General features: G+C 70.9%; 105 protein-coding genes, 1 tRNA gene and 1 pseudogene. 33 read left to right on the top strand and 74 right to left on the bottom strand.

Going from position 1 to position 113,055, the window contains the following annotated elements; all coding sequences use genetic code 11:
* Window positions 1–413: 413 nt before the first annotated feature.
* Window positions 414–1,037, bottom strand: coding sequence for a guanylate kinase (gene gmk / locus K8556_RS31890; protein ID WP_223743877.1), 624 nt, complete (start codon window positions 1,035–1,037; stop codon window positions 414–416).
* Complete coding sequence (locus K8556_RS31885) at window positions 1,034–1,912, bottom strand: YicC/YloC family endoribonuclease (RefSeq protein ID WP_223743876.1); 879 nt, start codon at window positions 1,910–1,912, stop codon at window positions 1,034–1,036. The genes gmk and K8556_RS31885 overlap by 4 nt, the downstream gene beginning before the upstream one ends.
* Before the next feature lie 82 nt (window positions 1,913–1,994).
* Here K8556_RS31885 and K8556_RS31880 point away from each other — a divergent pair, with 82 nt between their 5' ends.
* A complete protein-coding gene (locus K8556_RS31880; RefSeq protein WP_223743875.1) occupies window positions 1,995–3,104 on the top strand; it encodes a glycosyltransferase family 9 protein in 1,110 nt (369 codons plus the stop codon).
* Here the strand turns inward: K8556_RS31880 and K8556_RS31875 are convergent.
* The 10 genes from K8556_RS31875 to K8556_RS31830 form a co-directional block, all read right to left on the bottom strand.
* Entirely contained in the window at window positions 3,094–3,270 is a 177-nt protein-coding gene (locus K8556_RS31875; RefSeq protein WP_223743874.1) for a Trm112 family protein, read from the bottom strand. The genes K8556_RS31880 and K8556_RS31875 overlap by 11 nt on opposite strands.
* 3 nt (window positions 3,271–3,273) lie before the next feature.
* On the bottom strand, window positions 3,274–3,762 hold the full coding sequence (locus K8556_RS31870; protein WP_223743873.1) for an adenylyltransferase/cytidyltransferase family protein: 489 nt from the start codon (window positions 3,760–3,762) through the stop codon (window positions 3,274–3,276).
* Entirely contained in the window at window positions 3,759–4,772 is a 1,014-nt protein-coding gene (locus K8556_RS31865) for a bifunctional heptose 7-phosphate kinase/heptose 1-phosphate adenyltransferase (protein WP_223743872.1), read from the bottom strand. The genes K8556_RS31870 and K8556_RS31865 overlap by 4 nt, the downstream gene beginning before the upstream one ends.
* 31 nt (window positions 4,773–4,803) lie before the next feature.
* Window positions 4,804–5,886: a tetraacyldisaccharide 4'-kinase gene (lpxK, locus tag K8556_RS31860; RefSeq protein ID WP_223743871.1), complete on the bottom strand. Its 1,083-nt coding sequence runs from the start codon at window positions 5,884–5,886 to the stop codon at window positions 4,804–4,806.
* On the bottom strand, window positions 5,883–6,914 hold the full coding sequence (locus tag K8556_RS31855; protein WP_223743870.1) for a glycosyltransferase: 1,032 nt from the start codon (window positions 6,912–6,914) through the stop codon (window positions 5,883–5,885). Before K8556_RS31855 ends, lpxK begins: the two co-directional genes overlap by 4 nt.
* Window positions 6,914–7,915 (bottom strand): glycosyltransferase family 4 protein, encoded by a 1,002-nt coding sequence (locus K8556_RS31850; RefSeq protein WP_223743869.1) that lies wholly within the window; start codon window positions 7,913–7,915, stop codon window positions 6,914–6,916. The genes K8556_RS31855 and K8556_RS31850 overlap by 1 nt, the downstream gene beginning before the upstream one ends.
* Window positions 7,912–9,180 carry a 3-deoxy-D-manno-octulosonic acid transferase gene (locus tag K8556_RS31845; protein ID WP_223743868.1) on the bottom strand — a complete coding sequence of 423 codons (1,269 nt, stop codon included), beginning with the start codon at window positions 9,178–9,180 and terminating at the stop codon, window positions 7,912–7,914. Before K8556_RS31845 ends, K8556_RS31850 begins: the two co-directional genes overlap by 4 nt.
* A gap of 20 nt (window positions 9,181–9,200) precedes the next feature.
* Window positions 9,201–10,376: a PHP domain-containing protein gene (locus K8556_RS31840; RefSeq protein WP_223743867.1), complete on the bottom strand. Its 1,176-nt coding sequence runs from the start codon at window positions 10,374–10,376 to the stop codon at window positions 9,201–9,203.
* A gap of 97 nt (window positions 10,377–10,473) precedes the next feature.
* Window positions 10,474–12,258 carry an ABC transporter ATP-binding protein gene (locus tag K8556_RS31835; RefSeq protein ID WP_223743866.1) on the bottom strand — a complete coding sequence of 595 codons (1,785 nt, stop codon included), beginning with the start codon at window positions 12,256–12,258 and terminating at the stop codon, window positions 10,474–10,476.
* Between the two features lie 2 nt (window positions 12,259–12,260).
* Window positions 12,261–14,147, bottom strand: a complete 1,887-nt coding sequence (locus K8556_RS31830; protein ID WP_223743865.1) for a DUF4388 domain-containing protein — start codon at window positions 14,145–14,147, stop codon at window positions 12,261–12,263.
* A gap of 63 nt (window positions 14,148–14,210) precedes the next feature.
* On the opposite strand from K8556_RS31830, the gene lpxB reads away from it, so the two are divergent.
* The 3 genes from lpxB to K8556_RS31815 all read left to right on the top strand — a co-directional run bounded on the left by lpxB (window position 14,211) and on the right by K8556_RS31815 (window position 16,790).
* Window positions 14,211–15,371 (top strand): lipid-A-disaccharide synthase, encoded by a 1,161-nt coding sequence (gene lpxB, locus K8556_RS31825; RefSeq protein WP_223743864.1) that lies wholly within the window; start codon window positions 14,211–14,213, stop codon window positions 15,369–15,371.
* 72 nt (window positions 15,372–15,443) lie between these two features.
* Window positions 15,444–16,148 (top strand): polyprenol monophosphomannose synthase, encoded by a 705-nt coding sequence (locus K8556_RS31820; protein WP_223743863.1) that lies wholly within the window; start codon window positions 15,444–15,446, stop codon window positions 16,146–16,148.
* 6 nt (window positions 16,149–16,154) lie between these two features.
* On the top strand, window positions 16,155–16,790 hold the full coding sequence (locus K8556_RS31815; RefSeq protein ID WP_370639995.1) for a MarC family protein: 636 nt from the start codon (window positions 16,155–16,157) through the stop codon (window positions 16,788–16,790).
* On the opposite strand, the gene K8556_RS31810 is transcribed toward K8556_RS31815, so the two are convergent.
* The 20 genes from K8556_RS31810 to K8556_RS31715 form a co-directional block, all read right to left on the bottom strand.
* Window positions 16,783–17,253: a hypothetical protein gene (locus K8556_RS31810; protein WP_223743862.1), complete on the bottom strand. Its 471-nt coding sequence runs from the start codon at window positions 17,251–17,253 to the stop codon at window positions 16,783–16,785. The two genes, K8556_RS31815 and K8556_RS31810, sit on opposite strands and share 8 nt — an antisense overlap.
* Before the next feature lie 8 nt (window positions 17,254–17,261).
* Window positions 17,262–18,287 carry an OmpA family protein gene (locus tag K8556_RS31805; RefSeq protein ID WP_223743861.1) on the bottom strand — a complete coding sequence of 342 codons (1,026 nt, stop codon included), beginning with the start codon at window positions 18,285–18,287 and terminating at the stop codon, window positions 17,262–17,264.
* Between the two features lie 74 nt (window positions 18,288–18,361).
* Window positions 18,362–19,165 carry a UDP-2,3-diacylglucosamine diphosphatase LpxI domain-containing protein gene (locus K8556_RS31800; protein WP_223743860.1) on the bottom strand — a complete coding sequence of 268 codons (804 nt, stop codon included), beginning with the start codon at window positions 19,163–19,165 and terminating at the stop codon, window positions 18,362–18,364.
* A gap of 30 nt (window positions 19,166–19,195) precedes the next feature.
* Window positions 19,196–19,972, bottom strand: a complete 777-nt coding sequence (gene lpxA, locus K8556_RS31795) for an acyl-ACP--UDP-N-acetylglucosamine O-acyltransferase (RefSeq protein WP_223743859.1) — start codon at window positions 19,970–19,972, stop codon at window positions 19,196–19,198.
* A 34-nt stretch (window positions 19,973–20,006) separates the two neighbouring features.
* A complete protein-coding gene (fabZ, locus tag K8556_RS31790; RefSeq protein ID WP_206797923.1) occupies window positions 20,007–20,477 on the bottom strand; it encodes a 3-hydroxyacyl-ACP dehydratase FabZ in 471 nt (156 codons plus the stop codon).
* On the bottom strand, window positions 20,474–21,538 hold the full coding sequence (gene lpxD, locus K8556_RS31785) for a UDP-3-O-(3-hydroxymyristoyl)glucosamine N-acyltransferase (RefSeq protein ID WP_223743858.1): 1,065 nt from the start codon (window positions 21,536–21,538) through the stop codon (window positions 20,474–20,476). Before lpxD ends, fabZ begins: the two co-directional genes overlap by 4 nt.
* 15 nt (window positions 21,539–21,553) lie before the next feature.
* Window positions 21,554–22,120 (bottom strand): OmpH family outer membrane protein, encoded by a 567-nt coding sequence (locus tag K8556_RS31780; protein ID WP_120619223.1) that lies wholly within the window; start codon window positions 22,118–22,120, stop codon window positions 21,554–21,556.
* Window positions 22,121–22,239: 119 nt separating this feature from the next.
* Window positions 22,240–24,711, bottom strand: coding sequence for an outer membrane protein assembly factor BamA (gene bamA / locus K8556_RS31775; protein WP_223743857.1), 2,472 nt, complete (start codon window positions 24,709–24,711; stop codon window positions 22,240–22,242).
* Window positions 24,712–24,787: 76 nt separating this feature from the next.
* Window positions 24,788–25,462 (bottom strand): ABC transporter ATP-binding protein, encoded by a 675-nt coding sequence (locus K8556_RS31770; protein ID WP_223743856.1) that lies wholly within the window; start codon window positions 25,460–25,462, stop codon window positions 24,788–24,790.
* A gap of 2 nt (window positions 25,463–25,464) precedes the next feature.
* Window positions 25,465–27,825 carry an ABC transporter permease gene (locus tag K8556_RS31765; RefSeq protein ID WP_223743855.1) on the bottom strand — a complete coding sequence of 787 codons (2,361 nt, stop codon included), beginning with the start codon at window positions 27,823–27,825 and terminating at the stop codon, window positions 25,465–25,467.
* A 12-nt stretch (window positions 27,826–27,837) separates the two neighbouring features.
* On the bottom strand, window positions 27,838–29,397 hold the full coding sequence (gene lysS, locus K8556_RS31760; protein WP_223743854.1) for a lysine--tRNA ligase: 1,560 nt from the start codon (window positions 29,395–29,397) through the stop codon (window positions 27,838–27,840).
* Between the two features lie 89 nt (window positions 29,398–29,486).
* Window positions 29,487–29,867, bottom strand: coding sequence for an anti-sigma factor (locus K8556_RS31755; RefSeq protein WP_223743853.1), 381 nt, complete (start codon window positions 29,865–29,867; stop codon window positions 29,487–29,489).
* On the bottom strand, window positions 29,864–30,496 hold the full coding sequence (locus K8556_RS31750; RefSeq protein WP_223743881.1) for a sigma-70 family RNA polymerase sigma factor: 633 nt from the start codon (window positions 30,494–30,496) through the stop codon (window positions 29,864–29,866). The genes K8556_RS31755 and K8556_RS31750 overlap by 4 nt, the downstream gene beginning before the upstream one ends.
* A gap of 166 nt (window positions 30,497–30,662) precedes the next feature.
* Window positions 30,663–31,785, bottom strand: a protein-coding gene (gene prfB / locus K8556_RS31745; protein ID WP_223743852.1) for a peptide chain release factor 2 whose coding sequence is annotated in 2 segments (ribosomal slippage) — window positions 30,663–31,715 and window positions 31,717–31,785 — 1,122 coding nt in all. Because the reading frame shifts where the segments join, the coding sequence is not laid out codon by codon here.
* Window positions 31,786–31,835: 50 nt separating this feature from the next.
* Window positions 31,836–33,158, bottom strand: coding sequence for a DUF4105 domain-containing protein (locus tag K8556_RS31740; protein ID WP_223743851.1), 1,323 nt, complete (start codon window positions 33,156–33,158; stop codon window positions 31,836–31,838).
* Window positions 33,159–33,209: 51 nt separating this feature from the next.
* Complete coding sequence (gene ybeY, locus K8556_RS31735) at window positions 33,210–34,091, bottom strand: rRNA maturation RNase YbeY (RefSeq protein ID WP_223743850.1); 882 nt, start codon at window positions 34,089–34,091, stop codon at window positions 33,210–33,212.
* On the bottom strand, window positions 34,088–36,601 hold the full coding sequence (locus tag K8556_RS31730; RefSeq protein WP_223743849.1) for an HD family phosphohydrolase: 2,514 nt from the start codon (window positions 36,599–36,601) through the stop codon (window positions 34,088–34,090). The genes ybeY and K8556_RS31730 overlap by 4 nt, the downstream gene beginning before the upstream one ends.
* Window positions 36,602–36,815: 214 nt before the next feature.
* Window positions 36,816–37,886, bottom strand: coding sequence for a PhoH family protein (locus K8556_RS31725; protein WP_223743848.1), 1,071 nt, complete (start codon window positions 37,884–37,886; stop codon window positions 36,816–36,818).
* 96 nt (window positions 37,887–37,982) lie between these two features.
* Entirely contained in the window at window positions 37,983–39,101 is a 1,119-nt protein-coding gene (locus tag K8556_RS31720) for a DUF4388 domain-containing protein (protein ID WP_223743847.1), read from the bottom strand.
* Between the two features lie 3 nt (window positions 39,102–39,104).
* On the bottom strand, window positions 39,105–41,258 hold the full coding sequence (locus K8556_RS31715) for a tetratricopeptide repeat protein (protein WP_223743846.1): 2,154 nt from the start codon (window positions 41,256–41,258) through the stop codon (window positions 39,105–39,107).
* Between the two features lie 106 nt (window positions 41,259–41,364).
* Between K8556_RS31715 and mazG the strand changes: the two genes are divergently transcribed.
* Complete coding sequence (gene mazG / locus K8556_RS31710; RefSeq protein WP_223743845.1) at window positions 41,365–42,552, top strand: nucleoside triphosphate pyrophosphohydrolase; 1,188 nt, start codon at window positions 41,365–41,367, stop codon at window positions 42,550–42,552.
* Between the two features lie 172 nt (window positions 42,553–42,724).
* A complete protein-coding gene (rpsT, locus tag K8556_RS31705) occupies window positions 42,725–42,991 on the top strand; it encodes a 30S ribosomal protein S20 (protein ID WP_120550834.1) in 267 nt (88 codons plus the stop codon).
* A gap of 46 nt (window positions 42,992–43,037) precedes the next feature.
* On the opposite strand, the gene lptE is transcribed toward rpsT, so the two are convergent.
* From lptE to leuS, 3 genes are all read right to left on the bottom strand, one after another.
* Entirely contained in the window at window positions 43,038–43,559 is a 522-nt protein-coding gene (lptE, locus tag K8556_RS31700) for an LPS assembly lipoprotein LptE (RefSeq protein WP_223743844.1), read from the bottom strand.
* Window positions 43,560–43,622: 63 nt separating this feature from the next.
* Window positions 43,623–44,213: a hypothetical protein gene (locus tag K8556_RS31695; protein WP_223743843.1), complete on the bottom strand. Its 591-nt coding sequence runs from the start codon at window positions 44,211–44,213 to the stop codon at window positions 43,623–43,625.
* An 18-nt stretch (window positions 44,214–44,231) separates the two neighbouring features.
* The gene (gene leuS / locus K8556_RS31690) at window positions 44,232–46,733 is read right to left on the bottom strand and encodes a leucine--tRNA ligase (RefSeq protein WP_223743842.1); all 2,502 of its coding nucleotides are present in this window, start codon (window positions 46,731–46,733) and stop codon (window positions 44,232–44,234) included.
* 217 nt (window positions 46,734–46,950) lie between these two features.
* On the opposite strand from leuS, the gene asnS reads away from it, so the two are divergent.
* Complete coding sequence (gene asnS / locus K8556_RS31685; protein ID WP_223743841.1) at window positions 46,951–48,351, top strand: asparagine--tRNA ligase; 1,401 nt, start codon at window positions 46,951–46,953, stop codon at window positions 48,349–48,351.
* Window positions 48,352–48,358: 7 nt separating this feature from the next.
* Here the strand turns inward: asnS and K8556_RS31680 are convergent, their stop codons facing one another.
* The 28 genes and pseudogenes from K8556_RS31680 to K8556_RS31550 form a co-directional block, all read right to left on the bottom strand.
* Window positions 48,359–49,255, bottom strand: a complete 897-nt coding sequence (locus tag K8556_RS31680; RefSeq protein ID WP_370639996.1) for an NAD(P)-dependent oxidoreductase — start codon at window positions 49,253–49,255, stop codon at window positions 48,359–48,361.
* A 19-nt stretch (window positions 49,256–49,274) separates the two neighbouring features.
* Window positions 49,275–50,996, bottom strand: coding sequence for a putative ABC exporter domain-containing protein (locus K8556_RS31675; protein WP_223743839.1), 1,722 nt, complete (start codon window positions 50,994–50,996; stop codon window positions 49,275–49,277).
* Window positions 50,993–51,766, bottom strand: a complete 774-nt coding sequence (locus K8556_RS31670; protein ID WP_223743838.1) for an ABC transporter ATP-binding protein — start codon at window positions 51,764–51,766, stop codon at window positions 50,993–50,995. The genes K8556_RS31675 and K8556_RS31670 overlap by 4 nt, the downstream gene beginning before the upstream one ends.
* Window positions 51,767–51,793: 27 nt before the next feature.
* A complete protein-coding gene (locus tag K8556_RS31665; protein WP_206797946.1) occupies window positions 51,794–52,177 on the bottom strand; it encodes a response regulator in 384 nt (127 codons plus the stop codon).
* Between the two features lie 69 nt (window positions 52,178–52,246).
* Window positions 52,247–53,290 carry a chemotaxis-specific protein-glutamate methyltransferase CheB gene (cheB, locus tag K8556_RS31660; protein WP_223743837.1) on the bottom strand — a complete coding sequence of 348 codons (1,044 nt, stop codon included), beginning with the start codon at window positions 53,288–53,290 and terminating at the stop codon, window positions 52,247–52,249.
* Window positions 53,290–54,162 carry a protein-glutamate O-methyltransferase CheR gene (locus K8556_RS31655; RefSeq protein WP_223743836.1) on the bottom strand — a complete coding sequence of 291 codons (873 nt, stop codon included), beginning with the start codon at window positions 54,160–54,162 and terminating at the stop codon, window positions 53,290–53,292. Before K8556_RS31655 ends, cheB begins: the two co-directional genes overlap by 1 nt.
* A gap of 13 nt (window positions 54,163–54,175) precedes the next feature.
* A complete protein-coding gene (locus tag K8556_RS31650) occupies window positions 54,176–56,167 on the bottom strand; it encodes a HEAT repeat domain-containing protein (protein WP_223743835.1) in 1,992 nt (663 codons plus the stop codon).
* A 292-nt stretch (window positions 56,168–56,459) separates the two neighbouring features.
* The gene (locus K8556_RS31645) at window positions 56,460–56,987 is read right to left on the bottom strand and encodes a chemotaxis protein CheW (RefSeq protein ID WP_223743834.1); all 528 of its coding nucleotides are present in this window, start codon (window positions 56,985–56,987) and stop codon (window positions 56,460–56,462) included.
* Window positions 56,984–57,175 carry a chemotaxis protein CheW gene (locus tag K8556_RS39285; protein WP_370639994.1) on the bottom strand — a complete coding sequence of 64 codons (192 nt, stop codon included), beginning with the start codon at window positions 57,173–57,175 and terminating at the stop codon, window positions 56,984–56,986. The genes K8556_RS31645 and K8556_RS39285 overlap by 4 nt, the downstream gene beginning before the upstream one ends.
* A 107-nt stretch (window positions 57,176–57,282) precedes the next feature.
* Window positions 57,283–57,630: pseudogene (locus K8556_RS39280) on the bottom strand (chemotaxis protein CheW); the annotation flags it as partial.
* The gene (locus K8556_RS31635; protein ID WP_223743833.1) at window positions 57,578–59,815 is read right to left on the bottom strand and encodes a chemotaxis protein CheA; all 2,238 of its coding nucleotides are present in this window, start codon (window positions 59,813–59,815) and stop codon (window positions 57,578–57,580) included. The gene K8556_RS31635 and the pseudogene K8556_RS39280, both read right to left, overlap by 53 nt.
* Window positions 59,812–60,186, bottom strand: a complete 375-nt coding sequence (locus K8556_RS31630; RefSeq protein WP_120618951.1) for a response regulator — start codon at window positions 60,184–60,186, stop codon at window positions 59,812–59,814. The genes K8556_RS31635 and K8556_RS31630 overlap by 4 nt, the downstream gene beginning before the upstream one ends.
* Before the next feature lie 54 nt (window positions 60,187–60,240).
* A complete protein-coding gene (locus K8556_RS31625) occupies window positions 60,241–60,732 on the bottom strand; it encodes a M17 family peptidase N-terminal domain-containing protein (RefSeq protein WP_223743832.1) in 492 nt (163 codons plus the stop codon).
* Window positions 60,729–61,154 (bottom strand): transcription antitermination factor NusB, encoded by a 426-nt coding sequence (gene nusB, locus K8556_RS31620; protein WP_223743831.1) that lies wholly within the window; start codon window positions 61,152–61,154, stop codon window positions 60,729–60,731. The genes K8556_RS31625 and nusB overlap by 4 nt, the downstream gene beginning before the upstream one ends.
* Before the next feature lie 5 nt (window positions 61,155–61,159).
* On the bottom strand, window positions 61,160–61,660 hold the full coding sequence (gene ribE, locus K8556_RS31615; RefSeq protein WP_223743830.1) for a 6,7-dimethyl-8-ribityllumazine synthase: 501 nt from the start codon (window positions 61,658–61,660) through the stop codon (window positions 61,160–61,162).
* A gap of 27 nt (window positions 61,661–61,687) precedes the next feature.
* Window positions 61,688–62,353: a riboflavin synthase gene (locus K8556_RS31610; RefSeq protein ID WP_223743829.1), complete on the bottom strand. Its 666-nt coding sequence runs from the start codon at window positions 62,351–62,353 to the stop codon at window positions 61,688–61,690.
* A gap of 40 nt (window positions 62,354–62,393) precedes the next feature.
* Window positions 62,394–63,557, bottom strand: a complete 1,164-nt coding sequence (gene ribD, locus K8556_RS31605) for a bifunctional diaminohydroxyphosphoribosylaminopyrimidine deaminase/5-amino-6-(5-phosphoribosylamino)uracil reductase RibD (RefSeq protein WP_223743828.1) — start codon at window positions 63,555–63,557, stop codon at window positions 62,394–62,396.
* Window positions 63,558–63,567: 10 nt separating this feature from the next.
* On the bottom strand, window positions 63,568–64,071 hold the full coding sequence (nrdR, locus tag K8556_RS31600; protein ID WP_014395456.1) for a transcriptional regulator NrdR: 504 nt from the start codon (window positions 64,069–64,071) through the stop codon (window positions 63,568–63,570).
* 9 nt (window positions 64,072–64,080) lie between these two features.
* Window positions 64,081–65,337 carry a serine hydroxymethyltransferase gene (gene glyA, locus K8556_RS31595; protein WP_223743827.1) on the bottom strand — a complete coding sequence of 419 codons (1,257 nt, stop codon included), beginning with the start codon at window positions 65,335–65,337 and terminating at the stop codon, window positions 64,081–64,083.
* Window positions 65,338–65,397: 60 nt separating this feature from the next.
* Entirely contained in the window at window positions 65,398–65,844 is a 447-nt protein-coding gene (gene rpiB, locus K8556_RS31590; protein WP_223743826.1) for a ribose 5-phosphate isomerase B, read from the bottom strand.
* A gap of 103 nt (window positions 65,845–65,947) precedes the next feature.
* Window positions 65,948–67,204 (bottom strand): beta-ketoacyl-ACP synthase II, encoded by a 1,257-nt coding sequence (fabF, locus tag K8556_RS31585; RefSeq protein ID WP_223743825.1) that lies wholly within the window; start codon window positions 67,202–67,204, stop codon window positions 65,948–65,950.
* A gap of 85 nt (window positions 67,205–67,289) precedes the next feature.
* Window positions 67,290–67,538, bottom strand: a complete 249-nt coding sequence (gene acpP, locus K8556_RS31580) for an acyl carrier protein (protein ID WP_014395452.1) — start codon at window positions 67,536–67,538, stop codon at window positions 67,290–67,292.
* A 106-nt stretch (window positions 67,539–67,644) separates the two neighbouring features.
* The gene (fabG, locus tag K8556_RS31575) at window positions 67,645–68,394 is read right to left on the bottom strand and encodes a 3-oxoacyl-[acyl-carrier-protein] reductase (protein ID WP_223743824.1); all 750 of its coding nucleotides are present in this window, start codon (window positions 68,392–68,394) and stop codon (window positions 67,645–67,647) included.
* Complete coding sequence (gene fabD / locus K8556_RS31570) at window positions 68,391–69,329, bottom strand: ACP S-malonyltransferase (RefSeq protein ID WP_223743823.1); 939 nt, start codon at window positions 69,327–69,329, stop codon at window positions 68,391–68,393. The genes fabG and fabD overlap by 4 nt, the downstream gene beginning before the upstream one ends.
* 28 nt (window positions 69,330–69,357) lie before the next feature.
* Complete coding sequence (locus K8556_RS31565) at window positions 69,358–70,359, bottom strand: beta-ketoacyl-ACP synthase III (RefSeq protein WP_223743822.1); 1,002 nt, start codon at window positions 70,357–70,359, stop codon at window positions 69,358–69,360.
* Between the two features lie 44 nt (window positions 70,360–70,403).
* Window positions 70,404–71,465, bottom strand: coding sequence for a phosphate acyltransferase PlsX (gene plsX / locus K8556_RS31560; RefSeq protein WP_223743821.1), 1,062 nt, complete (start codon window positions 71,463–71,465; stop codon window positions 70,404–70,406).
* A gap of 20 nt (window positions 71,466–71,485) precedes the next feature.
* Window positions 71,486–71,674 (bottom strand): 50S ribosomal protein L32, encoded by a 189-nt coding sequence (gene rpmF, locus K8556_RS31555; RefSeq protein ID WP_014395447.1) that lies wholly within the window; start codon window positions 71,672–71,674, stop codon window positions 71,486–71,488.
* 58 nt (window positions 71,675–71,732) lie between these two features.
* Window positions 71,733–72,332: a DUF177 domain-containing protein gene (locus tag K8556_RS31550; RefSeq protein WP_223743820.1), complete on the bottom strand. Its 600-nt coding sequence runs from the start codon at window positions 72,330–72,332 to the stop codon at window positions 71,733–71,735.
* 128 nt (window positions 72,333–72,460) lie between these two features.
* On the opposite strand from K8556_RS31550, the gene K8556_RS31545 reads away from it, so the two are divergent.
* The 10 genes from K8556_RS31545 to K8556_RS31500 all read left to right on the top strand — a co-directional run bounded on the left by K8556_RS31545 (window position 72,461) and on the right by K8556_RS31500 (window position 82,299).
* Window positions 72,461–73,390: a hypothetical protein gene (locus K8556_RS31545; RefSeq protein ID WP_223743819.1), complete on the top strand. Its 930-nt coding sequence runs from the start codon at window positions 72,461–72,463 to the stop codon at window positions 73,388–73,390.
* Window positions 73,387–73,875, top strand: coding sequence for a hypothetical protein (locus K8556_RS31540; protein WP_223743818.1), 489 nt, complete (start codon window positions 73,387–73,389; stop codon window positions 73,873–73,875). The genes K8556_RS31545 and K8556_RS31540 overlap by 4 nt, the downstream gene beginning before the upstream one ends.
* A gap of 132 nt (window positions 73,876–74,007) precedes the next feature.
* Window positions 74,008–74,688, top strand: coding sequence for a winged helix-turn-helix domain-containing protein (locus tag K8556_RS31535; protein WP_223743817.1), 681 nt, complete (start codon window positions 74,008–74,010; stop codon window positions 74,686–74,688).
* A 7-nt stretch (window positions 74,689–74,695) separates the two neighbouring features.
* Window positions 74,696–76,057 carry a cell wall metabolism sensor histidine kinase WalK gene (locus tag K8556_RS31530; RefSeq protein ID WP_223743816.1) on the top strand — a complete coding sequence of 454 codons (1,362 nt, stop codon included), beginning with the start codon at window positions 74,696–74,698 and terminating at the stop codon, window positions 76,055–76,057.
* A 13-nt stretch (window positions 76,058–76,070) separates the two neighbouring features.
* Window positions 76,071–77,021, top strand: a complete 951-nt coding sequence (locus K8556_RS31525; RefSeq protein WP_223743815.1) for a metallophosphoesterase — start codon at window positions 76,071–76,073, stop codon at window positions 77,019–77,021.
* A 186-nt stretch (window positions 77,022–77,207) separates the two neighbouring features.
* Complete coding sequence (locus K8556_RS31520) at window positions 77,208–78,767, top strand: S1C family serine protease (protein ID WP_223743814.1); 1,560 nt, start codon at window positions 77,208–77,210, stop codon at window positions 78,765–78,767.
* A 101-nt stretch (window positions 78,768–78,868) separates the two neighbouring features.
* A complete protein-coding gene (locus K8556_RS31515; protein WP_223743813.1) occupies window positions 78,869–80,635 on the top strand; it encodes a chloride channel protein in 1,767 nt (588 codons plus the stop codon).
* On the top strand, window positions 80,636–80,893 hold the full coding sequence (locus K8556_RS31510) for a hypothetical protein (RefSeq protein ID WP_223743812.1): 258 nt from the start codon (window positions 80,636–80,638) through the stop codon (window positions 80,891–80,893).
* A 96-nt stretch (window positions 80,894–80,989) separates the two neighbouring features.
* A complete protein-coding gene (locus K8556_RS31505) occupies window positions 80,990–81,853 on the top strand; it encodes a sulfite exporter TauE/SafE family protein (RefSeq protein WP_223743811.1) in 864 nt (287 codons plus the stop codon).
* Window positions 81,850–82,299 carry a DUF1634 domain-containing protein gene (locus K8556_RS31500; RefSeq protein ID WP_223743810.1) on the top strand — a complete coding sequence of 150 codons (450 nt, stop codon included), beginning with the start codon at window positions 81,850–81,852 and terminating at the stop codon, window positions 82,297–82,299. The genes K8556_RS31505 and K8556_RS31500 overlap by 4 nt, the downstream gene beginning before the upstream one ends.
* A 24-nt stretch (window positions 82,300–82,323) precedes the next feature.
* Here the strand turns inward: K8556_RS31500 and K8556_RS31495 are convergent, their stop codons facing one another.
* The 9 genes from K8556_RS31495 to K8556_RS31455 all read right to left on the bottom strand — a co-directional run bounded on the left by K8556_RS31495 (window position 82,324) and on the right by K8556_RS31455 (window position 91,666).
* Window positions 82,324–83,583 carry an MFS transporter gene (locus tag K8556_RS31495; protein ID WP_223743809.1) on the bottom strand — a complete coding sequence of 420 codons (1,260 nt, stop codon included), beginning with the start codon at window positions 83,581–83,583 and terminating at the stop codon, window positions 82,324–82,326.
* A gap of 32 nt (window positions 83,584–83,615) precedes the next feature.
* Entirely contained in the window at window positions 83,616–83,831 is a 216-nt protein-coding gene (locus tag K8556_RS31490; protein ID WP_223743808.1) for a hypothetical protein, read from the bottom strand.
* Window positions 83,832–83,849: 18 nt separating this feature from the next.
* Window positions 83,850–84,800, bottom strand: coding sequence for a diiron oxygenase (locus tag K8556_RS31485; protein ID WP_223743807.1), 951 nt, complete (start codon window positions 84,798–84,800; stop codon window positions 83,850–83,852).
* A gap of 25 nt (window positions 84,801–84,825) precedes the next feature.
* Complete coding sequence (ectB, locus tag K8556_RS31480; RefSeq protein ID WP_223743806.1) at window positions 84,826–86,115, bottom strand: diaminobutyrate--2-oxoglutarate transaminase; 1,290 nt, start codon at window positions 86,113–86,115, stop codon at window positions 84,826–84,828.
* 44 nt (window positions 86,116–86,159) lie between these two features.
* Entirely contained in the window at window positions 86,160–87,170 is a 1,011-nt protein-coding gene (locus tag K8556_RS31475) for a 3-methyl-2-oxobutanoate hydroxymethyltransferase (RefSeq protein ID WP_223743805.1), read from the bottom strand.
* A gap of 13 nt (window positions 87,171–87,183) precedes the next feature.
* On the bottom strand, window positions 87,184–88,350 hold the full coding sequence (locus K8556_RS31470; protein WP_223743804.1) for a pyridoxal phosphate-dependent aminotransferase: 1,167 nt from the start codon (window positions 88,348–88,350) through the stop codon (window positions 87,184–87,186).
* Between the two features lie 47 nt (window positions 88,351–88,397).
* On the bottom strand, window positions 88,398–89,561 hold the full coding sequence (locus K8556_RS31465) for a fatty acid desaturase (protein WP_223743803.1): 1,164 nt from the start codon (window positions 89,559–89,561) through the stop codon (window positions 88,398–88,400).
* Between the two features lie 186 nt (window positions 89,562–89,747).
* Window positions 89,748–90,422, bottom strand: coding sequence for a maleylacetoacetate isomerase (maiA, locus tag K8556_RS31460; protein WP_223743802.1), 675 nt, complete (start codon window positions 90,420–90,422; stop codon window positions 89,748–89,750).
* Entirely contained in the window at window positions 90,419–91,666 is a 1,248-nt protein-coding gene (locus tag K8556_RS31455) for an acetyl-CoA carboxylase biotin carboxylase subunit family protein (protein ID WP_223743801.1), read from the bottom strand. The genes maiA and K8556_RS31455 overlap by 4 nt, the downstream gene beginning before the upstream one ends.
* 252 nt (window positions 91,667–91,918) lie before the next feature.
* Between K8556_RS31455 and K8556_RS31450 the strand changes: the two genes are divergently transcribed.
* From K8556_RS31450 to K8556_RS31390, 13 genes are all read left to right on the top strand, one after another.
* On the top strand, window positions 91,919–92,398 hold the full coding sequence (locus K8556_RS31450) for a histidine phosphatase family protein (RefSeq protein ID WP_223743800.1): 480 nt from the start codon (window positions 91,919–91,921) through the stop codon (window positions 92,396–92,398).
* A gap of 142 nt (window positions 92,399–92,540) precedes the next feature.
* A complete protein-coding gene (locus tag K8556_RS31445) occupies window positions 92,541–93,011 on the top strand; it encodes a hypothetical protein (protein WP_223743799.1) in 471 nt (156 codons plus the stop codon).
* Window positions 93,012–93,351: 340 nt separating this feature from the next.
* The gene (locus tag K8556_RS31440) at window positions 93,352–94,041 is read left to right on the top strand and encodes a response regulator (RefSeq protein ID WP_223743880.1); all 690 of its coding nucleotides are present in this window, start codon (window positions 93,352–93,354) and stop codon (window positions 94,039–94,041) included.
* Between the two features lie 109 nt (window positions 94,042–94,150).
* Window positions 94,151–94,975, top strand: coding sequence for a phosphate ABC transporter substrate-binding protein (locus tag K8556_RS31435; RefSeq protein ID WP_223743798.1), 825 nt, complete (start codon window positions 94,151–94,153; stop codon window positions 94,973–94,975).
* A 58-nt stretch (window positions 94,976–95,033) separates the two neighbouring features.
* Window positions 95,034–96,029, top strand: coding sequence for a phosphate ABC transporter permease subunit PstC (pstC, locus tag K8556_RS31430; RefSeq protein ID WP_223743797.1), 996 nt, complete (start codon window positions 95,034–95,036; stop codon window positions 96,027–96,029).
* Window positions 96,026–96,937 (top strand): phosphate ABC transporter permease PstA, encoded by a 912-nt coding sequence (pstA, locus tag K8556_RS31425; protein ID WP_223743796.1) that lies wholly within the window; start codon window positions 96,026–96,028, stop codon window positions 96,935–96,937. Before pstC ends, pstA begins: the two co-directional genes overlap by 4 nt.
* A gap of 46 nt (window positions 96,938–96,983) precedes the next feature.
* Window positions 96,984–97,727 (top strand): phosphate ABC transporter ATP-binding protein PstB, encoded by a 744-nt coding sequence (pstB, locus tag K8556_RS31420; protein WP_223743879.1) that lies wholly within the window; start codon window positions 96,984–96,986, stop codon window positions 97,725–97,727.
* Between the two features lie 26 nt (window positions 97,728–97,753).
* Window positions 97,754–98,437 carry a phosphate signaling complex protein PhoU gene (gene phoU / locus K8556_RS31415; protein WP_223743795.1) on the top strand — a complete coding sequence of 228 codons (684 nt, stop codon included), beginning with the start codon at window positions 97,754–97,756 and terminating at the stop codon, window positions 98,435–98,437.
* 87 nt (window positions 98,438–98,524) lie between these two features.
* A complete protein-coding gene (locus K8556_RS31410; protein WP_223743794.1) occupies window positions 98,525–99,712 on the top strand; it encodes a ceramide glucosyltransferase in 1,188 nt (395 codons plus the stop codon).
* A 61-nt stretch (window positions 99,713–99,773) separates the two neighbouring features.
* Window positions 99,774–100,625, top strand: coding sequence for a metallophosphoesterase (locus K8556_RS31405; RefSeq protein WP_223743793.1), 852 nt, complete (start codon window positions 99,774–99,776; stop codon window positions 100,623–100,625).
* A gap of 50 nt (window positions 100,626–100,675) precedes the next feature.
* Window positions 100,676–101,104 (top strand): response regulator, encoded by a 429-nt coding sequence (locus K8556_RS31400; protein WP_370639993.1) that lies wholly within the window; start codon window positions 100,676–100,678, stop codon window positions 101,102–101,104.
* 84 nt (window positions 101,105–101,188) lie between these two features.
* Window positions 101,189–102,472 carry a hemolysin family protein gene (locus K8556_RS31395; RefSeq protein ID WP_223743878.1) on the top strand — a complete coding sequence of 428 codons (1,284 nt, stop codon included), beginning with the start codon at window positions 101,189–101,191 and terminating at the stop codon, window positions 102,470–102,472.
* Between the two features lie 121 nt (window positions 102,473–102,593).
* Entirely contained in the window at window positions 102,594–103,691 is a 1,098-nt protein-coding gene (locus K8556_RS31390; RefSeq protein WP_223743791.1) for a glycosyltransferase family 4 protein, read from the top strand.
* 107 nt (window positions 103,692–103,798) lie between these two features.
* Here the strand turns inward: K8556_RS31390 and K8556_RS31385 are convergent.
* Window positions 103,799–103,872 (bottom strand) — tRNA-Arg (locus tag K8556_RS31385).
* Window positions 103,873–104,064: 192 nt separating this feature from the next.
* On the opposite strand from K8556_RS31385, the gene K8556_RS31380 reads away from it, so the two are divergent.
* Window positions 104,065–104,601 (top strand): hypothetical protein, encoded by a 537-nt coding sequence (locus K8556_RS31380; RefSeq protein ID WP_223743790.1) that lies wholly within the window; start codon window positions 104,065–104,067, stop codon window positions 104,599–104,601.
* Window positions 104,602–104,614: 13 nt separating this feature from the next.
* Here the strand turns inward: K8556_RS31380 and K8556_RS31375 are convergent, their stop codons facing one another.
* A complete protein-coding gene (locus tag K8556_RS31375; RefSeq protein WP_223743789.1) occupies window positions 104,615–105,778 on the bottom strand; it encodes a hypothetical protein in 1,164 nt (387 codons plus the stop codon).
* Window positions 105,779–105,987: 209 nt separating this feature from the next.
* Between K8556_RS31375 and K8556_RS31370 the strand changes: the two genes are divergently transcribed.
* Together K8556_RS31370 and K8556_RS31365 are read left to right on the top strand one after the other, a co-directional pair.
* A complete protein-coding gene (locus tag K8556_RS31370; RefSeq protein ID WP_223743788.1) occupies window positions 105,988–106,818 on the top strand; it encodes a mechanosensitive ion channel family protein in 831 nt (276 codons plus the stop codon).
* A gap of 363 nt (window positions 106,819–107,181) precedes the next feature.
* The coding region (locus K8556_RS31365; protein ID WP_223743787.1) for a non-ribosomal peptide synthetase at window positions 107,182–113,055 on the top strand (5,874 nt) is incomplete at its 3' end.

The following is a 113,055-nucleotide window of genomic DNA, read 5'->3' as shown; positions in this document are numbered from 1 at the left end:
TCGGTGCTGCTCTCTCCACGAAGTTCCTTCCGCACCAGTGCGCGGGCTTCGTAGCGAGGGGCGCGGCTTGTACCACCGCCGCGTTTTGTGTCAACCGCTCGACTGCTGCTTCTGCTTCCCGACCTGCTCCGCCTCCCATGAGGCGGCAACCCGCTCCAACACCGTCAACGCCCGCGATCGGCTGGCCTGCTGCGGCGAACATCTAAGAATCGGTTCGGAGAATGTCAACTTCCCGTCACCGCCACCGCATCACGCTGGTGCCACCGGAGTGACGCCTGCGTGTCGCCGCGAGGTGGGCGGCTTATCCATCAGGCGATCGGGCGGCGCAAGAAATTTGATGCAGGCCGCTGGCGCGTTGCGACGTGGTGGAGGGGGAACCCGTGGGGGGGCTCCTCCCATTCCCCCGGCGGATTTCAGCTCCCGAACTTGAGCTTGGAGAGGTCCACCCTCCCCCGCCGGCACTTCTCCGCGACCACCACCGAGCGCAGCTCCTGATAGGCGCGCTCGAAGTCGTCGTTCACCACGATGTAGTCGTAGGAGGCGATCCCCCGCTCGATCTCCGAGCGGGCGGCCAGCATCCGGCGGCGGATGGTCTCGTCCGAGTCCGTCTGACGGTCCCGCAGCCGCCGCTCCAGCTCCTCCATGGAGGGGGGCAGCACGAAGATGAGGACCGCGTCGGGGTGCTTGCGCTTGATGGCCTGCCCGCCCTGGACGTCGATGTCGAAGATGGCGGTGCCACGGCGCGTGCGGGCTTCGTCCACCACGGACTGGGGGCTGCCATAGAAGTGGCCGTGGACCTCGGCCCACTCCACGAACTCGCCCTTCTCGATCTTCTCCTGGAAGGCGGCGACTCCCACGAAGTGGTAGTCCACCCCCTCCTGCTCCTTGCCCCGGGGGCGCCGGGTGGTGACGCTGGTGGAGAAGATGCCGTCCGGCATCTCCTTCAGCAGCCGGTGCGCGAGGGTGGTCTTTCCCGCTCCGGACGGCGCGGAGAGGACGAGGAGCAGGCCAGGCTGGAGTCCAGTGGGTTCGTTCATTCGACGTTCTGCACCTGTTCGCGGATGCGCTCGACCTCGGCCTTCATCGAGACCACGCGCGCGGAGATCTCCGCGTGCTGGCTCTTGGAGCCTGTCGTGTTCACCTCGCGGTGCATCTCCTGCACGAGGAAGTCCATGCGCCGGCCCACCGGCTCGGGGCTCGCCATCAGGAGCCGGAACTGCTCGAGGTGGGTCGCGAGCCGGGTCACCTCTTCCGCGATGTCCGTGCGCTCGGCGAACAGGGCCACCTCCTGCGCCAGGCGCTGCGGATCCACCGCCACGCCGCGCGCGAGCTCCGCGACACGCTCGGTGAGCCGCTGCTGGTAGTCACTGACCGCGCGAGGCGCGAGCCGGGCGACCTCCTGGCTCCAGCCCTCGATGAGCTTCATCCGGGCGTCCAGGTCCGCGTGGATGGACTCGCCTTCGGTGTTCCGCATCGTCTCCAGGGCCGCGAGCGCCTGCTGGAGCGCGGTCTGCGTGGCCTGGGTGGCGGACTCCACGTCCACGCCCTTCTCCTCCAGGCGGATGACGCCCGGCTGGTTGGACACCTGCGACCAGGCGATCTCCGTCGACTGGCCCAGGGCCTCGGCGACCTCGCGGAAGGCGCGCGCGTATTCGCGGGCCAGGGCGACATCCACCGTGGGGACGTTGCCCGAGACGGTGGCGGCCTGCCGGCGCACCAGGATCTCCACCGAGCCCCGCGCGAGGCGGTCCTTCACCTGCTTCACGAGGGCAGGCTCGAGCGCGGACAGCTCGCGCGGCAGCCGGACCTTCACTTCGCAGAACTTGTGGTTGAGCGAGCGTGCTTCCACGGAGACCTCTTCGTCCCCCACGCGGGCGCGGCCCGAACCAAATCCGGTCATGCTCTTGAGCATCGGGCCGGGTGCTAGGGGCTTTCGGTCCCAAGGTCAAGCCAGCGTCTTGTGTCCGTTCCAATTCTGGTAGGGTCCGCCGCCGATGGCGTGGCACAAGCGGCTTGAAACGTGGGCGAAGCTGGCACTGACGCTCCTGGCGTCCCTCCTGTTCTGGCGCCCCGGACGCCGCCGTTCTCCCGGGACGCCCCTCCCCCACCCGCGAAAGGTCCTGCTCGTCCGGCCCGACAACCGCGTGGGCGAGGCCCTTCTCACCACACCGCTGATGCGGACCCTCAAGGCGCATCTCCACCCGCCTCCGGAAGTGCATGTGCTGGTGCACGCCAAGGTGGCTCGCGTCCTTCAGGGGCACCCTGACGCGGACGCGGTCCTGGCGTTCGACCGGCGCATGCTCTGGCTGGGGCCGCTGGCGCCTGGCATCCGTGCCCTCCGACGCGCGGGCTATGACGCCGTGGTCGACTGCGCCAACTGGAGTGCTCCTTCGGTGACGAGCGCGCTCGTCTCTCGGATGGTGGGCTCCAGGGCGGTCGTCATTGGCCCCGGTATCTGGCCGGTGTCGCTGCTGCAGTCGGTGTCCGTGCCTGCCCGCTCCGATACGCGGCACGAGGCCATTCAGCGCACCCACCTGCTGACGCCTCTGACGAAGGGCGCTGTCGCCCAGGGGCTTTCGTTCCGGGAGCCGGTGCTGGGCGAGGCGTTCCGCGGCTATCTGGCGACGTTCTCCGCGACGGGTTCGCGGCGCGCCGTCATCAACCCCGGAGGGCGGTTGGGCGAGCGCCGCATCCCGGCCGAGGCGTTCGCCGCGGCGGCCCGGGAGCTGATTTCGCTCGGCTATTCGCCGGTCGTGACCTGGGGGCCGGGAGAGGAGGCCCTGGCTCGGAGCGTGCTCTCCGGCGCTCCGGGGGCGGAGCTGGCTCCGGCGACCAGCATCGATGAGCTGGGTGCGCTCATGCGGACCGCGGGCCTCACCATCTGCAACAACACCGGGCCCATGCACCTGTCGGTCGCCGTGGGCGCTCCCACGCTGGCGTTCTTCCTGCGCATCGACATGGAGCGCTGGGGCCATGCGGTGGCGCCCCACCGGATGGTGGACCTGACGCCCATCGTGGATGGGGCTTACGGCGTGGGGTTGGAGCAGCGCGTGGCCGCGGAGGTCCGGTCGTTCGTCGCGGAGCGGGCCTCGCTCACGGGGTGAGCGGTCGCTCCTGCTCGGGCACCATCTGGGGGACGCCGTCCTCCACGGGCCAGGCCCGCAGGCACCTGCCGCAGCGGACCTCGGGCGGAGGGCCCGGGTGCTCCTCGAGCGGGCCCTTGCAGTGGGGACACCCCAGGATGGACCGCAGCGCCGGGTCCAGGAGCATGGGCTACTTCGCGCCTTCGCGGCCGAGCCGGCGGGCCAGCTCCGTGGTGCTGTGGTCCTTCGGGTCTCCCGCCACGGCCGTCCTGCCTCCGTAGGCCCGGACCTCGTCACCTTCCGGGATGGAGTCCGGCGTGTAGTCCGTCCCCTTCACGTGCACGTCGGGCTTGAGGGCGCGGATGACGGTCCGCACATTCGGCTCATCGAAGACGACGACGCGGTCCGTGCAGGCCAGCGCCGCGACCAGCTCCGCGCGCTCCGCTTCCGGGATGTGCGGACGGCCCGGCCCCTTGTAGGCGCGGGTGGAGGCGTCCGAGTTCACCGCCACCACCAGCACGTCCGCCAGGGCCTTCGCCCCTTCCAGGTAGCGGACGTGTCCGACGTGCAGCAGGTCGAAGACGCCGTTGGCCAGGGCCACCGTGCGGCCCTGCTCGCGCCAGCGTTCCCGCTCCTCCGCGATGGCGGCCAGGGGACGAAGCTTGTCCAGGGTGTTCATCTTGAGCTCCGCAGCGCTTCGAGGAGTTCTTCGCGGGAGACCGTCGCCGTGCCGGGCTTCTGCACCACCAGCGAGCCCGCGACGTTCGCGAGCCTCGCGGCTTCACCGAAGGAGGCCCCGGCCGCGAGGGACAACGCGAAGCTCGCGATGACCGTGTCGCCCGCTCCCGTCACGTCCACCGCCGACTTCGCTCCGTGCACGGGGATGAGGTCCACGCCGCCCTTCGCGTCGAAGACGGCCATGCCGTGGCGGCCTCGCGTCACCAGCAGCGCCTGACAGCCCAGCTTGCGGACCGCTTCGTGACCGGCCTCCAGGAGGTCCTCCTTCGTGCGCACCGGGCGGCCCGTGAGCGCTTCCAGCTCCGGCTCGTTGGGCTTGCACACCGTGAGGCCCGCGAAGGCCGCGAGCGCGTAGCGGCTGTCCACGCAAACCGGGAGGCCGTCCGCGGCGAGCTTTCGCAACACGGCGCGGACCTCGTCGCTGACGACGCCCGCGCCGTAGTCCGAGACCACCACCGCGTCCGCGTCCTTCGCCGCGGCCTCCACCTGCCTGGCGATGGCCTTGCGCATCCGGGGCGGGAGGGGGCCTCGCTGTCCCCGGTCGACGCGGAGCATCTGCTGCCTCGTGGTGCTGATGCCTCCCGCGAGGATTCGCGTCTTCGTCTCCGTCTGGATGCTCCGGCTGCTGACCGCGTGCAGCCGGATGTCCGCGGCTTCGAAGAGCTTGCGCAGCTCGCTGCCCATCGAGTCCACGCCCAGGGCGCCCACCGCCGTCACCTGCCCCGACAGCGCGCGGATGTTGGCCGCGACGTTGGCTCCGCCTCCGAGCTTCACCTCCGAGGACTCGTACCGGACGATGAGCACCGGGGCCTCGCGGCTCACCCGGTCCGTCTGGCCGTAGAGGTAGTGGTCGGCGACCAGGTCTCCCACCAGCAACACCCGGCGGCGCGCGAAGGCGAGGGGCAGGCGCGAGGACGATGCTGCCGGACGTGAAGACGGGGCCGCGGGCATGGGCGCGCTTTGTCCCACAGCGGTCCGGCCCTCACAAGTCGCGCGTCTCTCCCCGCAGACCGAGCGCCCGCTTCAGATGTGCTTCGCCCTCCAGGACCTCCACGCCCAGGCGCACCACCCAGGCCTCGAAGCCGGCGGGCAGGCGCACCGCGTCCTTCTCCGTCGTCACCACGAGCGCCCCGTGCTGGCGGGCCCGGGCTTCGACCTGGCGAAGCTCGTCCGCCGTGAAGTGATGGTGATCCGGGAAGAGGGCCGCGTCCCGGACCTCCGCTCCGAGCGTGGTCACGGTCTTCAGGAAGCCTCCGGGCCGGGCCAGCCCCGCCAATGCGAGGACCGGCTTTCCTTCGAGCGCTTTCGTCGCGTGCTCGGCGCCCGAAGGGTCCCACCACCCCGTGGGCCCATAGCGCGTGCGAACCCTGGGAGCCGTCGAGCCTTCGATCCAGGGGTTGGGCGCAGTGCCTCCCGAGGCGGCTCGCAGCCAGAGGAGCGTGGCGCGGCGCAGGGCCGATGGGGGTTCTCGCAGCGGACCTCTTGGGAGCAGTTGGCCGTTGCCCAGGCCCACGGCTTCGTCCACGACCACCAGGTCTTCGTCACGGTGCAGGCGGCGGTGCTGGAAGCCGTCGTCCAGGAGGACCGTGTCCAGGCCGAAGTCGTCCCTGGCCCGGAACGCCGCCGCGACGCGGTCCGCTCCCACGAAGAGCCGGGCTCCCGGGCACCGGCGTGCGAGCAGCAAGGGTTCGTCTCCGGCTTCCGTCACCGCGGGCAGGGGATCCGTTCCCGTGAAGGTGAGTGGCTCCTGGGATTCGCGTCCGTAGCCTCGGGTCAGGATGCCGACCTTGCGCCCTTCGCGGATCAGCAACTCCGCGAGGTGGAGGACCGCCGGGGTCTTGCCCGTGCCTCCGACGTTCAGGTTGCCGATGGAGATGACCCGCAGACCTTCGACTCGTTCGGCCCGCTTCAGTCCCGAGTCGTAGAGGGCGCCACGCAGGCGGACCGCTGCGCTGTACGTCCAGGACACCAGCGTGAGCGGTGACAGGAGGGCACGACGGGACCAGGGCTCCGGTGCCGGCGGATAGAAGATCCGCTCCAGGGCCGTGGGGCCACCGGTCGTCATCGCCGTGGCTCCGCGGCCTTCTGGTAGAGCGCCAGGATGTCCCGGGCGATGTGCTCGTTCGTCGGGCGCCGGGTCCCCGCCGTCGAGCCGGAGAGCGCGGCGGTGACGACGGCTTCCACCGTGGGCACATCCACCCTCGCGTCGGATAGCTCCGGGAGTGCGCCCTCGCTCACCGCGACCACCCGGACTCCGCAGGCCCTGGCCTGGGCCGCGGCTCTCGCGCTCCAGTCGTTGCCCAGGCCGAGGATCCAGACTTCATCCAGGGCCTGCAGCCACTTCGCGAAGTCCGCTCCCTGCTTGTAGCCCGCGAACGTCACCTGTTCGGTGAGGCCTCGAGCCGCCACTTGTGTCCGCGTCGCTTCGAGCAGGGCCCCATCGCCTACGAGCACGAGGCGGGATCCGGGGCGTTGCTGGCGGAACGCGGCGAAGGCTTCGACTCCCAGTTCGTGACGCCGGCTCTTCTGGAACGTGGAGATCATCCCGACCAGGTGCGTGTCCTCGAGCCCCAGGGTCTGGCGCAGGGCCTTGCGGTCCCGGGGCGGCTCGAACAGCGGGTCCACCAGGGCGGGCAGGACCTGGACGGGGCGATGACGGCCTTCGAGCTTCTCCACCAGGTGGCTCGCCGGCACCGTGTACGCGGCGGCTTCGGGCAGCGAGGAACGCAGCGACCGGGGCGCGTGGATGGAGCGGATCCGCACCGCGCCTTTTGGCGTTCCCCAGCGCGCCACGAGATGATCATGCGTGAAGTGGGCATGGACCACATCCACCGCCCTGCGGCGGAGGGCTCGCAGGTCACTCCAGAGTTCCCAGGGTGGGGACTTCACGGACAACGTCAGGCCTCCCTCGTCCAGGAGGCCCAGTTGCTGGAAGCGGGGAACGGCGGGCTCCTCGGCGGCGATGTCCCGGCGCTTGCGGTCCACCGCCACCGTGACCTCGTGCCCCAGGGCTCGCTGCGCCTGGGCCAGCAGCGCGATGTTCTCCGCGGGGCCGCTCCAGAAGGGGCTCGCGAACAGGTGCAGGATGCGCATCAGCGCTTCACCAGCGAATGGTAGAGGTCCCGGAGCGCCCGGGCTTCGTGCTCGACGCCGCAGCGGCTGCGCGCTTCCTCCGCCGCGTTGCGGCCGACCTGACGGGCCCGCTCCGGTTCGCGGGTCAGCTCGTCCAACAGGTCGCGCAGTCCCTTCACGTCTCCGGGCTCGAAGAAGAAGCCCGTGCGGCCGTGCTCGATGAGGGTGTCCAGGTACGGCAGCTTCGAGGCCACCACGCAGCACCCGGAGGCCATCGCCTCCACGTGCACCAGCGAGTAGCCCTCCGCGTAGGAGGGGTGCACCAGGATGCTCAGGCCCTGGTACCAGGGCTCGATGGTGGACTGCTCTCCCGCGAGGCGCACCCGGTCCTCGATGCCCTGGCGCAGCCCGTTCACCCAGGCCAGGTCCGGCCCCTTCGCGAGCCCCACCAGCACCGCCTGCCAGTCCAGCCGCCTCGGCAACAGGGGCCTCAGCGCTTCGATGAAGTCGCCCTGCCCCTTCTCCTGGCGGATGCGGCCGATGACTCCGATGCCGTAGCGGCCACCCTGCTGGAGCCGGGCCCAGGCCGCGTCCCGGTCCTCCGGTGGGTGGAAGCGCTCAAGGTCGATGCCGTGCGAAATCACCGTGGAGGGGAGCGCGATGACGTCCGAGATCTGCTTCGTGAGCGACACCAGCGCGTCCGCGCCCCTGGCGAGCCAGCGGGTGAAGCGCGTGGGGGCCACCGACGTGTGCCTCGTGAAGACGAGTCGCACCCTTCCGCCCAAGGCCTTCAGGAGCATCCCCGCCAGCAGCTCGTTGTTCCGGTGCGCGTGCCAGACGATGGGCTCCTGGTGCGAGCGGCGGATCAGCTCTCCCCAGGTGATGCGCGGTAGGGCCTCCGTCAGGCCGGAGCCGATGACCCGCGTCTCGTCGCCCTGGGCCAGCGCGGGCACCACGGACTCCACGTGCCGGGTCACTCCCGTGTAGCGCTTGTGGAAGTGGGGATGGACGATGAGGGTCATCGAGGAGCCCTCCTCAGCGTGGCCATGGCCTCCGCGTTGCGCTCACTGGCTCCGGAGATGCGGCGCACCGTGGCTTCGGCCTGGGCGCCCAGTTGCCGCCGGCGTTCGGGATGGGCAAGGAGGTCCTCCAGCGCGGCGTGCAGGGCTTCTCCATCCGCCACTTGAATGCCTCCGTTGCCTTGCAGCACCGCGACGCTGTCGCGGAAGTTGTCCATGTGCGGCCCGAACAGCACGGGCCGGCCCTGCCCCGCCGGCTCCAGGATGTTCTGCCCGCCTCGCTTCGTGAACGAGCCTCCCACGAACACCACCGTCGCCAGGCGGTAGGCGCGCGACAGCTCGCCCATGGAGTCCATCACCACCACCGGGGCTCGCTCCGGGTTGCCCTGCGAGCGCAGGCCCACGGTCAGGTTGCGCTCCCTGGCGAGGGTCTGGATGCGCTCCGCCCGGTTCAGGTAGCGCGGCGCGATGACCAGGCTCAGCGTGGGCCAGCGCTCCCGTAGACGCTGATACACCTGCAACAGGATTTCCTCTTCGCCCTCGTGCGTGCTCCCCGCGAGCCACACCGGATCCGCCGGGGTCAGGCCCAGGGCGGCTCGCAGGGCTTCGTCCTCGGGGGCGGGCCCCGCGGCGAGGGCGTCGAACTTGGTGTTGCCCGTGGTGAGGACCCGCTCGGCCGGTGCGCCGAGGGACTTCGCTCTTTCGGCTTCCTCGTCCTGCCGCATCAGCAGCAGGTCCATGTCCTTCAGCGGGTTCCCGATGAGCCCGAAGAGCGTCCGGTACTTCCCCACGTTCGCCGGTGAGAAGCGCCCGTTGGTCATCACCACGCGGGCCCCGGACTGCTTCGCGGCGCGGATGAGGTTGGGCCAGACCTCCGTGTACTCGAGGACGAGGAGGTCCGGCTGGAGGGCTCGCACGGCCCTTCGTGTCGCGCCCCAGAGGTCATAGGGCGCGTACACGACTCCGTCGATCTGCTTCGCCAGGCGGTCCCTGGCCATCGCGTGGCCGCTGTCCGTCATCGTCGAGAGCACGATGCGGCAGCCGGGGAAGCGCTGGCGCAGCGGGCCGAACATGGGCGCCAGGGCGAGCAGGTCTCCCGCGCTGGCTCCGTGCAACCACAGCAGCGGGCCTTCTCCCTTCGGCAGGTCGCCCGGCCCGTAGAAGCCCAGCCGCTGCTTCAGCCCATGGCGCGTCTTGCGGTACACGCAGAGCACCGGGAACAGCAGCGCGAAGAGGACGTAGGTGGCGACGACGTAGAGCAGGCGCATGGGCGACGTCCCGCGCTCTATCAGATGCCCGGCGGTCTCGGCACCACTCGCACCGGGCTGGGGACCAGCCAGGGCCGCCACTCGTGGCCGAAGAAACGTCCGGGCGCGTGGGCCCAGACCTCCACCTGGACTGCGCCGGGGCCGGTCAGCTCGATGTGCTGCCCGTCGGGTTGCAGGCGACCGTCACCCCACACCCGGACCTCCAGCGTGCCCGGGGGGTGTTCCGGCAGACGCACCGTCAGCACCGTGCCCACGGGGGCCTCCCTCGTGTTCGCGTCGAAGCCTTCCAGGGCGAAGCCGCCCGGCGCTCCGAGCGCACGGAAGACGCAGAGGGCCTGACCGCTCGCCAGGGCCTTCGTGACCTGGGTCGCGGCTTCGCGCGCGTTCTGGGACAGGGGGCCTGACAGCACGCCCGGAGGGAGTTCCATGTCGAGCGCGTTGAAGATGTCCTCGTACGCGGGCACGCCGTGCGCGTCATGGCCGCACAGGGCGATGCGCTTGCGCTCTCGCGCCAGCTCCAGGAAGCGCTCGGTTGGACGTGGCTCCGGGACCGAGAGCAGCATCACGCCGTGCACCGGGTTCACCAGGGAGGCGCCCACCGCGGGCAGGAGCCGGCTCACCGGGCTTCGCAGCGCCTGCCGGAAGAAGGTGTCCGCGGAGTACAGCTCGAAGCCCGGGACCTGGTGCGCCGTCGCTTCGTCCTTCCAGGGGTTCTTCATCTGGACCGGATGCGCGAGGACCGCGGTGCCTCCGGCGGCCTCCACCGCCGCTACGGCCGGAGCTGGTGGTCCCCAGGGCTTCACGCCTTCGATGGGCCGCTGCATGCCGAACGCGGTCAGATGGCCCGCGTCGGTTGAAATCTCCACCCCGGGGATGAGCAGGACGCCATCCACCCAGGTCGCGGAGGGTGGCTTGAAGTCGTTGTGGTCGGTGAGCACCACGAAGTCGAGGCCCGCCGCCTTCGCCGCCCTGGCGACCTCCGCGGGCGTCCCGTGTCCGTCCGAGCGCGTGGTGTGCACGTGGTACGCGCCGCGGATCCACGGCTTCGCGTCCGGCGCGGGCTCGACCACGGGGTAGTCCGCGAAGCCTGCAGCGAAGGCGAAGAAGCCCGCGACGCCCAGGAGCAGGAACAGCACGCCGAACACGGCGCGGATCGCCAGTGCGAGCGGCCGCCTTGCCGTACTGGCCTTGCTCATACCGCCCTCCACTCCGAGGGCCTCACGTTCAGCGCCACGTGGCGGCGTAGTGGCCGGTCTGGCGCCATGGCACGGGAGATGGGCTGCTTCGCCTTGCTCACGCCGCTCCCCGCTCGACGGGGCCTGACGTCTGCAGGCGCCACATGGCGGCGTAGCGGCCTTCCTTCTGGAGCAGCTCCGCGTGGCTTCCACTCTCCACGATGCGGCCCGCCTCCACCACGTGGATGACGTCCGCGTTCGTCACCGTGGACAGCCGGTGCGCGATGACCAGCGCAGTGCGGCCGGGGAGCACCTTCGCCAGCGCGGCCTGGACCTCGCGCTCGTTCTCCGGATCCAGGCTGCTGGTCGCTTCGTCCAGCACCAGCACCGGGGCCCTGGACAGCACCGCCCTCGCGATGCACAGGCGCTGACGTTGACCTCCGCTCAGGATGACGCCTCGCTCGCCGATGCGCGTGTCGTAGCCCTGCGGCAGGCCCTGGATGAAGCTGTCCGCGTTCGCCACCTTCGCCGCGGCCTCCACTTCCTCCTTCGTCGCTTCCGGCCTCGCGTGCCGCAGGTTCTCCAGCACGGTGCCGTGGAAGAGCAGCGGCTCCTGCGTCACCAGCGCGAACTGACTCCGGACGCTCGCCGCCGTGTACGTGTCCGCGTCCACTCCATCCAGGAGGATGCGGCCCTGCTGGGGACGCTCGAAGCGCAGCAGCAGCGACGTCACCGTGCTCTTGCCCCCTCCACTGCCGCCCACCAGCGCCGCCACCTGCCCCACCTTCAGGTCCAGGGTCAGCCCGTCCAGCGCGCGGCGCTCTCCGTAGAAGAAGCGCACGTCCTCCATGCGCAGCGACTCGTGCAGCGCGGGCGCAGGCACCGCGCTGGCGGCGTCCTCCACGGGGTGCTTCAGGTCGAGCAGCGCGAAGAGACGCTCTCCCGCCGCTCCCGCCTGCACCGCGAACTGCGTCACCCGGCCCAGGTCCTTCACCGGCTGGTACACGAGGATGACCGCCGTCAGCAGCGACAGGAGCGCCTCCGGCTCCATCGCCCGCGTCGCCGCCGCGTACCCCAGCGCTCCCGCGAGCGCCGCCGCCGCGAGCACCTCCATCAACCCCGGCACGCCGCCTCGTGCCCAGGCCGCGCCCACCACCGCTTCCTCGTGCGCCTTCGCGTAGGACTCGAAGCGCGCCAGCTCCGCCTGCTGGCCGTTGAAGGCCTGGATGGTGCGCAGCCCTCCCAACCCTTCGTGCAACTGGCCCGCGAGTTGGCCCAGGTGGGCCTGCCCTTCTCGCGTTCCCTTCAGCACCTTGCGCGTCAGCTTCGAGGCGGGCAGCGCCGCCAGCGGAATCACCGCCAGCATCAGCCCTCCGAGCATCGGGCTCATCGCCAGCGCCACGCCCGCGAGCACCAGCACCTGGATCGTGTCCCGCAGGTACGAGCCCACCGTGTACATGGCGGCCAGCTCCACCGCCATCACGTCCGAGGAGAAGCGGCTGAGCAGATCTCCCGTCCGCTCCTTCGACAACTGCGACGGCGACAGCGCCGTGAGCCGCAGGAACAGGTCCCGCCGCAGGTCCTTCACCACGCGCTGCGCGAACAGGCCCATGAAGTAGAACTGGCCCAGGTACCCCACGCCCTTCACCGCGCCCACGCACAGCACGACCACCGGGAAGCCCCAGAGCGCGGCCTCACGCGGCAGGTCCGCCAGCCACGGCACGCGGTGCGCGCTCGCGAAGCCCTCCTCTCCTCCGGACAACAGGAAGCGCAGCGCCGGGCCCAGCAGGTACGCGTACGCGCCCGTGGCGAGCCCCAACACCGCCATGCACACGAAGGCCAGGACGAGGATCCCCGCGTGCGGCTTCGCGTACCGGAGCAGCCGCCAGAGCGCGCGATGCATGACTACTTCACCACCTTCTGCAACGCCGCCCTCGCGAGCACCGAATACGGGTTCAGCTCCAGCACCTTCATCAGCTTCTTGCGCGCGAGCGGCGCGTCGTCCAGGTCGATTTCGATGATGGCCGCGATGATCTGCGCCCGCTCCAGGTACGGGTCCAACGTCAGCGCCTGCTTGAGCACCTTGCGCGCCGCGAGCGCCCGCTGCATCAGCGGCCCGGGCGAGCCCCGGTACTTCGCCCAGGCGAGGTACGAGTAGTACTCGGGCTCGCTGCCGTTGAGCGACACCGCCTCCTCGAAGCCCTGGATGGCCGCCTTGTAGTCGCCCCGCTTCATCGCGGACTCGCCCCGGCGCAGCGCCAGCTCCGCGTCCACGTTGATGGCGGTCGCGCGGCCCACGACCTCCTGGCGGCTGAAGAAGTACTGGAGATAGGCGCGGCGCTTCTCGTCCACGCTCAGCACCCGGTACGCCGCGGACAGCTTCTCCTGCACCTGCTCCAACAGGTCGCGCAGGTCGGAGAGGTCGAACTCCGCGTAGGTGTCCGGGTGAAAGCGCATCGCCGTCTCGTGGTACGCGCGCTCCACCGCCTCCTTGTCCGCCGCGAGGTCCAGCCCCAGCCCGCCGAAGTAGCTGCGCGTGATGATGCGCACCGCCTCCTCGCGCAGCGCCGCCGCCGTCTCCGCGGGCAGGCTCTTGCGCTTGCGCGGCGCGATGACGTCCGGCACCGCCGCCGCGCTCAGCACGTCCGTCCCCGTGGCCACCGGCGTCGCGGAGAACGTCACCCCGCCCGTCAGCTTGAGGAACCACAGCAGCGTGTACGCCGCGCGCAGCTCCGCGCGCCCGTGCGCCAGCAGGTCCTTGAGCACGATGCGGCCATTCACCTGCATGGCCAGCTTGATGTCCTCCGTGTCCAGCGCCATCGACTGGAGGTCCCGGCCGAAGTCCGCCGAGCGCACCGGGTACTCGTTCAGGTGCGCCTTGAGCGCGTTCGCCACCACCCGCAGGGGCATGCGCCTGCGCGCGGCCTCCAGCAGCGGGGCCAGGGCGGGCTGATCCACGGAGGCCACTTCGGAGGAGAACTCGTCGCCCGCGTAGAACGCGTACCGGCCCTCGCGCATGGCCAGCACGCGCCCGAGCCGGTCCCGGGTGAACTCGCGCAGGAGCGCCAGCAGGTCCTCGCCCACCGCCTCCACGCCCACGTCCGCCAGCGCCGCGCCGATGCGCAGCCCGGAGGCGAGCGACTCCACCACCGGCTGCTCCTGCGCCTCCGTGAGGACCCGACGCTCGCGCAGGAAACGCGGCAGCGCGTCCTCCTTCGCGGAGGAGTCGAAGTTCACCGGCCCGCCGCGCAGGAAGTACACCCGGCGCGACAGCCCCTTGAGGGCCACCACCAGCACGCCGTCACGGCGCAGGCGGTAGAGCGAGTGCAGCAGCGCCGGCAGCGGGAAGGCCTTCAGCTCCCCCGCGGCCACCGCGGGCCGCGACAGCGTGGCGGGCAGGCCCGTGAGCGTGAGGGCCTGGGCCGCCTTCACCAGCGCCTCCAGGCGGGGCACCAGTTCGCCCGGCTTGAGCGGATCCGGGATGTACGCGTTGACCTTCAGGTCCAGCACCGAGCCCACGCCCTTGGCCCGGCCCAGGTGCCCCTTGTCGATGGCCACGATGGGCACCCGCCCGCCCTGGCTGTGCCCGCGGATGAGGTGCACGACGTGCTGCCCCTCCACGCGCGGCAGGTCCACGCCCAGCACCACCACGTCCGGGTTGTCCGCCGAGAAGTGCTCCAACGCCATCACGGCGTCATTCACCGCCCGAACGGTGTACCCGGCCTGCGAGAGCAGGCCCGTCAGGTGCTCCAGGGTCGGGGGGTGGCTCTCGGCGAGCAGAAGCGTCTTCAAGGGGGCCGCAGTCTACAACCTCCCTCCCTCCGCGCATCAGCTACGATGAGGGTCTTGCCTCCCATGACGCAGCCATCCCCTCCCCGCATCCTCGTCGTCGCCGGCGAGGCCTCCGGCGACACCCACGCCTCGGAGCTCGTCGCCGCCCTCCAGGCCCTGCGCCCCGACCTCACCTTCTTCGGCATGGGAGGCGCCCGGCTGGCCGCCCGGGGGGTGGAGCTCATCCACGACGCCCGCGAGGTGTCCGTCATGGGCATCACCGAGGTGCTCCCCCGCATCCCCCGCATCCTGCGGATCATGAAGGACCTGGCCCAGGCCGCCGAGGAGCGCCGCCCGGACTGCGCCATCCTGGTGGACATCCCGGACTTCAACCTGCGGCTGGCCAAGAAGCTCAAGGCCCTGGGCATCCCGGTGGCCTACTACGTGTCCCCGATGATCTGGGCCTGGCGCCGGGGCCGCGTGCGCACCATCCAGCGGCTGGTGGACCGGATGCTCTGCATCCTGCCCTTCGAGGAGGACTTCTACCGGGAGGCGGGGGTGCCCGCACGCTACGTGGGCAGCCCCGTGCTGGAGCAGATGCCCCCGTCCGCCAGCGCCCGCGAGTTCCGCCAGCGCCTGGGCCTGCCCGAGGACGCTCCCACGCTCGCGCTCCTTCCCGGCAGCCGGATGAGTGAGATCCGCCGCATCCTGCCCACCCTCGTCGGCGCGGCGAAGCAGCTCGTCTCCGAGCGGCCGGGGCTCCAGGTGGTGGTGCCGGTGGCGCCCACCATCGCCAAGGAGGAGATCCTCTCCCGCTTCGAGGGCAGCGGCGTCACGCCAGTGCTGGTGGACGGGCGCGCGCCGGAGGTCGTGGGCGCGAGCGACGCCGCGGTGGTGGCGTCCGGCACGGCGGTGCTGGAGGCGGGGCTGATGGAGCGGCCGCTCGTCGTCGTGTACCGCGTGTCGCTGGTGACGTACTGGGTGGGCCGGCTGATGCTGAAGGTGGCCTTCGTGTCGCTCATCAACCTGCTGGCGGGCCGGCGCGTGGTGCCGGAGCTGCTCCAGGGGGAGATGACGCCGGAGAACATCGCCTCCGAGGTGCGGCGCGTGTGGCTGCCGGGCGCGCCCCGCGACGCCATGGTCCAGGGCCTGGCCGAGGTGCGCGGCCGCCTGGGCGAGGTGGGGGCCGCCCACCGCGCGGCCCAGACGGTGCTGGAGCTGCTGCCCCCGCGCCCTGTCGCCTGAGCGGGGGAACCGACCGGGTCTGGCGTCGCTTCTGGTGTTCCAGCGCCGGGTTTGGGGTATGTCCGCCCCGTCATGAACCGTGCGCTGGTCTGCATCCCCACCTACAACGAGCGGGACAACATCGGCCCCATCACCCAGGCGGTGCTGGCGGCGGACCCCCGTGTGGACATCCTCGTCGTCGACGACAACTCGCCCGACGGGACGGGGCAGCTCGCGGACGAGCTGGCCGCGAAGGACCCGCGCGTGCGCGTGCTCCACCGCGAGAAGAAGGAGGGCCTGGGCCGCGCGTACCTGGCCGCCTTCCGGTGGGCCCTGGCCCAGGGCTACACGTACATCCTGGAGATGGACGCGGACTTCAGCCACGACCCGCGCTACCTGCCCAGCTTCCTGGACGCCGCGGAGGGCGGCGCGGACCTGGTGCTGGGCTCGCGCTACGTGGACGGCGGCGGCACGGTGAACTGGGGCGTGGGCCGGAAGATCATCAGCCGCGGCGGGTCGCTCTACGCGCGCAGCATCCTGGGCGTGGACGTGCGCGACCTCACCGGCGGCTTCAAGTGCTTCAACCGCCGCGTGCTGGAGGCCATCCACCTGGATGAGGTGCGCAGCACCGGGTACGCGTTCCAGATCGAGTTGACCTACCGCACCCTGCGCAAGGGCTTCACCGTGCGCGAGGTCCCCATCGTGTTCGAGGACCGGCGCGTGGGGCACTCGAAGATGAACAAGAAGATCTTCGTCGAGGCGCTGGGCATGGTCTGGAAGCTGCGCTTCACGGTCTAGAGCGCCATGTCGATGTCCGCCCTGGTGTCCACCTTCCTCGTGTCGCTGTCCGCCATCTTCTTCGTGGTGGACCCGATTGGCGTCGTGCCGCTGTTCCTGGCGATGACGGCGGGGGACACCAAGCAGCAGATCCGGAGCACCGCCCTGCGCGCCTGTCTGGTGGCGTGCGGGATGATGCTGTTCTTCGCCGTCTTCGGCCGCGTCATCTTCCAGGTGTTCGCGGTGTCGCTGGGCGCCTTCCGCGTGGCCGGCGGCATCCTGCTGCTCATCACCTCCCTGGACATGCTGCGCGCCCGCCCGTCCTCCACGCGCACCAGCCCTACCGAGGAAGAAGAGGGCGTGGTGAAGGAGGACGTGGCCATCGTCCCGCTGGCCATCCCGCTGCTCGCGGGGCCGGGCGCCATCGCCACCGCCATGGTGCTGATGGCGCGCTCCGGGACGTCCTTCGTGTCCGCGCTGCCGGTGGTCGCGGCGGTGCTGCTGACCTTCACGGCGACCTACTTCATCCTCAACGCGTCCAGCCTGGTGCAGCGGGTGCTGCGTCAGTCCGGCGTCGCCATCCTGGAGCGCGTGTCAGGCCTCATCCTGGCCGCCATCGCGGTGCAGTTCATCGCGGACGGGGCGAAGGACCTGCTCAAATAGTGTCCGCGCCCGCCACCCACACGGCGCCGTCCTTGCGCACGGTGCCCTGGGGGCGGCCCTCCATGGTGAGGTGCTCCGGGCTGGAGCGCCGCGCGTCGTACGCGTAGCCGCCCTGGACCTCCTGCAGGTACACCACCACGGCGTCCACCACGTTCTCCTGCACGACCTTGAAGGACTCGTTCGCGCACTGGGTCTCACCGGTGAAGAAGCGCTCCAGCGAGCCCTCCTCCGGGTGGCGCACGTAGACGACCACGGGGGCCCTCTCCTCCTTGCCCTCGGCGACGAACTTCTGGATGGCCTTCGCGGGCTCGGGCTGCCGCATCAGCGCCTGGAGGAGCGTGCACTTCTCGTCCTCGGCCCGCACGCGCTGCTCGAGGGGGACCGTGTGCACGCAGCCCGCCGTCCCCAGCAGGCCCAGGCCCGCCACGGCGAGCGCCCAACGGATGCGAGGAAGTTCCACCATGTGTCACCTCAAGGCTTGCGCCAGCGAGGGGCGAAGGGCGCGCTCGTCAGGGACGGGTCCTCCACCGCGATGATGTATTCGGCGCGGCGGTTGGCCGCCTCCGCCGTCTCGTCCGGCGTGGGCACCGCCGGGGACTGCTCACCAAAGCCCTCGTAGAAGACTGGTACCTTCAGGCCCCGTTGGCGGAAGTAGGACGCGATGCTCTTCGCCCGCTTGAGTGACAGCTCGCGGTTGTCCTCCGTGCGCCCCACCGTGTCGGTGTGCCCGAGCACGTACAGGCGCAGCGACGCCCAGCGGCCGTACTTATTCAGCGCCTCCGTGATGCTCCTGTAGCTGGCGTCCAGCTTGCCCTTCTCCGCCGGCGGGATGTCCGAGCGGCCGGAGGCGAAGGTCACCTCCTCGTGCGGGATGTCCACCTGCCACGGGTAGAGGTCCACGCCGGTGTAGAAGTCGGAGGTGTCGTAGGCCCTCAGGCGGATGTGCATCACCTTGCCCTCCGCCGGCAGCCACTTCACCTCCAGCGGCGTGCCCGCGGGCGCGCCCTTGAAGTCCACGTCGCCCGCGAAGGCCGTCTTGCCGGTGTCCATCTTCACCGTGACTTCCGTCTTCGCGGCCGGGCGGGACAGCGTGAAGCGCAGCTTGCGCCCGGCCACGTCCACGTCCTCGGGGCGCACCTCCATCCTCAGCGGGCCGTTGACCTCCGTGTCGAAGGAGAGCGGCATGCTCCCCGGCTCCGCCCCGCCCGGGAAGCGCACGGTGAGCTCGCCCTCGTAGTGGAACTTCCCTTCCGGCTGCTCCAAGGCGACGCGGCGGGTGATGCCCGGCTTGCCGCCCCCCTTGAGCTCCACCGTCTTGCCGTCGCTGCGCTTGAGCTTCACCTCGAAGCCGTCGATGGGCTCCTCGATGTGGACGAGCAGCGCGGGCACGCCTTCACCCAGCGCCGCCTTGCCCTCCAGCGACACCCGGATGGCCTCCGCGGAGGCGGGGAGCGGCAGGCCCAGCAGGGCCACGAGAGGTAGGAGTCGGACGGACATGCGGCGTCAACCTCGGCGTCGCGGGGGGAGGTGGGGAGGCAACTCCAGCCCGGGGGAAGGGATTCCCGGCGAGCCTACCGCACGCCCACCAGGGTGATGCCCCGCGCGGTGGCCCCCGCGAAGAGGGCGGGTGCGTCCAACAGCACCGTGCGCCCTACCTCCAGCGCCAGCACCCGGGCGCCCACCTCCGCCATGACCTCCAGCGTGCGGGGCCCCACGGCGGGCAGGTCGAAGCGCAGGTCCTGCTCCGGCTTGCAGCGCTTCACCACCACCGCGCCCGGGCCGCCCAGCTTCGCGCCCCGGCGGATGGTCTCGTCGGTGCCCTCCACGGCCTCCAGCGCCAGCACGTGGCCTTCACGCACCACCACCGTCTGGCCCACGTCCGCCTGCCCCAGGAGCACCGCCACCTCGCGGCCCAGGGCCACGTCCTTCTCCTGCGCGGGCTTGAGCGCGGGGCCGGCCAGGTGCCCTTCGGGGCAGAGCACCTCGCCCAGGAAGTCCGTGGGCGCGATGATGGTGATGCCCTGCGCCTCGAAGTCCGCGGCCACCGCGCGCAGCAGCGCGTCATCCCGGAAGCTGCGCAGGCGGGAGATGATGCGCACCGCGCCCAGGTCCGGCCGGGCCTCCGTGAGCGCGCGCACGTGGCCGATGCCGCCCGCCATGGCCGCACGGGTGACGCCCGCCTGGCGAAAGACCTTCTGGATGCGGCCCACCTGCCCCACGCGCACCCAGGCGAAGTGGCCGACCTCCTGCTCCAGCGCCGGGTCCGTCTCTCCCCGGTGCGCGGCCACCACGACCTCCAGGCCGCGCGCCCGGGCGGCCCGCGCGAAGAGGAAGGGAAGCTGGCCGTTGCCGGCGATGAGCCCGATGCGCTCCACCCACTCCCCTCCGTGCCCTAGTGAGAGGGCCTAGCGCGTGACGCCGCGCTTGCTTGTCTCCACGAAGCGAACCAGGTGCTCCACCTCCGGGTGGCCGGAGAGCTCCCCGCGAAGCTGCGCGAGCGCGTCCTGGAGCCCCAGCTTGGAGCGGAAGAGGATGCGGTAGGCCTCCTTCACCCGGCCAATCTGCTCCTCGGTGAAGCCGCCGCGCTCCAGGCCCACGGTGTTGAGGCCCACCAGCGTGGCCCGGTCCCCCTGCACGGTGCAGTACGGGGGCACGTCCATGGTGACCATGGAGCCGCCGGAGATGAAGGCGTAGCGCCCCAGCCGGGTGAACTGGTGCACCGCGACCAGGCCCGAAATCTTCACCGCGTCCTCCACCACCACGTGGCCCGCGAGCGCGGCCCCGTTGGCGAGCAGGACCTCATTGCCCACGATGCAGTCGTGCGCGATGTGGCTGTTGGCGAGCAGCAGGTTGCGGTGGCCCAGGCGCGTGGCGCCGCCGCCGGCCACCGTGCCCAGGTTCACCGTGACGAACTCACGGATTTGGTTCTCGTCGCCAATGACGAGCTCCGTGTCCTCGCCCGCGTACTTGAGGTCCTGGGGCGCCGCGCCCACGGAACAGAACTGGAAGAGGTGGTTGCGCTCCCCCAACGTGGTGCGGCCCTCGATGACGACGTGCGGCCCGATGCGGGTGCCCGCGCCAATGACGACCTGGGGCCCGATGACCGAGAACGGCCCCACCTCCACGGTGTCGTGGAGGCGGGCCCCCGGATGGACGACCGCGGTGGGATGAACCTGCGCCATGTCCTTCTCTCCTCAGCAGCGCGTATGACGCGCCCTACGGCGCCGCGCTCTCGTCGCCCTTGGCGGCCTTGTTCTTGTCCACCACGGTGGCGAGGAACTCCCCTTCCGCCACCCTGGCGCCATCCACCGACGCCACACCCTTCGTCTTCCAGATGGCGCCCTTGTGGCGGATGACTTCAATGTCCAACTGGAGCCGGTCTCCGGGCACCACCGGCTTGCGGAAGCGCGCGTTGTCCACGCCCATCAAGTACGTGACGAGCCGCGTCGGGTCCATGGCTTCCGTCTTATACGCAAGGATGGCCGTGGCCTGGGCGAGCGCCTCCAGGATGAGCACGCCCGGCATCACCGGGTGCCCCGGGAAGTGGCCGTTGAAGAAGGGCTCGTTGATGGTGACGTTCTTGTACGCCGTGAGCTTCTGGCCCGGCACGATTTCCACCACCCGGTCCACCAGGAGGAACGGGTAGCGGTGCGGGAGCAGCGCCTGGATCTCGCCAATGTCCATCATCCGCCCTTCTCCTTCTCCAACAGCTCCACCCTCTTGCGAAGGGCACGCACTTCCTTGAGCAGGTCCGCCAGTTGCCCCGACGCGGCGCTGGCGCGCAGCCAGTCCTTGTGGGGGATGGCGGGGCTGCCACTGACGACCTGCCCGTCCGGAACGTCATGGGCGACGCCCGACTGCGCGCCCACCTTGGCCAGGTCTCCCACGCGGATGTGGCCCACCACGCCCACCTGCCCCGCGAGCACCACGCCGGTGCCCACCTCCGCCGACCCCGACACGCCCGCCTGCGCACAGATGAGCGACAGCGGGCCCACGCGCACGTTGTGGGCGATCTGCACCAGATTGTCGAGCTTCGTCCCCCGGCCCACCACCGTCTCACCCACCGTCGCGCGGTCGATGCAGGTGCAGGCGCCCACCTCCACGTCGTCCTCGATGCGGACGATGCCCACCTGGGGAATCTTGAAGTGGCGGGGGCCGTCCTCGCCCTCCGCGTCGAAGGCGAAGCCGAAGCCGTCCGCGCCCACCACCGACGAGGCGTGGAGGATGACGCGCGAGCCCACCACGCAGCCCTCGCGCACCGTGGCGTGCGGGTACAGCACGCAGTCTTCACCGACGCGCGCGCCCTCCCCCACATAGGCCCCGGGGTGCAGCACCGTGCGGGCACCGACGTGGGCGCCCTTCTCCACCACCGCCCCGGCCTTCAGCGTGGCCTCCGGGTGCACCGTGGCCTCCGGGTGCACGTGGGCGGCCGGGTGGATGCCCGCGGCGGGCCGCGCGGCCGGGTGGAACAGGGTGAGGAGCTTCGCGTAGGCCAGGTGCGGGTTGGGCACCCGCACCAGGGCCACGCCGTCGCGAGCGGGGGCATCCATCCCCACCAGCACCGCCGAGGCGCGGGTGGCCTCGAACTGCTTGCGGTAGCGGGGGTTGCCGTAGAACGACACCTCCCCCGGGACCGCTTCCTCCAGGCCGTTCAGGCCATGGACGAGCAGTCCGGGGTCGCCGAGGAGCTCACCCCGGACGTGGGCGGCGATGTCCCCCAGCCGGTGCGCGTTGGGTGCGGAAGGCACGGGGGTGTCCAACGCCTACTTCTTGACCGGGGCGTCCTTGGCCGCCGGCGCGGGCTTCTTGGAGGCGCTGTTGTTGTAGCTGCGAACGACTTCGTTGGAGATGTCGTACTGGGACAGCGCGAAGACGATGCCGGAGTCGCGCTTGTCCAGCACCATGCCCAGGCCGTCCCGCTCCGCGATGGACGCGATGACCTGGTCGATGCGGTTGACGATGGGCTCCATCTCCTGGCGCTCCTTGTTGGCGGCCTCGGCGCGGCTGCGCTCGTACTTCTGCGCCAGCTCCATCACCTTCTTCTGGAGCTCGGTGGCCTTCTGGGTGCGCGTGGCCTCGCTCATGGCGCTGGCCTGCTTGTCCAGGGTGTCCTTCTCCTTGCGCAGGGCCTCCTGCTCCTTGTCGATCTCCTTCTGGCGGTCCTCCAGCCACTTCTGGAGACGGGCCTTGGCGGCCTTGCCGTCGTCCACCTCCAGCAGCACGCGCTGCAGGTCGACGTAGGCCACCTTGAGCTCGGCGGCCGAAGCGGCAACCGGGAGGGCGAGCGACAGGACAGCGGCGGCAGCCGCCAGGGTGCTTCGAAGCGACATGGGTCAAGGCTCCTCGGAAAGGGTGCTGCAGGCTCCGACGTCCGCCCTCCCGGCCTGTTCACTTCCGCCTGGAAGGGGCGGAAGCGCGGTGGCCGGGGGGGCCTTGGGGTCGATGCCTATCAGAAGAAGTTACCGATCGTGAACTCGAACAGGATGGGGTCGTCCGACGGCCGCTTGGTGAGCGGAATGCCCCACTCGAAGCGCAGGGGCCCGATGGGCGAGAACCAGCGGAAGCCGAAGCCCGCCGAGTGGAAGAGGCCCAGCGGCAGCTTGTCCTGCCGGTCCTCGAAGAACTTCTCGTTGGAGCCGAAGGCATTGCCGGCGTCGTAGAAGAGCACGCCGCGCAGGCCGGCCTTCTCGAAGATGGGGAACTCCAGCTCGAAGTTGAAGATGAGCTGCTTGTTGCCGCCCACCCGGAACTCGGTGACGTTGGCGTCCGGGTTGTCCGCGCGCGGCACCAGCAGCGTGGGGCTGATGCTGCGCAGGTAGTAGCCGCGGATCGTGTTGATGCCGCCCACGTAGTAGAGCTCGCTGATGGGCAGCGGCTTGCTGGAGTCGAGCTGCTGCACGTAGCCCAGCGTGGCGTTCGTCTTGAAGACGAAGCCCAGCGGCATGGGGAAGTACAGGCGCGAGTAGGCGGTGTAGCGGTTGAAGAGGAACGTGCCGCCCAGGAACGAGGGCGCCGTCTCCACCGAGCCGTAGTGGATGAAGCCGCGCGACGGGAAGAGGCGGTTGTCACGCCGGTCGAAGGACACCGACAGGCGCAGCGCGCTGGTGACGCCGGACTGGAACTGGTTGGCGAGCAGCACCGCGCCAATGCCCTGCCCCGCCTGCACGTCCACGTACTCGCGCGAGTAGCCGACGGTGGCGAGCACGTCGTCCACCAACTGGCGGCCCAGGGAGATGGTGCCGCCCGTGGAGTTGCGGATGAAGCCTTCGTAGTCCGCCTGCACGCGGAAGAACTCCGCGGACAGGAGGTAGTTCGTGTCCAGGAAGTACGGGTCGTAGAACGACAACTGGACGAGCGAGCGCAGGCCGGAGATCTGCGCGGACGCGGACACGCTCTGGCCCCAGCCGAGGAAGTTGTTCTGCGACACCTGGGCCGTGAAGATGAAGTTCTCCACGTTGGAGAAGCCCAGGCCCACCTGGAAGGTGCCCGTGGCCTTCTCCTTCACCTCCACCTGCAACACGATGGCGTTGTCGGAGCTGCCCGGGTGCTGGGTGATTTCGACGGTCTCGAAGAAGCCCAGCGCGGTGACGCGCTCGCGGCTGCGCTTCACGCCGGTGCCGTTGTAGAGCTCGCCCTCGTAGACGCGCAGCTCGCGGCGGATGACCTTGTCGCGCGTCTTCGTGTTGCCGACGACGTCGATGCGCTCGATGTTGACGAGCGGGCCCTTCTGGATGTCGAAGGTGAGGTCCACCGTCCGGTCTTCCGCGTTCACGGAGGTGACGGGGTTGATGTTGGCGTACGCGTACCCCTTGTCGAAGTACACGTCGGAGATGGCGGAGATGTCCGTGGAGAGCTGGCCGCGGTTGAAGCGCTGCTTGGGGCGCGACTTCATCAGCTTCAGCAGCTCCTCCGGCGGGCGCTCCAGGTCTCCCGCGAAGTCGATCTTCCCGATGTCGTACGACTCACCCTCGGTGATGTGCAGGGTGATGTAGATGTCGCGCTTGTCCGCGGACAACTGCACGGTGGGCTTGTCGATGCGAACGTTGATGAAGCCGCGGTCGTAGTAGGCGATCTGGATGACGGCGAGGTCGCGCTGGAAGGCCTCCTCGCGGTAGGTGCCCTCGCCGGTGAAGAAGGACAGGAAGCCGCCCTCCTTCGTGATCATGGTCGCCTTGAGCTCCTCCGGGGACACCTTCTCCGCGCCCTGGAGGACGATCTGCTTCACCATCACCTTCGAGTGCTCGTTGATGACGTAGACGACGTTGACCGCGGCGCCGTTCTCCACCGGATCCAGCCGGTACGTCACCTCCGCCAGGAAGTAGCCCTTCTCGACGTACTTCTCCTGGATCTTCTTCTGCGTGGCGCGCACGGCCTCGATGTCGAGGATGGCGCCGGCCTTGAGCTCCAGTTGCTCCTTCAGGTCGTCCGCGCTGAGCTCTTCATTGCCCTGCAGTTGCACGGCGCGGATGACGGGGCGCTCCACCACGCGCACCACGTACGCGATGCCGTTGGCCATGCGCTGCGCGAGCAACTGCACGTCCGTGAAGTAGCCCAGGGCCCAGATGGCGCGCAGGTCCTCCGCGGAGCGCGTGAGCGGGTCACCGACGCGGGTGCGCAGGGCGCGGCGGACGGCCTCCGACTCCACGCGGCGGTTGCCCTCGATGCGGATCTCCACCACCCGGTCCGAGGGGGAGACGTTGGTGTCCTCGTCATCCGGAGAGGAGGCCAGCGGCACGTCCGCGCCCGTGGGCGTGCCCCCATCCGGAGGCGACACGGGCGTGGCGGCGGGAGTGGACGGCGGGACGACGGTGGGCGAGCCCGCGTCCACGTCCACCTGGGCGTAGGCAGAAACGGGCCCGAGCGCCCAGAGGGCGACCGCCAGCAGCGGGAGCAATGACTTGCGCAGAACGGTGAGCCTCAAGTGCAGTCCGGCCAGGAAAAGGCGGGGCAATGTACGGGATGGGGGGAGGGCCCCTCAATCCAAAAGCGAGTGGCCATCAGGCCTCCGACACCTGCCCGCCGGCCAGTCTCAGACGGCGGGGCATGGAGCGAGCAAGCGTCTCGTTGTGCGTGACGACGACGGCGGTGATGCCCAGGTCCCGGTTGACGTCCCGGAGCAACTGGTGGATGCCCTCGCCCGTCGTGGGGTCCAGGTTGCCCGTGGGCTCGTCCGCGAGCAGCACCGCGGGCTTGAGCACCAGGGCGCGCGCCAGGGCCACGCGCTGGGCCTCGCCGCCGGACAGCTCGCCGGGGCGGTGGTCCACGCGGCTGCCCAGGCCCACGCGCTCCAGGAGCTCACGGGCGTAGGCGTACGCGGGGCCGCGGTCCCGGCGCTGGATGAGCGCGGGCATGGCCACGTTCTCCAGCGCGGTGAACTCCGGCAGCAGGTAGTGGCTCTGGAAGACGAAGCCGATGGTGCGGTTGCGGAACTCGGCGATCTCCGCGTCGTTCATGGCGAAGACGGACTTCCCGTCGAAGAGGACTTCACCGGCGGCGGGGGCATCCAGCGTGCCCATCACGTGCAGGAAGGTGCTCTTGCCCGCGCCGGACGCGCCAATCATGGAGACGAGCTCGCCGGCGTTGATGTCCAGCGACACGTCGCGCAGCACGTCGATGCGCTTGCCGTGCAGGAAGTAGCTCTTGAAGACGTTGCGGATGGACAACAGCGCCATGGCTACTCCGCCTTCAGACCTTCCACCGGTTCCACGCTGCTCGCCTTGAGGGCCGGGTAGATGGACGCCAGGTAGGTGACGAGCACCGCGATGACCACCGCCAGCGCCGTCTGCACCGGTTCGATGCGCACCGGCAGCGCGGGGATGTAATAGACCTCCGGATCCAGCTTGATGCCGACCTTCTCGATGAAGAGGCACCACGCCAGGCCGGAGAACAGGCCCAGCACGCCGCCGGCCACGCCAATCTGGAGCCCTTCGGCGAGGAAGATCTTCACGATGCCGCCGTCCGGGACGCCCAGCGCCTTGAGGACGGAGATCTCCTTGCGCTTCTCCAGCACCAGCATGATGACCGTGGCGACGATGAGGCCCGCGGCGACGATGATGATGATGGACAGGATGATGCCCATCACCAGCTTCTCCAGGCGCAGCGCGGAGAAGAGGTTCTTGTTCATCTCGCCCCAGTCGCGCGCGCGGTAGGGGTAGCCGCCCAGCACGCGCACCACCTGGTTGGCGATGCGGCGCGCGTCGTCGATGTCCGCCACCTTCAATTCGATGCCGGTGGCGCCCTTCACGGCGAAGAAGTCCTGCGCTTCCTGGAGCAGGATGTAGACGAACTTGGAGTCGTACTCGTACATGCCCGAGTAGAAGACGCCCGCCACCCGGAACGCGCGGCTCTTGGGAATGGGCCCGGACGGCCCCAGCTCCGTGCCCAGCGGGGACACGACGTTCACCCGGTCCCCCACCACCACGCGCAAGGACGCCGCCAGCTCCCGGCCGATGATGATGCCCGGCAGCACCGTGGGCTTCGCGGGCTTGGAGGGCTTGCCGATGATGGGGTCCTCCTCCTCCGCGTCCTCGCGGCCCTCCGCCGCGCTGCTGGGGAGGATCTTCGCGGGCTGCTCCAGGTGGCCCAGGTCGCCGCCGGGCAGGATGTTCTGGGGCAGGTCCGTCACCGAGCCGACCGTCTTCGGGTCGATGCCCTTGATGATGACGCCGTCGACGTTGCCCTCCGAGGCGATCATCACCTGGTTGATGATGAAGGGCGTCTGGCCCACCACGCCGGGCACGCGCTTCACCTGCTCCATGACCTTCGCGTAGTCCGGCAGGTCGCCCGCGTAGCGGGACACCACCGCGTGCGCGTTGGTGCCCAGAATCTTCTGCTGGAGGTCGGCCTCGAAGCCGCTCATCACGCTGAGCACGATGATGAGCGCCATCACGCCCACGCCCACGCCGCCCACGGACAGCGCGGTCATCATCATGGTGGGCGACTGCTCGTGCAGCTTCATCCGGTGCTGCGCGGACGCGGCGGCGAGCGGATCCGCCAGGCCCAGGTTCTTCACGCGCGTGCGCTCCACGGCGGCCTCCGCCCCGCGGATGATGAAGTAGACGATGAGCGGCGGGATGATGCCGAACATCAGCACCGCGAGCGCGCCCAACAGCAGCGACGGGCGGAACACCGCCACGTGCCGGCGCGCGACGAAGAGCTCGAAGCCCAGCCGCAGGTCCACCCGGCCGCTGCCCGCCGCGATGAAGCCCGTGTTGATGCCCAGCACGAGCGCCAGCACCAGCGCGGCGAAGACGAGCCAGTACGCCAGCTCCGGCCGGCCGATGAGCCCCGCGACGTACGTCACCTCGCGCAGCCGGTAGCCCAGGGCGAGCTGGAGCGACGGCACGCGCTCCATCAGCGACAGGAGGATGGGCACCGGCAGGCCCAGGTAGAACACGCCGATGGTGGCTTCCGGGAACGACAGCCGCTGCGCCCGGGACGCGCCCACGAAGCCGGACGCGAACGCCACGCCCATGCTCACGATGAACGCGATGGCGAAGGCGATGGTGGGCGGCAGGGACAGCCCCCCGCCCGCCTCGCGCGCCGCGCCGCCCAGGTCGGACGGCACGCCGCTGGAGAGCACGGTCTGGAGCAGCAGCAGCGCCAGCTCCGCCAGGAGGATGCCGCCGCCGTAGGCGCCCAGCGTGCTCCAGTAGAAGTCCCGGTAGCGCGCCAGGCGCGGATACAGGGGCGCGCCCGCGGCGGGGCTGGGCCCCTCACCGGAGGCCGGCGCGCGGCGGATGCCGGCGGCGATGAGCCCCCAGCCCGCCAGCCAGACGAGCGTCCCCGCCACCAGCGCCTTGGGGCCGGCCACGGCCGCGGCCTTCTGGGCGCCCAGGGCGAGCGCCCCGGCGTCGAAGGACTGGACGAGCCCGCCCCACCCCACGAAGGAGAGGCCCAGGGCGCCGGCCACCTCGGCCCACGCCTCGGACTCGGAGATGGCCACCCCCAGGAGGATGGCTCCCACGAGGGCCACGAGGGCGCCGGCCCACAGGAGGGGCCAGCGATAGTCGGTCTGCCGTTCGGCGGGGTGCACGAGGCCTCGTGGCTACTTCGCCAGCGGCTTGAGGAGGGGGAAGAGAATCACGTCACGAATGCTGGCGGCGTCCGTGAACAACATGGCGACGCGATCAATCCCGATGCCCTCACCGGCCGTGGGCGGCATGCCGTGTTCCAGGGCGCGGATGTAGTCCTCGTCGTAGTCCATGGTCTCCTGCTGGCCCCGCTGCTTCGCGTCCAACTGGGCCTGGAAGCGGCCCTTCTGGTCCAGGGGGTCGTTCAGCTCGGAGAAGGCGTTGGCGATCTCCCGGCCCGCGACGAAGAGCTCGAACCGGTCCGTGACTTCCGGGTTCTGGTCGTTGCGGCGGGCGAGCGGGGAGACGGCGGTGGGATACTGGGTGATGAAGGTGGGATGGATGAGCGTGTGCTCGACGTGGGCCTCGAAGAGGGCGCCCACCAGCTCACCGTGGTTCATGGCGTCCACGGCGCGGCGCTCCGCCTCCGAGTGGACCGTCTTGAGCAGCTCGTGACGCAGGCGGTCCACGTCCACCATGTCCTTGTCGGACAGGGTGGGGACGGCCTCGCGGATGGCCTCCGGCATGGGGATGCGCTTCCAGCCCTTGCCGAAGTCCACCGTGTGCTCGCCGTACTTCACCTTGGAGTCGCCGGTGACGTGGCGGGAGGCCTCCGAGAGCATCTCCTCCGTGAGGTCCATCAGGTCCTCGTACGTGGCGTACGCCTGATAGAACTCCAGCATCGTGAACTCCGGGTTGTGCCGGGTGCTGATGCCCTCGTTGCGGAAGTTGCGGTTGATTTCGTAGACGCGATCCATGCCGCCCACCACGAGCCGCTTCAGATAGAGCTCGGGCGCGATGCGCATGTAGAGGTCGATGTCGTACGTGTTGTGGTGCGTGATGAACGGCCGCGCCGCCGCGCCCGTCACCAGCGGGTGCATCATCGGGGTCTCCACCTCGACGAAGTCCCGCCCGTCGAGGAAGCTCCGGATGAACTTCACCAGCTTGCTGCGCTTGAGGAAGACCTGCTTCACGTCCGGGTTGGAGACGAGGTCCAGGTAGCGCTGGCGGTAGCGGACCTCCACGTCCGTGAGGCCGTGCCACTTCTCCGGCAGGGGGCGCAGGGACTTGGTGAGGGGCACGAACTTCGTGGCGGACAGGGACAGCTCGCCCGTCTTGCTGCGGAAGACGGGGCCCTGCACCGCGACGAAGTCGCCCAGGTCGCACTGCTTGAAGACCTCATAGAGGTCCCCGAGCGCGTCCTTCTTCACGTGCGCCTGGATCTCCCCGGAGCGGTCGCGCAGCTTGATGAAGGCGGCCTTGCCGAACGAGCGCATGGCCACGATGCGGCCGGCGACGTCGTAGACGGGCGCGTCCTTCTCCAGGTCCTCCATGGAGTGGTGGGCGTGCGTGGCCAGGATGTCCGCGGCCCGGTGCTTGGGGGCGTAGCCGTTGCCGTACGGGTTGAAGCCGGCCTCGCGCCACTTCTCGGCCTTGTCCAACCGCTGCTGGTAGATCTCCTGCTCCTTGGAGCTGGAGTCCGCCGCTTCGCCGCTCTTCTCACCTGGGGGGGTCTTGTTCTCGGGGTCGGCCATGACGCGCTCGTATGAAAGGCGCGGCACCGTAGCCAAGCCTCCCCCGGTACGCAACGCATCCCAGGGGGTGGCGGCCCCGGAAACGACCGTCAGGAAGACATCAAGAGAAATGCGCCCACCGCCGCGGCCAGGAGCAGCGGGATGAGGATCTCCACCGGGAAGCGGTGCTGGGCATGCGCCAGGTGCAGGCCCTTGAGGCCGAAGCGGCGCTGGCGGCGCACGCGGGAGGCCACGAGCGACGCGAGCGCGGGCGGGGCCTTCTCCCGCTCCACCGTGCGCACGCGCTCCACCGTGCGGGCGTACCGGTCCCACCCCTGGCGGCACTCCTCACAGCCGTCCAGGTGGCTGCGCACCGCCTGCTCCTGGGGGGCCGCCAGTTGTTCATCGGCGAGCGCCAGGAAGAGCGCCCTCGCCTCGCGGTGATCCAATCGCGGTTCCACGTCCGTTGACCTCCACCCGCCGCCGCTCATGGTTCGAAGCGCCCCAGCAGGTCCGCCAGCTTCTCGCGTGCCCGGTGGAGCCGGCTCTTCACGGTTCCCTCGGGCAGCTCGGTGATGTCGACAATCTCGTCGTAGCTCAGGCCCTCGATGTCTCGCAGCGCCACCAGCATGCGCGCATCGGGGTCCAGTTGGGAAATGGCCCGCTGCACCCGGGCCCGCTCACGCGCCGCGTCCAGGGCGGCGTCCGGCTGCGGCGGCGCACCGCCCCCTTCCGAGATGGCGGCGGCGCTCACCTCGTCGAACACGTCCGAGCGGCCCCGCCCCCGGCGCTGGAGGTACTTCAGCCGGTTGAGGCAGTGGTTCTTGGAGATGCGGAACAGCCACGTGGACAGGCGCGCGTCCTCGCGGAAGCGGCGGACGTTCTGGTGCACGCTGACGAAGATCTCCTGCACCAGGTCGTGGGCCTCCTCGCGGTCGCCCAGCATGCGGAAGCAGAAGTCGTAGAGGCGGTCCTGGTGCTGGTGCACCAGCGATTCAAAGGCCTCCGGGTCGCCGCGCCGCAGCCGGACGAGCAGCGCCTGCTCCTCGCGGCGCGGGTCGGCCAGGGCCTCGGCGGCCAGGGCCTGCTGTCCGACGTCGAGCACTCCGCCCGGTGACACCCGCGCCTCCCGTGTCCGGCCCACGCCATCCTACCGCACCACCCTGCCCCGCCCCCTGACACCGGCCCCGGAAAAAGGTTCCCGGGCATGAAGAACCCCTCCCGGCCTCAAGGCCCGGGAGGGGTGTGGGATGCGTCCGGACGTCCGGCTGGGGGCTTGCGTGCCCCTAGTCCGCGGAGGCGTTGCGGTTGGGGTTCTTCACGCCCAGAAGCTGCGCGGTGACGAACTCGTCCAGGTCGCCGTCCAGGACCTTGTCCACGTTGCCCGTCTCCACGCCGGTGCGCAGGTCCTTGACCATGCGGTACGGCGCCAGCACGTAGCTGCGGATCTGCGAGCCGAAGGAGATGTCCTTCTTCGCCGCCTCCGCCGCGTCGCGCTCGGCCTCGCGCTTCTTCATCTCCAGCTCGTACAGGCGGCCGCGAAGGATCTTGAAGGCCATGTCCTTGTTGGCCGACTGCGAGCGCTCCGTCTGGCAGGTGATGATGATGCCCGTGGGCAGGTGGCGGAGCTGCGCCGTGGAGGACGTCTTGTTCACCTTCTGTCCACCCGCGCCGCCGCCGCGGATGAACTTCAGCTCGATGTCCTTCTCCGGCAGGTCGATTTGAATGCTGTCGTCCACCTCCGGGTACACGTCCACGGAGGCGAACGCCGTCTGGCGGCGGGCGTTGGCGTCGAAGGGGCTGATGCGCACGAGCCGGTGCACGCCCACCTCCGCCTTGAGGTAGCCGTAGGCGTTCTCACCCTCGATGCGCAGGGAGACGTTCTTGAAGCCCGCCTCTTCGCCCGGCACCTCGTCGCTGAGCTCGACCTTCCAGCCCTTGGTCTCACCGTAGCGCGTGTACATGCGCAGGAGCATGGCGGCCCAGTCCATGGAGTCCGTGCCGCCCGCGCCCGCGTTGATGTCCATGAAGCAGTTGCTGCGGTCCTGCGGCCCGGAGAGCATCCGCGCCAGCTCCAGCTTCGCGACCTCGCCCTCCAGCGACGCGAGCGTGCCTTCCGCTTCATGGGCGCTGGCCTCGTCGTTCATCTCCGCCGCCAGCTCCAGCAGCGTCTGCGCGTCGTCCAGCCCGCGCAGCGTCTTGTCGAAGGCGCCCACGCTGGCCTCCAGCGTGGACTTCTCCTTCAGCAGGCCCTGGGCCTTGGTGTTGTCGTTCCAGAAGTCGGGCTGCGTGGAGTCGCGTTCAATCAGTGCGATGCGGGACCGCTTGCGGTCGAGGTCAAAGATGCCCCCGGAGCGCGTTGAGGCGCTCCTTCAGGGTCTGGATCTTCTCCATCGAATCGTTCGCCATGGTGTTCGTCGTCTCCTTCGTATCGAAACAGTTGGGAATGCCGGGGTGTTTCAGGAGGCCTTGAGCGAGGTCACCTGTGCATCCTGACGGGGCGGCGTGCGCGCCGTTCCTGGCACGAGCGCCCGGAGCCGGTCCAGCCAGAACGCGCCGGCCATGCCCAGGGAGATGGGCAGGATGAGCGCGATGGCGCGCCAGTTGTCCTGGTCGAACCAGGGAAGGACCTTGAGGACCAGCCCCAGCGCGCCGGTCACCGCGAGCGGGCCCCACACCCACTTGAGCCGCGAGCGGGCCTTCGCGCTATTCCAGGTGAGGCGCAGGCCGTACGGCACGGCCAGGAGCGTCAGCGGGTTCGCGAGGAAGAGGTTCTCGTTGTGGTGCGTGACGACGTGGTTCGTGCCCACCCACATGACGACGAGCGCCAGCCCGGGGATGCCCAGCACCAGCCCCACCACCACGTTCTCCAGGCCCAGGAGGACGCGCGCCGCGCGGCTGCCCTTCTTCTCCCACGCGGCCAGGCCCAGCGCGGCGCCGCCCAGGAGCACGCCCAGCGCGAGGATGTACGGGCCGAACACGGGGGGCTGCGCGGGGGGCCGAGCGCGCGTGGGCGACGCGTAGAAGTCCCACTGCTTCTCCACCAGCGACACCGGCTGGCCGTCCGGGCCCGGCACCTTCAGCTCCGCCACCTGCTGCTCCAACTCGTCCGGGAGGAAGGCCTCCTCGCGGCGGGTGATGGGCTTGTCGATGGAGTCGTTCATCATGAAGTCGAGCAGGAAGCTCACGGGCGGGCTCACCGCCGTGTAGCGCCGCGTGTGCTCGCGCAGCGTCATGCGGGCCGGGGCCTTCTCCGCTTCCGCCAGCCGGCCGCCCACGGCCACGTCGATCATGTCGCGCAGCCGCGTCACGCAGTTGTCGCTGTAGTGCTCGTAGAGGTAGTCGCGGTTCTCCGGCAGCACGTTGTCCGCCAGCTTCTTCGCCACCGTCACGCGCTGCTCCGGCGTGAGGTTGAGCTCCTGCACGCGCACGTCGCGATCCAGCGACTTGTAGAAGCGGAAGGTGCCGTTGACGCTCGACTCGCCCACCCAGAACTCCAGGCGGCCCTTGGCGAAGTGGACCACCGTCTGGTCGTCGAACGAGTACATCCCGTAGTTGTAGAGCCGCTGCATGTGGCGGGCGCGGTCCTCCACCACCAGCGAGCCGTGGCCCCACCACGAGAAGACGTCGTCGCCGGGGCTGAAGGTCACCAGCCAGATGGACAGGTCCTCGCCCCGGCTCTCGCCCGTGCCCCACGGCGGCACCGACGCGGCGCGCGCGACAGGCGCGGTCAGCAGGAGACCCAACAGGCTTGCGACGATGAGAGACGACAGGCGGGGCATCGTTCCATCCAACACGAGGCACGGGGGGCCGCAAGCCCCCCGGCGGGGATTTCAGATGAGCTTCGCGCGGCGGGCGCGCGAGTCGATGGTCAGTGAGTCCGCCACCATGCCCCGCTCGCCCAGCAACTGCTCCTCCAGGGCCGCCATGCGCTTCGCGTCCCGGGGCTTCTCATGGTCATGCCCCAGGAGGTGCAACAGGCCATGCGCCAGGTAGCGGCCCATCTCCGACTCCAGCGTGCGGCCGTACTCCTTCGCCTGCCGCTTGGCCGTGTCCAGGGAGATGACCACGTCGCCCAGCGGGCGGGGGCCCGGGGTGCCCTTGGGCAGGTCGCCCGCGGGGAAGGACAGCACGTCCGTGGCCTTGTCCTTCTGCCTCCAGGTGCGGTTGAGCCGGCGGATGGCCCGGTCCCCCACGAGCGACAGCGACAGCTCGCAGCCGGTGAGGCCCAGGCGCTTCAGGTAGTCGCGGGCCCAGGTGGTGAGCAGGCGCTCGTAGTCCGCGCCCTGCCCGTGCGCCACCTGCACCGTCACGTGGTTGTCCGCGGCCTTGGCCTTGGGCGCCGGCTTCTCCATGTGCGCCAGCTCCACGCGGAACGCCGGGGCGCAGATGGACCAGTAGTCACACGCGCCCTGCGAGTCGTTGCGGTACACCACGCGCTTGCCGCGCGGCACCAGGCCCACCTCGCCCGCGCCAATCCGCTCGCGCTTGCCGTCCACCACCAGGGTGAGCTCGCCCGTGAGGACGAGCACCACCTCGTCGAACTCCGGCGTCTGCGCGGGTTCGCTCCAGCCCGGCGGCGCCCGCATGCGCGCCACGGAGGCGGACTCCGTCTGCGTGCTGGCCACGCCGACGAACTCCTCGATGCGCTTGCCGTCGTCGCGCGGAATCACCTTGCCCTTGCGCAGCTTCACGCCCTCCACCTTGCGGCTCATGACATGCCCGCCGTTCGCACCTTCGGGTCCTTCGCGTCGGATTTCGCGGGCGCGGGCGCCATCATCAGCGGCGCGCCTCCGGCCTTGCCCCCGCCCATGGCGCCCGCCGGGTAGACGGGGCGCGTGTGGTAGATGCCCTCCAGCGTGTGCAGGAAGGACTGGGCGATGAGGTTCAGGTCCTTGAGCGTCAGGTCGCACTCGTCGAGCTGGCCCTCGGAGAAGATGATGTTGATGATCTTCTGCACCTGCGCCTGGAGCTTCGCGCTGGTGGGGTCCGGCATGGAGCGCGTGGAGGCCTCCACCGCGTCGGCGATCATCACCAGCGCCGCCTCGCGGAACTGCGGCTTGGGGCCCGGGTAGCGGTAGATGCTCTCGTCGATGGGGGGCGCGCCTTCCTTGCCCTCCTGCTCCTTCAGGGCCTTGTGGAAGAAGAAGCCCACCGTGCGCGTGCCGTGGTGCTGGGGGATGGCGTCCGCCACCAGCTTGGGCAGGCGGTACTGCCGGGCCATCTCCAGGCCTTCCGTCACGTGGCGCTTGATGATGACCGCGCTCATCGCGGGCGCCAGGCCGTCATGCCGGTTCTCCCCCTTCTGGTTCTCCCCGAAGTAGAGCGGGTTCCGGCCCTTCCCGATGTCGTGGTAGTACGCGCACGAGCGCGCCAGCAGCGGGTTCGCGCCAATCGTCTCCGCCGCGTTCTCCACCAGCGTGCCGATGATGATGGAGTGGTGGTACGTGCCGGGCGCCTGGACGATGAGTTCCTTGAGCGCCGGGTGGTTCAGGTTCGCCAGCTCCAAAAGCTTGATGTCCGACGCGTAGCCGAACGTGGCCTCGATGAGCGGCGTGAGCGCCATCACCATCACCGGGACGGCGAGCGCGGTGCCGAAGAACGCGCACACCGCGGTGATGACCGTGTCCCCGGCCAGGCCCTTGCCCTCCACGAGGAACAGGAAGAGCACCGCGATGAGGTTGGCCACGCCGGTGACGAGGCCCGCGCGGAAGATGCCCACGCGGTCCTTCGCCTTGACGATGCGGTCCGCCGCCACCAGCGAGCCCACCAGCGTGTAGATGCCGAACGCCAGCGAGTTGCCCAGCATCACGCCCGTGAGGCACGCGAACACCATGGCGAAGAAGAGCGCCAGCTCCTGCGTCAGGATGAAGCGCACCAGCATGGCGCCCGCCGCCACCGGGAAGGCGTAATAGAACGCTTCGATGGGCAGCGCCGTGTAGCGGTCCTGCACCGCGTCCGCGATGGACACCCAGACCTGGAGCAGGCCCAGCAGGCCCACCAGCAGCAGGCCCAGGAGCACGCCGTCCTTGCGCGTGGGGCGGAAGCGGCGGAAGGCGGCGCGGCAGAAGCCGTAGAAGGCCACCACCAGCAGGGCCACCAGGCCCGTGCCGCCCACCTGGAGCTGGACCAGGTCCAGGCGGTCCGTCTGCGCGCGCATCCCGCGCAGCATGACGAGGTGCGTTTCGTTGACGAGCTCGCCGTCGCCGATGACGCGCTGGCCCTTCTTGATGGAGATGACGGCGTCCTTCACCGCGTCGCCCGCGAGCCGGCGGCGCAGGTCCGTCTCCGCGATGTTGATGGTCAGGCTGGGGCGCACGAGCCGCTTGGCGATCCTCAGCACCGCGCGGCGCTGCACGGCCGGGGCCTCCGGCATCACGTTGCCGGGCACGGAGGCGAACCGGTCCAACTCCTGGTGGGCCTCCCGCATGTCCACCACCTGGGCGGCGCCCGCGGGCAGCGTCTCCTCGTTCTTGTGCTGCACGTCGCGCACGGTGAGGCCCTGGGGCGCCTCGCGCACCAGCTCCTCCCGCGAGCCGGCCACGTACACCGGGCCGCCGTCCGCGCGGTAGGCGCGGTCCAGCAGCACCAGGGTGGCGGTCTCCGCCTCCTCCGAGAAGCCGTTGGCGGTGAGCGCCTGGAAGTCCTCCGACTCCAGCCCCGCGTCCCGCTGGCCGAAGAGCTGCTCCTGGAACCGGGCCTGCATCTCCTCGCGGTCGCGGCGCTGGCGCTCCAGGGCCTCCGGGGTGAGCGGCGGGGCGCGGCGGCGCTTGGCCTGGCCCTCCTCCGGCGGGGTCTCCTCGGCGCGGGCCTCCTTCTCCTCCTCCAGGTGCGCGCGCGCGGAGGCGAAGGCCGCGCGCACGGACGCGCGCAGGTTGCCCACCACCGCCGGGTTGAGGTCGTACACCGGGCGCACGGCGCTGCGGGCCTCGCGGCGGCGCTGCTCCGTCATCGACTGGTGGACGATGTCGTAGTCGCGCGCGGCCTTGAAGCCGGCGGGCGAGTTGGCCCGGAAGGGCTTGCCCAGGTTCTCCGCGGCGAGCGCAGGGATCTGCTGGCTGTAGAGGCCCGGGGAGATGACGAAGCCCGCCCCCACCGAGACGACGAGCAGCAGCAGGGCCTGCACGACGCGCCGGCCCCACTCCCCACGCCGCCCGAGCCCCAGGCGGACCGCGAGCGCGTCCAGCGGACTGGGCCCGGGGGTTGGTGATTCAGGATCGGCCATGGGGGAACTCCTCACCCTGCGAAGACGTCAGGCTCCCTACAAGGAAGCAGGGACGGGGAAAATTCGTGAGGGTGGGACAGCCGCCGCCCGGACGCCAGTTCGCTCTGCGAAATTTGCGAGTAAGCCAACAGGCAGCGGTGTAAGCCCATAAGCGACTCCACCCCCGTCCCGGCGCGAGGCTGGGAGCGGGGGTGGCGGGCGCGGCATCAGGCCGTCAGGACTCCGCGCCTTCGGCCGGAGGGGTGGAGGCTTCGGGGGCCTCGCGGGCGGCCTGGGCCTCCTTCTGGGCGGCCTCGGAGCGCTCGTAGGCGCGGATGACCTCCTGCACCAGCGGGTGGCGCACGACGTCCACGTCGGAGAACTCCGAGAAGTGGATGCCTTCGATGTTCCGCAGCACGGAGCGCGCGTGGTTCAGGCCGGACAGCTTGCCCGTGGGCAGGTCCACCTGGGTCACGTCGCCGGTGATGACCGCCTTGCTGTTGTAGCCCAGGCGGGTGAGGAACATCTTCATCTGCTCCACGGTGGTGTTCTGCGCCTCGTCGAGGATGACGAAGGCGTCGTTGAGGGTGCGGCCGCGCATGAACGCGAGCGGCGCCACCTCCACCACTCCCTGCTCCACCAGGTGCTGGGCGCGCTCCACGGCCATCATGTCGTGCAGCGCGTCGTAGAGCGGGCGCAGGTACGGGTTCACCTTCTCCGCCAGGTCGCCGGGGAGGAAGCCGAGCTTCTCACCGGCCTCCACGGCGGGGCGCGCCAGGATGATGCGCTTGACCTTGCGCTCCTGGAGGAAGGCGACCGCCATGGCCATGGCGAGGTACGTCTTGCCGGTGCCGGCGGGGCCCACGCCGAAGACGATGTCGTGGGCGCGGATGGCGTCCACGTAGCGCTTCTGCGCGATGCTCTTGGGGGCGATCTGCCGGTTGCCGGAGCTCTTGAGGACGGTGCCGAGCATGACCTCCTGCAGCGACTCCGTGCCGCGGCCCAGGACCTTGATGGCCTGCTCCACGTCCTCGCGGTAGACGGGCCGTCCGGCGCGGATCATCTCCTCCAGGTTCTCCACGAGGCGGACCGCGAAGGCGACCGCGTCCGCGGGCCCCGAGAGAAGCAGCTCCGTACCGCGCTGCCCCACCCGGACCCCCAGGCGCCGCTCCATCAGCTTGAGGTTTTCGTTCTGGTTTCCGCACAGGGCCTGGGTCGTCTCGTTGTCACGGACGTCCACCTTGGCGGAGGTGGGGGTGGTTTCAGCGCGAGCTGCGGGCACTTCCAGCGTGGCGGGATTTCGCAATGCGCGTCGTTCCTCGTTCAGTGATCGCTCGCCCTCAATTTAACGTCGCCCCTCCCCCCTCGCCCGCCGTCTCTCGACGGCGAGCCTGCCCACGGGCTAGCGCACGGGCGGTAGGAGGATGAACTGCCGGGCGGCCGTGCGGCGGTAATAGTACTCCTCCCGCCACGGGTAGCGCAGTTCCTCCGGAGTCAACAATCCGGCATCGACCAAAGCATCCAACCGCTCCGGGAGGTCGCCCTTCTCCAACTGGAACACCTCCAGCGCGGCCTCGATGCGGACGCGCTGCGCGTGGGCAATCTGACGCTGGGCGGCGGGGTCTCCCAGCCGGGAGGCGCCGGGCTCGCGCCCCGCGCTCCCGACCCAACGGGACGCGATGAAGGCCAGGCCCGCGATGACCGCCATGGTCACCGCGATGCGGCCCACGGGCCCCGCGACCCGGGCGAGGAAGCGGGTGTCCTCCGGCACGGGCGCGCGGCCTTCCGGGTCGATGGCGCGCACGTAGTCGCCCTTGACCAGGTTGTAGAGCGCCTTGCAGGTCTCGAACTCGCCCAGGCCGCAGAGGTCCACCATGCGGCGCAGGTCGCGCCCCACGGCGATCTCCTCGTAGACGTGGCGCTCCGACGGACCGATGACGCCCAGCTCCCCGCCCTCGTCGGCGTTGGCGCGGGGCGGCGGCAGCGCCTTGACGCGCTCGAAGGTCATGTCGTCGCGGTGGATGCGCTTCCGGATGACGGGCCACTCGTCCACCATCCGGAAGCCCTCCATCAGCACCGTCTCCGCGCGCAGCGGGGTGATGCCTTCGGGGCCGGGCTCCACGGGCTCCTGGATGAACTCGTAGGTGCCCGCCTTCCAGGTGAAGAGGCGGTAGAGCGTCTCCGTCACCTGGAGCTGGGCCATCTGCTGGAAGCGCTCCGCGGTGAGGGCGTGGCTCTGCACCAGCACGTCCCCCAGGCGCTTGAGGGTGCGCTTCTGGACCTCCAGCGCCGCCTCCAGTTGGGTCTCCGTGATGATCTCGGCGCGCACCAGCATGGCGCCGATGAGTTCCTTGCGCTTCCGGGTGAGGCTCTCGGCCTTGATGATGTGGCCGTCCTGGAAGCCGACGCGCACCTCCTGGTCCTTGTTGCGCAGGTGGAGCGTGCCGGTCTTCTGCTGCTGGCCAATCAACTGCAGGATGTCGCCGATGCCGAAGTCCTTGAGGGTTCCCTTGAGGGACATGGCTCAGGCCTCCCCCCGCTGGTGGCGGCGCAGGCCGCGCAGGGTCAGCAGGTAGACGAAGAAGAGGACCGTGCCCGCGGGCACGAGCTTGAGGTACAGCGGCACGTCCCCGTACGGCGTGCGGACGAGGCCCCGGTGGAGCACCAGCGCGGCCACCGCGAAGCTGAACAGGAAGGCATAGAGGGCGCCCCGCACCGGCAGGCCCGTGCCCACGTGGCCCGCGCCGGACACCAGGCTGCCCAGCACGTACGTCACCCGCTTCGTCCAGGCCTGGTGGCGGTCCACCTCGCCCTGCTTGCGCGAGCGGAACTCCTTGGGCACCTGGCTCTTGCGCGCGTAGACGTGGACGCACTGGCCGCACATCGCGCTGCCCACGGACAGGTCCTTGTCGCAGCGAAGGCAGATGGCACTTCCGCACCGCTCGCAGCCGCGAGACGCCTTCATGCGCCAGGAGGCTTCCCCGAGGACGGCGACGAGCGCCGCGAGCGCCGCGGTCAGCCCCCAGCCCACCGGGCCCGCCGGCAGCAGGGGCGACAGCCACCGGCCCACCTGTCCCTCCACGCGGGCGCCCTCCTGGGTGCCGTCCGCCAGGTCCAGCCAGTCGCGCTCCGGCACCGTCGGGGCCAGCAGCAGGAGGTTGAGCAGGGGGCGGTCCTCCGGCGGCGGGTCCCGGCGCAGGAGCGCGTTGTCCAGGGCCTGCGCCTGGGCGATGGCGGAGGTGGAGCGGTCCAGCTCCTTGCCCACCTGATCATCCGGGAGGAGCCGGGCCCGGCGCCGGTACACCTGCCCCAGGTTGTAGTGCGGCGCGGCCATGGACGGATCCGCCTTGGACGCCTGCGTATAGAGCAGCACCGCGCCGTCCACGTCGCCCAGGCCCAACAGCGCGTTGCCAAAGCGCGTGAGCATCCGCGCGTCGCCGGACTTGAGGGCGGAGGCCGCCTTGAAGTCCGCCCGCGCCTCCTCCAGCAGGCCCCGGCGCGCTTCGTACCAGGCGAGCGCGCCCAGCTCCTGGAAGCGGGCGGTGCGCGCCTCCGCGCGGGCGCGAACACGGGCCGCCGCGCCCTCCGCGGACAGGCCTCCGCGCTCCAGGAGGTAGACGTCCTCCGCGGGCGTGCCGGCGAAGACGGTGAAGCGCGTCAGGGTCCCCGCGGCGAGCGGCATCAGGCCCAGGCCCATGAGCAGCACCGCGGCCACCCAGCGCTCGGCGCGGCCCACGTACAGCGCCACCGAGGCGAAGAGCAGGAGCAGCACCGGCACCAGGCCCGCGCCCAGCACCGCGGGCAGCGCCAGGAGCATCAGGCCCAGCAGCCAGGACTGCCAGCGCGTCACCGCCCGGGGGAACAGGTGGTGGAAGTCATGCAGCGCATAGCGGATCCGCCGCAGGAAGAGCACCGCGACCACCGCCACCGCCGTGGCCGCCCACGCCGCGAGCACCAGCGCGCCCAGGTCCGCGAGCGCGGGCCGGCGGTAGCGGGCGTCACCGAGCAGCGTCGCGAGGGCGGACTTCCACTCCCCCGCCGCGCGCGGCACGTTCAACGGATCCCCCACCACGTAGGCCTCCGCCCGGGCGAAGCGCGCGGCGGGCAGCCCGGGCGACAGGGCCACGGCCACGTCCAGGAGCGCGAGCGCGCCGGTCAGGTCCCCGGCGCGGCGGCGGACCCCGGCCTCGCGCACGAAGCCCATGCTCAGGGGCTCCAGGTCGGAGGCGAGCACCTCCTCGCGCAGCGTGAGCAGCTCCTTCTGGGCGGCGGCCGCCGCGGCCAGGTCGTTGCGGGAGCGCGCCGCCTTCCACTTCTCCCAGGCGGCCAGCAGCTCCGCGTCCGTCACCTTCGGCGCCATCACCGGGGTGACGGCGGGACGGACCGGGACGACGACGGGCGGGGGCGCGGGTTCGGCGGGGGCGGCGGGCTTCAGGGGCGGCGGGGCGATGACGCGGCGCCGGTTGTCGGGGCGGGGCTCGGGATCCGGTTCGTCGGCTTCCTCGGGGCCGGGGTCCTCCACCGGATCATCCTCCGTGGCCTGGAAGGTGCTGGGGTCCGGCTCCGGCTCGATGACCTTCTCCTCGATGCGCAGGAGCGGCTCCTGCATCAACGCAGGGGCGCGCGCGGGAACAAGCAGCACGAGGCTGCAACACAGGCCGAGGAACGAGCGGAGCATCCGGACGTCCGATGATAGGCGACAGGCGGGACGATCCGAAATCATGTGGTGCCCACCGCCCGTGCTACAGGAACCCCCGGCGGGGGGATTGCTCGGGAGTGAATGAATGGCGGCGCCTGGAACGGAGCTGGAACGACTGGTGGAGATCATGCGGCGCCTTCGGGCCGAGGGCGGCTGCCCGTGGGACCGCGAGCAGGACCTGCGCTCGCTGCGCCCCTATCTGACCGAGGAGGCGTTCGAGGTCCTGGACGAGATGGACCGCGTCGCCGACGGCGGCCCGTGGCGCCCGCTGTGCGAGGAGCTGGGGGATCTGCTCTTCCAGATTGTCTTCCACGCGCAGTTGGCGGCGGAGCTGGGCGAGTTCACGATGGCGGACGTCTGCGCGGCGATCAGCGACAAGATCACCAGCCGGCACCCGCACGTGTTCGGGGATCAGCAGGTGAAGGGCGCCGAGCAGGTGCTGGCCAACTGGGCGCAACTGAAGGCGGAGGAGCGCAAGAAGAAGACCGGGCGCGCGGGCTCCGTGCTGGATGGCGTGCCCACCGCGGCCCCGTCCCTGCTGCGCGCGGAGCGCCTGACGGAGAAGGCCAGCCGCATCGGCTTCGACTGGCCGGACCTGGCCGGGGTGCGCGGCAAGCTGGACGAGGAGCTGCGCGAGCTGGACGAGGCCATCGCCTCGGGCGACCGGGACGCCATCGAGCACGAGCTGGGGGACGTCCTGTTCTCGCTCGCGAACCTCGCGCGCTTCGTGAAGACGCCCGCGGAGGACGCGCTGCGCATGGCCACGCGCCGCTTCGTCACCCGCTTCCAGTACATCGAGGCGAAGCTGAACGAGGAGAACGTCCCCTTCGGCGGCGCCACGCTCGCGCACATGGAGCGCCACTGGCAGGCCGCGAAGGCCGTGGAGAAGGCGCTGCCCCCGCCCAGCCACCCGCCGCGCGCGTCCGTGGCCACCCTGCGCCTGGCGGTGCCGGACGTGGCGGCCCAGAAGGCCTTCTGGGATGAGCTGGCCTCCTGGCTGGGCTGGGCCCCCACCCGGACGACGGATGGCACGGCGGCCTACACGGGCGCGGGCCTGGGGCTCGTCTTCATGCCGGGCAGCGCCCAGGCGCAGGCCGCGTCCCCGGTGGCCATCACCCTGGAGGCGCCCTCGACCGCGGGGGTCACCCGGCTCCTGGAGCTGTTCCGGGCCCACCACCCGGGGCGCCTGGTGGCGTGCGCCACCCCCGAGGCGGGCTTCCAGTTCGTGGATCCGGCCGGGTTGCGGTGGGAATACGCCGCCCCGCCGGCATGATTCTTCCGGCGACAGGCGCCGGTGGGGCCCCGGGAGGCATTCCGGGGGCCTCCCGGGGGTTCCGGAACTGGAAATCCTGATCGCGATCGCACGCGTGCCTTGACGCAACCGGGGCGTCGCAGTAAGGACGGCCCCTCTTTTTCCTTGCCTTGCCTTCCGCTGGAGCATTGCCTTGGCGAACACCAAGTCCGCAGAGAAGCGTTACCGCCAGTCCCTGAAGCGCCGCGCCCGGAACGTGAACGTCCGGACGACCGTGAAGGACGCCGTCAAGTCCGCCCGCGAGGCCATTGCCTCCAAGGACGGTTCGAAGACGACGGACGCGCTGAAGGCGGCTTCCAAGACCCTCAACAAGGCGGCCAGCAAGGGCGTCCTGCACAAGCGCACCGCCGCGCGCCGCATCTCCCGGCTGGCCAAGGCCGCCGCGAAGGCGAAGGCCTAGTCGTCCCGTAGCACCACCGCGCGTCGAGGACCGGGCTCCCCGGTCCTCACCAGGTGCTGGCCAGCCGATCGTAGCCGTCGCGCATGAGCAGCTCCGCCAGGCGCGCCAGCGCGGCCTGACGGTTGGCCTCGGCTTCCAGGACGTTCCCGCGTCCCTGGAGGTAGTCCTCGGTCCCCGACACCACCGTCTCCCCGAGCAGTTGCCCCTCCTTGACGAGGCGCAGCCGCACGGTGGTGGAGATGCGGTAGTTGTTGGGGATGATGGTCGGGGACGTCCAGATGTTGAGCACCGCCCCCTCCACCGTGGACGTGCAGCCCGGAGCGCTGGCCAGCCGGCCCGCTTCGATGAGGTTCTGCCGCAGGTAGCGCGTGAAGAGGTTCTCCAGCGCGGGCTCCGGCGTCTCGTTGGCGAAGATGGGCGCGCACACCTGCCCCGCTCCCTCCGGCAGCGCGGAGCCCCACGGGCTGAAGCGGTAGCCGCACCCGGCGCCCAGCATCGCCGTAGCCACCACGCCCCACCGGAACGCCTTCACCGCACCCGTTTGAATCGCGTTCCTGGAGGGCCGCATGGGCGCGCACCCTACCCGGCCGCGATCCTCCGTCAAGCGACGGAGTGGGAGGCGGCACCGCCCTCAGGCGTCGAAGCCGGCCACCGGCACGCGCCGCACGCGACCTGCTTCCGCCAGCGCGGCGCGGGCCACCTGGAGCCGCGCCTCCCGGGCCGAGCCCCTTGGCGCCATGCCCAGGGGCCACCGCATCCGTGAGCCGTCATCCAGCTCCACGGTGAGGCCGTGGTGACGGTAGAGCCCCGTCAGCATCACGCCGAGGACGCCCGCGGCCAGCGCCATGATCCGCACCGCCTGCGTCGGCGCCCAGAGGAGGCCCAGCGCCGTGAAGGCGAGCAGGCCCAGGGCCTCCAGGTACGGCCGCGTGCTCCACTCCAGCCGCTTCACCCGCGCCCAGGGCACGTCGAGCGCCGGGCCTCCACCCGGGCGCCCCTGGAACGACAGCCGCGCGTCGTTCACGGCCAGGGCGCGCCGGTTGCCCAGGTCCAGCGTCAGCGGAGTGACGCCCGGCCACGGCGCGGGCGGCTCCGAGGACTCGGGAGACCGGGGCGGCAGGGGCGCCTCCGGCAGCTCCGCGTTGCAGAAGGCGCAGCGGCGCCGGGCCGCCGTCTGGGGCCGCCCGCAGGCGGAGCACATGACGAGCACTTCCGCGGGCACCGCCCCTCCCTCCCGCCGTCAGCCGACGACGAAGTTCACCAGCCGCTTGGGCACGAAGACGAACTTGCGCAGCGTCTTGCCTTCGAGCGCGGCCTTCACCTTGTCGTCCGCCTCCGCCGCCGCGCGCACGTCCGCCTCGGCCGCGTCCGCCGCCACGCGCACCTCCGCGCGCAGCTTGCCGTTCACCTGCACGGCGTACGGAATCACGTCGTCCACCACCAGCGCCGGGTCGAACTCCGGCCAGGACTCCGTGACGGTGGACGCCTTCGCGCCGTAGGCCTCCGCCAGCTCGTCCGCGATGTGCGGCGCGATGGGGGTGAGGATGCGCGCGAGCAGCCGCACCGCCTCGCCCATGGCCGCCTTCTCCGCGGGCGTCTCCGGCGTGCCCACCGCGTAGAGCGCGTTCACGCACTCCATGACGCCCGCGACGGCGGTGTTGAAGGACAGGCGTTCAATCGCCTCCGTCACGCGCTTGACGCACTTGTGCGCCGCGCGGCGCGTCTCCAGCGCCTTGCCCTCGTAGGGGCCCGAGTGCGTGGCCTCCGCCGAGGAGGCCTGGTGCGTGGCGGCCAGCGTCCACACGCGCTTGAGGAAGCGGAACACGCCCTCCACCTGCTCGTGGGACCAGTCGAAGTCGCGCTCCGGCGGGCCCGCGAAGAGCACGTAGGTGCGCGCCGTGTCCGCGCCGTACTTCGCCACGATGGTGTTGGGCGCCACGCCGTTGCCGTAGCGCTTGCCCATCTTCCGGCCGTCCGCGCCGTTGACGATGCCCTGGGTGATGAGCCGCGTGACGGGCTCGTCCACCGGCGACAGCCCGAGGAGCTTCATCACCCGGGTCCAGAAGCGGAAGTAGAGCAGGTGCATCACGCCGTGCTCGGGGCCGCCCACGTAGATGTCCACCGGGAGCCAGCGCTGGCCCTCCTTCGGGTCGAAGGGGGCCACGTCGTACTTCGGCGACAGGTAGCGCGCGAAGTACCAGCAGGAGTCGACGAAGGTGTCCATCGTCTCCGTCTCCCGGCGCGCGGTGCCGCCGCACTTCGGGCAGGTCGCGTTGACGAACCCCGGCACCTTCGCGAGCGGCGGCTCCCCCTTGCCGGTGAGCACCGCCTGCGTGTCGATGTCCGGCAGCCGCACCGGGAGCTGCTCCACCGGGACGGGGATGCCCTTGCGCTCGGGGTCACACTTCTCGCAGTAGACGATGGGGATGGGCGTGCCCCAGTAGCGCTGGCGGCTGAAGCCCCAGTCCTTCTGGCGGTACGTCACCGTGGCCTTGCCCTGCCCCTGCGCCTCCAGCTTCGCGGCGAGCTTCACGCGCGCCTCGGCGGAAGGCATGCCGGTGAAGTCACCGGAGTCCACGAGGACGCCGTCCTCCGTGTACGCCGCGTCGAGCGTCTCACCGGCGCCCAGCTTGTCGCCTGACGCGGGCTGGATGACCACGCGCACGGGCAGCGAGTACTTGCGCGCGAAGGCGAAGTCGCGCGCGTCGTGCGCCGGCACGCTCATCACCGCGCCGGTGCCGTAGTCGCTCACCACGAAGTTGGCGATCCAGATGGGCACCGGCTGACCCGTCACCGGGTTGAGCGCGTAGCCGCCGGTGAAGACGCCCTCCTTCTCCGCGTCCTCGCCCAGCCGCTCCGTCTTGTTCTGCGCGGCCATCTTCTTCGCGAACGCGTCCACGTCCGCGCGGCGCTCCGCCGTCGTCACCTGGGCCACGAGCTTGTGGTCCGGCGCGAGCACCACGTAGGTGCAGCCGAAGAGCGTGTCCACGCGCGTGGTGAAGACGCGCAGTCCAGCGTCATGCCCCTGCACGCGGAAGTCCACCTCCGCGCCGTCCGAGCGGCCAATCCAGTTGCGCTGGGCGGAGGTGATGCGGTCCGGCCACTCCTTGAGCGTGTCGAGCGCGTCGAGCAGGTCCTGCGAGTACTTCGTGATGCGGAACGCCCACTCGGGCATCTCCTTGTCCTGCACCTCGGAGTCGCAGCGCTCGCAGCGGCCGTCCTTCACCTGCTCGTTGGCGATGACGGTGTGGCAGCCCGTACACCAGTTCACCTTGCTGAAGCGGCGATAGACGAGCCCGCGCTCGAGCATCTGGAGGAAGAACCACTGGTTCCAGCGGTAGTACTCCGGCTGGCTGGTGTTGACCTCGCGCGTCCAGTCGTAGCTGTAGCCGAGCGTCTTGATCTCCGCCTTGAACGACTCGATGTTCTCGCGGGTGCGGATGGCCGGGTGGACGCCGTCCTTGATGGCCGCGTTCTCCGCCGGCAGACCGAAGGCGTCCCAGCCCATGGGGTGCAGCACGTCGAAGCCGCGCATCTGGTAGTAGCGCGCGTAGACGTCCCCGATGAGGTAGTTGCGCACGTGCCCCATGTGCATCTGGCCACTGGGGTACGGCAGCATCTCCAGGACGTACTTCTTCGGGGCATCCGGGCGCCTGCCTGCCCGGAAGAGGCCCTCCTGCTCCCAGCGGGTCTGCCACTTTCCTTCAATCGACTGCGGCTCGTAACGCTCGTTCATCGCCATGGCTTCTCGGTCTCTTAGCGGGAGGTAGGACACGCGGGCAACAAGTCTTGGCGCGTCGAAAGCCTGGACGGCTGGCGGCCCCGGGGCCCTGACCGGGAAACCTGGATGGGCGGGGACCGGGCCTGCCCCGGGCGGGGGTCAGGCCTCGCTCGGTGCTTGCCCTCGGGGCCGGGCGCGACTAACTCGCCTTCCCGGTCTGGAGCAGAGGGAGAGCACCATGCAGGTCGTGAGTGTGAAGAAGGCCCTGTCGGGGGCCGTCGAAGCGGGCTCGAAGGTGGAGGTGCGCGGCTGGGTGCGGACGCGCCGCGACTCCAAGGCGGGCATCAGCTTCGTGAACGTGAGCGACGGGTCGGTCTTCGACCCCATCCAGGTCGTCGCGCCCAATTCGCTGCCCAATTACGAGAAGGAGGTCCTGCACCTCACCGCGGGCGCCTCCGTCATCTGCCGGGGCACGCTGGTGCAGTCGCAGGGCAAGGGGCAGGCCTTCGAAATCCAGGCGGACGAGGTGCAGGTGCTGGGCCTGGTGGACGACCCGGACACCTACCCCATCCAGCCGAAGCAGCACTCGCTGGAGTTCCTGCGCGAGGTGGCGCACCTGCGCGTGCGCACCAACACCTTCGGGGCCATCACCCGCGTGCGCAACGCGGCGGCGCAGGCGGTGCACCGCTTCTTCCACGGTGAAGGCTTCTGCTGGGTGAACACGCCCATCATCACCGCGAGCGACGCGGAGGGCGCGGGGCAGATGTTCCGCGTGTCCACGCTGGACGCGAACAACCCGCCGCGCGGGCAGGACGGCAAGATTGACTGGGGCAAGGACTTCTTCGGCAAGGAGGCCTACCTCACCGTGTCCGGGCAGTTGAACGTGGAGGCGTACTGCCTGGCCATGTCCAAGGTCTACACGTTCGGCCCCACGTTCCGCGCGGAGAACAGCAACACCACGCGGCACCTGGCCGAGTTCTGGATGATTGAACCGGAGATCGCCTTCGCGGACCTCAACGAGGACGCGGCGCTGGCGGAGCGGTTCCTCAAGTACGTCTTCAAGGCCGTGCTGGAGGAGTGCGCACCGGACATGAAGTTCTTCGAGGAGCGCCAGCAGAAGGGCGTCACGGAGCGGATGGAGAAGTTCATCGGCTCCAGCTTCGAGCGCATCGACTACACGGAGGCCGTCTCCATCCTCCAGAAGGCGAAGAAGAAGTTCGAGTACACGCCGGAGTGGGGCAAGGACCTCCAGACGGAGCACGAGCGCTACCTCACCGAGGAGCACGTGGGCCGGCCCGTGGTGGTGATGAACTACCCGGAGGCCATCAAGGCCTTCTACATGCGCATCAACGACGACGGGAAGACCGTGGCCGCGATGGACGTGCTCGCGCCGGGCATCGGGGAGATCATCGGCGGCAGCCAGCGCGAGGAGCGCCTGGACGTGCTGGACGCGCGCATGAGGAAGTTCGGCCTCGATCCCGCGCACTACCAGTGGTACCGCGACCTGCGCCGCTACGGCACGGTGCCGCACGCGGGCTTCGGCCTGGGGTTCGAGCGGCTCATCGTCTACATGTGCGGCCTGCAGAACATCCGGGACGCCATCCCCTACCCGCGCGTCCCGGGCTCCGCGACGTTCTAGTCCGGGCTCAGGACTTCTTCGTGATGCCGGCGCGCTCCTGCGCGAGCGCGCCGAGCGCGGACCAGTCCTCATCGCCGCGCCCCTGGGCGACGCCGGTGAGGAAGTGGTCTCGCAGGAGGCTCGCCAGCGGGAGGGGCACCTCGGCGGCCCTTCCCGCTTCGAGCGCCAGTGACACGTCCTTGAGGCCCAGGCGCAGCGCGAAGCCCGCGGGCGTGTACTGCCCCTTCGCGATGGCGCCCGCGTAGTTCTCGAAGATGGGGGCCTTGGCGAAGACGGACTTGAAGACGTCCAGGAACGCGGCGCGCTCCACGCCGCACTTCTCCGCGAGCGCGAAGGACTCCGACAGGGCCTCCATCATCGACGCGATGAGGAAGTTGCCGGACAGCTTCACCGTGTTCGCGGCGGAGGGCCGCTCCCCCAGCTCCGTGAGGCCACGCCCCAGGGCCGTGAGCACCGGGCGCACCCGCTCCACCTGCGCCTTCGGCCCCGCGGCGACGACCCAGAGCTGCTTGCCCGCGGCGGCCTCGGGCCGGCCGAAGACAGGGGCGGAGACGTAGCCCTGCCCCGCGTCCGTGTGCGCCTTCGTCAGGCGCTCCGACAGCGCGACGGAGATGGTGCTGGAGGAGACGTGGATGGCGTTCCTCGACAGGGCGCTGACGACTCCGTCCTTCCCCAGCACGGCCTCCTCCGCGGCGTGGTCGTCCGCGAGCATGGACACGACGACCTCCGCGTCGCGGGCGGCCTCCGCGGGCGTCTTCGCCACGCGCGCGCCCTGCGCCTTCAGCGGCTCCGCCTTGGAGGCGGTGCGGTTCCAGACGACGAGCTCATGGCCCGCGCCGGCCAGGTTCTTCGCCATCGGCGTGCCCATGTTCCCCAACCCGATGAAGCCGACCTTCATGGAGATGCTCCCTTCGTGCTCGCGTTCACGCTTCGTTGGACTGTTCTTCCGACACGTCCAGCCGCTCGAAGGCGCGGCCCAGGACGGCGACGCCCAGCGCCACCTCCGCGCAGAGTGCCCCCGCCGCCGCCAGCCCCGCGAGCGGAACCGCCCAGCGCCCCATCACAGTGAACAGCGGATAGCCCACGAGGAGGGCCACCACCGCGGCAGGCAACAGTCCCAGGAACGTCACCACCAGCGTGCCCACCAGCGTGAGCAGCCGCTGGCCCAGCGCCTCCACGCCGCGCGCCCGCTCGGAGTCCGCCGGAATCCACGCGGGCAGCAGCACCACCGCCGCGTTCTGCACGAACAGCCCCGCAAGCCCCAGCGCCGGCAGCACCGGCAGCAGCCCCAGCACCACCGGCGTGGACCAGGGCGCGAGCGTCACGTCGTCCGCGCCCACGCCCAGCACCAGCGCCAACAGCAACATCACCCACTGCGCCACGCCCAACGTCAGCGCGGACGCCGCCAGCTCCGCGCCCACCACCTGCCGCCCCGTGAGCGGCAGCGCGCGCAGGAGCTCCAGCTTCGGCAGGTCCATGCGCAGGTCGGTGCGGAACGCGCTCGGGCCAATCACGGCCATGGCCAGCGCGACCATCAGGGCCATGGGGCCCAGGAACTCACGGCTGTTGGAGAACAGCCGCGTGTCCCCCATCACCAGCGCGAACACGGCGCCCAGGACGCCGAAGGACAGCAACATCACCAGCCCGCTGCCCATGCGCCTGCGCGCGATGAGGTTCTTCCACAGGAGCGCGACCTCCGGACGCCCCCGGGCCTGCAGCACGAAGGGCACCCGGCCGACCCGGATGGAGCCCGAGCGCGCGGCCCGCTGCTCCCGCCGCCGCGTCCGCGCCTCCGCCCCGGCCACCGCGGAGTCCTCGAAGGGCACCTCCACCGCGAGCACCCAGGCGTAGTGCGCCACCAGCAGCGCCAGCGACGCGGGCAGGTAGCGCAGGAAGCCCTCCCAGCTCCGCGCCATCGCGGGGGCCACCAGCGCCCGGCCGGGCCACAGCACCGCCCGGAGCCCGGGGGCGTCGAGCACGTCGCGCAGCCACTCGCGCACCGCGAAGGGCCGGGAGAGGTTCTCCGGCAGCGGGTAATCGCGCAGCGTGGACAGCAGCGTGCCCATCCCCGCCACCAGCACCCCCGCCACCACCGCCCACCGCACCGCGCTGCCCCAGCGGCCTTGCGACACGAGCCACGCGCGCACGAAGGACGCCGCCGTGCCGTGCAGGTAGAGCGTCCCCATGGCCAGCGCCGCGCCCAGGAAGAAGAGCACCGGGCGGGGGCTGGTGAAGCGCCCCACGAAGAGGGTCGCCGCCAGCGCCGCGAGCACCGCGCTCAAGAGGCCGCGCAGCAGCTTGTAGTGCAGGAGCGCCTTGCGCGTGACGGGCGCGGCGAAGAAGGTCTGCACCTCCGTCTGCGTGAAGGTCAGCGCCGGCCGGTCCGCCCCCAGCACCCACGCCGTCACCAGCGTGCCCAGCACGGAGACCTCCAGCGAGAACTCCGCGAACAGCCGCGCGTTGGGGGACACCGCGCGGCCCGTGCCCTGGACGAAGACGCTGCGCCCCACCAGCGAGTACAGGTACGCGAGCCCCACCAGCGCCCCCAGGAGGTAGCGCGGACGCTTCAGCCGTTGCACCTGGCGCACCACCCGGTTGCGCCACGTCCTCACCCAGAGGAACACCACCGCGCTCGGGAAGCTCACGCCGGCTCGTGCCCCCGCGCTCGCGCCTCCTCCGACGCCGCGCTGGTGATGCGCACGAACAGCTCCTCCAGCGACGCGCCGTCCCCGGCGCCGCCCGCCATCTGCTCGCGGATCTCCGGCAGCGAGCCCAGCGCAACCGCGCGCCCTCCGGCGATGACGAGCAGCCGGTGGCACAGCTCCTCCACCAGCGGGAGCAGGTGCGAGGACAGCACCAGCGCCGTGCCCTCCTCCGCGCGGCGGCGCAGCGAGGCCTTCATGCGGCGGATGCCCAGCGGATCCAACCCCGTCAACGGCTCATCCAGCAGGATGAGCCGGGGCTGGTGCAGGAAGCCGCACGCGATGGACAGCTTCTGCTTCATGCCCCGCGACAGCTCGCCCGGCAGCGACTTCTCCCGGCCCGTGAGCTCCATCTCCTCCAGGAGCGCGCGGCCCCGCGCCTCCCAGTCCTCCACGCCGTAGAGCCGCGCGGTGAAGTTCAGGTGCTCCCAGACGGTGAGGTACTCGAAGAAGCGCGGCTCGTCCGGGAGGAACGCCAGCTCGCGCTTCGCCTCCACCGGCGCCCGCGCCACGTCGAAGCCCGCCACCCGCACGCGCCCCGCGGAGGGCGGGAGGATGCCGGCCAGGCACCGCAGCGTGGACGTCTTGCCCGCGCCGTTGGGCCCCACCAGGCCCAGCACCTCGCCCGGGGCCACCTGGAAGGACAGGCCGCGCACCGCCCGCACCGCGCCGTACGTCTTCTCCAGCCCCTCGACGTCCAGCGCCGGTTCCATGCGTGCCCTTGGGATTGCTGTCGGAGCTCAGCCGAGCTTCAGCAGTTCCTTCACCGTGTCCAGCACCACGCGGGCCTGCACGGGCTTCACCAGGTAGGCCGTGGCCCCCAGCGCCATGGCCCGCTCCCGGTCCGCCGCCGCGCCCTCCGTCGTCACCACGACGATGGGCACCGCCCGGTGTTCCTCCGTCTGGCGGATGTGGTGGATGAGCTTCAGCCCGTCCATCAACGGCATGTTGATGTCCGTCATCACCAGGTCGAAGCGGCCCTGCGTGGAGAGCTTCTTCAGCCCCTCCACGCCGTCCTGGGCCTCGATGCAGACCACGTCCGCCAGGCGCTGGAGCGCGTACATGATGCTGCGGCGCATCGCCTGCGAGTCATCCACCACCAGTGCGCGGATCTGCTGCGACATGGACACCAGCCTAGCACCCGCGCGCCGTCTGGCCCGGGATTGTGCGACGGCTGTCATGCAGCCAGCGATTCACTGCCCGCCGGGCTGCCGCCGGCGGCGCACCAGCGCGGCCAGCTCCGTCCCGATGTCGTCCAGCGCCAGCACCCGGCTCACCGCCCCGGTGGCGATGGCCTCCTTGGGCATGCCGTACACCACCGCCGTGTCCTCGGACTCGGCCCACGTCTCGCCGCCCTCGCGGCGGACCGCGCGCACGCCTTGCGCCCCGTCCGCCCCCATCCCCGTCAGCACCACCGCCACCGCGCGCGGGCCCAGCACCTCCGCCGCGCTCTCGAAGAGGCGGTCCACCGACGGTGCGTACTTGTCCGCGGGAACCGGTGACGGCGTGCGCAGCTCCAGGCGCCCGGTCCGGTCCGACAGCAGCAGGTGCCGCCCTCCCGGCGCGATGTAGACGTGGCCCGGCTTCACCACGTCGCCCTCGCACGCCTCCGTCACCGTGAACGGGCCGATGCGGTCCAGGCGCTCCGCGAAGGCCTTGGTGAACTGCGAGGGCATGTGCTGGCCCACGAGCACGCTGACGGTCGGCTCGGTGGCCAGTCCCTCCAAGAGCCGCTGCACCGCGGGGGGCCCGCCCGTGGACGCGCCCACGGCGATGACCTGCGGCACCTCCCCGGACAGCACGGCGCCGCGCGGCGCGGCCCCGTGGCGTCCCCCGGACCTCGCGTGGCGCGCCGCGAGCACCTTGTCGAGCAGCTCCCGGCGCAGGTGCTCCAGCGCCGCGGGCGTTGCCTGGACCGGCTTGGCGATGAAGTCGACCGCGCCCAGTTCCAGCGCCTTGTCGACGTCCGAGCGGTGCGAATAGCTGGAGATGACGATGACGGGCGTGGGCGCCGCGCGCATGAGCAGGCGCAGGAAGGTGTGGCCGCCCAGCCGGGGCATCTCCAGGTCCACCGTCACCACGTCGGGCTTCAGGTCCAGGACCTTCTTGAGCCCCTCCTCGCCGTCCTGGGCCCAGTCCAGCACCATCACCTCCGCGGAGGACTCCAGGAGCGTGGTGAGCGTGCGGCGGTTGGTGGCCGAGTCGTCGATGATGAGCACCGTGAGCGGGCGTCCCATCAGCGGCCCTCCCCGCCCGGGAGCTCGGGCCGGCGGTAGACGAGGTCGCCCTTCAGGTGCACCAGCTCGAAGTCCGCGCCCAGGCTGAGCAGGTTCTCCGCGTGGCCCAGGAGCAGGTAGCCCCCGGGGCAGAGCCGGTCGCGGATGACGCCGAGCACGCGGCGGCGCGCGGCCAGGTCGAAGTAGATCATCACGTTGCGGCAGAAGACGACATCCGAGCGCGGCACCAACTGGCTGCCCGCCACGTCCGAGAGGTTGTGGTGACCGAAGCTCACCCACGCCTTCACGTCGTCGCGCACGCGGACGCGGTTCACCCCCGCGGGCAAGAAGTAGCGCTCCAGCAGGTCCGGCGGCGTCGCGCGCAGGGCGCTGGGGCCGTACTCGGCGCGGCGGGCCAGGGCCAGCACGCGGCGCGACAGGTCCGTGCCCAGGACCTCCACGTCCCAGTCGTCGAAGCGGCCGCTCTCCTTGAGGAGCATGGCCAGCGTGTACGCCTCCTCGCCGGAGGAGCACCCCGCGGACCACAGCCGCAGCCTCCGCGTGTGCGCGTTGCGCTTCTCCAGGATGGGGAGCAGCTCCTCGCGGAAGGCCTTGAGCTGCGCGGGTTCGCGGAAGAAGTACGTCTCGTGCGTGGTGAGCGACTCCACCGCCGCTTCCAGCTCCGCGCTGCGCTGGGCGTCGTAGCGCAGGTAGCGGTGATAGGAGCCGAAGTCCTGGATGCCCAGCGCTTCCAGCCGGGGCCACAGCCGGCGCTCCATCACGAACTTCATGTTCTCGTGGATGAGGATTCCGCAGTGCGCGTAGACGTGGTCGCGCAGCAGCCGGAACTCCTCCAGCGTCATCTCCGGGCGGCCCTCGTCGAAGCGTGGCATCCGAGTCCTCCCCTCAACGCCCCGACAACCGGTCGACCGCTTCCGCCAGCGCCACCCGGGCCAGCGCGTCCTGCTCCACCGACATCGCCTGCTGGAGCGCGGGCAGGCACTCCGGCCGCCCCAGTCCGCCCAGCACGCGCGCCGCGGCCGCCCGCACGTCCCAGCGGGGGTGGCCCAACAGAGACACCGCCAGCGCCGCCCCGTCCGCCGAGGCCTCCGCCGCCCCCAGCGCCGCCAACGCCGCCTTCACCACCTCCGCGTCGTGATGGCTGAGCGCGTCCCACAGCACGCCCGCGCCCACCGTCCCCAGCTTCGTCAGCGCGCGCACCGCCAGCATCGCGAGCGCGCCATCGCCGTGGCGCACCAGGGCCTCCAGGTCTTGCGAGCGCTCCTTCGCGCCGGCCGCGCCCACGGCCTCCACCGCGGCCACGCGCACGCCGCGGTCCTCGTCCTTCAGCGCGAGCCCCAGGAACGCCGCGGCCTCCCTGCCGCCCTGCTGCCCCAGGGAGCGCACCGCGGCGATGCGCACCCGGGGGGACTCGTCCGCCAGCGCGCCGCGCGCCAGCTCCAGGCCGGCCTCGCCGTCCGCCCGGCCCGCCGCCTCCACCGCCGCCGCGCGCCAGGCAGCGTCTTCATCACGGGCGATCCGCCGCAGCACGGGCAGCACCCGCGCGCCGCCCAGCCGGCCCAGCACCGCCACCGCCGCGGGGGTCGTGCGCTGCTCCACCGCTGACTCCAGCGCGGCCAGCGCGGCCAGCGGGTGCGCCACGGTCAACTGCTCCAGCGCGCGCGCCGCCATGCCCGACAGCGCGGGGTCGGCGAGCAGTTCCACCAGCGGCGCCACGGCGTCCGGCGAGCGCGTGCGCCCCAGCGCGCGCACCACCACCGCGCGCAGGTCGTCCTCCGCCCACTCCAGGAGCGCGCACAGCTCCGGCACCGACGTCGAGTCCACCAGCAGCACCAGCGCCTCGGCCGCCACCGTGCGCGCGGGCAATGACAGCGTGCCCATGCTGCCGAGCAGTTGGCGCCGGCCCTCCGGCCCCAGTTGGCCCAGCGTGACGAGCACCTCGCGCAGCAGCCGGTCCTCGCGCGCCACCTCCGCCACCGCCACCGCGAGCGAAGCCTCGCCCAGCGCTCCGGCCGCCACCAGCGCGCCGGCCCGCACCTGGACGTCGTCGCCGTCCAGCGCCTGTGCCACGTGCGCCGTCACGTCCGGGATGCCGCTCAGCACCTCGCGCGCCACCGCATCCAGCTCGCCGCGCTCGTAAGGGCCCAGCGCCGAAGCCTGCGTCCCCAGCGCGACGAGCGCCGCCTCGCGCACCGAGCGCACCGGCGACGCCAGGGCCCGGCAGATGCGCTCCGTGGCGACGCCCGGAGCGTACAGGCCCAGCAGGCGCAGGGCGCTGCGCTGCACGCCCGGCTCCTCCACCAGCGCCATCACCCGCTCCAGCGGAGGCGCGCGCTTCAGTGACGCGAGCCCCTCCAGCGCGGCCAGCCGCACCAGGGGCGTGGGCGTGTCCAGCAGGCCTTCCAGCGCCCTCGCGGCGGCGTCCCCGCCCATCCGGCCCAGCGCCTCCGCGGCCGCCACGCGCACGTTGAGGTCGTCATCGGAGAGCGCGCGCAGGAGCGCGTCCTCCACCTCCGGGCGGCCCAGTTGGCCCAGGATGTCCGCCGCCAGCTTGCGTTGATCCGGGTCCTCGTGCTCCAGCAGCCGCACCAGCGGCGGTATCGCCACCGGCCCCATGCCGGCCAGCGCCTCGGCCGCCGCGTTGCGCGCGCCCGTCTCGCCGCGCTCGCCCAGGACGGAAATGAGCCGCGCGGTGACGCCCGGCGCATCCGGCACGTGGCGCAGTCCCGCCGCCGCCGCGTGGCGCACGCGCCAGCTCTCGTCGTGCAGGCCGGTGGTGAAGGTCTCCAGGGCGCCGGGAGCGCGTGGGTCCACCGCCTGCAGCGCCCGGTAACGCGCCTCCTCCTGCCCCGCGGGGGACCGCACCGTGTCGCTCATCGCCGTCCTCCTTCGGGGCTCGTGTTCCTCGGGATGCCCGCATCCTGCTCGAACCCGCTGGAGGAGTCGCGTCCCACGAGGCCCGTCAGGTGTCCCGCCGCGCCGCTCCCGCGCCGGAGGGCAGCCCGGCGCCAAGGCGTAACGTTCACCTTCGCACCCTTCGCTTCCCAGCGGGAACAAGGAGCGAGGCCGCCGCTCATCCCACCTGGGCCTCCAGGTCCCAGCCCTCCTGGCCGAAGTCCCAGGGGGAATGGACGCCCGGCACCGTTCCCAGCGGGAAGCCGGGCAGCGCTCAGCCCGGGGACGGCGGGCGGGAGTCGCGCTCCAGCTCCGCGCGCAGGAGCGCCTTCAAGTCCAGCAGCAGCCGCAGCCGCTCCGGCGGTCCGCACACGCCCACCACGAACGGCGTGCGGCCCCCGGCCATGAGCGCGGGCGCGGGCTTGATGTCAGCGCGGCGCACGCGCAGCACCTCCGCCACTCGGTCCACCCGCGCCACCACGCGCCGCGTCCCCAGCCGGCACACGAGCAGCCGCGTGCGCCGCGTCTCCTGCGAGGGCTCCCCCAGCAGGCGCCGCCGCAGGTCCACCACGGGCAGCATCGCGCCGCGCAGGTGCAGCACGCCCTCCACGAAGGCGGGCGCGTGCGGGATGGGAATCACGCGCTGGGGCGGGAGGATCTCCTCCACGCGCATGATGTCCAGGACGTACTCCTCGTTGCCCACGAAGAAGGCGCACAACTGCACCTCCGCCTCGGCCGCGGGCGTCTCGGAGGTCCGCTCGCCGCGCGGGCGGCGGACCAGCAGGTTCACGGAGTCCGTCATGGGGCGAGCGCCTGCTCCGGATCCAACAGGATGTAGAGCTGCGAGCCCTTGCGCCCCAGCCCCGCCACGCAGTCCCGGTCTCCGCGCAGCCCCGCGGGAGACAGCTCCACCATGGACGGCTTGAGCCGCACCACCCCCGCCACCGAGTCCACCCACACGCCCGCGGGCCCGTCCGCCGTCTTGAGCACCAGGATGCGCGCGGCCCGGGGCGGCAGGCCCGCGGCCCCGCCACCACCGGCGGCGCGTCCGCCAGCCGCAGCCGCAGCTTCACGTCGTAGACGGGCAGCAGCTCCCCGCGCAGGTTCATCACGCCCAGGAGCTGCGGCTCCGCGCGCGGAATCTCCGTGAGCAGCGGCACCTTGCAGATCTCCCTCACCGCGAGGATGGGCACCGCGTAGCACTCCGCCTCCAGGCGGAAGGCCAGGTACTCGACGGGCTCCTCCTCCGGGATCGGCTGCGCCAGGTCGTCGCTGCCCGCGGCGAAGTCCAGCAGGCCGCCGACGTCCTCGTCCGGGCGGTAGAAGAACGCGTCGAGCAGGGCTTCGAAACGGGACACGCCCGGGAGGATAGCAGCCCCCGGCAGGGACGCCTCAAGCGCGGCGGCGCTCGTGCGCGATGCCCTCTTCCAGGAGTTCCGCGACATCCAGCACCAGGACGGTGCGGCGGTTGCCCAGGTCGGTGGCGCCGGAGATGCCCTTCACGCGGCTCAGCCGGCCGCCCAGGGGCTTGGTGACGATGTCCTGCTGGCCGAACAGCTCGTCCACCGCGATGCCCAGCCGCTGCTGCGCCAGGCCCACCACGACGACGAAGTGGCGGTTCACCTCGCGCTCCGGCAGGTGGAACAGGCGCCCCAGCCGCAGGAAGGGCAGCGTCTGGCCGCGCAGGTCCAACACCTCGCGCCGCTCCACGGTGCGGATGTCGCGCGGCTGCACGGAGAGGATTTCGAGCACGCTGTTGAGCGGCACCGCGTAGGTGCGGCCGCTGACGCCCACCACCAGCGCGCGCACGATGGCCAGCGTCACCGGCAGCGTCAGGTGGAAGGCCGTGCCCTTCCCGCGCTCGCTCCACACGTCGATGATGCCGGAGAGGTTGCCCAGGTTGTTCTTCACCACGTCCAGGCCCACGCCTCTTCCAGAGAGCGAGCTGACGCTGGAGCGGGTGGAGAAGCCCGGCAGGAAGATGAGGTTGAGCAGCTCGCGCCGCGTCATCTCACTGACCTGCGACGGGGTGACGAGCCCGCGCGACAGCGCCACCTCGCGCACGCGCACCTCGTCGATGCCCGAGCCGTCATCGGACACGCTGATGACGACGTGGTTGCCCTTCTGCTCCGCGCGCAGCCGGACCGTCGCGCGCCGGGGCTTGCCCGCGGACAGCCGCGACTCCGGGCCCTCCGCGCCATGGTCGATGGCGTTGCGGATGAGGTGCATCAGCGGGTCGCTGAGCTCCTCCACGATGAGCTTGTCCAGCTCCACCTCGCCGCCGGAGCTGACGAAGTCGATCTCCTTGCCGGCCTCGCGGGCAATCTTCCGCACCAGCCGCGCCAGCTTGTCGAAGACCTGGCCCACCGGGACCATGCGCGCTTCGAGCAGCCCCTCCTGGAGCGCCTCCAGCTTGCGCTCCAACTGGCGCGTCTCCCGCGACAGCTCCTGACCGAAGAGCTTGGACAGCGCGACGGTGCCGTCCTGCCGGGACGTCTCCGCCAGCCGCTGGAGGTTGGCCTTGATGAGCAGGAGCTCGCCCACCATGTTGATGAGCCCGTCCAGCCGCCCGATGTCCACGCGCACCGTCTGCGTGAGCGAGCGCATGGACGTCTCTTCCGCCTTGGGACGGCCCGCGGGGATGGGCGCGGACGCGGCGGCCTGGAGCCCCACCACCGTGGCCGGAGGCGCCACCGCCCGAATGCGCGGAGCGCCCGGCCCCGGATGCGCGGGCACGGTCGCGAGGCTCGTGGTCTCCACCTCCGCCTCGGCGTCCTCGTCGGCCCCGTCCTCGTCCACGTCTACGTCCGGAGGCAGGACCTCGGCGTCCTCGCGCGGCGGGGGAACGCCGGACGAGGGCCCCGCCGAGCCCGCTTCCGGCGGCCGGACGGACAGCGGCGCCAGCTCCGCGGGCGTGCCCCTCAGGCCGTCCTCCAGCGCCCGGGCGTCCACCTTCGCGCCGAAGATGAGGTCGAACGCGATGCCGTTGGCGCCGCCCGGCCGCGACGAGGGCAGCGTGCTGATGACCTCGCCCAGGGGCTTGAGGCGCGCGTTCAGGTCCGCCAGCCCCTGGTCGAAGTCCGTGAGGTCGAACGCCGCGCGCACGCGCCACAGCGCCACGCCGCGCCGCACGTTCTCGCGCAGCCGGTGCTCTTCGTACTCGGTGAAGACGGCGCGCACCGTCGCGTCCAGCTCCAGCCGCTCCAGCGGATCCTCTTCCACGGCGGGCGGGGGTGAACCCAGCCGCGCCATGCGGTCCTCCATGTCGCGGGTGCGCTGGGTGAGCTCCTGTCCCTCCTCGCTCCGGGACGCCTCCCCGAGCAGCGCCTGGAACGTGTCCAGCGCGTCCACCAGCGTGTCCAGGACCTGGTCGTCCAGCGTCAGCCGGCCCAGCCGCAGCCGGTCCAGCAGGTCCTCCGCCGCGTGCGCCAGGTGGCTGATGCGCTCCTGGCCGAAGAGGCCCGACAGGCCTTTGAGCGAGTGCGCCGCGCGGAAGATGCCGTTGATGTGCTCGGGGTCCGCCTCCTGGCCGCGCGCCTCGTCCAGGGCCAGCAGGTCGCGGCCCAGCGCATCCAGGATTTCGGTGGCCTCGGCGACGAACTCCGCCAGCGCCTTGCCTCCGGGCGTCACAGCGGCTTCAGGAAGCGCCGCAGGAGCGCCTCCAGGTCCTCCGGCTGGAACGGCTTCACCAGGTAGCCGGCGGCGCCCAGCGCCATGCCCCGCGAGCGGTCCTGCTCACGCCCCTCGGTGGTGACGATGATGAGCGGCACGTCCCGGTAGTTGGGGTTCTTCTTGACGAAGTTGATGAGCTCCAGCCCGTTGATGTCGGGCATGTTGATGTCGGTGATGATGAGGTCGAAGCGCTGGCGCGGCAGCAGCTTCAGCGCCTCGAAGCCGCTGGCCGTGGTGACGGCCTCCACGCCCTCCACGGCCTCCACGGTCGCGGCGATGTGCTCGCGCGACACCTTGGAGTCCTCGACGATCAACACCTTGAACTTCATCGCGCGCGCCTCAAGGGCCGGATGCTAGCAGAACCCCCGCCTGGTCGCTGTGCGTCAGCCCTTCCGGGATGACAGCGACCCGACAAGGCCCTTGTCCGCGAGGAGGGACACCCGTCCCCCCTTGAACGCGGGCAGGAACTGCCGCTGGTACGCCTCCGCGCGGGCGGAGTCGCTCAGGGAAGCCCCCTGGGGGACCTCCAAGGCCACCGACTCCACCTTCGCGCGGCTCAGCACCTTGGCCGCGCCCGCCAGCGCCTCGCCCAGCGCGGACGCGTCCAGGCGCTTCCGGGAGCCCAGCCCCACCACGAAGATGCGCGGCACGGACAGCTTCCCGTCCGACGGCAACAGGAGCCAGTCGTCCTTCACGCCGGTGAAGAACCCACCCTGGAGCACGCGCGACAGGGCGCCGCACAGCCGCCAGTCCACGTAGCCGGCGGAGGACGGCAGGGGGCGGTCGTCCTCGGCCACGAAGAGGCAGAGGGCGTCCACCCCGTTCAGCGCGTCCAGGCCCTCCAGGCCCACGTCCAGGGTCTGCGTCTGGCTCACGGCTTCCCGAGCGCCACCGCGACGCGGTCCAGCAGGCCGTTGACGAAGGCGCTCGACTCCTCGGTGCCGAAGTTCTTCCCCAGCTCCACGGCCTCGTTGATGGTCACCTTGCGGGGGATGTCCGGGCGGTACTTCAGCTCGAAGATGCCCAGCCGCAGGACGTTGCGGTCGATGCGGGACATGCGGTCCAGGCGCCAGTTGTGGCTGTGGCGCTCGATGAGCCCGTCAATCTCCTCGCGGTGGGCCTCCACGCCCTCCACGAGCTCCTTGGCGAACTTCACCGCGTCCGGCTCCGGGTTGCCGTCCTCCGCGGAGGCGGCCCACGCGGAGTCCAGCGCCTCCCGCGTGGTGGCGCCCTGGTCCATCTCCAACTTGTAGAGCGCCTGCAGCGCCCGCTCTCGTGCCGTTCTGCGCGCGCCCATCGCGGTTAGCCCTTTCGCTCCGCGCCGGACATGCGCGCGAAGAGGTTGACCATCTCGATGCAGGCCAGCGCGGCCTCCGCGCCCTTGTTGCCCGCCTTCACGCCCGCCCGGTCGATGGCCTGCTCCACGGTATCGCACGTGAGGACGCCGAACGTCACCGACGCCGGCTTCGGGCCGGCGGCCGCGCTGAATGCCACCGAACCAATGCCCTTGGCGCACTCGCCCGCCACGTAGTCGAAGTGGGGGGTGCCGCCGCGAATCACGGCGCCCAGGACGATGATGCCCCCGTACTGGCCCCCCTCCGACACGCGGCGGGTGAGGCCGGGCAGCTCATAGGTGCCGGGGCAGCGGTACACGTCGATGGCGTCGTCCTTCACGCCATGGCGCACCAGGGTGTCCACGGCGCCCTTCAAGAGCTCCTCCGTGATGAAGCTGTTGAACCGGGACACGCAGATGGCGAACCGGCCCTGGGGGGGGAGGAAATCCCCTTCGAAATAGCGAGGCATGGCGCGCTCCTTACACCACCCGAGCCCCTACCCGCGAGGGCTGAAACCCGCCGCCCGCACCACCGCCTCCGTCAGCCCCGCCCCCGGGGTGGCGGCCTCCGGGGCGCCCCGGAGGGCGTACAGCCGGGCCACGTACTTGCCAATGAGGTCGCCCTCCAGGTTCACCTTCGCCCCCGGGCCCTTGCCGTGCAGGGTGGTGCGCGCCTGGGTCTCCGGAATCAACTGCACCCGGAAGGTGCCGGCGTCCACCGCGTTCACCGTGAGGCTGATGCCGTCGATGGTGACGGAGCCCTTTTCGATGAAGCAGGGCGCCAGTTCCGGGGGCAGCCGGAACACCATCACCCACGAGCCCCCTTCCGCGAACGTCTCCAGCACTTCACTGACGGCGTCCACGTGGCCCGACACCAGGTGGCCGCCCAGCCGGTCCCCCAGGGCGAGCGCCCGCTCCAGGTTCACCCGGTCGCCCGCCCTGCGGTCCCCCAGGGTGGTGCGCCGCAGCGTCTCCGGGGCCGCCTGCACGCGGAAGGTGTCCCCCCCCTTCTCCACGACGGTGAGGCAGGCGCCGTCCACGGCGATGGATTCCCCCAGGGCGAAGGCCTCCGCGCCCAGCGAGGTGCGAATCCAGTAGTCGGTCATCGCGCCAGAGGCGACGCGGGTGATGGTGCCAGTGTCCTGGATGAGGCCGGTGAACATGGCCGGAACCTTAACGGATGCCCTGCCCGGGCGCTGGCCTTCAGAGCAGGGCGCGCAGCAGGACGTCGTCCCCCACCTTCTCCATCGTCAGGTCCTTCACGGCCAGGGCCTGGGCCATGTCCTTCACGCCCAGCTCCCCCGTCCACGTCAGGCCCCCGGCCCCCACCAGCTTGGGAGCGAGGAACAGGGCGAGCGCATCCGCCAGGTGCTCGCGGAGCAGCGTGCCGTACAGGCCCGCGCCGCCCTCCACGAGCACGTGGTTGAGCCCCTCCTTCTTCACGCGCTTGAGCACGGCCTTCAGGTCCACGCGGTCCTGCTTCGCGCGCACGTTCCACACCTCCACGCCCTGGGCCAGGAAGCGCCGGGCGCGCCGGCCCTCCGGATCCTCCAGCGTGGCGATGACGGTGCGCGCGGGGCTGCGCTGCGTGAAGACGGTGTGGCCCGGGGACAGCTTGAGGTGCGAGTCCACCACCACGCGCACCGGGTCCTTGCCCCCGCCGCCGGGCAGCCGCGTGGTGAGCCGCGGGTCATCCATGCGCACGGTGTTGGCGCCCACGAGGATGGCGTCCACCTGGTCGCGCAGCCGGTGCACCCACGCGCGTGAAGCCTCGCCCGTCACCCACTTCGAGTCGCCGGAGGGCGCGGCGATCTTCCCGTCCAGCGTCACCGCGGCCTTGAGCGTCACCCACGGCAGGCCCGTGCGCATCATCTTGAAGAAGGGCCGGTTGAGCGCGTCCGCCTCGTCCTTGAGGACGTGCGTCACCACCGACACGCCGCCGCGCTTGAGCCGGTTGAGCCCCTTGCCGCTGACCAGCGGGTTGGGGTCGGACGACGCGCTGAACACGCGCCGCACGCCGGCCTCCAGCACCGCCAGGCTGCACGGCGGGGTGCGCCCGTAGTGGTCGCACGGCTCCAGCGTCGTGTAGAGGTCCGCGCCGCGCGCCTTGGAGCCCGCGGCCTCCAGCGCGACGACCTCCGCGTGCGCCGTGCCGGCCTTCTTGTGGTGGCCGCGCGCGATGATGCGCCCGCCCTTCACCAGCACCGCGCCCACGACGGGGTTGGGGCTGGTGCGGCCCAGGCCCTTGGCGGCCTCCTCCAGGGCGATGCGCATGAAGAACTCGGCCACCGCGTGGTCGAAGTCCGCCGCGCGCTTGGAGCGGGGCGTCTTCACCGCCTGCAACCGTGACCGCGTGAGCAAGCGCATACCGCCCTTCCTAACCGTCCTTGGGCGGAGTCACAGGCGGCTTCGCCTTGCGCTCACGCTCCTGGTCCTCGAGCAGGTCCTTCAGCTCGTGCATGAACTCGGAGATGTCCCGGAAGCTGCGGTACACGGACGCGAAGCGCACGTAGGCCACCTCGTCCAGTTGCTGTAACCGCCGCATCACGTGCTCGCCAATGGATGAGGAGGGGACCTCCTTCTCCCCCATCCCCTGGAGCAGCCGCTCGATGTCCTCCACCGTCGCCTCCAACTGCGCGGCGGACACCGGGCGCTTCTCACACGCCTTCTTCAGGCCGTTGAGCATCTTCTCGCGGTCGAAGGCCTCGCGGCGCCCGTCCTTCTTCACGATGAGCGGGTAGAGCTCCTCCACCCGCTCGTACGTGGTGAAGCGGCGCTTGCAGGCCAGGCACTCGCGGCGCCGCCGGATGACGGAGCCCTCGTGCGACTCTCGCGAGTCGATGACCTTGTTCTCCGGGTCCTGACAGAAGGGGCAGCGCACGGGCTTCGGTTACTTCAGCCGCGAGGCGTACAGCGGGAAGCCCTGCGCCAGCTCCTTCACCTGCCCCTTCACCCGCGCCAGCGCCGCGTCGTCCTGCGCGGCGTCCAGCGCCTGGCCGATGAGCCGGCCCACCACCGCCATCTCCGCCTCGCGCATGCCGCGCGTGGTGATGGCCGGGGTGCCCACCCGGACGCCGGAGGTCGTCGTGGGCTTCTCCGGGTCGAAGGGGATCATGTTCTTGTTGACGGTGATGCCCGCCTTGCCCAGCACGTCCTCGGCCACCTTGCCGGTGAGCTTCTTGGCGCGCAGGTCCACCAGCATCAGGTGGTTGTCCGTGCCGCCCGAGCACAGCCGCAGGCCCGCGGACTTCAGCGCCTCCGCCAGCGCCTGCGCGTTGGCCACAATCTGCTTCTGGTACGTCTTGAACTCCGGCGACAGCGCCTCCTTGAAGGCCACCGCCTTGCCCGCGATGGCGTGCATCAGCGGGCCGCCCTGGATGCCGGGGAAGATCTGGCTGTTGATGGTCTTCGCGTAGGCCTCACGCGACAGCACCATGCCGCCACGCGGGCCGCGCAGCGTCTTGTGCGTGGTGGTGGTGACGATCTCCGCGAAGGGCACGGGAGACGGGTGCACGCCCGCGGCCACCAGGCCCGCGATGTGGGCCATGTCCACCAGCATGGCGGCGCCCACCTTGTCGGCGATCTCCCGGAACTTCGCGAAGTCGAGCGTGCGCGGGTACGCGCTCGCGCCCACCACCAGCACCTTGGGCTTGTGCTCCAGGGCCAGGGACTCCACCTGCGCGAAGTCGATGGTCTCCGTGTCGCGGGACAGGCCGTAGTGGACGACCTTGTAGAGCTTGCCGGAGAAGTTGAACGCCGCGCCGTGGGTGAGGTGGCCGCCGGAGTTGAGGTCCAGGGACAGCATGGTGTCGCCCGGCTTCATCAGGGCCATGAAGGCGCCCATGTTCGCCTGGCTGCCGGAGTGCGCCTGCACGTTCACCGCGTCCGCGCCGAACAGCTCCTTCGCGCGCGCGATGGCCAGGTTCTCCGCCACGTCCACCACCTCGCAGCCGCCGTAGTAGCGCTTGCCGGGGTAGCCTTCCGCGTACTTGTTGGTGAGCACGGAGCCCACCGCCTCCATCACCGCCGGGGAGACGAAGTTCTCCGAGGCGATGAGCTCCAGCCCCTCCTCCTGACGCTCCGTCTCGTGCCGGAGCACCTGGGCGATTTCAGGATCCACCTGGGACAGCGTGCGGGTGTTCTCCATGGGGGTTGCCTCCTGGCGTACGAAACGAAGGGGACTGCTTCAAGGGACGCCTGCCAGGCCTCAGCGCTGCTGGGCCTCGACGTCACGAATCTTCTGGACGCGCTTCTCGTGGCGGCCGCCCTCGAAGGCGGTGGAGAGGAAGGCCTCCAGGATGCCGCGCGCCACGCCCGCGCCCACCACGCGCTGGCCCAGGCACAACACGTTGGCGTCGTTGTGCGCGCGGGTCATCCGCGCCTCGAACTCGGTGGTGCAGAGGGCCGCCCGGATGCCCCGGTGCTTGTTGGCCACGATGCTCATTCCAATGCCGGTGCCGCACACCAGCACGCCCAGCGTGCCCTCCTCCGCCACCACCTGGCGCGCCACCAGGGAGGCGAAGTCCGGGTAGTCCACGGACTCGCGCGTCTGGGGGCCCAGGTCCTGGAAGTCGGTGCCGCGCTCCTTCAGGAGCGCCACCAGCTCCTGGCGCAGCTCGATGCCCGCATGGTCGGAGGCGAGGATGACTTTCACGGCCGGACTCCGTGGAGCGGGGCCCGCGCCGTGAGGGCGGGGCCAGGAAGGAGGGCCCCTGCCCGCCGCTCCCGTCATGGGAAGCAGCGGGCCGGAAGGGCGGTCAGCTAAAGCGCTTGAACACCAGCACCGCGTTGGTGCCGCCGAAGCCGAACGAGTTGCTCATCACCGCGTCGACGCGGGCGTCGCGCGCCGTGTTGGGCACGTAGTCCAGGTCGCAGTCCGGGTCCGGCGACGTCATGTTGATGGTGGGCGGCAGCACGTTCTTGGTGAGCACCTGCACGCTCACCACCGCCTCCGCGCCACCCGCCGCGCCGAGCATGTGGCCCGTCATGGACTTGGTGGACGACACCGCCAGCTTGCGCGCGTGGTCGCCGAACACGGCCTTCAGGGCCTTGGTCTCGTTGGCGTCGTTGAACGGCGTGGACGTGCCGTGGGCGTTGACGTAGCCCACCTCGTCCGGCCGCATGCCCGCGGACGCCAGCGCCAGGCGCATGCAGCGCGCCGCGCCCTCGCCCTCCGGGGCCGGCTGGGTGACGTGGTACGCGTCCGAGTTGGCGCCGTACCCCACCACCTCCGCCAGGATGTTGGCGCCGCGCTTCTTCGCGGCCTCCATCTCCTCCAGGACGACGATGCCCGCGCCCTCGCCCATCACGAAGCCGTCGCGCTCCTTGTCGAAGGGACGGCTGGCGCGCGCCGGGTCGTCGTTGCGCGTGGACAGGGCCTTCATCACGGAGAAGCCGCCCATGCCCAGGGGCGTGATGGCCGCCTCCGCGCCACCCGCGATGGCCGCGTCCGTCTCACCCAGGCGGATGGACTTCCAGGCCTCGCCGATGGCGTGCGCGCTGGTGGCGCACGCGGACACCGGGGCCCAGTTGGGGCCCTTGCAGTTGTAGCGCATGGAGATGAGCCCAGGCGCCATGTTGACGATCATCTGGATGATGAAGAAGGGCGACAGCCGGTCGAACCCCTTCTCCAGCCCCTTGCGGTGCTGCTCCTCCAGGGAGGAGATGCCGCCGATGCCGGAGCCCACGATGACCCCCACGCGCTCCGGGAGGTAGCCATGGGGCGCGTCCGGGCCGATGGGCAGGCCCGACTCCTTCACCGCCATGTCGGCCGCGGCCATCGCGTACTGGGCGAACAGGTCCATCCGGCGCACCTCGCGCCTGTCGATGAACTGCTCGGGCTGGAAGTCCTTCACCTCGCCCGCGATGCGCGCGTCGAGCTTCCCCAGGTCGAAACGGGTGATCGTGCTGATACCGGATTGACCGGCCAGCATCGCCTGCCAGTTCTTCTCGGTGCCGGTGCCCAGCGCAGAAATGATGCCGGTGCCGGTGATGACGACTCGACGGTTGGACACTGTTCTTCTCCGCTGACCGCGATGGGGCGCGGAAGCGCCGGTGAGGACGCTCCCCAGGCCCCGGACTTCCGGGTGTCGCGACTGCCTACTTCTTGTGGGTCTTCACGTAGTTCACGGCGTCGCCGACGGTCTTGATGTTCTCCGCCTCGTCGTCCGGGATCTCGACCTCGAACTCCTCTTCCATCGCCATGACCAGCTCGACGATGTCGAGGCTGTCCGCGCCCAGGTCTTCGATGAAGGACGACTCGGGCTTGATCTCATCCTCACCCACACCGAGCTGGTCGGCGATGATGGACTTGATCTTGGTTTCCACGTCGGTTGCGGTGGTGGACATACGTGCAGAACCCTCCAGCTCCAGATGGGGCCCGCCGTTTTGAGTCGCGGGCCGTCTTCAAGGCGGGCGCGGTATATCCCACGCCCGGCGGCAATCCAACCTTGGCTTACATGTACATGCCGCCGTTGACCTTCAGGACCTCGCCGGTGATGTAGGACGCCGCATCACTCGCGAGGAACACCACGGCCCCGGCGACCTCCTCCGGGTTGCCCAGGCGGCCCAGCGCGATGCCGCCCACCATCTTCTGCCGCAGCTCGTCGTCCAGGTGGGAGGTCATGTCCGTCCCGATGAACCCGGGGGACACGGCGTTGACGCGGATGCTCCGGGTGGCCAGCTCCTTGGCCACGGACTTGGTCAGGCCGATGAGCCCCGCCTTGGCCGCCGAGTAGGCCGCCTGCCCCGGGTTGCCCATCTCCCCCACGACCGAGGTGATGTTGATGATGGCGCCGGAGCGCTGCTTCATCATGGGGCGGCTGGCGGCGCGGATGAGCGCGAAGGCGCCCCGGAGGTTGGTGTCCAACTGCCGGTCCCAGTCCTCGTCCTTGACGCGCATCACCAGGCCGTCAATGGCCATGCCCGCGTTGTTCACCAGGACGTCCAGCCGGCCGTGCGCCTTGACGACGCCGTCGATGGCGCCCGCGCACGCGGCGGTGTCCGCCAGGTCGAAGCGCACGGCCTCCGCCTTCGCGCCCGCCTGCTGGAGGAGGCCCACCGTCTCCTGCGCGGCGGCCTCGTTGCCCACGTAGCTGATGACCACGGTGGACGCGCCCGCCTTCGCGAAGGCCTGCGCGCACGCCCGGCCGATGCCGCGCGAGCCGCCCGTCACCAGCACCACCTTGTCCTTGAAGCCGCTCATGCTGCCCCCAGCGCGGCGAGCACCTTCTCCAGGGTCGCGGCGTTCTCGACGTTGAACGATTCGATGTCCTTGGTGATGCGCTTGATGAGCCCGCCCAGCACCTTGCCCGGCCCCAGCTCCACCACGTGCGTGACGCCGTTCGCCTTCAGCGACTCCACGCACTCAATCCAGCGCACCGGCGCGCTCACCTGCTCCAGCAGCAGCGGCACCACGCGGGAGGCGTCCGCGTTGGGCCTGGCCTCCACGTTGCTCACCACCGGCACGGACGGCGCCTGGATGCGCACGCCCGCCAGCACCTCCGCCAGGCGCGGCTTCACGGGGTCCATCAGCGCGCAGTGGAACGGGGCGGAGACGGGCAGCGGCATCACGCGCTTGGCCCCGGCCTCCTTGCACTTCGCGCCCGCGCGCTCCACCGCGGCCGCGTGGCCCGCGATGACCGTCTGCTCGGGGGAGTTGTAGTTGGCCGGGGAGACGACCTGCCCTTCCGCCGCGGCGTCGCAGGCGGCCTTCACCGCGTCCGGGGTGAGGCCCAGGATGACGGCCATGCCGCCCGTGCCCACGGGCACCGCCTCCTGCATGAAGGTGCCGCGCGCGCGCACCGCCCGCGCCGCGTCCTGGAGGTCCATCGCGCCCGCGGCCACCAGCGCGGAGTACTCGCCCAGCGAGTGGCCCGCGACGAACGCGGGGGCAGGTCCCCGCTTCTGGAACACCGCGTGCACCGCGGCCGACACCGTGAGGATGGCCGGCTGGGTGTTGGCGGTGAGCTTCAGCGCCTCTTCCGGGCCCTCGAAGCAGGTGGTGGAGAGCTTCTCGTGCAGCGCGTCGTCCACGGCGTCGAAGACGGCCCGCGCTTCGGGGAACTGCTCGTAGAGGTCCTTGCCCATCCCCACGGCCTGACTGCCCTGCCCGGGAAACACGAACGCGACCTTCGCCATGTTGCGGTCCTTCCTTGTGTCGTCCTGCCTACCAGCGCACCACCGCGCTGCCCCACGCCATCCCCGCGCCAATGGCCATCATCGCGATGACGTCGCCGCGCTTGAGGCGGCCGGCGCGCTGCGCCTCATCCAGGGACATGGGCAGCGAGGCGGACGACGTGTTGCCGTACTTGTGCAGGTTGAGCCAGCATTTTTCCTTGGGAATCTCCAGCCGCTCCATCACGGCTTCCAGGATTCGCAGGTTCGCCTGATGGGCGATGACGTGGTCCACCTGCGTCGTGGACATCCCGTGGGCCCCCAGGGACGCCTGGGTGGATTCCACCAATGCGCGCACCGCGAAGCGGAAGACTTCCTTCCCGTTCATCTTGAGCTTGTGAAGATTTGCATCCACGTTGTCCGCGGTAACGGGGGTGCGGGAGCCCCCGGCGGGGATGCAGAGCAGGTTCGCGAGGTCGCCGTCGGTGCGCAGGTGGGTGGAGAGGATGCCGCGCGGCGCCATGGCGTCGTCCTCCGTTTCCGGGGCCGCCGCCAGCACCAGGGCGCCCGCGCCGTCCCCGAAGAGGACGCAGGTGTTGCGGTCCGTCCAGTCCACCGCGCGGGTGAGCAGGTCCGCGCCCACGACGAGCGCGCGCTTCACCTGCCCCGAGCGCACGAACTGGTCCGCCACGCTCAGCGCGTACAGCCCTCCGGCGCACGCGGCGGACACGTCGAAGGCGAAGGCGCGCTTCGCCCCCAGCTTCGCCTGCACCAGCGCGGCGCAGGACGGCATGGGCATGTCCGCGGTGACGGTGCCCACGACGATGAGGTCCAGGTCGCCGGGGGCCACGCCCGCCATCTCCAGCGCGTGGCGGGAGGCGCTCACCGCCAGGTCGCTCGTCGCCTCGTCGGGGGCGGCCTGCCTGCGCTCCTGGATGCCGGTGCGCTCGCGGATCCACGCGTCGCTCGTGTCCACCAGGCGCTCCAGGTCCTGGTTGGTCAGGACCCGCGCGGGGGCATAGGAACCGGTTCCGATGATGTGCGTGCGTGCCACGGGGCCTCCGGAGTCGTCGGAGTCCAACGCGTGGCCGGCGCGCTCTAATCGGCCCCTTCGTCCCCGTCCGCCTTCCTTCCCCGTTGGTGGGGAGGAAGCCAGGCGGCGGCGTTGGCGATGCAGCGCGTCAGTTCCTCCTGCACGCCCGCGCGCACATGCTGCAGCGCGGTGACGAGCGCGTTGTGGATGGCGCGGGGGGAGGAGCGGCCGTGCGCGACGATGCCCACTCCCTGGAGGCCCAGGAGCGGAGCGCCGCCGTACTCGGCGTAGTCCATGACGCGGCGCAGCCCCAGCAGGGTGGGCTTGAGCAACAGCGCGCCCAGCTTCTCCGGCAGGCCGCCACGCTTCTCGATGGCGGAGCGCAACAAGCCGGTGATGCCCATGCCCACGCCCTCGGACGTCTTGAGGACGATGTTGCCGGTGAAGCCGTCCGTCACGACGACCTCCACGTCGCCGGAGAACAGGTCCTTGCCCTCCACGTAGCCCACGAACTCCAGGTCCGAGCGGCGCAGCAGCGCGCTCGCGTCCCGCGTGAGCTGCGTGCCCTTGGAGTCCTCCTCGCCGTTGGAGAGCACCGCCACCCGGGGGCGCTTCACGCCCAGGCGCGTGCGCGAGTAGGCCTCGCCGAGCACGGCGAACTGGGCCAGGTGCGAGGGACGGCAGTCCACGTTGGCGCCCGCGTCCAAAAGCAGGCAGCGGCCTTCGCCCTTCAGGGCCGGGAACAGGGCCGCGATGGCCGGACGCTCCACGCCGGGGATGCGGCCGAGCGTCAACATGCCACCGGCCATCACCGCGCCGGAGTTGCCCGCCGACACGAGGGCGGACGCCTCCCCTTGCCGGACGAGCTCGAAGCCCACCCGGAGCGAGGAGTCCCGCTTGCGCCGGAACGCGGCGGTCGCGGGGTCGTCCATCTCCACCACTTCGGACGCGTGGTGGAGCTGGATGTTGGGAGGCGCGCCGGCGCGCTCCAGGACAGGGCGTACACGCGTGGCGTCCCCGACCAGCACGAGTTCGTGCCCGGGATACGCTCGCGCGAACAGCACGCCCCCGTCCACGACGGCGTCGGGGGCGTGGTCGCCACCCATCGCGTCGAGGACGAGCCGCACCGGCAGCCTTCCGCTTTCAACTACTCCGCGGCGGTCGCGATGACCTCACGGCCACCGTAGTTGCCACAGGCCGCGCAGGCGCGGTGCGGCATCACGGGCTCCTTGCACTTGGAGCACTTGATGACCTGCACGGGGGTCCGCAGGTTGTTGTTGCCGGCCCGACGACGGTCCCGGCGCATCTTCGACGTCCGCTTCTTGGGAACTCCCACGGCTCACCTCGGCATCGGACCCGTCCCCCCTCGCGACCTGCGAGGGGCATAGGGACCGTCAGTTCAGCTTGATGTTCTTCAGCGGCGACAGTCGAGGGTCCACGACCTTCGGCTCGCAGCCGCACTTCTTCTCATTGAGGTTCTGGCCGCACTGCGAGCAGAGCCCCTGGCAGTCTTCCCGACAGACCGCGCTCATCGGGAGCGCGAGCAATACCTGTTCCCGGACGATCGGATCCAGATCGATCGTCTTGCCATCGAAAACCTGCTCGTCCGTGTCGTCCAGTTCGAACGTGCCCGCGGATTCACCCTGGGTGCGTTCCTTCTTCTCCATGGACTTCTCGTCGTCGTCCTTGAAGTCGTCACCCCGGGCCAGGGACTCCGGCACCAGGTTGATGGTGAAGGACACGGGCAGGTCCAGCTTCACGTCCGTGAGGCAGCGCTTGCAGGGCGCGCCCACGTGGACGGTGAAGTCGCCCTTCAGCAGCACGCCGCCGCTGACCTTGCGCAGGTTGGCGTGGAGCGTGGACGGAGCGGTCGCCTGAAAGCCGGTGTCCTCGCCGGACCCCGGGCCTTCCAGGGCCTCCTTGAGGAGCCCGGGAGCGATGGGCTCGTCGAGCGTCAGCCCCGCTTCTTTGATTTGTTCAATCTTTACGACCATCTACAAGGCTTCCCGGCAAAAGGGCGCGCAACATAGAGGGACTCCCCCCTTCAGTCAACACGCCGGGTTGGACTCGCGAGCCGAGCCGCGTGGATCCCCTCAACACCGCTCTGCTAGCTTTCCATCTGATGCGCACCCCCGCCCGAGGTTGGCGGGGCGCACTCTGCGTCTGGGGGCTCGGGCTGACGCTCGCCCTGCCGGCGCAGGCCCGTGTGCCCCCTCCCCCATCTCCCCTGCTCTCCCAACTGGGCCCCACGAGCCCCGCCATCGACGCCGCGAGGGAGCTGCTGGAGGCCGGCCGCTTCCAGGAGGCCCTGGGCGTGGTGCAGGGCGGGCTGGACGCGCCCGACGTCACGGACGACGAGCTGGTGGAGCTCTACCGCCTGCAGGGGCTCACGGCCCTCTACCTGGGCGACGAGGCCCTGGCGCGCGGGGCGTACGAGAAGCTGCTGCAGGCCCGGCCGGACTTCGAGCTGCCCCGCTCCGCGCCGCCGAAGGTCCGCGGCCTCTTCGCGAAGCTGAAGGAGGACCTGCGCCACCGCCGCGTCCACCCCGTCACCCTGGAGGTGGACCCCATCCCGGACCCGGCGCCGGGCGAGCGCGTGGAGGTGGATGCCGTCCTGAGGGACATGGCCCTGGGGGCGCGGGCCCGGATGTTCTACCGGCGCGCCGGGGCGCAGGGCTTCTCCTCGGTGGACTTCGCGCGCGACCGCGCCCGGCCGGAGCACTACACCGCCGTGCTGCCCGCGTACGAGCTGCCGGTGGAGTCCACGCCGTATGAGGTGGAGTACTACTTCGAGGTCGTGGACGCGGCCCAGCGGCGCCTGGCCGGGCGCGGGGACCCGTTCCACCCGCTCCTCTTCCAGGTGGCGTCCCGCACCGCGCCCGCCACGGCGCTGACGGAAGGCGCGGGCCGCCCCTGGTACAAGAGCCCCTGGCTGTGGGTGGCCGTGGGCGCGGTGGCCATTGGCGGCACGGCCGGCGTGGTGGCCCTGTCCTCGTCGGAGGAGCGCGGCCGCGTGCCCATCACCATCCGCGTGGAGGACGCCGCGCCATGAGACGCCCCACCCTGCTGATGCTGGCGCTCCTCTCCGGCTGCGGCCCGGACGCCGCGCCGGAGGCCCTGCCGCTGGGCCTGGACCTCACCCTGAGCCGCGCCGTCGCCAGCCAGGTGGGCGCCTACCAGGTGGCGGTGCTGAAGGACGGCACGAAGCGCAACTGCACGGAGCTGCAGCGCACCTGCCTGTCCTCCCAGGTGTCCTCCAGCGACCTGCTGGAGTTGAAGGACGCGGACGGGCACACGGGGCGCACGCTGCGCTTCGCCTCGGCCCCGGGCGGCTCGGCCATGGGGCTCTCGGTGGACGTGCCCGTGGGCCGCGACTACGCGCTCGTCATCGAGGCGCTGACGGCCGACACGCCCACGCGCTTCCTGGGCAGCTCCTGCAACTACCTGCGCGTGGTGAACTCCGGCACCAACGCGACCCTGGTGGCGGCCCCCATCGAGCTGACCGCGCAGCCCTGCGACCCGGTGTTTCCGCGCTGACGCCCGTGCGCCGGCCCCCTGGTGGGGAGGCGGACGGACATGCCGCATGGATGTCACATGGATGTCCCGGGCGGGCCGGAACGAATCTGTTACGGGACGCCACGCATTCCATCCCTTCGCGGGAGCACCTTCATGGCGCGCATCCTCATCATCGAGGACGAGCAGGACCTGGCCGGACTCGTCGACTACAACCTCCGCGCGGCGGGCTTCGAAACGGACACGGCGAACACCGGCGCGGGGGGCCTCGCCCGGGCGCGCGCCCACCCTCCGGACCTGGTGCTGCTGGACCTGATGCTGCCGGACGTGGCGGGCGGTGAAGTCCTGCGCATGCTCAAGAGCGACCCGGAGCTGAAGAAGGCCGCGGTCGTCATCGTCAGCGCCAAGGGACAGGAGGCCGACCGCATCCAGGGCCTGGAGCTGGGCGCGGACGACTACGTGGTGAAGCCCTTCTCCGTGCGCGAGCTGCTCCTGCGCGTGAAGGCCGTGCTGCGCCGCGCGGACGCGGAGGAGGGACCCGCCGCGGTGCTGGCCGCCGGCGACATCAGCCTGGACACGTCGCGCCACCAGGTGCGCGTGAAGGGCGAGGAGGTCATCCTCACCGCGCTGGAGTTCCGCCTGCTGCGCACGCTGCTGGAGCGGAGCGACCGCGTGCAGACGCGCGAGGTGCTCCTGTCCGACGTCTGGGGCATCCAGGCCGAAATCCACACGCGCACCGTGGACACGCACATCAAGCGCCTGCGCGAGAAGCTGGGCCCCGCGGGCGACATCATCGAGACCGTGCGCGGCGTGGGCTACAAGCTCAGCCCTCCGTGAGGCCGCCATGCCCCTGCGCTTCACGCTCCTGGCCCTGCTCGTTCCTCCCCTGCTGGTCGCGACGTTGCTCGTGCTCTTCGGGCACCCGGCGGGCGCGCTCGCCGCGGGGCTCGTCACGCTTGCGGGCTCCGCGCTCGCTCTGGGGACCAGCCGCGTGGCCATGGAGCGACAGCTCCGCGCGCTGACCCAGAAGACGCAGTCGCTGGCGGCGGGCGTGGACGTGGCGCCGCCCGCGGGCCTGGAGCGCACGGACGACCTGGCGCAGTTGGAAGACGCCATCGACACGCTGGACGACAAGCTGTCCATGCGCGCCGCCGCGCTCAACCAGGAGGCGCGCATCCTCACCGCCGTGCTGGACGGCATGGCGGAGGGGCTCTGGGTGACGGACGCGGAGGGCACCGTGGTGCGCCACAACGACGCGCTCGCGGAGATGCTCCGGCCCGCCCACGGCGCCATCGTGGGCCAGCGTCCGCTGGCGCTCATCCGCAACGAGGCCCTCAACGACGCGGTGGCCCGCGCCTGCCACGAAGGCGCCTCCACGCGGCTGGAGCTGACGCTCGAGGGGCTGTACTCGCGCACCCTGGCCGTGCGCGTGACGCCCGTGGGACGCGACCTGCCCGGCAGCGCCGCCGTCTTCCACGACGTCACGGAGCTGCGCCGGCTGGAGAAGGTGCGCAAGGACTTCGTGGCCAACGTCTCCCACGAGCTGCGCACGCCCATCACCGCCATCCGCGGCTACGCGGAGACGCTCCAGGGCGGCGCGCTCCAGGACACCCAGGTGGCGCCGAAGATGGTGGAGATCATCCACCGCCAGTCCGAGCGCCTCTCCGAGCTGGTGGAGGACCTGCTGGAGCTCTCCCGCCTGGAGGCGCGCGAGATGACCTTCCAGCGCACGGAGGTGCCCCTGGCCCTGGCCGTCTCCCGCGCCGCGGAGGGCGTGCGCCCCAAGGCCGAGGGCAAGAACCAGCAAATCGGGTTGCACGTGCCGCCGGAGCTGGTGGCGCTGGGCGACGGGCGAGCCATCGAGCAGGTGCTCCTCAACCTGCTCGACAACGCGGTGAAGTACACGCCCGCGGGCGGCCGGGTGGACGTGGACGGAGCGTACGAGGGCGGCCGGTGTGTCGTGCGCGTGCGAGACACAGGCGTGGGAATCGAGCCCAAGCATCTTTCCCGGATTTTCGAGCGATTCTACCGGGTGGACAAGGGCCGCAGCCGGGACATGGGGGGGACGGGGCTGGGCCTTTCCATCGTGAAGCATCTGATGGGCGCGATGGACGGCGAGGTGAAGGTGGAGAGCCAGCCGAACGTGGGCAGTACCTTCGTCATTTTTCTACCCTCGGCGGCTGGCCCGACGGCGGCGACGGGCTAGGATGGGGGCGGCCATGCGGGTCGCCATCCTCGCGGACATTCACGGGAACCTTCCGGCCTGCGAGGCCGTGCTGGACGACATCACCAAATCGGTGGCGCCGGATTACATCGTCGCGGCCGGAGACCTGGCCCTGCGCGGCGCGCACCCGCGCGAGACGGTGGAGCTGCTCTTCAGCAAGTGCCACGCCCTCATCATGGGCAACACGGACGCGTACCTGGCCGGCAACTACCTGGGCGGTGCGTACCGCGAGCGCGACCACTGGAAGACGGAGCTGCTGCGCTGGACGCGCGACCAGTTGGGCGACGCGCTGCTCCAGCAGTTGGGACAGATGCCCTTCTCCCTGCGCTACACGCCGCGCAAGGGGCAGGACCTGTTCATCTGCCACGCGAACCCCCGCAACCTGGAGGAGTCGCTGGACCCCACGCTGGACGACCACGCCGTGCGCCGCTTCTTCACGCATCTGGACGCGGCCGCGTGCGCCTTCGGGCACCTGCACTTCCCCTACCGCCGGCGCGTGGGCCGGATGCTCATCGCGGACGTGGCCAGCGCCGGCATTCCGCGCGACGGCGACCTGCGCCCCGCCTACGGCGTCTTCACCTTCACGCCCAAGGGCTGGCGCGTGCAGATCCGCCGCGTGCGCTACCCGGTGCGCAAGGCCACCCAGGCCCTCACCGCGCGCCGCGTGCCCGGCGGGCCGCTGCTCATCCACAAGCTCGTGGAGGCGCGGTACCGCCACCACAACGCCCTGATGGAGGCCGCGCGGCGGCACTCGGGGCTGCCGCCTCCGGGGCCCGTGCTGCGTCCGCCGCCGGGGACCGGGGGCGCGCGCCCCACGCTCGCCGCGCCCTTCGAGAACAGCCCTCCGCCGGAGGTCGATCCGTCCACGCTGCCCCTGGACCTGGACGGCACGGTGACGGGCGCCTCGCCGCTGCCGCCCGACGCGCTCAACGACCTGGACGGGTGAGGCCCGCGCCCACCGGGTGCGTGCGCGTGGGGCCTGCCCGTCCGGGAATGGACACGCGCTCCGTCACTTCTGACGGACAGCGGGCTTTTCGCACCGCGATATCCGCCTGGCCTCCCGCGCGCACAGGTGCACGAGGGCGGGCCGGGCCTTAGCAACAACCTCAGCGGCGACAACGCGGGAGGGGCCATGGTCGGGTGGATGGTCGGACTGTCGGTGGTGGCGGTGTCCCTGGCCGCCTCCGGAACAGAGGCTCCCTCCGAGGCTCCGCCGCCCGCGCCGTACTGCGAGGGCGAGTACGCGGACAGCTACGCCGCGCTGTCCCCCAAGGCGCGGGCCCTCGAGCAGGCGATGCGGAAGAAGTACACGTACTGCGTGCGCAGCACCGCCGTGTACGAGTGCCTGTCCTACGGCGCGGAGGGCAACGTGCGCCGCACGCGCACGCCGGTGTCCGCGCACGGCACCGCGTTCGCGTACAAGCAGCAGGCCGGGGAGACGCTGCTGCTCACCAACGAGCACGTCGTGGAGTGGCCGGACGTCACCAGCGACGCGCACCCGGTGGACGGCGTGCCTTCCGGCTGCAAGCGCGTGAAGGACGGCCTGAGCATCGTGGAGAACGAGGCGGACAAGTACGACCGCGATGACATCCCGCTGTCCAAGGCGGTGGTGGATCCGCAGTTGGACCTGGCCGTCATCAAGTCCAAGGCGCCCCTGACGGTGATGCCGTGGAAGGTGGGCAGGAGCGCCGCCGTGCGCGAGCGCGACGTGGTGGACGTGCGCGGCTTCCCGCTGGGCGTCTTCAACGCCACCAACATGGGCAAGGTCATCTCCGCCTACGACCGCGACGAGTACAAGGAGTGGTACCACGACGACTTCGTCATCGACGCGCTCCTGTCGCAGGGCAACTCGGGGTCGCCCGTGCTCGCCATCTCCTGCAAGACGGGCGAGTTCGAGCTGGTGGGCGTCTACCACGCGGGCTACTCGCGAGGCAGCGCGCTCAACGTGGTGGTGGGAATCGACCAGGCGCGCGACCTGATGAACAACCTGCGCCGCACGCCCAGGCGCGCCATGGAGGGCGCGACGCCGCTGGACGCGCTGGCCCGCGCCCGCGTGGCGAAGCGCGCGGAGGTGTCCGCCACGCCCTTCTTCCCCTTCGGCTCGCGCACCGCGGCGGTGTTCCCACGCGCGGACGGGACCCTGCTCTTCGCGCTGTATGAACAGGACTTCCCGCGCCGCGTGCACCCGCTGCTCGTGATGGAGGACCTGCCCGTGGCGTCCGCGGACGAGGGCTTCGGGAAGGTGGGGCGCGTCTGGTTCGGAGGCGAGCGGGGCCTGCTGGAGCGGCCTCGCGCGGAGCAGGACGCGGAGCTGCAACAGCAGCTCTCCCGGCTGCTGGATGCGCTGCGCCGGGACGCGACGCTCGCGTTCTCGTACCAGGACTCGCTGCCGGGCTCGGACGAGTCCCGGCAGACCTTCGACACGTCGGCCCGGCTGGGCAAGACGCTGGAGCGCACCATCGTCGCGCACCGCGAGCTGAGCGACGCCGCCGCGGAGCTGGCGGACCGCTTCGCGCCGGACATCACCGAGCCCGCGACGCGGACGGAGTCCGTGCTGAAGAGCCCTCCGCCGCCCGGAATCCACCTGGGCCGCGCGGATGAGCCGGCGGGCCAGCCCCCTGTCGTCGCGCCGCCTCGTGACACCGGAGCGCGCCAGCCCGCGAAGAGCACGCAGGGCAAGGCGGGCAGGTAGCCCGTCCGGAGGGCGGGCAGCCGGACGGGCGTCGCCGGAATTCGCCGTGCGGTCCCGGGAAGGGCCTTCCCGCCTCCGTACATTGGACAGGTGTGGAGGCCATGCCCGAACCCGCATCCGGCGCCGTACATCCCGACCTGAGGACGGGGGAACCCTCGCCCTGGCTGCGGCGGATCCTCCGGGGCATGCTGGGCCAGGAGCGGCGCTTCTGGGTGCTGGTGGTGGGCGTGGGCCTCATCTCCGGCCTGGGCGCCGTGGCGCTGCTCGCCGTGCTGCGCTTCACCCAGCACCTGTTCTGGCAGAGCACCACGGAGCACTTCCTGGAGGGCGCGCTCGCGTCGCCGGGCTGGCGCCGGTTCCTGGTGCCGGTGCTGGGCGGCGCGCTGGTGACGCTGGTGTCCCTGGTGGTGGGCCAGCCGCTGCGAGGCCACGGCACCGCGGGCATCATCGAATCCATCTGGGTGAAGTCCGGCCGGCTGCCCTTCCCTCGCGCGCTCTTGCGCGGCTTCGTGTCCATCATCGCGGTGGCCCTGGGCGCGCCGCTGGGCCGCGAGGGCGCGCTCCTCCAGACGGGCGCGGCGAGCGGATCCGCGCTGTCCGGGTGGCTGAAGCTGGGGCCGGGCCAGGCGCGCTTGCTGGTGGCGTGCGGCGCCTCGGCGGGCATCGCGTCCGCGTACAACGTCCCCATCGGCGCGGCCCTCTTCGGCCTGGAGGTGCTGCTGGGCAGCTTCGCGCTGGAGCTCTTCGGCCCCATCGTCGTGTCGTGCGTGGTGGCGACGCTCGTGTCGCGCACCCTCATCGCGGACCACCCCAGCTACGTCATCCCCCACTACGCCCTCACCCACCCGCGGGAGCTGGTGCTCGCGCTGCTGCTGGGCGTGCTCGTGGGCGGGGCCTCCGCGCTCTACGTGCGCGGCATCAACTTCACGTCGGACCTGCTGGACAGGCTGCCCTCGTGGCTCACCCCGTTCATGCCGCTGGTCGCGATGACCGTGGTGGGCGCCACCGCCGTCGCGGGGCCGTACCTCATGGGCAACGGCTACGACTCCGTGAACATGGCGCTGCACGGGACGCTGCCCCTCACGCTGCTGCTCCTCCTGCCCCTGGCGAAGCTGGCGGTGACGTCGCTGTGCGCGGGCGCGGGGGTGCCGGGCGGGCTCTTCACCCCGTCCCTCTTCTTCGGCGCGCTGCTGGGCGGCGCGTTCGGGATGCTGGTGGAGCGGGCGCTCCCAGGGGGCGCGGCGCCCAGCGGGGCCTACGCGCTGCTCGGCATGGGCGCGGTGCTCGCGGGCACCACGCATGCGTCCGTGTCCGCGGTGCTGATGATCTTCGAGATGACCGGCGACTACGACCTCATCCTCCCGCTGATGCTCGCCGCGGTGGTCGCCGCCGTCGTCAGCCGCCGGCTGGAGCCGGAGTCGCTCTACACGTCCGTGCTCGCGAAGCGCGACGTTCGCGTGCCCGCCACCGTGCCGCACTGGCTGCGGGAGGAGGGCGTGCGCTCGCTCCTGTCAGCGGCCACGCAGCGGGTGCCGCCCTCCGCGCCCTTCGACGAGGTGGTGGTGCTGCTGCTGGAGCAGCCCGCGGGCGCGGACCTCTACGTCACCGACGCGGAGGGGCGCCTCCTGGGCGTCATCACCCTGGACGCGCTCAAGGGACACCTGCCGGACCACTCCCTGCTCCAGGCCACCGTGGCCGCGGACGTGATGGACACCGGCGTGAAGCCCATCACCCCGGACCTGTCCCTGGCGGAGGTGGCCGCGAGGTTCGGCCACACGGAGCTGGACCGGTTGCCCGTGGTGGACGGGAGCCGGCGCCTGCTGGGTTCGCTCTCCAAGGGCGACCTGCTCAAGCGGGGGCGCTTCTAGATGGAGCTGGAGCCCCGCACACGCGCGTGGAGCATCGTCGCGATGAGCCTGCTGTGCATCGTGCTCGCGTGGGTGCTGCTGCGCACGCCACCCCACCCCGGGCAGCACCGTCGTGAACTCCAGGAACCCACGGAAGAGCCCACCCATGGCAACCCCTACCGGGGTTGGCCGTTGTTCCAGGGTTGGCCCGTGCCGCAGCCCCCGGACACACCTCCTGCGCACGACCCGCAGCCCTCCGACGCGTCCCGCCAACGTTGAGGGTCCACCGTCCCCTCGCCCTGGGGGGACGGTCCAGGGCGGGCGACCAGGCGGTCTCCGCGTGAAGCGCTTGCATGCGGGAGGGCCAGGAGGAAGATGGCCGTCGCCTTGGACGCCACTCCGTTCAACTTCGTCGCCATCGTGCTGTGTGTCTCCGTTGGAGCGGGCCTGCTGGGTTCGCTGCTGGGCCTGGGCGGTGGCCTCATCCTCATCCCCGTCCTCACGCTCGTGCTGAAGGTGGACATCCGCTACGCGGTGGGGGCCTCCATCGTGTCCGTCATCGCCACGTCCAGCGGCGCGGCGGCGGCGTACGTGCGTGACGGCCTGGCCAACATGCGCGTGGCCATGTTCCTGGAGCTGGCCACCGTGGCGGGCGCCGTCACGGGCGCGATGCTCGCGGGCATGGTGGGCGGCCGCGCGCTGTACTTCCTCTTCGGCGCGGTGATGGCCTACTCGGCGCTCGCGATGCTGCGCAAGCTGCGCGAGGACGGCGGCCCGCGCCAGGAGCCGCCGCCGGATGCCGTCGCGGACCGGCTGGGGCTGCACGGCAGCTACTACGACGTGTCCACCGGCGGCGAGGTGGCGTACCGCGTGCACCGGCCGCTCGTGGGCCTGGGGCTCATGTACATCGCGGGCACGGTGAGCGGCCTGTTGGGCATTGGCTCCGGCGCGCTGAAGGTGCCGGCCATGGACCTGGCCATGGGGCTGCCCATCAAGGTCTCCACCGCCACCAGCAACTTCATGATTGGCGTCACGGCGGCGGCCAGCGCGGGCATCTACTTCGCGCGAGGGGACATCGACCCGTTCATCGCCGGCCCCGTCTGCGTGGGCGTCACGCTGGGCGCGTTCGCGGGCTCGCGCTTCCTCACCAAGCTCAAGAGCGGCTCCCTGCGCATGCTCTTCGTGGCCGTGCTGCTGTGGGTGTCGTACGAGATGCTGTCCAAGGGGATCCACGGATGACCGAGCCCGCCGAACCTCCGTCTCCACCCGAGACGACCACCAGCGCCGCCGTCGCGCGGGACGAGGTGGTGCCGCTCACGCCGGAGCTGCTCATCAGCCAGCTCCTGCGCGGGGGAGTGCTGCTCAGCCTGTCGCTCGTCACCTGCGGCATGGTGATGACGTTCTTCCGCCACCCGGACTACTTCTCCTCGCCGGACGCGCTCCAGCGCCTCACCGCTCCCGACTCCGTGCCGCACCGGCTGCCGGACGTCTTCGAGGGCGTCATGGCCGTGCGCGGCCAGTCCTTCGTGATGGCGGGGCTCCTGGTGATGATCACCGTGCCCGTGCTGCGCGTGGCCCTGTCCCTGGGCATCTTCCGCGCGCAGAAGGACCGCACCTTCGCCGCCATCACCACCGGCGTGCTCGCGCTGCTCCTGCTCGCCTTCCTCCTGGGCGGTGTGGAGTAGTCCACTCAGCAGTCCACCCGCTCGTCACTCCAGGCGTGCCGCCAGCCCGGGCGTCCCGGCGTGGAGCGCTTCGATGCGGCGCCTGCGTGCGCCAGCGATGAGCAGGTGCCAGCCAGCGGCGGCGAGCCCCAGGAGGAGGCAGCCGCCCCAGAGCACCCGGGAGCCCCCGTGCTGCAGCACCCACCCACCGAGCGCGGGGGCCACGAACGCGGCGAGTCCTCCCAGCATGTGGAAGGCCCCCTGGTAGCTCCCGCGCAGTTCGGGGGGCGACAGGTCCGACACCACGGAGGGCTTCAGGGGCGCCTGGACGATCTCCCCCAGGGTCCAGATGCCCACGGCGAGCGCGGCCAGCAGCGCGCCCTCCGTCACCGCGTGGAGCCCGAAGCCGATGCCGGTGAGGACGGCCGCCCCCGCGAGCGCGCTGGAGCGGCGCATCCGCCCGACGACGCGGCTGGCGAACGGCTGCACCAGCATGATGAGCAGGCCGTTGACCGCGAGCACCCCACCGAAGACCGCCGGGGACATGCCGCGAGCGGCCAGGTCCAGCGAGAGCGTGGCCTGGCCCTGGTAGAAGATGATGGCCAGGACCAGGACAGGCAGGCTGAAGGCGAGGAACACCGGGTCCCGGAACGGCTCCGCGGAGGACGGCCTCGCGCCCGGCGGCGGGCGTGAGCCCCGCGTCTCCGGCACCTTCCACCACACGAGCAGGCCGTAGAGGAACGTGGTGAGCGCGTCGGCCAGGAAGAGGATGCGGAAGCTGGACCGGGCCGCGAGCCCCGCCAGCGGGACGCCGATGGCGAAGCCCAGGTTCACCGCCCAGTAGAGCAGCCCGAAGGCTCGCGTCCGCTCCGGAGCCGGCACCAGATCCGTGACGGCCGCGGAGACGACGGGCCGGTACAGCTCCCCGAGGAACCCGGCCACCAGGGCCGCCACGGAGATCTCCGCGGGCGTCCGCGAGAAGCCGAGCAACACCATCCCGGCCGCGCCCGACCACAGCCCGCCGACGAGCGTGGTGCGCCGCCCCAGCCGATCCGCGAGCGCTCCGCCCACCAGGCCGGCCGCCACCGCCCCCACGCCATGGAGGGAGGCGACGAGCCCGGCCTGCGCCACCGACAGGCCACACTCCCGCGTGAGGTAGAAGGTCAGGAAGGGCACCACGAAGCCGCCCAGCCGGTTCACCAGCGTGCCCGCCCAGAGATACCAGTACGCCGCCGGGAGCCCTCCCGCGGTGGCATGGAGCTGCTCGGACAGGCGGGCCCGGAGGCCCTGGGGAGTGCCGTTCATGGTTCAAGCCTCGAGGGACGTGCGTGCCGCCGCTACTTCTTCGCCTCCCCCATGAGGGGGCCGAAGGTGTAGCCCTGACAGATGGCCGCGGTGCGGCGGACCTGGGGGTGCGGGTGCTCCAGCAGGCGCTGGATGTGCGCCTCCAGTCCCGGCAGCGCGGCATGGTTGAGCGTCAGGCTCACGAGCGCGTCGCACACGACCTGGACGTCCTCGGAGCGGAGCTGGGATTCGATGTCGGCGGGGGTCATGGGTGTCATCCTCGTGGCTCAGGCGAACTCGAAGTCCATGCGCTCGAGGATGCCCAGCTCGCTCGCCAGGTGCTTGAGGCCCGAGTAGTCCCGGACGAGCACGCGCGAGCCCGTCCGCCCCTCCAGGTCCCCGATGATCTCGTCCACGTGCTCGAAGCCGAGGTGCTCCAGGATGGCGCGCCACGTCTTGTAGTCGCTCGACGCGATGCCGCGCAGCGCCTCCGGCAGGGCCCGGATGAAGCACTCGCGCATCGCGTCGTTCATGTGGACGTAGACGGACTTGGCGATCTCCGCGAGGACCAGCGCGTGGGAGAACTCGTCGCGGTTGTGCAGCTCCGTCGTCATGCGGTTGATGGGCTGGATGGACTGATCCCTGGACAGCAGGTTCAGGTAGGCGTTGATGCTGATCTCCGTCACCACCGCGTAGGCGAGCGTGAGCAGGTCCTGCTCCCAGGCATCCGCCGCGCGCGCCCGGGCGGCCTGGAGCATGCGGCACGCGAGGGAGTCCGGGAGCAGGGACTCGTTGAAGACGAGCCCGCGCTTGCGCTCGGTGACGAGCGTGGCGCTCAGGTGCATGAACGTGTGGTAGTTCTCGTCGACCAGCGCCTGCACCACCGTCCGCTTGATGCCCGGATGGTTCGTCCCGGGGAAGCGCGCATGCATGAGGAGCTCGAACGCCGGGTTGGCGATCTTCTCCTCGTTCATGATGGTGTTGCGGTTGTAGGCCATCCACGCCCAGGAGAGCAGGGCCTGCTTGCGCTCCTCGGGCGCCTCGGCGAAGCGCGGGTGGTCCCGGAACGGCACGAGGGCGATGGGGTAGTCCGGCAGCTCCGGCTGGAAGAGTCCCTCCAGGTCCAGCTCCGGCTTCTTCACCGTCGCGCGCCGCGGCCAGGTGGAGGCGATCTTGTCGAGGATGGCCAGCTCGACGGCCGCGTCCCGGGTGGAGGTGGGGGTGGGCGTAGGGTTCATGTTCAGGGTCTCCTGGTGTCCGGGTTCAAGCCGTTGCATGGGCCGCCTGGATGGCGTCCGCCAGCAGGTCCAGGCCCTTCTGGAGGGCCTCGATGTCGATGGTCAGCGGGGGCATGACCTTGAGCACGTGGCCATGGGCCCCGGAGGTCTCCGCGATGAGTCCCCGCTGGAAGGCCGCCTGGGACACCCGGCCCGCGACGCCCGGGTCCGCCCAGGTCAGCCCGCGCAGCAGGCCCCGTCCGCGCGGGGTGCAACCCCTCGCCCCCTCCTGGCGCGCGATGCCGCGGAGGCGCTCGTCCACGAGCGCGCACCGCACCTGGAGCTCCTTCTCGAAGAGGGGATCCGCCCAGAAGGAGAGCGCGGCCCGGGCGGCGACGAAGGCCAGGTTGTTGCCGCGGAAGGTGCCGCTGTGCTCCCCGGGCTGCTGCACGTCCAGCTCCGGCTTCACCAGCACCAGCGCCATGGGCAGGCCCAGGCCGCCAATGGACTTGGAGAGGGTGACGACGTCGGGCACGAGCCCCGCGTCCTCGAAGCTGAAGAAGGTGCCCGTGCGCCCGCAGCCCGCCTGGATGTCGTCGACGATGAGCAGGATGCCCTTGCGCCGGGCCAGGGCCTGGAGCCGCTGGAGCCAGCCCCTGCTCGCGGCGATGACGCCGCCCTCCCCCTGCACCGTCTCCAGGATGAAGGCCGCCGGAAGCTCCACGCCGCTGCCCGGATCCTCCAGCAGCGCCTCGACGTACTCGAGCGTGTCCCGGCCCTCACCGAAGTACCCGTCGAACGGCATCCGCGTGACGTGCGCGAGGGGAAGGCCCGCGCCCGCACGCTTCATCGCCGTGCCCGTCGCCGCGAGCGCCCCGAGCGACATCCCGTGGAAGCCATTGGTGAACGCGATGACCGACGCGCGCCCCGTGGCCTTGCGGACGATCTTGAGGGCCCCCTCCACGGCGTTGCTCCCCGTGGGGCCGGTGAACTGGATGCGGTAGTCCAGCTTCCGGGGCTTGAGGATGACGTCCACCAGGGCCTGCATGAAGTCGCGCTTGGCCTGCGTGTGCAGGTCCATCGAGTGGGTGATGCCGTCCTGCTCGAGGTATTCGATGACCTGACGCTTGATGACCGGGTGGTTGTGTCCGTAGTTGAGGGCACCCGCGCCGGAGAGGAAGTCGGTGTACTCCCGCCCCTCCTCGTCCCAGAGGCGGTGCCCCAGCGCGCGGCTGAAGACCGCCGGGAACTTCCGGCAGTAGGTGCGGACCGCCGACTCGTGCTCGTCGAAGATGGCGCGGGGACTTGCGTGAAGGGTCTCGGCAGGCTTCTGCATGGTTTCACCCCAGGGGGATTCAGCGATTGCGGGTTGGCGGTGGTTCAGGGCGTCGCGGCCCAGGGGTCGATGGAGCGCAGCTCCTCCTGCTCGGCCGGGCTCAGCTTGGACGGCGGGGAGAGCGGGAAGTCGCCCGCGAGCGTCAGCCGCAGCATCTCCGCCACCTTCCGCGCGATGACCTCCTGCGTGTAGACGCCGGGGAAGGCGGAGACCGGGTGCTCGGCGGTGGGCGGGAAGTACTTGCCCTTGAAGGAAGGCAGGAAGACGGAGTCCCAGACGTTGATGGACTGGCCGCCGCAAGGCGCCTTGCCGCTGAAGATGCTGTAGACGGGGAGCGCCTGGGGCGAGGGCCGGCACAGCGCCTGGTTGACGGGCTCGCCCACCATCTCCAGCACCAGGCCGCACGCGCCCAGGTCCCGCACCCGCCGGCTGCCCGCGAAGATCTCCCGGGCCTCGGCGAGCGTGTCGCCGTAGCGCCGGGTGACGCCTCCCTGCGGGGTGTAGCCCAGGTGGGCGATGACGGCGAAGCCCTCCTGGCACAGCGCCTCCAGGACGGCGAGGGACGCGTCGGAGGTGACCTCCACCTTCAGCACCTCCGCGCCCGCCTCCACCATCACCTCCGCGCTCCGCAGCGCCACCACCGGCGTCGAGGCCGCGCCGTCCGGCATGTCGCCCAGGAGGAACGGGCGGCGGTAGGCGGGGAACGCGCGGGTCATCGCCCCGCGCACCTCCTGGAGGAGCGTGAGCATCTGGTCCATGCCCCACACCTGCTCCTCCACCGTCGCCAGCCGGGTGCTGGGGCGGCCCAGGTGCGTCATGAAGTATGAGTCGCCCACCATCAGGCACTCGAGGCGGCAGTTGCGCATCAGGTCCAGGGACTCCATGGCCCGGCCCAGCGCCTCGACCTCGTAGCCCCGGTACAGGTTCACCTTCAGGCCCAGGGCCTGGCGGGCGGCCCGCTCCCGGGCCTGCCCCACGACGAACTCCCAGAGGCTCATCGGAGCCGGCTGGCGGACCTTGCGTGCGACCGCGTGTGCTTCGTGCGTGCGAGACATGCGCTCTCCCCCCTCAGGGTGCGTGGGTGTAGACGGCGTTCAGGCGTTGAATGGCGATGCGGAGGTCCTCGTGGCCGACCGCCGTGAAGCACAGCCGCGCGAACGGGCGGCAGTGCTGGCCGAAGGCGATGCCCGGCGCGACGGAGACGCCGGCCTGGATGGCGCGGGCGAGGAACTCGCTCTCGCTCCCGTGCTTCCACTGGGAGAGGTCCAGGAAGGTGTAGAAGCCCCCCTCCACCCGGGTGCAGGGCACCTTCAGCTCCCGCATCGTGATGTCGCGGGCCTCGCGGGCCCGGGCGCGGTGCCCCTCCAGGACGTCCGGGGGCGTGCCCAGCGCCTGGAAGGCCCCGTACTGGGAGGCGCTCGCCAGCGAGTAGAGCGAGTACAGCCCCCACTTCTTCATCCGGAGCGCCATGGCCTCCGGGGCGACCACGAAGCCCACGCGGTAGCCCGGCATCGCGTACGTCTTGCTGAAGGAATGGACGGAGAACGTGCGGTCCGCCGCGTCCGGGAGCTGGGAGATGTCCAGGAAGCCCGGCTCCGTGAAGTCATAGAGCGCGTAGGCGTTGTCGGAGATGAGCCACAGCTCGTGGCGCCGCGCGAACCGCGCCAGCCGCTCCTGGGCCTCCCGGTCGAGCGAGAAGCCCGTGGGGTTGTTCGGGGTGTTGAAGTAGATGGCGCGCGTCCTCGGCGTCACCGCCGCCTCGAGCGCCGCGACGAAGTCGAAGTGCCGATCCCGGCTCAGCTCCAGGAAGACGGGGACCTCCACGGGACGGCCGCCCGCCGCGCGCACCAGGCCCGTCACGAACAGCCACTGCGGCGACATGATGAGGACCTCGTCGCCTGGCTGGAGCATGGCCCGGAGCGCGGACCCGATGCCGTGCGTCGCCCCGCAGGTGATGACGACGTGCTCTTCGCGGACCTGCTGGCGCGACTGCTCCCGCAGGTGCTCCACGATCCTCCGCCGCAGCATGGGGATGCCGCCCGGCGGCGCGTGCTCGTGGGCGCGCAGCGCGAAGTCCGAGTGCTGCCAGTCGTGCATGCGGGCACAGGGCGCGAAGGTGCTCTTGCCCTGGTGCAGGCGCAGGAAGTGCGGGTGCTTCAGCTCCGCGATGCGCTTCTCGATGTCGTCGAAGACGGAGAGCGGGATGTCGTCCAGGGCGGGGTTGTGCGGGGTCATGGGAACTCCGGGAGAGGACAGGGGGCGGTCGTGCACGGGCATGGGCATCACTCCCTCGCGTGGGCCTGGGCGGACGTCACCCGGGGGGCCTCGACGGCGAGCTCACGGGCCCAGCCAGCGAGCTCCGGGTCGTCCGTCGCGGTCAGCCGGTCCCGCAGCTCCGACAGGGCCGAGGGGCGCTCCGTCGAGGACCAGAAGAGGCCATGGCTGAGATGGCGGGCGTAGCGGGGGTCCTTCTTCTTCAGCGCCAGGTCCACCGCCCGGACATAGTTCCACCGCAGATGCGGGTAGATGGAGTGGGCCAGGTGGTAGTGGTCCGTGGCGGGGAAGATGGCGTGCTTCACCAACCAGCCGAGCGGCCCCGAGTAGTCCGTGGGGCGCCCGTTGATGCACTCGCGCGCCACCCGGTCCTCTTCGTCGCAGTGGACGTACCAGCGATGCTCGGCCAGGACGGAGAGCCACGAGTACAGCGGGTAGGCCGTGACGAGCGGCAGGAGGAAGCCCAGCAGGAGCCCCTTTGGCCCGAAGGCCCAGGTGAACCCCGCCACCACTCCGGCGACGACCAGCACCCGCACGGCGAGGTTGGACACCCGCTGGTTGCGCAGGCTGTTGATGGCCATGGCACGGAAGGTCTCCGCGAACCCCGCGGCCGTGAGCGGGTGGAGGAGCTTCCAGTGGAACTGCGCCCGCGTCAGTCCGGGGACGAACCCCACGGAGATGAACCGGGTGACGTTCGGATCCCGGCCTGGCTCGTTCGCGTGATGGTGGTGATCCAGGACATGGTAGGTGTAGCGGTGGTGCATGTCTGGTTTGAAGCAGGGGTACTGGAAGAAGACGTTGGAGAGCGCCCACTGCCATGGCCGTGACTTGCAGAGGCCCGAGTGGGTCGCGGTATGGGCCGCCTCCTGGAGCGCCCGGAACCGGGTCCCCACGAACAGCACGAGCAGCACATAGAGCGCGGGGTGCGCGAAGTGCGCGGCGGCGAGGTTGGCCGCGAGGATGTCGCACCACGACCAGAGGAACGGGAAGAGCGCGAAGAGGGCGTCGAACCGCTGGTAGTACCGCTCGCCCTTCCGGGCGGTCCCCTCGAGCTTGAGCAGGCGGAGGATGCGCTGGGAGTCGCGGTAGTAGAGGGCGTCCGCGGCGCGGAGCGCCAGCGCGACCGCGAGGAAGGACAAGGCGTGCACGGGCGCCGTCGAAAGGTCTGGCATCGGCGTTCTCCTGGGCGTTCCTGGGCAGGGCCGGGCCAGGGGGCGTCGCGCGGAAGGGCGCGGCCCGCTGGGTTTCCGGCAAAGGGGAGTCCATTCGCGGCCCCTGGGGGGGACGCGTGGGTGGGAGGAAGGCGGTGGGAAGGGACCTGGGGCGGCCGTTATCGCGGACGCCGCCCGGCGCGCGGGTCAGTACTCCTCGTTCGGGGCGTACTCACTGACGTCGGGTTGCAGGTGCGGCTGGGCGGCGATGAACGCCGGCAATGTCATACAGTGGTCGTGGATGCGCTTCAGCGTGGGGTAGGCATCCAGGGGGAGCTTGAAGCGCTCGGCGTTGTAGACCTGCGGCACCAGGCACAGGTCCGCCAGGGTGGGCGTGTCCCCGTGGCAGCACTTCCCCCGGTGTGGGCTGCGCTCCAACATGCGCTCCAGCGCCTCGAAGCCGGTGACGGCCCAGTGGCGGTACCACTCCATCTTCTCTTCCTGCGAGTGGCCCAGGGGCTGCGTGAGGTACTTCCTCACGCGCATGATGTTCAGCGGGTGGACGTCACAGGCGACGTACAGCGCGAGGCTCCGGACGCAGGCGCGGGCGGCGGGCTCGCGGGGCAGCAGCGGCGGCTCCGGGTGCCGCTCCTCCAGGTACTCGATGATGGCCAGGGACTGGCTGATGGGGACCTCTCCATCCACGAGCAGCGGCACCAGGCCCTGGGGGTTGAGCGCGAGGTAGCGCTCCGTGAACTCGGGCTCCCCCTTCCTCAGGCCGCGAACGCCCTGGTACTGGTACGCGAGGCCCTTGAGGTTCAGCGCGATGCGGACCCGGTAGGAGGCCGTCGAGCGGTAGTAGCTGTAGAGCTTCAGACTCATGGTTGCTCCTTCCTCCAGGTGGTGTGGCCCTCGAACCAGGTGGCGGCCTCGCGGATCCGCGACTGGAGCTGCTCCTCGGAATCGCCCTTCAGGATGAACCCCGCCAGGTAGTCTCCGGACTTGTAGCCCCCGTGGTGCGTCTGTCCGGGCCTCCCGTTGAGGCGCAGTTGGTGGACGCCGGGAGGCGGCGTGCCCTCGGGGATCCCGGTGAGGAGGCCGTCCCGGGGGTAGACGACGCACCAGCCCGACATCCGTCCGTCGGCGCCGGGGCTGCGGGCCGGCGGGACGTCCACCGGCAGCCCGCATTGCGCGTTGAACCAGTTCCGGTCCAGGTTGAACCCACGGCCCAGCTCGAAGGTCGTGTTGAAGCGGCAGCCCGCCGTGCGGCTGGCGATTTCACAGAGCACCAGCCGGTCATCCGGGGTGTGCCAGACCTCCGCATGGAAGGTCATATGCGGGGGAGTCGGCAGGGCCCGCAGGGCCTGCCGGGTGAACCGGTTGAGGCGCTCGCGCAGGGGATGGGCCTCCCGGAGGAGGTACCCCCCGAGGAACTCGTCCCGCTGAAACGAAAGGCAATCATTGACATACGTCGAGGGGTGGATCTCCACGACCTCCGAATGGGCCATCAACCCATCCACGTGGTACATCGTGCCCTCGACGAACTTCTCCACCGCCATATCCGGCGCAATGCCTCTCACCAGCAGGGCCTCCAGCGCCGCCTCGTCACGGATGACCCGCGTGTCCAGGGAGCCGGAGCCCAGCACCGGCTTGATGACGACCGGGAGGCCGTGGGCCTCGACGAACTCGAGCAGATCACACGCGGTGGTGACGCGCGCGGCCACCGCGACCGGGACGCCCCCCTCCCGGAGGCGGGCCTTCATCAGCAGCTTGTCCCGAAAGACAAGCGCGCTCTGGAAGCCCTGCCCCGGAAGGCCCAGCGCATCCCGGAGCCTGCCCGCGCGGAGGATGTCCACCTCGCCCTTGGCGAACAGGGCGCAAAAGCCAATCTCTTTCGCCAGGCGGAGGGCCGTCTGTTCGACCTGGCCATTGGTCCGGTAGTTGGGAAAGGACCACACGCGGGGAAGGTGGCGGTAGCCCGGGGCCTTCTCCTCGGAACACAGGAGGGTGAGCTGGAGATCCGTCCCCGCGGCCCACTCGTCGTAGGGCGTGTCCTCATGGTCCGTGTTGACCAGGACCAGCACCTGCCGTGTCGGATGGGGAGCCGGCGCGCCTTCGAGGTTCATTGTCTCTCTAAACAAGCAAAATTGGACATCCAAATCTAATACGGCATCCGCCAATTTCCTGGCAGTTCCATGGCGGTGCCGCGTGTGCCTTTTCGGGTAGCGGCAATTTTCCTCTGGCGGATGAACTACCGCCCCCCGGGCCGCCGGTGTGGATACGCGGCGGAAACGAGAACCCGGTCGTGCGTGCTCCACACGGCAGTCCACCCGTTCGTCACATCCCCGCGGGCGCGAAACGCACTACAACGCCCGCCCATGGCCGAACGCGACCTGCCCCTCCTCCTCGTGCGCCACGCCGTGGCCGAGGACTCCCACGCCCTGGGCGACGAGGCCCGTGCCCTCACGCCCCAGGGCCGCGCCGCCTTCCGTCAGCACGCGAAGAAGCTCACGCGCCTCACGCCGCTCATGGGCATCATCACCAGCCCCCTGGTGCGCGCGGTGCAGACCGCGGAGCTGCTCGCGGACGCGCTCGGCCTGTCCCACGTGGAGGTCCACCCCGCGCTCGTCCCCATGAAGGGCGCGGCCCGCCACGTGCTCAAGCTGGCGCGCGACGTGGGCCCGGGCTGGGCGCTGGTGGGACACAACCCCTCGCTGGAGCGCGCCGCCGCGCTCGCGCTGGGCCATGCCCTGCCGGACAAGCTCCGCAAGGGCTGCGCGGTCGCGCTGCGGCCCGAGGGACGCGTGTTCACCCTGCAATGGATGGCGGCGCCGGGGCGCTCCCTGCGGCGCCCGTGAGCCGCCCTCGCGGGCGATGAGGCGCGCGCGAAGAGAGGCCTGTCCCGGAAAGATGCGGCCCTCCCCTCCCGGAGGCTTGCGTAACACCCCCGTCACATGCAGGGATCAGCCTTGCCCCAGGCTGTTCGTGCATTCGTGACCCATGCGTCCCCTCCAGGCCACAGCCCTCGCGGTTCCCGGCGCCGGACACGGCCTGGAGCATGCGCGCGCGTCGGTCGTGGCGCGCGTGAGCCACCTGCTGAAGCTGAAGCTGATCGCGCTGGTCCTCATCGGGCTCGGGGTCCTGCCCGGGGTGATGGCGCCCTCGAAGCCCTTCACGCCCATCGTCCCGATGAGCGAGGGCCAGGGCACCCAGAGCCCCTCCGAGGAAGACCATCCCCGAGCCGACGTCGGCATCAAGGTCTTCGCGGAGAAGCACCGCCGCTCGGGCGGCCTGCTCGTCGAACCGGTCCCCGCGGAATGCGGCCTGGCCGCGTTCCTCGCCTCGCTGCGGCCCGCGCTGCGCGGCGTGGCCCTCGTGGCCCCGCCTGACGCGCTGGATGCGCCGGACATCGCGCTGCGCCGCAGACAACTGCCGCGCCGCGCGGCCCAGGACGAAGAAGCCGCCGTCTGACGTTCGCGGTCCCCCGCCGGTCGCGCGGCCGTCCGCACCGCACCGTCGCCTTCACGGGCTTCATGGCCCCTGATGCGCGCGGCGTGGACGCCGCCACGCGGGGCGCACCCACCCCATGCAATGGCGACGGTCACGGCGCGGAGGCGCCAGGCCGTACGCCGAGGATGGCCTCGCGCAACCCGGGCGAGGACAAGCGGCGCGGACGGCCCCGTCCCCCTTCTCCCCGGGGCCCGTCCGCGCCCGTCGTTTGTCGCGCACACCGTCCCGTGACGGACGTGACGCACTTGTTGCCGGCGCGTCACGTAGGCGCGAAGCGATGCGCGCACAGTACGTGCCCGCCATGTCCCACGTACTCATCGTCGACGACGAGCGCGACCTCGCGGAGCTCATCGACTTCAACCTGCGCGGCGCGGGCTTCACCACGCGCGTGGCCTTCACCGGGGAGGCGGCGCTCACCGCCGCGCGCGAGCAGTCCCCGGACGTGGTGCTGCTGGACCTGATGCTGCCGGACCTCTCCGGCATCGAGGTCTGCCGCCACCTGCGCGCCAACCCCCGCCTGCGCGACGTGCTCATCGTCATGCTCACCGCGAAGAGCGAGGAGGCGGACCGCATCCGCGGCTTCGAGGTCGGCGCGGACGACTATGTCGTCAAGCCCTTCTCCGTGCGCGAGCTGGTGCTGCGGCTCAAGGCCATCCTCCGGCGCACGTCCTCGCCCCAGGAGGGCACCCCGCCCCTGGCGCTGGGCCCCCTGCGCCTGGACGTCACCCAGCACCGCTTCTTCGTGGAGGAGAAGGAGACGCCCCTCACCGCGCTGGAGTTCCGCCTGCTGGAGTACCTCATGGCCCGGCTGGGCCGGGTGCAGACCCGCGAGCAACTGCTGGAGCAGGTCTGGGGCCTGTCCAGCGCGCTGGAGACGCGCACCATCGACACGCACGTGATGCGCCTGCGCGACAAGCTGGGCCCTGCCCGCGCCCTCCTGGAGACGGTGCGCGGGGTGGGCTACCGCATCGTGGACCCGGCGGCCGGGTAGCCAGGCGCCCGCTTCCGTTACCCATTTGTCACGCAAGGGCCGTCAAACGGCCACATCTGCTCCATAGATCGTCACGCGACCTCGACTCCCGTCGGGGAGGAGACACCTCATGAAGAAGACTCTGCTCTCAAGCTTCGTCGCCTTCGGGCTCGCCGTCCTCCCGCTGACCGCCCAGGCAGGCACGGTGACGGTGAAGGGCTCGGACACCATGGTCATCCTCGCCCAGCGCTGGGCGGAGGCGTTCATGAAGAAGAACCCCGCCACGAAGATTCAAGTGACGGGCGGCGGCTCCGGCACGGGCCTGGCGGCCCTGCAGAACGGCACCACCGACATCGCCATGTCCAGCCGGGAGATCAAGGAGGCGGAGGCCGCGAAGATCCGCGCCCGCAACAACGCCCCGCCCACCGCGCTGTCCGTGGCCAAGGACGGCGTCACCTTCTACGTCAATGAGACGAACAAGGTGGACGCGCTCTCGGCGGAGCAGCTCAAGTCCATCTACCTGGGCGACACGACGAACTGGAAGGACGTGGGCGGGCAGGACGCCCCCATCGTCCCGTACTCGCGTGAGAACTCCTCCGGCACCTACGTCTTCGTGAAGGACCACGTGCTGGGCGGCGAGGACTTCGCCCCGGAGGCGCAGACGCTCCCCGGCACGGCCGCGGTGGTCAACGCGGTGGCCAAGGAGAAGAACGGCATCGGCTACGGCGGCGCCGCGTACGGCAAGGGCATCAAGGAGCTGAAGGTGAAGAAGGGCAACGAGTCCTTCGCCCCCAGCGCGGAGAACGTGAAGAGCGGCAAGTACCCCCTGTCGCGCGACCTGTTCTTCTACCTGGGCAAGCCGCCCGCGGGCGAGGTGAAGGCCTTCATCGACTTCGCGCTGTCCGCCGAGGGTCAGGCCATCGTCACCCAGGTCGGCTACTTCCCTGTGAAGTAGTTGGCGTCACGCGATTGTCACCCGGCGCGGGGTTCCCATGTTGGATAGACAGGCCGTCATGCAGGAGCAGGACCTCGCGCCCCCGGTGGCGCTGCCCACGCTGTCGCCCGCGGCACGCCGGCGCCAGGTGAAGGAGAAGGCCATCGCCGCGTTGATCACCGCGGTGGCCTTCACGGGCATCGCCGCCCTGGTGCTCATCCTCGTCTTCGTGGCGAAGGAGGCCCTGACGCTCGTCACCGACGCGGCGGCGCGCGAGGAGGCCAGCTTCTCCAAGATGTTCCTCCCGCAGATGGTGCGGAAGGGAAGGCCCCTGGGCTACGTGTGGCAGCCGGTGTCCGGCGTCCCCAAGGTCAGCATGATCCCGCTCTTCATCGGCACGCTGAAGACGACGGCCGTGTCCATGCTGGTGGCCGTGCCCCTGGGCATCTTCGGCGCGCTGTTCGCCGCGGAGTTCGCCCCGCGCCGCCTGCGTGAAATCCTCAAGCCCACCATCGAGCTGCTCGCCGGCATCCCGTCCGTGGTGCTGGGCTTCTTCGCGCTGATGGTGATGGCCTCCTTCCTCCAGGAGACGTTCGGCTTCACGTCCCGGCTCAACGCGGTGGTGGCGGGCCTGGGCCTGGCGCTGGCCATCGTGCCGGTCATCTTCACGGTGACGGAGGACGCGCTCACCGCCGTGCCGCGCAGCTACCGGGAGGCGTCCCTGGCGCTGGGGGCCACCCCCTGGGAGACGGCGTGGAAGGTGGTGCTCCCGGCGGCGGCCCCCGGCATCCTCGCCGCGTGCGTGCTGGGCTTCGGGCGCGCCATCGGTGAGACGATGATCGTCCTCATGGCCTCCGGCAACGCCGCCATCGTGTCCTGGAACCTGGGCGACTCCGTCCGGTCGCTGTCCGCCACCATCGCCGCGGAGATGGGCGAGGTGGTGGTGGGCAGCCCGCACTACGCGCTGCTCTTCTTCATCGGCGTGGAGCTGTTCCTCTTCACCTTCGTGCTCAACCTGCTCGCGGGGATGTGGACGAAGAAGGTCATCCAGCGGCTCAAGGGAGGTGCGGGGTGAAGCACGCCACACGCAAGGTCGTGGGCCTGTCGCTCATGTCCCTCACGGGGCTGGCCGCGTTCGTCATGGTGGCCATGCTGGCCCTCATCCTCCTGGACGTCGTCCAGGGCGGCTGGAGCCACGTGTCCTGGCGGTTCCTCACGCAGGCGCCCACGGACGGGATGATGGGCGGCGGCATCTTCCCCGCCCTCTTCGGCACCGCGGCGCTCACGCTGCTGATGACCCTGGCGGTGATGCCGGTGGGCGTCCTCACGGCGGTGTACCTGCACGAGTACGCGCCGCCCTCCAGCCTCCTGGCCCGCGCGGTGCGCGTGGCGGTGGCGAACCTGGCGGGCGTGCCGTCCATCGTGTTCGGCCTCTTCGGCCTGGGCTTCTTCATCCTCTTCGTGGGCAAGGGCCTGGACCGCGCGCTGGGCTACGAGGAGATGCACTGGGCCCAGCCGGGCATCCTCTGGGCGTCGCTCACGCTGGCGGTGCTCACCCTGCCCGTCGTCATCGTGTCCACGGAAGAAGCGCTGCGCGCCGTGCCGCAGGAGCAGCGCACCGCGAGCCTCGCGCTGGGGGCCACCCAGTCGCAGACGCTGGCGCGGGTGGTGCTGCCGGGCGCGCTGCCGGGCATCCTCACCGGCGCGGTGCTGGCCGTCTCCCGAGGCGCGGGAGAGGTGGCCCCCATCCTCTTCACCGGCGCGGCGTACTTCCTGCCGGACCTGCCCACGAGCCTGAACTCGCAGTTCATGCACCTGGGCTACCACACGTATGTGCTGGCCACGCAGTCGCCGGACGTGGAGGCCACCCGCCCGCTGCTCTATGCGACGGTGCTGGTGCTGCTGCTGCTCACCTTCGCCCTGAACCTGGTCGCGGTCCTCATCCGCACGCGCACGCGCCGCAAGGCCGCGGCCGGACACTGACGCTCTTCATCCCATGCCCCTCTCCTCCGCCACGCCGCGCAACAAGATGGAAGCCCGCGAGCTCACCCTGCGCTACGGCAGCAAGGTGGCCATCAAGCAGGTGAGCCTGGCCATCCCCGAGCACAAGGTGACGGCGCTCATCGGCCCGTCCGGCTGCGGCAAGTCCACCTTCCTGCGCTCGCTCAACCGGATGAACGACCTCATCCCGGGCGCGAACCACGACGGCAGCGTGTTCCTGGACGGCCGCAGCATCCACGACCGCGCCCTGGACGTGGTGGACCTGCGCCGGCGCGTGGGCATGGTGTTCCAGAAGTCCAACCCCTTCCCCAAGTCCATCTTCGAGAACGTCGCCTACGGCCTGCGCGTGGGCGGCCTCAAGGACAAGGCGAAGCTCGCCGCCCGGGTGGAGAAGTCCCTGCGCGGCGCGGCGCTGTGGGACGAGGTGAAGGACCGGCTGGACGAGAGCGCCCTGGGCCTGTCCGGCGGCCAGCAGCAGCGCCTGTGCATCGCGCGGGCGCTCGCGGTGGAACCGGAGGTGCTGCTGATGGACGAGCCCGCGTCCGCGCTGGATCCCATCGCCACGGCGAAGATCGAGGAGCTCATCCACGAGCTCAAGGCCACGTACACCATCGCCATCGTGACCCACAACATGCAGCAGGCCGCGCGCGTGAGCGACCGGACGGCTTTCTTCTACATGGGCGAATTGGTGGAGTGCGGCCCCACGGAGCAGATCTTCACCAACCCCCACGAGAAGCGCACGGAGGACTACGTCACCGGGAAGTTCGGCTGAACGCCCGCGCGACGGAACAGGACGACATGGCGGCCACGCACACCGACAAGGCATTCGAGCAGGACCTGCGCAACCTGCGCGAGAAGCTGCTCGCCATGGGGGCCAAGGTGGAGGCCCTCATCTCGCAGAGCACCCGCGCCCTCACCGACCGCGACTCGGCGCTGGCGGAGCAGGTGGTGGGCGCCGACCGCGAGGTGAACCGGCTGGAGGTCGACATCGACGACCTGTGCCGCCGCATCCTCGCCCTGCGCCAGCCGGCCGCGTCCGACCTGCGCCTCATCACCACGGCGCTGAAGATCGTCACCGACCTGGAGCGCATTGGCGACCTGGCGGTGAACATCGCCGAGCGCGCCATGGACCTGAACCAGGTGCCGCCGCTGGCGCCGTACGTGGACACGCCGAAGCTGGCGGAGCTGGCGCAGCAGCAGGTGAAGAAGGCCCTGGACGCGTTCGTGTCCGGGGACGCGGCCAAGGCGGAGGACGTCCTCAAGGGGGACGACCTGCTGGATGCCCTCTTCCTGAAGATCTTCAACGAGCTCTTGGCCTACATGATGGAGGACTCGCGCAACATCCGCCGGGCCACGGCGCTGATGTTCATCGCGAAGCACCTGGAGCGCATTGGCGACCACGCGCTCAACGTGGCGGAGATGGTCATCTACATGGTGCGCGGCAAGGACGTGCGCCACCCGCGCAGCCGCGACCTGGAGTAGGCGGCTTCACCGGGGTGTCACGGCGAGTTGGCCGTCCCGCCGCCCCGCCGCCCCGGTCCCGCCTTGTGGGGCTTCTAGGGTGGCGACATGCTCATCGCCTCCAGCCTCCTCCTGGCCGCGTCCGCAGTGGGCCTCGTCGCCCTCCTCCTCCAGGCGCTGTTCGTGCGCCGCCACCGCCGCGCCGTCCCCCGGGCCCCCACGCACCAGCCCGGCCTGTCCATCCTCAAGCCGCTGTGCGGCGTGGATGACGACCTGGAGGCGAACCTCGCCCGGTTCGCCCAACTGCCCTACCCCCACTATGAAGTGCTGCTGGGCGTGAAGGACGCGCGCGACCCGGCCTACCCGGTGGCGCGGGCCGCGCAGGCGAAGTGGCCCCACGTCATGCGCGTGGTGCTCCAGGAGGGCGAGCCCGGCCTCAACCCCAAGGTGAACCAGTTGGTGACGCTGTCGTCCGAGGCCCGGTTCGACCTCTGGGTGGTGAGCGACAGCAACACCCGCGTGGGGGACGGCTACCTGGAGGAGATCGCCGCCGCCTTCGAGGACCCCACGGTGGGCTGCGTGACGCACCCGGTGGCGGGGCTGGGAGAGCGGAGCTTCGGTTCGCTCCTGGACAACCTGCACCTGTCCTCCAGCGCGGCGGCGGGGATGATCGCCGCGAAGCACGCGGCGGACCGGGACATCGTGGTGGGCAAGTCCATGGCGCTGCGCCGCGAGGACGTGGAGGCGCTGGGCGGCTTCTTCTCCGTGAAGGACGTGCTGGCGGAGGACTACGTCATCGGCCAGTGGGTGACGCGCAAGCTGGGCAAGCGCGTGGTGCTGGCGCACGCCCCTGTCTTCAACGTGTCCCTGCGCAAGAGCGTGGACGCCTTCTTCCAGCGCTACCTGCGCTGGAGCGTCATTCACCGCACAGCGGTATCGCCCTCGACGTACGCGGCGCAGGCGCTCCTCAACCCGGTTCCACTCGCGGTGCTGGGCGCGGTGTTCCACCCGTCCGCCCTCACGGGCCTGGCGGCGCTGGCGGTGGCGCTGGGCAAGGTCTGGGTGGACGTGGCGGTGTTCCGCGCGCTGCGGCCCCAGCCGGTTCCCCTGCGCGCCGCGCCCGCGGTGCTGGTGAAGGACGCGCTGCTCTTCGCCGCGTGGTGGCACGGAGCGTTCCGGCGCACGGTGGACTGGCGCGGCACCCGTTTGCGCGTGGTGTCAGGCACGCGCCTGGTGCCGATGCGCGCCCGTGGCACTCGCGCGGCGGAGTGGATCCCCAGCAACGGGGTGGGGTGAACGACGCTGGCCCAACTTTTGACGAACCTTCGTACAGCAACCCTCGCCGCTCGAAGAGTCGATGCCTATCTCCTTCAGCATGCCCTCCCTGAAGCTGGCGCATCTTTCGGATCTTCACCTGGACATGAGCCGCGAGAGCGACGCCTCCGCGTCCTCCTTGGTGAAGGCCCTGGCGGCGCAGGAGGTGGATCACGTGGTGGTGACGGGAGACCTCACGCACCGCGGCTCCCACGCCGAGTTCCAGCGCTTCCGTGAACACTTCTCTCCCTGGATGGAGACCGGACGCCTCACCTTCATCCCCGGCAACCATGACCGGCCCGGCGAGGATGTGGGCAGCGGCTTCATGGAGGGTCGCAAGGTCCACACGGTGGAGAAGGCGGGCCTCTTCCTGGTCTGCGTGGACTCCACCGGTGAGCACAACCGCAACTATTTCCACAGCCACGGCGAGCTGACGGAGGGCGTCGTGGACGAGGTGGACCGCGCGCTGGGCGCGGCGCCGAAGGACGCGCTGGTCGCGGTGCTGCTGCACCACCACGTGATGCCGCTGCCGCTGGAGAGCTTCCCGGAGTGGATCGCCACGAAGTTCGGGCTGCCCCACGCGTCGGAGCTGGCGTTGGGAAGCCGACTGCTGGAGCGCGTGGGCGGCCGGGCCGACCTGGTGCTGCACGGCCACCGGCACATCCCCAACGAGACGGACCTGGGCACCCCGGGCGAGCGCGCCCTGCGCGTCTACAACTCGGGCAGCAGCACGGACCTGGGCCGCTTCCGCGTCTTCAGCCACATGGCCGGCCGGCTGGTGGGCGAGCCCGCGTGGTGTCAGGCGTCGGAGCCGGCGAAGCCGCGCACGGCGGTCCACAACGTCCGCCCCGCCCTCCAGTACCTGGTGGGCCAGTTGGGCATGGCGCTGTTCTAGGGCCTGGCCGGCCGCCTGCTGGAGGCTGTCCCCCACTTCACGTGCCGCGAATGCCAGCGGGTCCCCGGAAGGTTCTCCCCAGGTCAGGAGGATGCTTGGGGCGACTCGCGCTGGATGATGGGGCTCGGAAGGTCCTGGTCGTGGATGACGACGCGGACTGGAGGGAGTTCCTCCGGGTGAGCCTGGAGGACCTCGGCTATGAGACGACCGAGGCGGCGGACGGACAGGAGGCGCTCGACTCGCTCAAGCGGGGCGAGCGCTTCGGGGTCATGCTGCTGGACCTGAACATGCCGGGGATGAGCGGCCTGGAGGTGGTGGAGAAGCTGCCTCGCGCGGCCACCCACCCGCGCATCGTCTTCCTCACCTCCGCCGCGGCGCAGGATGTGGGTAGCGCACTCATGTCGGGTCCCCACTACTACCTGCCCAAGGGTGCGAGTCGCGACCAATTGTCGCTCCTCCTGCAATCGCTGGGGGTGTAGGACGGGAGGGGTCACCCGCCGCTCTGGGGCGGGGTGGGTCCAGCCGGGAGGTCCGCCATCGTCACGGAGCTCGTCATCATCCTCTTGCTGGTCCTGGCCAACGGCGTCTTCGCCGGCGCCGAGCTGGGCCTGTTGTCCGTGCGCAAGACGCGGCTGAAGGAGCTCCTGGAGCAGGGCAGCAAGTCCGCGAAGGCGGTGGCGGCGCTGCGGGATGATCCGGAGCGGCTGCTCGCCACGGTGCAGATTGGCATCACGGTGATTGGCTCCACGGCGGCGGCCTTCGGCGGCGCGAGCATCGCGCAGCGGCTGGCGGGGGTGCTGGCCGGCCTGGGCGTGCCGGAGGCCACGGCGAGCCAGGTGGCGTTCGCGGCGGTGGTCGCGCTGGTGTCCTACCTGTCGCTGGTGCTGGGGGAGCTGGTGCCCAAGTCCCTGGCGCTGCGCTACTCCGAGCAGTACGCGCTGACGCTGGGCCGGCCGCTCAAGGCGTTGGCGTGGGTGATGCGGCCCCTGGTGTGGTTCCTCACCGCGAGCTCCAACGTGGTGCTGAAGCTCTTCGGGGACCGGACGAACTTCTCCGAGTCGCGCCTGTCCCCGGACGAGCTGCTCCAGTTGGTGGAGGAGGCGTCGAAGCAGGGCACGCTGGATCCGCGCGCGGGGGAGATCGCCTCACGCGCCTTCGAGCTGGGGGAGCTGACGCTGGGCGAGGTGATGGTGACGCGCGAGCACATCGTCGCGCTGCGCCGGCACGCGGGCAACGAGGAGATCCGCCAGGTGCTGCTGGAGCACGGGCACTCGCGGATGCCGGTGTACGAGGGCACCATCGACAACGTGGTGGGCTACATCGTGGCCAAGGACCTGCTGGGCGTGGCCTGGGAGGGGCACCTCATCGTCCTGGAGGACGTGCTGCGCCCGCCGCTGTTCCTGGTGGAGTCCATGCGCGCCATCGCGGCCATGAAGGAGCTGCAGCGCCGGCGGATGCAGTTGGCCGTGGTGGTGGACGAGCACGGCGGCGTGGTGGGGCTGGTGACGGTGGAGGATCTGGTGGAGGAGCTCGTGGGGGACATCCTCAGCGAGTCCGAGACGCCGGAGGTGCTGGTGCGGCGCGAGGGCCCCACCGTCGCGGTGGTGCAGGGCGAGGCGAGCCTGCGCGAGGTGAACCGCGCGCTGGGGCTGGAGCTGGAGGAGAGCGAGGACTACTCCACCGTCGCGGGCCTGTGCATCGCGCTCGCGGGAGGCGCCATCCCCGAGCAGGGCGCGAAGCTGTCCATGCCGGACGGCACGGTGCTGGAGGTGCTGGAGGCGTCACCGCGCCGCGTGCGCGAGGTGCGCTTCCACCTGCCGGAGCAGCCCGTGCAGCCGGAGGCGTGACGCCGGGACTCCCTCCTCCGTGGGAATCCACACGCGTACCCCGCCAGGCTGTTGGTGATGACGCACCGGGTCGTTATAACCCCGGATGGGACACCCCGGCCCCGGGAGGATCGCGCAGCGGATGTCGTCATCACCCCCACGTATCGCCTTCGCCATCGAGACGACGCTCGGCAACGCGGTGTTCCTGGACAACCTCCAGCGCGCGATGGCGCGGCGCAACGACATCGTCCCGGTGTGGCTGCCCATCGACGAGCACGCGGATGACGTCTGGGAGCAGTTGCCGCTGGTGCGCTCGCGGCTGTCGGTGCGCGGAGGGCTTCGGGCGAGGAGCGCGCTGAACCGGGCCTCCACGCGGGAGCCGGTGCGGGCCGCGGTGGTGCACACGCAGCGGCTGGCGCACCTGGCGCACGACTTCATGCGCCGCGTGCCGAGCGTCATCTCCACGGACGCCACGCCGAGCGGGCTGGAGGACTACCTGCGCTACTACGGCCTGCGCACGCAGCACGGGGGCTGGGTGGGCCGGGCGAAGAACGCGCTGCACCGGCGCACGTACGCCATCGCGAAGGGGATGCTGTCCTTCTCGCGGTTCACCAAGCGCTCGCTGGTGGAGGAGTACGGCGTGCCCGACGAGAGCGTGCACGTCGTCTGGCCCAGCGTGGACACGGCGCTGTGGCGGCCGGCGCCGGAGAAGAAGCCCCGGGACGGCGTGGTGCGGCTGCTCTTCGTGGGCGGCGACCTGGGGCGCAAGGGCGGCAAGCTGCTCTTGCGCTGGGCGCGGGAGACGCGGCGCAAGGGCTGGCACCTGGACCTGGTGACGTCCACGCCCTTCGAGGCGCCGCCGGGCGTGCGCGTCCACGTGGGCGTGCAGCCGAACTCACCGGAGCTTATTGGCCTGGCGCAGGCGGCGGACCTCTTCGTGCTGCCGACGATGGCGGACATGTCGTCCTGGGCCATCGCGGAGGCGAAGGCCGCGGGCCTGGCGGTGGTGTCGACGCCCGCGGGCGGCGTGGGTGAGCTGGTGCGCGACGGCGTGGACGGGCGCATCGTGCCGGTGGGCGACTACGCGGCGCTGGCGCACACGCTGGACGCGCTGGTGCAGCAGCCGGACACGCTGGAGGCCATGGGCAGCGAGGCGCGCCGCATGGCCGAGGCGCACATGGACCTGGACACCACGTGCTCGCGGATGCTCGCGTTCATCCGCCAGGTGACGGGCGTCTGAGGGGGACATGCATTGCCTGGCCCGCTTCGGACGGATCTGGACGGGCCCCAAAGGCAAGGGCCCGGAATCCCTGGGATTTCCCCAGCGATTCCGGGCCCTTACGTCTGCGCGCGATGCAGGATTCGAACCTGCGGCCTTTGGCTCCGGAGGCCAACGCTCTATCCAGCTGAGCTAATCGCGCAGAACCGCTTTCCGGTGTGGGAGGAGTAACCGAAGTCCCCAGACGACGCAAGCACGCAATCCTGACCTGCCGTGGACTAGACCCGGGGACATGAAACGCGCTCCCCTGCTATCCGCCTGTCTCCTCGCCGCCTGCCTGGCCTGCACGGAGTCACCCCGGACGCCCGCGGCGTCCCCCGCCCCGAGCCCGACCATGCCCACCCCGCCCAAGCCCGCCCCTCCCCCTGCCCCGCCTGCCTCCAAGCCGAGCGCCCCGGCCGCGGCGGCGTGCTCGGCGAGCCGGCTGAGCCCCATCCCCAAGCCCACCGCCACGCCCCTGCCCCCGGCCGTGGCGTCCATGCGCGAGCGCATCATCAAGGCCGCCGTGGCGTGCGACTACGCGGGGCTCCAGAAGCTGGGCGACGAGAAGGGCAAGAGCGTGCGCTTCTCCTACGACCCCGACCAGGACATGGCCACCACCTGGCGCATCCAGGAGGAGTGGAAGGACAGCCCGCAGCCGGTGCTGGCGCGGCTGGTCCACGTCCTCAACCTCCCCTTCTACCAGGAGGGCAACCTCTACTGGTGGCCCACCGCCTTCCGCGAGGGCGCCACCGACGCGGACTTCGCCCTGCTCAAGGGCATCTACCCGGACGAGATGATCGCCGACATGCGCAAGGAGAAGAGCTACATCGGCATGCGCGTGGGCATCTCCGTGGACGGCGACTGGCAGGCCGCCATCCAGGGCGACTGACTTCGCCCCCCGGTCAGTCGCCGGTGACGAAGCGCGCGACGGCCTCCTGGACCTCCGCGTCGCCCATCATAGCGACGTGGTCCGCCCGCGTCTCCAGCCGGTCCACGTGGAGCGGCTGCGGCGGCAGGGCCCGCGCCGTCAGGACCGAACCATCTCCGTCCGCGAGCACCGGATCCTCGAACGTGGGCTTCCCGCCGATGATCCGGAACGACTTGATCAACGGGTGCCCCACGCCCACCACCGCCAGCGTGCGGAAGGGCGGCGGAGGCCCGTCGTTCTCGGAGAGGGCCCGCGCCAGCTCCGAGCGCGCCGCCAGCATGCGCTCCAGCCACTGGCGATACGCGGGCAGCGGTTGCACCGCCGGGTCCTGGAACACGCCCCACCCGCCTTCGACCCACGCGTCCGGGCGGTAGGCATCGAACGTCACCGGCTGGCCGCTCGCGTCCACGAAGAAGTCGCTCTGCGCAGGCAGGAGCTGGAACGCGGACGCGAAGGTGAAGAGCGCCTCCGGTGACAGGAGCGCCCGGTTGCGCCCCACCGGCGTGCCCAGGGTGAAGTCGTCGAACATGCCCGGCGCGCCCCGGAACGGCGTGCCCAGGAACACCACGCGCTTCACGTGGCGGGCGCCCGCCCACGTGGGCTCGCCCGTGTCGTCGCCAGTGCCGTAGCGCAGGCAGTGCAGCGTGACGAGCCCGCCCATGCTGTGCGCCACCAGGTTCACCTTCACCCGGCCGCCCCGCGCCTCCGCGAGCGAGTCCAGCAGCGCGCACAGCCGCTTCGCCGTCACGCGGTTGTCCTGCCGCCAGTCGTAGTCGAAGACGACGAAGCCCGGCAGCCGCTCGCGCCCGAACTCCAGGAAGCCCTTGTAGACGTCGTAGCGCGCCACCCACGGCAGCACCGTGAAGCGCGTCACCGGCCCGTCTGCTTCGAGCGGCCCGAAGCCCGGCGCCGCCCGCTGTCCGGGAAACGGCAGCGCCAGCGAACGCTCACCGCGCGTCAGCACGTCGCCCACGGACACCCAGGCCCGCTCGCGCTCGCCCTCCGCCGTCGCGAGGAACGACCCGCGGTACCCATGGATGAAGACCGTCACCTCCTCGCCCGTGGGCGGCGGCAACGCGACGCGGGACGCCGTGCAGGCGCTCAGCAACACCAGGGACGCAATCGGGAAGAGGCGCATGCGCCGCACCGTCCACTTCGCGGGCCCTCCACGCAAGGCCTCCGGCATCACCGGCCCGCACTCCGCCTCCCGGGCGCGCCGGGACCCGGCCGGGTCAGAACCGCCCTCCAGGACAGGTGTGGATTCAAGGCAACCCGGCTTGCATGCGAGGGCCGGACCCGTGCAAAAGGCACGGCCCACGCCCGGTGCGGGTCAAGGGGGTTCAAGCCATGGATGAAGTCGTCGTTCAATTGAAGGCACTTGCCCTGACCGAGGCGCTCCCGCTGCTGCTCAAGGTCATCGGGGCGCTGTTCATCTGGTTCATCGGGCGGACGGTCATCGCCGGCTTCCGCAAGGTGCTGGACATGGCCCTGCAGCGGCGGCAGTTGGACGCCACGCTGATCCGCTACGTCGGCTCGCTGTTCACCGGCACGCTCACGTTGATGCTGATCGTCGGCATCCTGGGGCTGATGGGCGTGGAGACCACGTCCTTCGCCGCGTTGATCGCCGCGGCGGGCATCGCCATCGGCGCGGCCTGGTCCGGGCTGCTGGCCAACTTCGCCGCGGGCGTCTTCCTGCTGGTGCTGCGCCCCTTCCGCGTGGGCGAGGAGATCGAAGCCGGCGGCGTGGTGGGCATCGTCCAGGAGATCGGCCTGTTCGTCACCACGATGGACACGTCGGACAACGTGCGGATCTCCGTGGGCAACAACCAGATGTTCAGCGACAACATCATCAACTACAGCCACCACCCGTACCGCAAGATGACGGTCAAGGTGCCGCTGGTGCACGGCGTGGACGTGCGGGTGCTTCAGCACGCCCTGGTGGAGCGCATGGCCACGGTGAAGGGCGTCCAGGAGAAGCCCGTGCCGCAGGTGGAGATCGCGGAGTTCACGCTCCAGGGCCCCGTGCTGGCGGTGTGCATCTTCTGCAAGCCCACCGAGTACAACGACACGCAGGCCAACGTCGGGGACGCCATCGCGGAGATCCTCCAGGCCGTGGGCTACACCGTGCCCGCGCTGGCCGTGCTGGCCGCGCCGCCGCCCGTGGCGAAGGCAGGCTGAAACGCAGTCGATGAGCGGTGGAGAGCAGGCCCACCCCGGGCCTGCTCCCCCTCCATGCGGGAGGACGACCCCGCGAGCAGGCTCCCCTCTGAGCGACACCGTGAGTCCTTCCGGTGATGAGTTCGGGGATGCCGTCTCTTCCCATAAATACCCGAATTCACTCGAACTTCCGGCTGGGCGCCCCCATGACAGCCTGGTTGCCCACGGAATAGCGTGGCCAGTGTGGATTCGACCCACCCTCTGCTTCTCGCGAGAGAGCGGCTCAGGGGGGCATTCCGGAATCAACAGCAAGTCTGACTGCTCGTGAGTGCCACTGCCCCGGATGGCGCTCGCGATGGCGTCCCCGAGCGCGGAGTACACGAGATGAGCCAGGAGCTGTCGAAGCGGATCGCGAACCTCTCACCGGAGAAGCGCGCGGAGCTGCTCAAGAAGATGGCCGCGCAGAAGGCCATCGGCGGCAACTCCGCGCAGGGCCTCATCCCGGTGCAGGACCGCTCGCGTCCCCTGCCCCTCTCCTTCGCCCAGCAGCGCCTCTGGTTCATGGATCAGTTGAGGCCCGGCACCAGCCTCTACAACGTGCCCATGGCGGTGCGCCTGGAGGGCGTGCTCGACGCGGCCGTGCTGGAGCGCGCGTTGCGCGAAGTGGTGCGCCGGCATGAGGTGCTCCGCACCGCCTTCCGCGAGGACGCCTCCGGCCCCGTGCAGGTGGTGTCTCCGGAGCCGGTGCTCACGCTGGAGCACCGCGACCTCCAGGGCTCGCCGCCAGAGAAAGCATGGCGGTTGGCGCGTGAAGCCGCGGCCCAGCCCTTCGACCTCGCGAAGGGCCCGCTGCTGCGCGCGCTGCTGCTGACGTCGGCGCCGGGAGAGCACCTGCTCGTCGTGGTGGTGCACCACATCGTCTCCGATGGTTGGTCCATGACGCTGCTGGTGCGTGAGGTGGCGCTGCTCTACGGCGCCTTCGCGCGAGGCCAGGCGGCGCCCCTGCCCCCGCTGGGCATTCAGTACGCCGACTTCGGCGTCTGGCAGCGCGAGTGGATGCAGGGGCCTCGGCTGGAGAAGCAGCTCGATTACTGGAAGCGGCAGTTGGCCGGAGTGCCCTCCGCGCTGGAGCTGCCCACGGACTTCCCCCGCCCCGCGGCCCGCAGCGGCCAGGGCGCCCGGCATGAACTCCTGCTGTCGCGTGAGCTGACGGACGCGCTGAGGGCCCTGGCGCAGCAGGAGGGGGCCTCGCTCTACATGGTGCTGCTGACGGGCTGGCAGGTGCTGCTGTCGCGCTACGCGGGGCAGGAGGACGTGACGGTGGGCTCGCCGGTGGCGGGCCGGACGCGTGGCGAGGTGGAGGGCCTCATCGGCCTGTTCGTCAACACGGTGGCGCTGCGCACGCAGGTGGAGCCCTCCACGTCCTTCCGCGCGCTGCTGCACCAGGTGCGAGAGACGGTGCTCGCGGCCCATGAGCACCAGGAGTTCCCCTTCGAGCGGCTGGTGGAGGAGCTGCGCCCGGAGCGCACCCAGGGGCGCACGCCGTTCTTCCAGGTGATGCTCACGCTCCAGGCCTCCTTCCGCGGCGCGGCGTCCGTGGAGGGCGTGAAGCTGGAGGCGATGGAGCTGGACACGCTCACGTCGAAGTTCGACCTGTTGCTCCAGGTACTGGAGACGGAAGCGGGCCTCAAGGGCTTCCTCGAGTACGACACCGCCCTCTTCGCCGCGCCCACGATGGCGCGCATGGCGGAGCACCTGCGCGTGCTCCTGGAGGGCGCCGTCCGCCGTCCGGGCGAGGCCGTCTCCCGCCTGCCGCTGCTCACCGACGCCGAGCGCCACGAGGTGCTCCTCGCCTGGCAGCCGCCCCGCCCCGCCCCGCTGCCGTGGAGCACCCAGCACGGCGCCTTCGAAGCCCAGGTGGACCTCACGCCGGACGCGGTCGCCGTCACCTTCGGGGACGAGTCGCTCACGTACGCGCAACTGGAGGCCCGAGCGTCGCGCCTGGCGCGGCACCTGCGCCGGCTGGGCGTGGGCACGGAGGCGCGGGTGGGCCTGTGCGTGGAGCGTTCGCTCGACATGCTGGTGGCGGTGCTCGCCGTGCTGAAGGCCGGGGGCACCTACGTGCCGCTGGACCCGGCGTTTCCCACGGAGCGCCTGGCCTACATGGTGGAAGCGAGCGGGATGCCAGTGCTGGTGTCGCAGCGCTCGCTGGAGTCCATCCTGCCGTCGCACTCGGCGCGCGTGGTGCTGCTGGACGGAGACGCGGAGGCCATCGCGGCGGAGGACGGCTCGCCGCTGCGCGACGCGGCGCCGCCGGAGGCCGTGGCGTACGTGCTCTTCACGTCCGGCAGCACCGGCCGTCCCAAGGGCGTGCAGGTGCCGCACGGCGCGGTGGCGCGCTTCCTGGCGGCGCTGCGCGAGACGACCGGCATGTCCTCGAAGGACGTGCTGGTGGCCGTCACCACGCTGTCCTTCGACATCGCGGTGCTGGAGCTGTTCCTGCCGCTGTCGGTGGGCGGGCAGGTCGTCATCGCGTCTCGGGACATCGCCGTGGACGGCTCGCGGTTGGGGGACCTGCTGCGGCAGTGCGGGGCGACGGTGCTCCAGGCGACGCCCAGCACCTGGCGGCTGCTGCTGGAGACGGACTGGCAGGGGCCGGGGCTGACGGCGCTCACCGGCGGCGAGGCCCTGCCGCGCGAGCTGGCCGAGTCGCTGCTCCAGCGCTGCCGCGTGCTGTGGAACGTGTATGGCCCCACGGAGACGACGGTGTGGTCCACCGCGCACGCGGTGGCGTCGGGTCCGGGCAGCGTGCCGGTTGGCCGGCCCATCTCCGGCACGCAGGTGTACGTGCTGGACAGCGGGCTGAACCCGGTGCCGCGCGGCGTGCCGGGCGAGCTGTTCATCGGCGGAGAGGGCGTCACCCGCGGCTACCTCCACCGGCCGGACCTCACGGCGGAGCGCTTCCTCCCGGACGCGTACGGCGGGGCGCCGGGTCTGCGCGTGTACCGCACGGGCGACCGCGTGCGGTGGGCCGCGGATGGCGTGCTGGAGTACCTCAACCGCGTCGACACCCAGGTGAAGCTGCGCGGCTACCGCATCGAGCTGGGAGAGATTGAAGCGGTGCTGAGCCAGGCCCCGGGCGTGCGCGACGCCGCCGTGGTGGTGCGAGGCAGCGGGGCCGACGCGCGGCTCGTGGGTTACGTGGTGGCGCGGCCCGGGCAGACGCTGGAGTCGCAGGCCCTGCGCGCGCTCATGAAGGAGCGGCTGCCCGAGTACATGGTGCCGTCCGCGCTGGTCGTGCTGGACGCGATGCCCCTGACGCCCAACGGCAAGGTGGACCGCAAGGCCCTGCCCGCGCCGGACGTGTCCACGGAAGCCGCGCGCGAGTTCGTCGCGCCGCGCACGCCCATGGAGGCGCAGGTCGCGGAGCTCTACGCGTCGCTGCTCCAGGTACAGCGGGTGGGCGCCACCGACAGCTTCTTCGAGCTGGGCGGGCACTCGCTGCTGGCCACGCGGCTGACGTCGCGGTTGCGCACGGCGTACCAGGTGGACCTGCCCCTGCAGGCGTTGTTCGAGTCCCCCACCGTGGCGGAGCTGGCGGCGCGCATCGCGGCCTCGGCGAAAGATGCACGCTTCGAGGGTCCGCCCCCGGTGGTGCCGGTGGCGCGCACCCAGAAGCTGCCCGCGTCCTTCGCGCAGCAGCGCCTCTGGGTGCTGGAGCAGTTGGACCCGGGCTCGGCCGCGTACAACATGCCGTTCTCGCTGCGGCTGACCGGGGCGCTGAACCTGGAAGCCCTGCGCCGAGCCCTGGAGCTGGTGGTGCACCGGCATGAGGCGCTGCGCACCACCCTGCGGGGAGACGTCGGCACGCCCGTGCAGGTCATCGCACCGCCCGAGCCGCTGGTGTGGCCGGTGGTGGACCTGCGCGGCCTTTCGCCGGAGCAGCGCGACGCGGAGGTGAAGCGGCGCTCGGAGCTGGAGGTGCGGCTGCCGTTCAACCTGGAGGCGGGGCCGCTGCTGCGCGTGTCGGCGCTGGTGCTGGATGCGCAAGAGCACCTGCTGCTGCTGACCGTCCACCACGCCGTCTTCGACGGCTGGTCCATGAGCATCCTGATGCGGGAGCTGTCGGAGGCCTACCGGGCCCTGGTGGCGGGGACACAACCCGTCCTGCCCGCGCTGCCCTTCCAGTACGCGGACTTCGCGGTGTGGCAGCGCCAGTGGTTGTCGGGCGCGGAGAAGGAGCGGCAGCTCGACTGGTGGCGCCAGCAGCTCGAGGGAATGCCGTCCGTGCTGGAGCTGCCCACCGACCGTCCGAGAGGCCTCCGCAAGGCGCACCCCGGCGCCCTGATGCAGGTCGCGTTCCCCCTGGAGCTGACGCGGGCCGTGGAGGCCCTCTGCGTGCGCGAGGGCATCACGCCGTTCATGTTCCTGCTCGGCGCGCTCCAGGTGTTGATCGGGCGGTACTCCGGCCAGGACGACGTGAGCATCGGGTCCTCCGTGGCGGGCCGGAATGACGCGCAGTTGGAGGGACTGCTCGGGTTCTTCATCAACACGCTCGTGCTGCGCACCCGGATGGGAGGAGAGCCGACCGTGCGGGAGCTGCTGGGCCGCGTGCGCACCACCACGCTGGGGGTGCTCGCGAACCAGCACGTGCCGTTCGAGGAGCTCCAGCCGATGCGCGACCTGCGCGGGTCGCCGTTGTTCAACGTGCTGTTCCTCATGCAGAACATCCCGGAGGTGGACCTCTCGCTCGCGGGCGTGAAGGTGCGGGTCGAGGAGCGCATGGGCGCCTCCGCGAAGTTCGAACTCACGCTATCGCTCACGCGGAGCGAGTCCGGCTTCACGGGAGAGCTGGAGTACGACACCGACCTCTTCGACAGGTCGACCGTCGCGCGGATGATGCGGCACCTGCGGCTGCTCGTGGAGGGCTTCGTCGCGCATCCGGATCAGCGCGTGTCGTCGCTGCGGTTGCTTGAGGGGGAGGAGCGGCAGCAGGTGCTGGTGGAGTGGAACGCGACGCATGCGCCCTTCCCCGAAGCGTGCATGCATTCACTCTTCGAGGCACAGGTGCGCCGTGCTCCGGACGCGGTGGCCGCCGTCTTCGAGGGGACGCACCTGACGTATGCGCAGTTGGACGCGCGCGCCAATCAGCTTGCACATGCCCTGCGCCGTCGGGGCGTGGGCCCGGAGATCCGCGTCGCGCTCAGCGTCGAGCGCTCTCTCGACATCGTCATCGGGTTGCTTGGCATCCTGAAGGCCGGTGGCGCCTGGGTACCGGTGGATCCGCTCCTGCCTCGGGAGCGCCTGGCCTTCATGCTGGAGGACAGCGCGGCCCAGGTGCTCGTCACCCAGCAGCCGCTGGTGGGCCGCTTCCCCGAAGCGCTGCATGCCCGCGCGCTCTGCCTGGATGCGGAGCGCAAGTCGCTGGCCCAGGAGCCAACGGACGCGCCCGTGACGGGCGTGACGCCCGCGAACATGGCGTACCTGCTCTACACCTCGGGCAGCACGGGGACGCCCAAGGGCACGGCGGTGGAGCACCGCGGCGTGGCCAACCTGGTCACCCACGAAGCGGTGGCGTACGGCATCGGCCCCGGCAGCCGCGTGTTGCAGTTCGCCAGCCTCAGCTTCGACCTCTCCGTGGAGGAGATTTTCACCACGCTCTGCAACGGCGCCACGCTGGTGCTCGCGCCGCTGGAGAAGCTGATGCCGGGCGCACCGCTGCCCGTGCTGCTGCGTGAGCAGGAGTTGAGTGTCGTCAGCCTCACTCCTGCGGCGCTGGCGGCGACGTCTTCGGAGGGACTGCCCGCGGTGCGCACCGTCATCTCCGGCGGCGAAGCCCTGCCCGCGGATGTCGTCGCGCGATGGGTTCCGGGGCGGCGTCTGCTCAACACCTACGGCCCCACTGAAGCCACCGTCATCGCCACGCTGGGCGAGGTGGTGGCGGATGGAAGTGTGCCCTCCATCGGCAAGCCCCTGGCGAACGTGCGCGTCTACGTGTTGGACACGCACGGGCAGCCGGTGCCCGTGGGCGTGCGCGGTGAGTTGCACATCGGCGGCGTGGGCGTGGCGCGCGGGTACGCGGGACGGCCGGGCCTCACCGCCGAGCGCTTCGTGCCGGACGCCTTCTCCGGTGAGGAGGGGGCTCGCCTCTACCGCACGGGAGACGTGGTGCGCTGGCGCACGGATGGCCAACTGGACTTCGTTGGCCGCATCGACGCCCAGGTGAAGGTGCGTGGCTTCCGCATCGAGCTGGGTGAA

It is taken from the genome of Corallococcus sp. AS-1-12 (assembly GCF_020036995.1).
Lineage (GTDB): Bacteria > Myxococcota > Myxococcia > Myxococcales > Myxococcaceae > Corallococcus.
The sequence above is the reverse complement of the archived record's forward strand: the minus strand, read 5'-3'. Positions and strand labels throughout refer to the sequence as shown.

Excerpts from the sequence above, each read along its gene's own strand:
- K8556_RS31515 (WP_223743813.1), top strand. The coding sequence starts at position 78,869 with ATGCCCGAACCCGCATCCGGCGCCGTACATCCCGACCTGAGGACGGGG.
- K8556_RS31740 (WP_223743851.1), bottom strand. The coding sequence starts at position 33,158 with ATGCCCCGCCTGTCGTCTCTCATCGTCGCAAGCCTGTTGGGTCTCCTG.
- K8556_RS31410 (WP_223743794.1), top strand. The coding sequence starts at position 98,525 with ATGCTCATCGCCTCCAGCCTCCTCCTGGCCGCGTCCGCAGTGGGCCTC.
- K8556_RS31510 (WP_223743812.1), top strand. The coding sequence starts at position 80,636 with ATGGAGCTGGAGCCCCGCACACGCGCGTGGAGCATCGTCGCGATGAGC.
- K8556_RS31850 (WP_223743869.1), bottom strand. The coding sequence starts at position 7,915 with ATGACCCTCATCGTCCATCCCCACTTCCACAAGCGCTACACGGGAGTG.
- K8556_RS31840 (WP_223743867.1), bottom strand. The coding sequence starts at position 10,376 with ATGAGCAAGGCCAGTACGGCAAGGCGGCCGCTCGCACTGGCGATCCGC.
- K8556_RS31865 (WP_223743872.1), bottom strand. The coding sequence starts at position 4,772 with ATGCCCGCGGCCCCGTCTTCACGTCCGGCAGCATCGTCCTCGCGCCTG.
- gmk (WP_223743877.1), bottom strand. The coding sequence starts at position 1,037 with ATGAACGAACCCACTGGACTCCAGCCTGGCCTGCTCCTCGTCCTCTCC.
- K8556_RS31805 (WP_223743861.1), bottom strand. The coding sequence starts at position 18,287 with ATGTCCGTCCGACTCCTACCTCTCGTGGCCCTGCTGGGCCTGCCGCTC.
- K8556_RS31845 (WP_223743868.1), bottom strand. The coding sequence starts at position 9,180 with ATGCGCCTGCTCTACGTCGTCGCCACCTACGTCCTCTTCGCGCTGCTG.
- lpxB (WP_223743864.1), top strand. The coding sequence starts at position 14,211 with ATGACGCAGCCATCCCCTCCCCGCATCCTCGTCGTCGCCGGCGAGGCC.
- K8556_RS31720 (WP_223743847.1), bottom strand. The coding sequence starts at position 39,101 with ATGTCCCTCAAGGGAACCCTCAAGGACTTCGGCATCGGCGACATCCTG.
- K8556_RS31405 (WP_223743793.1), top strand. The coding sequence starts at position 99,774 with ATGCCTATCTCCTTCAGCATGCCCTCCCTGAAGCTGGCGCATCTTTCG.
- nusB (WP_223743831.1), bottom strand. The coding sequence starts at position 61,154 with ATGGGCGCGCGCAGAACGGCACGAGAGCGGGCGCTGCAGGCGCTCTAC.
- K8556_RS31545 (WP_223743819.1), top strand. The coding sequence starts at position 72,461 with ATGCGCACCCCCGCCCGAGGTTGGCGGGGCGCACTCTGCGTCTGGGGG.
- lptE (WP_223743844.1), bottom strand. The coding sequence starts at position 43,559 with ATGCGGCCCTCCAGGAACGCGATTCAAACGGGTGCGGTGAAGGCGTTC.
- acpP (WP_014395452.1), bottom strand. The coding sequence starts at position 67,538 with ATGTCCACCACCGCAACCGACGTGGAAACCAAGATCAAGTCCATCATC.
- K8556_RS31485 (WP_223743807.1), bottom strand. The coding sequence starts at position 84,800 with ATGAACCCTACGCCCACCCCCACCTCCACCCGGGACGCGGCCGTCGAG.
- K8556_RS31445 (WP_223743799.1), top strand. The coding sequence starts at position 92,541 with ATGCGTCCCCTCCAGGCCACAGCCCTCGCGGTTCCCGGCGCCGGACAC.
- K8556_RS31495 (WP_223743809.1), bottom strand. The coding sequence starts at position 83,583 with ATGAACGGCACTCCCCAGGGCCTCCGGGCCCGCCTGTCCGAGCAGCTC.
- K8556_RS31440 (WP_223743880.1), top strand. The coding sequence starts at position 93,352 with ATGTCCCACGTACTCATCGTCGACGACGAGCGCGACCTCGCGGAGCTC.
- K8556_RS31630 (WP_120618951.1), bottom strand. The coding sequence starts at position 60,186 with ATGAAGTTCAAGGTGTTGATCGTCGAGGACTCCAAGGTGTCGCGCGAG.
- K8556_RS31670 (WP_223743838.1), bottom strand. The coding sequence starts at position 51,766 with ATGGAACCGGCGCTGGACGTCGAGGGGCTGGAGAAGACGTACGGCGCG.
- K8556_RS31475 (WP_223743805.1), bottom strand. The coding sequence starts at position 87,170 with ATGTCTCGCACGCACGAAGCACACGCGGTCGCACGCAAGGTCCGCCAG.
- K8556_RS31755 (WP_223743853.1), bottom strand. The coding sequence starts at position 29,867 with ATGAGCGGCGGCGGGTGGAGGTCAACGGACGTGGAACCGCGATTGGAT.
- K8556_RS31450 (WP_223743800.1), top strand. The coding sequence starts at position 91,919 with ATGGCCGAACGCGACCTGCCCCTCCTCCTCGTGCGCCACGCCGTGGCC.
- K8556_RS31810 (WP_223743862.1), bottom strand. The coding sequence starts at position 17,253 with ATGGTGGAACTTCCTCGCATCCGTTGGGCGCTCGCCGTGGCGGGCCTG.
- maiA (WP_223743802.1), bottom strand. The coding sequence starts at position 90,422 with ATGAGTCTGAAGCTCTACAGCTACTACCGCTCGACGGCCTCCTACCGG.
- K8556_RS31875 (WP_223743874.1), bottom strand. The coding sequence starts at position 3,270 with ATGCTCCTGGACCCGGCGCTGCGGTCCATCCTGGGGTGTCCCCACTGC.
- K8556_RS31465 (WP_223743803.1), bottom strand. The coding sequence starts at position 89,561 with ATGCCAGACCTTTCGACGGCGCCCGTGCACGCCTTGTCCTTCCTCGCG.
- lysS (WP_223743854.1), bottom strand. The coding sequence starts at position 29,397 with ATGGCCGACCCCGAGAACAAGACCCCCCCAGGTGAGAAGAGCGGCGAA.
- ybeY (WP_223743850.1), bottom strand. The coding sequence starts at position 34,091 with ATGAGCCGCAAGGTGGAGGGCGTGAAGCTGCGCAAGGGCAAGGTGATT.
- K8556_RS31500 (WP_223743810.1), top strand. The coding sequence starts at position 81,850 with ATGACCGAGCCCGCCGAACCTCCGTCTCCACCCGAGACGACCACCAGC.
- K8556_RS31870 (WP_223743873.1), bottom strand. The coding sequence starts at position 3,762 with ATGAACACCCTGGACAAGCTTCGTCCCCTGGCCGCCATCGCGGAGGAG.
- K8556_RS31610 (WP_223743829.1), bottom strand. The coding sequence starts at position 62,353 with ATGTTCACCGGCCTCATCCAGGACACTGGCACCATCACCCGCGTCGCC.
- asnS (WP_223743841.1), top strand. The coding sequence starts at position 46,951 with ATGCAGGTCGTGAGTGTGAAGAAGGCCCTGTCGGGGGCCGTCGAAGCG.
- K8556_RS31540 (WP_223743818.1), top strand. The coding sequence starts at position 73,387 with ATGAGACGCCCCACCCTGCTGATGCTGGCGCTCCTCTCCGGCTGCGGC.
- K8556_RS31455 (WP_223743801.1), bottom strand. The coding sequence starts at position 91,666 with ATGAACCTCGAAGGCGCGCCGGCTCCCCATCCGACACGGCAGGTGCTG.
- K8556_RS31780 (WP_120619223.1), bottom strand. The coding sequence starts at position 22,120 with ATGTCGCTTCGAAGCACCCTGGCGGCTGCCGCCGCTGTCCTGTCGCTC.
- K8556_RS31855 (WP_223743870.1), bottom strand. The coding sequence starts at position 6,914 with ATGCGCATCCTGCACCTGTTCGCGAGCCCCTTCTGGAGCGGCCCCGCG.
- K8556_RS31665 (WP_206797946.1), bottom strand. The coding sequence starts at position 52,177 with ATGTCGCAGCAGATCCGCGCACTGGTGGTGGATGACTCGCAGGCGATG.
- K8556_RS31400 (WP_370639993.1), top strand. The coding sequence starts at position 100,676 with ATGCCAGCGGGTCCCCGGAAGGTTCTCCCCAGGTCAGGAGGATGCTTG.
- K8556_RS31370 (WP_223743788.1), top strand. The coding sequence starts at position 105,988 with ATGGATGAAGTCGTCGTTCAATTGAAGGCACTTGCCCTGACCGAGGCG.
- ribD (WP_223743828.1), bottom strand. The coding sequence starts at position 63,557 with ATGCGCTTGCTCACGCGGTCACGGTTGCAGGCGGTGAAGACGCCCCGC.
- lpxK (WP_223743871.1), bottom strand. The coding sequence starts at position 5,886 with ATGACGACCGGTGGCCCCACGGCCCTGGAGCGGATCTTCTATCCGCCG.
- K8556_RS31820 (WP_223743863.1), top strand. The coding sequence starts at position 15,444 with ATGAACCGTGCGCTGGTCTGCATCCCCACCTACAACGAGCGGGACAAC.
- fabG (WP_223743824.1), bottom strand. The coding sequence starts at position 68,394 with ATGAGCGGCTTCAAGGACAAGGTGGTGCTGGTGACGGGCGGCTCGCGC.
- K8556_RS31815 (WP_370639995.1), top strand. The coding sequence starts at position 16,155 with ATGTCGATGTCCGCCCTGGTGTCCACCTTCCTCGTGTCGCTGTCCGCC.
- K8556_RS31435 (WP_223743798.1), top strand. The coding sequence starts at position 94,151 with ATGAAGAAGACTCTGCTCTCAAGCTTCGTCGCCTTCGGGCTCGCCGTC.
- K8556_RS31520 (WP_223743814.1), top strand. The coding sequence starts at position 77,208 with ATGGTCGGGTGGATGGTCGGACTGTCGGTGGTGGCGGTGTCCCTGGCC.
- lpxA (WP_223743859.1), bottom strand. The coding sequence starts at position 19,972 with ATGGCGCAGGTTCATCCCACCGCGGTCGTCCATCCGGGGGCCCGCCTC.
- K8556_RS31535 (WP_223743817.1), top strand. The coding sequence starts at position 74,008 with ATGGCGCGCATCCTCATCATCGAGGACGAGCAGGACCTGGCCGGACTC.
- pstC (WP_223743797.1), top strand. The coding sequence starts at position 95,034 with ATGCAGGAGCAGGACCTCGCGCCCCCGGTGGCGCTGCCCACGCTGTCG.
- ectB (WP_223743806.1), bottom strand. The coding sequence starts at position 86,115 with ATGCAGAAGCCTGCCGAGACCCTTCACGCAAGTCCCCGCGCCATCTTC.
- K8556_RS31655 (WP_223743836.1), bottom strand. The coding sequence starts at position 54,162 with ATGCCACGCTTCGACGAGGGCCGCCCGGAGATGACGCTGGAGGAGTTC.
- K8556_RS31650 (WP_223743835.1), bottom strand. The coding sequence starts at position 56,167 with ATGAGCGACACGGTGCGGTCCCCCGCGGGGCAGGAGGAGGCGCGTTAC.
- fabD (WP_223743823.1), bottom strand. The coding sequence starts at position 69,329 with ATGGCGAAGGTCGCGTTCGTGTTTCCCGGGCAGGGCAGTCAGGCCGTG.
- K8556_RS31880 (WP_223743875.1), top strand. The coding sequence starts at position 1,995 with ATGGCGTGGCACAAGCGGCTTGAAACGTGGGCGAAGCTGGCACTGACG.
- K8556_RS31885 (WP_223743876.1), bottom strand. The coding sequence starts at position 1,912 with ATGCTCAAGAGCATGACCGGATTTGGTTCGGGCCGCGCCCGCGTGGGG.
- fabZ (WP_206797923.1), bottom strand. The coding sequence starts at position 20,477 with ATGATGGACATTGGCGAGATCCAGGCGCTGCTCCCGCACCGCTACCCG.
- K8556_RS31390 (WP_223743791.1), top strand. The coding sequence starts at position 102,594 with ATGTCGTCATCACCCCCACGTATCGCCTTCGCCATCGAGACGACGCTC.
- K8556_RS31530 (WP_223743816.1), top strand. The coding sequence starts at position 74,696 with ATGCCCCTGCGCTTCACGCTCCTGGCCCTGCTCGTTCCTCCCCTGCTG.
- K8556_RS31645 (WP_223743834.1), bottom strand. The coding sequence starts at position 56,987 with ATGACGGACTCCGTGAACCTGCTGGTCCGCCGCCCGCGCGGCGAGCGG.
- cheB (WP_223743837.1), bottom strand. The coding sequence starts at position 53,290 with ATGGGACGCCCGCTCACGGTGCTCATCATCGACGACTCGGCCACCAAC.
- pstB (WP_223743879.1), top strand. The coding sequence starts at position 96,984 with ATGGAAGCCCGCGAGCTCACCCTGCGCTACGGCAGCAAGGTGGCCATC.
- K8556_RS31505 (WP_223743811.1), top strand. The coding sequence starts at position 80,990 with ATGGCCGTCGCCTTGGACGCCACTCCGTTCAACTTCGTCGCCATCGTG.
- K8556_RS31835 (WP_223743866.1), bottom strand. The coding sequence starts at position 12,258 with ATGCATCGCGCGCTCTGGCGGCTGCTCCGGTACGCGAAGCCGCACGCG.
- K8556_RS31490 (WP_223743808.1), bottom strand. The coding sequence starts at position 83,831 with ATGACCCCCGCCGACATCGAATCCCAGCTCCGCTCCGAGGACGTCCAG.
- mazG (WP_223743845.1), top strand. The coding sequence starts at position 41,365 with ATGGCGGCGCCTGGAACGGAGCTGGAACGACTGGTGGAGATCATGCGG.
- K8556_RS31525 (WP_223743815.1), top strand. The coding sequence starts at position 76,071 with ATGCGGGTCGCCATCCTCGCGGACATTCACGGGAACCTTCCGGCCTGC.
- phoU (WP_223743795.1), top strand. The coding sequence starts at position 97,754 with ATGGCGGCCACGCACACCGACAAGGCATTCGAGCAGGACCTGCGCAAC.
- K8556_RS31715 (WP_223743846.1), bottom strand. The coding sequence starts at position 41,258 with ATGCTCCGCTCGTTCCTCGGCCTGTGTTGCAGCCTCGTGCTGCTTGTT.
- K8556_RS31380 (WP_223743790.1), top strand. The coding sequence starts at position 104,065 with ATGCCCACCCCGCCCAAGCCCGCCCCTCCCCCTGCCCCGCCTGCCTCC.
- K8556_RS31375 (WP_223743789.1), bottom strand. The coding sequence starts at position 105,778 with ATGCGCCTCTTCCCGATTGCGTCCCTGGTGTTGCTGAGCGCCTGCACG.
- K8556_RS31730 (WP_223743849.1), bottom strand. The coding sequence starts at position 36,601 with ATGGCCGATCCTGAATCACCAACCCCCGGGCCCAGTCCGCTGGACGCG.
- K8556_RS31770 (WP_223743856.1), bottom strand. The coding sequence starts at position 25,462 with ATGGCGCTGTTGTCCATCCGCAACGTCTTCAAGAGCTACTTCCTGCAC.
- K8556_RS31550 (WP_223743820.1), bottom strand. The coding sequence starts at position 72,332 with ATGGTCGTAAAGATTGAACAAATCAAAGAAGCGGGGCTGACGCTCGAC.
- glyA (WP_223743827.1), bottom strand. The coding sequence starts at position 65,337 with ATGGAGAACACCCGCACGCTGTCCCAGGTGGATCCTGAAATCGCCCAG.
- K8556_RS31470 (WP_223743804.1), bottom strand. The coding sequence starts at position 88,350 with ATGACCCCGCACAACCCCGCCCTGGACGACATCCCGCTCTCCGTCTTC.
- ribE (WP_223743830.1), bottom strand. The coding sequence starts at position 61,660 with ATGCCTCGCTATTTCGAAGGGGATTTCCTCCCCCCCCAGGGCCGGTTC.
- leuS (WP_223743842.1), bottom strand. The coding sequence starts at position 46,733 with ATGGCGATGAACGAGCGTTACGAGCCGCAGTCGATTGAAGGAAAGTGG.